At 38.2% G+C, this 115343-nt stretch carries 119 protein-coding genes and 1 pseudogene (1 of these 120 running past the window's edge); 51 read left to right on the forward strand and 69 right to left on the reverse strand.

Annotated elements, in window-relative coordinates; all coding sequences use genetic code 11:
* The 4 genes and pseudogenes from OQZ33_RS17630 to OQZ33_RS17645 all read left to right on the forward strand — a co-directional run.
* Nucleotides 1–563: pseudogene (locus OQZ33_RS17630) on the forward strand (TonB-dependent receptor); the annotation flags it as partial.
* 32 nt (nucleotides 564–595) lie between these two features.
* Complete coding sequence (locus OQZ33_RS17635; protein ID WP_265800518.1) at nucleotides 596–1186, forward strand: DUF4625 domain-containing protein; 591 nt, start codon at nucleotides 596–598, stop codon at nucleotides 1184–1186.
* A gap of 128 nt (nucleotides 1187–1314) precedes the next feature.
* Nucleotides 1315–1806, forward strand: coding sequence for a DUF4625 domain-containing protein (locus OQZ33_RS17640; protein ID WP_265800520.1), 492 nt, complete (start codon nucleotides 1315–1317; stop codon nucleotides 1804–1806).
* 19 nt (nucleotides 1807–1825) lie between these two features.
* The gene (locus tag OQZ33_RS17645) at nucleotides 1826–3061 is read left to right on the forward strand and encodes a hypothetical protein (RefSeq protein ID WP_265800522.1); all 1236 of its coding nucleotides are present in this window, start codon (nucleotides 1826–1828) and stop codon (nucleotides 3059–3061) included.
* Nucleotides 3062–3102: 41 nt separating this feature from the next.
* Here OQZ33_RS17645 and OQZ33_RS17650 read toward each other — a convergent pair whose 3' ends face one another.
* Nucleotides 3103–3786 carry a DUF4142 domain-containing protein gene (locus OQZ33_RS17650; protein ID WP_265800523.1) on the reverse strand — a complete coding sequence of 228 codons (684 nt, stop codon included), beginning with the start codon at nucleotides 3784–3786 and terminating at the stop codon, nucleotides 3103–3105.
* 174 nt (nucleotides 3787–3960) lie between these two features.
* On the opposite strand from OQZ33_RS17650, the gene OQZ33_RS17655 reads away from it, so the two are divergent.
* Nucleotides 3961–4323: a response regulator transcription factor gene (locus tag OQZ33_RS17655; RefSeq protein WP_265800524.1), complete on the forward strand. Its 363-nt coding sequence runs from the start codon at nucleotides 3961–3963 to the stop codon at nucleotides 4321–4323.
* A 1-nt stretch (nucleotide 4324) separates the two neighbouring features.
* On the opposite strand, the gene OQZ33_RS17660 is transcribed toward OQZ33_RS17655, so the two are convergent.
* On the reverse strand, nucleotides 4325–5149 hold the full coding sequence (locus OQZ33_RS17660; protein WP_265800525.1) for an ion transporter: 825 nt from the start codon (nucleotides 5147–5149) through the stop codon (nucleotides 4325–4327).
* Between the two features lie 152 nt (nucleotides 5150–5301).
* On the opposite strand from OQZ33_RS17660, the gene OQZ33_RS17665 reads away from it, so the two are divergent.
* The 5 genes from OQZ33_RS17665 (at nucleotide 5302) to OQZ33_RS17685 (ending at nucleotide 8093) form a co-directional block, all read left to right on the forward strand.
* Complete coding sequence (locus OQZ33_RS17665; protein ID WP_265800526.1) at nucleotides 5302–6021, forward strand: DUF481 domain-containing protein; 720 nt, start codon at nucleotides 5302–5304, stop codon at nucleotides 6019–6021.
* 177 nt (nucleotides 6022–6198) lie between these two features.
* Nucleotides 6199–6399, forward strand: a complete 201-nt coding sequence (locus OQZ33_RS17670) for a hypothetical protein (protein ID WP_265800528.1) — start codon at nucleotides 6199–6201, stop codon at nucleotides 6397–6399.
* 142 nt (nucleotides 6400–6541) lie between these two features.
* On the forward strand, nucleotides 6542–6736 hold the full coding sequence (locus tag OQZ33_RS17675; protein ID WP_265800530.1) for a hypothetical protein: 195 nt from the start codon (nucleotides 6542–6544) through the stop codon (nucleotides 6734–6736).
* 144 nt (nucleotides 6737–6880) lie between these two features.
* A complete protein-coding gene (locus tag OQZ33_RS17680; protein WP_265800532.1) occupies nucleotides 6881–7285 on the forward strand; it encodes a GlcG/HbpS family heme-binding protein in 405 nt (134 codons plus the stop codon).
* Between the two features lie 112 nt (nucleotides 7286–7397).
* Nucleotides 7398–8093, forward strand: a complete 696-nt coding sequence (locus tag OQZ33_RS17685; RefSeq protein WP_265800534.1) for a DUF421 domain-containing protein — start codon at nucleotides 7398–7400, stop codon at nucleotides 8091–8093.
* Nucleotides 8094–8101: 8 nt separating this feature from the next.
* Here the strand turns inward: OQZ33_RS17685 and OQZ33_RS17690 are convergent, their stop codons facing one another.
* On the reverse strand, nucleotides 8102–9106 hold the full coding sequence (locus tag OQZ33_RS17690; RefSeq protein WP_265800535.1) for an LLM class flavin-dependent oxidoreductase: 1005 nt from the start codon (nucleotides 9104–9106) through the stop codon (nucleotides 8102–8104).
* 414 nt (nucleotides 9107–9520) lie between these two features.
* Between OQZ33_RS17690 and OQZ33_RS17695 the strand changes: the two genes are divergently transcribed.
* Nucleotides 9521–10045 (forward strand): RNA polymerase sigma factor, encoded by a 525-nt coding sequence (locus OQZ33_RS17695; RefSeq protein WP_056850159.1) that lies wholly within the window; start codon nucleotides 9521–9523, stop codon nucleotides 10043–10045.
* A gap of 34 nt (nucleotides 10046–10079) precedes the next feature.
* Here OQZ33_RS17695 and OQZ33_RS17700 read toward each other — a convergent pair whose 3' ends face one another.
* Entirely contained in the window at nucleotides 10080–10274 is a 195-nt protein-coding gene (locus OQZ33_RS17700; protein ID WP_265800536.1) for a hypothetical protein, read from the reverse strand.
* Nucleotides 10275–10585: 311 nt separating this feature from the next.
* On the opposite strand from OQZ33_RS17700, the gene OQZ33_RS17705 reads away from it, so the two are divergent.
* Together OQZ33_RS17705 and OQZ33_RS17710 are read left to right on the forward strand one after the other, a co-directional pair.
* On the forward strand, nucleotides 10586–11206 hold the full coding sequence (locus tag OQZ33_RS17705; RefSeq protein WP_265800538.1) for a DUF4142 domain-containing protein: 621 nt from the start codon (nucleotides 10586–10588) through the stop codon (nucleotides 11204–11206).
* Between the two features lie 274 nt (nucleotides 11207–11480).
* A complete protein-coding gene (locus OQZ33_RS17710) occupies nucleotides 11481–11840 on the forward strand; it encodes a hypothetical protein (protein WP_265800539.1) in 360 nt (119 codons plus the stop codon).
* Between the two features lie 174 nt (nucleotides 11841–12014).
* Here OQZ33_RS17710 and OQZ33_RS17715 read toward each other — a convergent pair whose 3' ends face one another.
* Nucleotides 12015–12296, reverse strand: a complete 282-nt coding sequence (locus tag OQZ33_RS17715) for a hypothetical protein (protein WP_265800540.1) — start codon at nucleotides 12294–12296, stop codon at nucleotides 12015–12017.
* Between the two features lie 198 nt (nucleotides 12297–12494).
* Here OQZ33_RS17715 and OQZ33_RS17720 point away from each other — a divergent pair, with 198 nt between their 5' ends.
* Nucleotides 12495–12860, forward strand: coding sequence for a response regulator transcription factor (locus OQZ33_RS17720; RefSeq protein WP_265800541.1), 366 nt, complete (start codon nucleotides 12495–12497; stop codon nucleotides 12858–12860).
* Between the two features lie 110 nt (nucleotides 12861–12970).
* Here OQZ33_RS17720 and OQZ33_RS17725 read toward each other — a convergent pair whose 3' ends face one another.
* Together OQZ33_RS17725 and OQZ33_RS17730 are read right to left on the reverse strand one after the other, a co-directional pair.
* Nucleotides 12971–13621, reverse strand: coding sequence for a response regulator (locus OQZ33_RS17725; protein WP_056850165.1), 651 nt, complete (start codon nucleotides 13619–13621; stop codon nucleotides 12971–12973).
* A gap of 89 nt (nucleotides 13622–13710) precedes the next feature.
* The gene (locus OQZ33_RS17730; protein WP_265800543.1) at nucleotides 13711–14787 is read right to left on the reverse strand and encodes a sensor histidine kinase; all 1077 of its coding nucleotides are present in this window, start codon (nucleotides 14785–14787) and stop codon (nucleotides 13711–13713) included.
* A 214-nt stretch (nucleotides 14788–15001) separates the two neighbouring features.
* Here OQZ33_RS17730 and OQZ33_RS24545 point away from each other — a divergent pair, with 214 nt between their 5' ends.
* Nucleotides 15002–15214: a DUF6965 family protein gene (locus OQZ33_RS24545; protein ID WP_231426863.1), complete on the forward strand. Its 213-nt coding sequence runs from the start codon at nucleotides 15002–15004 to the stop codon at nucleotides 15212–15214.
* 3 nt (nucleotides 15215–15217) lie between these two features.
* Here the strand turns inward: OQZ33_RS24545 and OQZ33_RS17735 are convergent, their stop codons facing one another.
* Nucleotides 15218–15496, reverse strand: a complete 279-nt coding sequence (locus OQZ33_RS17735) for a SelT/SelW/SelH family protein (protein WP_265800544.1) — start codon at nucleotides 15494–15496, stop codon at nucleotides 15218–15220.
* 149 nt (nucleotides 15497–15645) lie between these two features.
* Between OQZ33_RS17735 and pta the strand changes: the two genes are divergently transcribed.
* Complete coding sequence (pta, locus tag OQZ33_RS17740; protein ID WP_265800546.1) at nucleotides 15646–17733, forward strand: phosphate acetyltransferase; 2088 nt, start codon at nucleotides 15646–15648, stop codon at nucleotides 17731–17733.
* Between the two features lie 9 nt (nucleotides 17734–17742).
* Nucleotides 17743–18939, forward strand: a complete 1197-nt coding sequence (locus OQZ33_RS17745) for an acetate/propionate family kinase (protein ID WP_265800548.1) — start codon at nucleotides 17743–17745, stop codon at nucleotides 18937–18939.
* Between the two features lie 48 nt (nucleotides 18940–18987).
* On the opposite strand, the gene OQZ33_RS17750 is transcribed toward OQZ33_RS17745, so the two are convergent.
* Nucleotides 18988–19368, reverse strand: coding sequence for a VOC family protein (locus OQZ33_RS17750; RefSeq protein WP_265800549.1), 381 nt, complete (start codon nucleotides 19366–19368; stop codon nucleotides 18988–18990).
* A gap of 43 nt (nucleotides 19369–19411) precedes the next feature.
* Nucleotides 19412–19888, reverse strand: coding sequence for a DinB family protein (locus OQZ33_RS17755; protein WP_265800551.1), 477 nt, complete (start codon nucleotides 19886–19888; stop codon nucleotides 19412–19414).
* Between the two features lie 74 nt (nucleotides 19889–19962).
* Here OQZ33_RS17755 and OQZ33_RS17760 point away from each other — a divergent pair, with 74 nt between their 5' ends.
* Complete coding sequence (locus OQZ33_RS17760; protein ID WP_265800552.1) at nucleotides 19963–21039, forward strand: aminotransferase class V-fold PLP-dependent enzyme; 1077 nt, start codon at nucleotides 19963–19965, stop codon at nucleotides 21037–21039.
* Here the strand turns inward: OQZ33_RS17760 and egtD are convergent.
* Genes egtD through OQZ33_RS17795 form a run of 7 tightly spaced genes read right to left on the reverse strand, consistent with a single transcriptional unit; the run spans nucleotide 21036 to nucleotide 27989 of the window.
* The gene (gene egtD, locus OQZ33_RS17765; RefSeq protein WP_265800554.1) at nucleotides 21036–22010 is read right to left on the reverse strand and encodes an L-histidine N(alpha)-methyltransferase; all 975 of its coding nucleotides are present in this window, start codon (nucleotides 22008–22010) and stop codon (nucleotides 21036–21038) included. The two genes, OQZ33_RS17760 and egtD, sit on opposite strands and share 4 nt — an antisense overlap.
* Before the next feature lie 3 nt (nucleotides 22011–22013).
* Nucleotides 22014–23162 carry an ergothioneine biosynthesis protein EgtB gene (gene egtB, locus OQZ33_RS17770; RefSeq protein WP_265800555.1) on the reverse strand — a complete coding sequence of 383 codons (1149 nt, stop codon included), beginning with the start codon at nucleotides 23160–23162 and terminating at the stop codon, nucleotides 22014–22016.
* On the reverse strand, nucleotides 23159–24733 hold the full coding sequence (locus tag OQZ33_RS17775; RefSeq protein ID WP_265800556.1) for an ABC transporter permease/substrate-binding protein: 1575 nt from the start codon (nucleotides 24731–24733) through the stop codon (nucleotides 23159–23161). The genes egtB and OQZ33_RS17775 overlap by 4 nt, the downstream gene beginning before the upstream one ends.
* Nucleotides 24726–25679, reverse strand: a complete 954-nt coding sequence (locus OQZ33_RS17780; RefSeq protein ID WP_265800558.1) for an ABC transporter ATP-binding protein — start codon at nucleotides 25677–25679, stop codon at nucleotides 24726–24728. The genes OQZ33_RS17775 and OQZ33_RS17780 overlap by 8 nt, the downstream gene beginning before the upstream one ends.
* Nucleotides 25672–27054: a mercuric reductase gene (locus OQZ33_RS17785; protein ID WP_265800560.1), complete on the reverse strand. Its 1383-nt coding sequence runs from the start codon at nucleotides 27052–27054 to the stop codon at nucleotides 25672–25674. Before OQZ33_RS17785 ends, OQZ33_RS17780 begins: the two co-directional genes overlap by 8 nt.
* A gap of 59 nt (nucleotides 27055–27113) precedes the next feature.
* Nucleotides 27114–27530: a DUF805 domain-containing protein gene (locus tag OQZ33_RS17790; protein WP_265800561.1), complete on the reverse strand. Its 417-nt coding sequence runs from the start codon at nucleotides 27528–27530 to the stop codon at nucleotides 27114–27116.
* Nucleotides 27531–27584: 54 nt separating this feature from the next.
* The gene (locus tag OQZ33_RS17795; protein ID WP_265800563.1) at nucleotides 27585–27989 is read right to left on the reverse strand and encodes a hypothetical protein; all 405 of its coding nucleotides are present in this window, start codon (nucleotides 27987–27989) and stop codon (nucleotides 27585–27587) included.
* 156 nt (nucleotides 27990–28145) lie between these two features.
* Between OQZ33_RS17795 and OQZ33_RS17800 the strand changes: the two genes are divergently transcribed.
* Nucleotides 28146–28346, forward strand: coding sequence for a hypothetical protein (locus OQZ33_RS17800; protein WP_265800564.1), 201 nt, complete (start codon nucleotides 28146–28148; stop codon nucleotides 28344–28346).
* 243 nt (nucleotides 28347–28589) lie between these two features.
* Nucleotides 28590–29108 carry an RNA polymerase sigma factor gene (locus tag OQZ33_RS17805; RefSeq protein ID WP_056850180.1) on the forward strand — a complete coding sequence of 173 codons (519 nt, stop codon included), beginning with the start codon at nucleotides 28590–28592 and terminating at the stop codon, nucleotides 29106–29108.
* A 34-nt stretch (nucleotides 29109–29142) separates the two neighbouring features.
* Here the strand turns inward: OQZ33_RS17805 and OQZ33_RS17810 are convergent, their stop codons facing one another.
* Nucleotides 29143–29511, reverse strand: a complete 369-nt coding sequence (locus OQZ33_RS17810; RefSeq protein ID WP_265800566.1) for a response regulator — start codon at nucleotides 29509–29511, stop codon at nucleotides 29143–29145.
* Nucleotides 29512–29703: 192 nt separating this feature from the next.
* The gene (locus tag OQZ33_RS17815) at nucleotides 29704–30426 is read right to left on the reverse strand and encodes a LytR/AlgR family response regulator transcription factor (RefSeq protein WP_265800567.1); all 723 of its coding nucleotides are present in this window, start codon (nucleotides 30424–30426) and stop codon (nucleotides 29704–29706) included.
* A 628-nt stretch (nucleotides 30427–31054) separates the two neighbouring features.
* On the opposite strand from OQZ33_RS17815, the gene OQZ33_RS17820 reads away from it, so the two are divergent.
* The 3 genes from OQZ33_RS17820 (at nucleotide 31055) to OQZ33_RS17830 (ending at nucleotide 34923) form a co-directional block, all read left to right on the forward strand.
* The gene (locus OQZ33_RS17820; protein WP_265800570.1) at nucleotides 31055–31351 is read left to right on the forward strand and encodes a hypothetical protein; all 297 of its coding nucleotides are present in this window, start codon (nucleotides 31055–31057) and stop codon (nucleotides 31349–31351) included.
* 6 nt (nucleotides 31352–31357) lie between these two features.
* The gene (locus OQZ33_RS17825; protein WP_265800572.1) at nucleotides 31358–33187 is read left to right on the forward strand and encodes a histidine kinase; all 1830 of its coding nucleotides are present in this window, start codon (nucleotides 31358–31360) and stop codon (nucleotides 33185–33187) included.
* Nucleotides 33188–33264: 77 nt separating this feature from the next.
* A complete protein-coding gene (locus tag OQZ33_RS17830) occupies nucleotides 33265–34923 on the forward strand; it encodes a carboxylesterase/lipase family protein (RefSeq protein WP_265800573.1) in 1659 nt (552 codons plus the stop codon).
* Between the two features lie 77 nt (nucleotides 34924–35000).
* Here OQZ33_RS17830 and OQZ33_RS17835 read toward each other — a convergent pair whose 3' ends face one another.
* Nucleotides 35001–35462, reverse strand: a complete 462-nt coding sequence (locus tag OQZ33_RS17835; RefSeq protein ID WP_265800575.1) for a PA2169 family four-helix-bundle protein — start codon at nucleotides 35460–35462, stop codon at nucleotides 35001–35003.
* A 212-nt stretch (nucleotides 35463–35674) separates the two neighbouring features.
* On the opposite strand from OQZ33_RS17835, the gene OQZ33_RS17840 reads away from it, so the two are divergent.
* The 3 genes from OQZ33_RS17840 (at nucleotide 35675) to OQZ33_RS17850 (ending at nucleotide 38234) form a co-directional block, all read left to right on the forward strand.
* Nucleotides 35675–36427, forward strand: coding sequence for an SDR family NAD(P)-dependent oxidoreductase (locus OQZ33_RS17840; RefSeq protein WP_265800578.1), 753 nt, complete (start codon nucleotides 35675–35677; stop codon nucleotides 36425–36427).
* Between the two features lie 159 nt (nucleotides 36428–36586).
* Nucleotides 36587–37819 carry a PQQ-dependent sugar dehydrogenase gene (locus OQZ33_RS17845; protein WP_265800579.1) on the forward strand — a complete coding sequence of 411 codons (1233 nt, stop codon included), beginning with the start codon at nucleotides 36587–36589 and terminating at the stop codon, nucleotides 37817–37819.
* Nucleotides 37820–38060: 241 nt separating this feature from the next.
* Nucleotides 38061–38234, forward strand: coding sequence for a hypothetical protein (locus OQZ33_RS17850; RefSeq protein ID WP_265800581.1), 174 nt, complete (start codon nucleotides 38061–38063; stop codon nucleotides 38232–38234).
* Between the two features lie 45 nt (nucleotides 38235–38279).
* Here the strand turns inward: OQZ33_RS17850 and OQZ33_RS17855 are convergent, their stop codons facing one another.
* Complete coding sequence (locus OQZ33_RS17855; RefSeq protein WP_265800583.1) at nucleotides 38280–38465, reverse strand: hypothetical protein; 186 nt, start codon at nucleotides 38463–38465, stop codon at nucleotides 38280–38282.
* Between the two features lie 199 nt (nucleotides 38466–38664).
* Here OQZ33_RS17855 and OQZ33_RS17860 point away from each other — a divergent pair, with 199 nt between their 5' ends.
* A complete protein-coding gene (locus OQZ33_RS17860) occupies nucleotides 38665–38895 on the forward strand; it encodes a hypothetical protein (RefSeq protein WP_265800584.1) in 231 nt (76 codons plus the stop codon).
* A 102-nt stretch (nucleotides 38896–38997) separates the two neighbouring features.
* On the opposite strand, the gene OQZ33_RS17865 is transcribed toward OQZ33_RS17860, so the two are convergent.
* From OQZ33_RS17865 to OQZ33_RS18015, 31 genes are all read right to left on the reverse strand, one after another.
* Nucleotides 38998–39708 (reverse strand): hypothetical protein, encoded by a 711-nt coding sequence (locus OQZ33_RS17865; protein ID WP_265800585.1) that lies wholly within the window; start codon nucleotides 39706–39708, stop codon nucleotides 38998–39000.
* Between the two features lie 41 nt (nucleotides 39709–39749).
* On the reverse strand, nucleotides 39750–40871 hold the full coding sequence (locus tag OQZ33_RS17870; RefSeq protein ID WP_265800586.1) for a PQQ-binding-like beta-propeller repeat protein: 1122 nt from the start codon (nucleotides 40869–40871) through the stop codon (nucleotides 39750–39752).
* The gene (locus OQZ33_RS17875; RefSeq protein ID WP_265800588.1) at nucleotides 40865–41578 is read right to left on the reverse strand and encodes a hypothetical protein; all 714 of its coding nucleotides are present in this window, start codon (nucleotides 41576–41578) and stop codon (nucleotides 40865–40867) included. Before OQZ33_RS17875 ends, OQZ33_RS17870 begins: the two co-directional genes overlap by 7 nt.
* Before the next feature lie 160 nt (nucleotides 41579–41738).
* On the reverse strand, nucleotides 41739–42491 hold the full coding sequence (locus OQZ33_RS17880; RefSeq protein WP_265800590.1) for a hypothetical protein: 753 nt from the start codon (nucleotides 42489–42491) through the stop codon (nucleotides 41739–41741).
* Nucleotides 42492–42501: 10 nt separating this feature from the next.
* The gene (locus tag OQZ33_RS17885) at nucleotides 42502–42789 is read right to left on the reverse strand and encodes a hypothetical protein (protein WP_265800591.1); all 288 of its coding nucleotides are present in this window, start codon (nucleotides 42787–42789) and stop codon (nucleotides 42502–42504) included.
* A gap of 32 nt (nucleotides 42790–42821) precedes the next feature.
* The gene (locus OQZ33_RS17890) at nucleotides 42822–43124 is read right to left on the reverse strand and encodes a hypothetical protein (protein ID WP_265800592.1); all 303 of its coding nucleotides are present in this window, start codon (nucleotides 43122–43124) and stop codon (nucleotides 42822–42824) included.
* 78 nt (nucleotides 43125–43202) lie between these two features.
* The gene (locus OQZ33_RS17895; RefSeq protein ID WP_265800593.1) at nucleotides 43203–43355 is read right to left on the reverse strand and encodes a hypothetical protein; all 153 of its coding nucleotides are present in this window, start codon (nucleotides 43353–43355) and stop codon (nucleotides 43203–43205) included.
* Nucleotides 43352–43675 (reverse strand): hypothetical protein, encoded by a 324-nt coding sequence (locus OQZ33_RS17900; protein WP_265800594.1) that lies wholly within the window; start codon nucleotides 43673–43675, stop codon nucleotides 43352–43354. Before OQZ33_RS17900 ends, OQZ33_RS17895 begins: the two co-directional genes overlap by 4 nt.
* A 471-nt stretch (nucleotides 43676–44146) precedes the next feature.
* Entirely contained in the window at nucleotides 44147–45802 is a 1656-nt protein-coding gene (locus OQZ33_RS17905) for a hypothetical protein (RefSeq protein ID WP_265800595.1), read from the reverse strand.
* 10 nt (nucleotides 45803–45812) lie between these two features.
* Nucleotides 45813–46142 carry a hypothetical protein gene (locus OQZ33_RS17910; protein ID WP_265800596.1) on the reverse strand — a complete coding sequence of 110 codons (330 nt, stop codon included), beginning with the start codon at nucleotides 46140–46142 and terminating at the stop codon, nucleotides 45813–45815.
* Nucleotides 46143–46255: 113 nt separating this feature from the next.
* Nucleotides 46256–46513, reverse strand: a complete 258-nt coding sequence (locus OQZ33_RS17915) for a hypothetical protein (protein ID WP_265800597.1) — start codon at nucleotides 46511–46513, stop codon at nucleotides 46256–46258.
* Nucleotides 46514–47011: 498 nt separating this feature from the next.
* A complete protein-coding gene (locus tag OQZ33_RS17920) occupies nucleotides 47012–47797 on the reverse strand; it encodes a hypothetical protein (protein ID WP_265800598.1) in 786 nt (261 codons plus the stop codon).
* 126 nt (nucleotides 47798–47923) lie between these two features.
* On the reverse strand, nucleotides 47924–49066 hold the full coding sequence (locus tag OQZ33_RS17925; protein WP_265800600.1) for a VanW family protein: 1143 nt from the start codon (nucleotides 49064–49066) through the stop codon (nucleotides 47924–47926).
* A gap of 8 nt (nucleotides 49067–49074) precedes the next feature.
* Nucleotides 49075–49539: a hypothetical protein gene (locus OQZ33_RS17930; RefSeq protein ID WP_265800601.1), complete on the reverse strand. Its 465-nt coding sequence runs from the start codon at nucleotides 49537–49539 to the stop codon at nucleotides 49075–49077.
* 21 nt (nucleotides 49540–49560) lie between these two features.
* On the reverse strand, nucleotides 49561–51345 hold the full coding sequence (locus OQZ33_RS17935) for a hypothetical protein (RefSeq protein ID WP_265800602.1): 1785 nt from the start codon (nucleotides 51343–51345) through the stop codon (nucleotides 49561–49563).
* A gap of 108 nt (nucleotides 51346–51453) precedes the next feature.
* Complete coding sequence (locus OQZ33_RS17940; protein WP_265800603.1) at nucleotides 51454–51684, reverse strand: hypothetical protein; 231 nt, start codon at nucleotides 51682–51684, stop codon at nucleotides 51454–51456.
* A 39-nt stretch (nucleotides 51685–51723) separates the two neighbouring features.
* Nucleotides 51724–52332: a hypothetical protein gene (locus OQZ33_RS17945; protein WP_265800604.1), complete on the reverse strand. Its 609-nt coding sequence runs from the start codon at nucleotides 52330–52332 to the stop codon at nucleotides 51724–51726.
* A 5-nt stretch (nucleotides 52333–52337) separates the two neighbouring features.
* A complete protein-coding gene (locus OQZ33_RS17950) occupies nucleotides 52338–52928 on the reverse strand; it encodes a hypothetical protein (RefSeq protein ID WP_265800605.1) in 591 nt (196 codons plus the stop codon).
* 69 nt (nucleotides 52929–52997) lie between these two features.
* Nucleotides 52998–53330, reverse strand: a complete 333-nt coding sequence (locus OQZ33_RS17955; RefSeq protein WP_265800606.1) for a hypothetical protein — start codon at nucleotides 53328–53330, stop codon at nucleotides 52998–53000.
* Nucleotides 53331–53442: 112 nt separating this feature from the next.
* Nucleotides 53443–54318, reverse strand: coding sequence for a hypothetical protein (locus OQZ33_RS17960; protein ID WP_265800607.1), 876 nt, complete (start codon nucleotides 54316–54318; stop codon nucleotides 53443–53445).
* Nucleotides 54319–54696: 378 nt separating this feature from the next.
* On the reverse strand, nucleotides 54697–55719 hold the full coding sequence (locus tag OQZ33_RS17965) for a hypothetical protein (protein ID WP_265800608.1): 1023 nt from the start codon (nucleotides 55717–55719) through the stop codon (nucleotides 54697–54699).
* Nucleotides 55720–55772: 53 nt separating this feature from the next.
* On the reverse strand, nucleotides 55773–56291 hold the full coding sequence (locus OQZ33_RS17970) for a hypothetical protein (protein WP_265800609.1): 519 nt from the start codon (nucleotides 56289–56291) through the stop codon (nucleotides 55773–55775).
* Nucleotides 56292–56494: 203 nt separating this feature from the next.
* Nucleotides 56495–57631 (reverse strand): hypothetical protein, encoded by a 1137-nt coding sequence (locus tag OQZ33_RS17975; protein ID WP_265800611.1) that lies wholly within the window; start codon nucleotides 57629–57631, stop codon nucleotides 56495–56497.
* Between the two features lie 165 nt (nucleotides 57632–57796).
* Entirely contained in the window at nucleotides 57797–58429 is a 633-nt protein-coding gene (locus OQZ33_RS17980; protein ID WP_265800613.1) for a hypothetical protein, read from the reverse strand.
* 98 nt (nucleotides 58430–58527) lie between these two features.
* Nucleotides 58528–59286: a hypothetical protein gene (locus OQZ33_RS17985; RefSeq protein WP_265800614.1), complete on the reverse strand. Its 759-nt coding sequence runs from the start codon at nucleotides 59284–59286 to the stop codon at nucleotides 58528–58530.
* The gene (locus OQZ33_RS17990; RefSeq protein ID WP_265800615.1) at nucleotides 59283–59612 is read right to left on the reverse strand and encodes a hypothetical protein; all 330 of its coding nucleotides are present in this window, start codon (nucleotides 59610–59612) and stop codon (nucleotides 59283–59285) included. The genes OQZ33_RS17985 and OQZ33_RS17990 overlap by 4 nt, the downstream gene beginning before the upstream one ends.
* A gap of 27 nt (nucleotides 59613–59639) precedes the next feature.
* Entirely contained in the window at nucleotides 59640–60188 is a 549-nt protein-coding gene (locus OQZ33_RS17995; RefSeq protein WP_265800617.1) for a hypothetical protein, read from the reverse strand.
* A 16-nt stretch (nucleotides 60189–60204) separates the two neighbouring features.
* Nucleotides 60205–60969, reverse strand: a complete 765-nt coding sequence (locus OQZ33_RS18000) for an energy transducer TonB (protein WP_265800619.1) — start codon at nucleotides 60967–60969, stop codon at nucleotides 60205–60207.
* A 156-nt stretch (nucleotides 60970–61125) separates the two neighbouring features.
* Nucleotides 61126–61764, reverse strand: a complete 639-nt coding sequence (locus OQZ33_RS18005; RefSeq protein WP_265800620.1) for a hypothetical protein — start codon at nucleotides 61762–61764, stop codon at nucleotides 61126–61128.
* A gap of 15 nt (nucleotides 61765–61779) precedes the next feature.
* A complete protein-coding gene (locus tag OQZ33_RS18010) occupies nucleotides 61780–62301 on the reverse strand; it encodes a hypothetical protein (protein ID WP_265800621.1) in 522 nt (173 codons plus the stop codon).
* 36 nt (nucleotides 62302–62337) lie between these two features.
* On the reverse strand, nucleotides 62338–62949 hold the full coding sequence (locus OQZ33_RS18015) for a zinc-ribbon domain-containing protein (RefSeq protein ID WP_265800622.1): 612 nt from the start codon (nucleotides 62947–62949) through the stop codon (nucleotides 62338–62340).
* Nucleotides 62950–63195: 246 nt separating this feature from the next.
* On the opposite strand from OQZ33_RS18015, the gene OQZ33_RS18020 reads away from it, so the two are divergent.
* On the forward strand, nucleotides 63196–63972 hold the full coding sequence (locus tag OQZ33_RS18020) for a hypothetical protein (RefSeq protein WP_265800624.1): 777 nt from the start codon (nucleotides 63196–63198) through the stop codon (nucleotides 63970–63972).
* A gap of 96 nt (nucleotides 63973–64068) precedes the next feature.
* On the opposite strand, the gene OQZ33_RS18025 is transcribed toward OQZ33_RS18020, so the two are convergent.
* The 5 genes from OQZ33_RS18025 to OQZ33_RS18040 all read right to left on the reverse strand — a co-directional run bounded on the left by OQZ33_RS18025 (nucleotide 64069) and on the right by OQZ33_RS18040 (nucleotide 67839).
* Nucleotides 64069–65703 (reverse strand): ABC-F family ATP-binding cassette domain-containing protein, encoded by a 1635-nt coding sequence (locus OQZ33_RS18025; protein ID WP_265800625.1) that lies wholly within the window; start codon nucleotides 65701–65703, stop codon nucleotides 64069–64071.
* Nucleotides 65704–65860: 157 nt separating this feature from the next.
* Complete coding sequence (locus tag OQZ33_RS18030) at nucleotides 65861–66859, reverse strand: alpha-amylase family glycosyl hydrolase (protein WP_265800626.1); 999 nt, start codon at nucleotides 66857–66859, stop codon at nucleotides 65861–65863.
* The gene (locus OQZ33_RS24550) at nucleotides 66831–66995 is read right to left on the reverse strand and encodes an alpha-amylase family glycosyl hydrolase (protein WP_416338761.1); all 165 of its coding nucleotides are present in this window, start codon (nucleotides 66993–66995) and stop codon (nucleotides 66831–66833) included. The genes OQZ33_RS18030 and OQZ33_RS24550 overlap by 29 nt, the downstream gene beginning before the upstream one ends.
* On the reverse strand, nucleotides 66944–67573 hold the full coding sequence (locus tag OQZ33_RS18035) for an alpha-amylase family glycosyl hydrolase (protein WP_265800627.1): 630 nt from the start codon (nucleotides 67571–67573) through the stop codon (nucleotides 66944–66946). The genes OQZ33_RS24550 and OQZ33_RS18035 overlap by 52 nt, the downstream gene beginning before the upstream one ends.
* 5 nt (nucleotides 67574–67578) lie before the next feature.
* Entirely contained in the window at nucleotides 67579–67839 is a 261-nt protein-coding gene (locus OQZ33_RS18040) for a hypothetical protein (protein ID WP_265800628.1), read from the reverse strand.
* A gap of 218 nt (nucleotides 67840–68057) precedes the next feature.
* Here OQZ33_RS18040 and OQZ33_RS18045 point away from each other — a divergent pair, with 218 nt between their 5' ends.
* Both OQZ33_RS18045 and OQZ33_RS18050 read left to right on the forward strand, forming a co-directional pair.
* A complete protein-coding gene (locus OQZ33_RS18045; RefSeq protein WP_265800629.1) occupies nucleotides 68058–68240 on the forward strand; it encodes a hypothetical protein in 183 nt (60 codons plus the stop codon).
* Between the two features lie 27 nt (nucleotides 68241–68267).
* Nucleotides 68268–68762: a CinA family protein gene (locus tag OQZ33_RS18050; RefSeq protein WP_265800630.1), complete on the forward strand. Its 495-nt coding sequence runs from the start codon at nucleotides 68268–68270 to the stop codon at nucleotides 68760–68762.
* On the opposite strand, the gene OQZ33_RS18055 is transcribed toward OQZ33_RS18050, so the two are convergent.
* Together OQZ33_RS18055 and OQZ33_RS18060 are read right to left on the reverse strand one after the other, a co-directional pair.
* Entirely contained in the window at nucleotides 68752–70464 is a 1713-nt protein-coding gene (locus OQZ33_RS18055) for an ArnT family glycosyltransferase (RefSeq protein WP_265800631.1), read from the reverse strand. The genes OQZ33_RS18050 and OQZ33_RS18055 overlap by 11 nt on opposite strands.
* A gap of 9 nt (nucleotides 70465–70473) precedes the next feature.
* On the reverse strand, nucleotides 70474–70809 hold the full coding sequence (locus tag OQZ33_RS18060; protein WP_265800632.1) for a hypothetical protein: 336 nt from the start codon (nucleotides 70807–70809) through the stop codon (nucleotides 70474–70476).
* Between the two features lie 182 nt (nucleotides 70810–70991).
* On the opposite strand from OQZ33_RS18060, the gene OQZ33_RS18065 reads away from it, so the two are divergent.
* From OQZ33_RS18065 to OQZ33_RS18080, 4 genes are read left to right on the forward strand one after another with little or no spacing between them, the layout of a single operon-like run.
* A complete protein-coding gene (locus tag OQZ33_RS18065) occupies nucleotides 70992–72083 on the forward strand; it encodes a glycosyltransferase family 4 protein (protein ID WP_265800634.1) in 1092 nt (363 codons plus the stop codon).
* Nucleotides 72080–73225: an acyl-CoA dehydrogenase family protein gene (locus tag OQZ33_RS18070; RefSeq protein WP_265800635.1), complete on the forward strand. Its 1146-nt coding sequence runs from the start codon at nucleotides 72080–72082 to the stop codon at nucleotides 73223–73225. Before OQZ33_RS18065 ends, OQZ33_RS18070 begins: the two co-directional genes overlap by 4 nt.
* Nucleotides 73218–74549, forward strand: coding sequence for a bifunctional PIG-L family deacetylase/class I SAM-dependent methyltransferase (locus OQZ33_RS18075; protein ID WP_265800636.1), 1332 nt, complete (start codon nucleotides 73218–73220; stop codon nucleotides 74547–74549). The genes OQZ33_RS18070 and OQZ33_RS18075 overlap by 8 nt, the downstream gene beginning before the upstream one ends.
* A complete protein-coding gene (locus OQZ33_RS18080) occupies nucleotides 74549–75598 on the forward strand; it encodes a glycosyltransferase (RefSeq protein ID WP_265800637.1) in 1050 nt (349 codons plus the stop codon). Before OQZ33_RS18075 ends, OQZ33_RS18080 begins: the two co-directional genes overlap by 1 nt.
* Here OQZ33_RS18080 and OQZ33_RS18085 read toward each other — a convergent pair.
* From OQZ33_RS18085 to OQZ33_RS18095, 3 genes are all read right to left on the reverse strand, one after another.
* Entirely contained in the window at nucleotides 75595–76410 is an 816-nt protein-coding gene (locus tag OQZ33_RS18085) for a glycosyltransferase family 2 protein (protein ID WP_265800638.1), read from the reverse strand. The genes OQZ33_RS18080 and OQZ33_RS18085 overlap by 4 nt on opposite strands.
* A gap of 1 nt (nucleotide 76411) precedes the next feature.
* Entirely contained in the window at nucleotides 76412–77602 is a 1191-nt protein-coding gene (locus tag OQZ33_RS18090; protein WP_265800640.1) for a glycosyltransferase, read from the reverse strand.
* A 123-nt stretch (nucleotides 77603–77725) separates the two neighbouring features.
* Nucleotides 77726–78802 carry a calcium:proton antiporter gene (locus tag OQZ33_RS18095; protein ID WP_265800642.1) on the reverse strand — a complete coding sequence of 359 codons (1077 nt, stop codon included), beginning with the start codon at nucleotides 78800–78802 and terminating at the stop codon, nucleotides 77726–77728.
* A 284-nt stretch (nucleotides 78803–79086) separates the two neighbouring features.
* Between OQZ33_RS18095 and OQZ33_RS18100 the strand changes: the two genes are divergently transcribed.
* From OQZ33_RS18100 to OQZ33_RS18130, 7 genes are all read left to right on the forward strand, one after another.
* Nucleotides 79087–80088, forward strand: coding sequence for an SDR family oxidoreductase (locus OQZ33_RS18100; protein ID WP_265800643.1), 1002 nt, complete (start codon nucleotides 79087–79089; stop codon nucleotides 80086–80088).
* A 340-nt stretch (nucleotides 80089–80428) separates the two neighbouring features.
* Nucleotides 80429–81211, forward strand: a complete 783-nt coding sequence (locus tag OQZ33_RS18105; protein WP_265800645.1) for a (2Fe-2S)-binding protein — start codon at nucleotides 80429–80431, stop codon at nucleotides 81209–81211.
* Nucleotides 81212–81223: 12 nt separating this feature from the next.
* A complete protein-coding gene (locus tag OQZ33_RS18110; RefSeq protein ID WP_265800647.1) occupies nucleotides 81224–82210 on the forward strand; it encodes an FAD binding domain-containing protein in 987 nt (328 codons plus the stop codon).
* A gap of 9 nt (nucleotides 82211–82219) precedes the next feature.
* Nucleotides 82220–84346 carry a xanthine dehydrogenase family protein molybdopterin-binding subunit gene (locus OQZ33_RS18115; RefSeq protein WP_265800648.1) on the forward strand — a complete coding sequence of 709 codons (2127 nt, stop codon included), beginning with the start codon at nucleotides 82220–82222 and terminating at the stop codon, nucleotides 84344–84346.
* Nucleotides 84347–84498: 152 nt separating this feature from the next.
* Nucleotides 84499–85014, forward strand: a complete 516-nt coding sequence (locus OQZ33_RS18120) for a (2Fe-2S)-binding protein (RefSeq protein ID WP_265800649.1) — start codon at nucleotides 84499–84501, stop codon at nucleotides 85012–85014.
* Nucleotides 85007–86026, forward strand: a complete 1020-nt coding sequence (locus OQZ33_RS18125; protein ID WP_265800650.1) for an FAD binding domain-containing protein — start codon at nucleotides 85007–85009, stop codon at nucleotides 86024–86026. The genes OQZ33_RS18120 and OQZ33_RS18125 overlap by 8 nt, the downstream gene beginning before the upstream one ends.
* A 17-nt stretch (nucleotides 86027–86043) precedes the next feature.
* On the forward strand, nucleotides 86044–88284 hold the full coding sequence (locus OQZ33_RS18130; RefSeq protein WP_265800651.1) for a xanthine dehydrogenase family protein molybdopterin-binding subunit: 2241 nt from the start codon (nucleotides 86044–86046) through the stop codon (nucleotides 88282–88284).
* Between the two features lie 98 nt (nucleotides 88285–88382).
* Here OQZ33_RS18130 and OQZ33_RS18135 read toward each other — a convergent pair whose 3' ends face one another.
* Nucleotides 88383–88643: a DUF3253 domain-containing protein gene (locus tag OQZ33_RS18135; RefSeq protein WP_265800652.1), complete on the reverse strand. Its 261-nt coding sequence runs from the start codon at nucleotides 88641–88643 to the stop codon at nucleotides 88383–88385.
* Between the two features lie 186 nt (nucleotides 88644–88829).
* On the opposite strand from OQZ33_RS18135, the gene OQZ33_RS18140 reads away from it, so the two are divergent.
* From OQZ33_RS18140 to OQZ33_RS18180, 9 genes are all read left to right on the forward strand, one after another.
* A complete protein-coding gene (locus OQZ33_RS18140; RefSeq protein WP_265800654.1) occupies nucleotides 88830–89798 on the forward strand; it encodes an SDR family oxidoreductase in 969 nt (322 codons plus the stop codon).
* 3 nt (nucleotides 89799–89801) lie between these two features.
* Entirely contained in the window at nucleotides 89802–90383 is a 582-nt protein-coding gene (locus tag OQZ33_RS18145; protein WP_265800655.1) for an arylesterase, read from the forward strand.
* 161 nt (nucleotides 90384–90544) lie between these two features.
* Entirely contained in the window at nucleotides 90545–91345 is an 801-nt protein-coding gene (locus OQZ33_RS18150; RefSeq protein ID WP_265800657.1) for an SDR family NAD(P)-dependent oxidoreductase, read from the forward strand.
* Nucleotides 91346–91838: 493 nt separating this feature from the next.
* Nucleotides 91839–94241 (forward strand): glycoside hydrolase family 127 protein, encoded by a 2403-nt coding sequence (locus OQZ33_RS18155; protein ID WP_265800658.1) that lies wholly within the window; start codon nucleotides 91839–91841, stop codon nucleotides 94239–94241.
* A gap of 294 nt (nucleotides 94242–94535) precedes the next feature.
* Nucleotides 94536–97673 (forward strand): SusC/RagA family TonB-linked outer membrane protein, encoded by a 3138-nt coding sequence (locus OQZ33_RS18160; RefSeq protein ID WP_265800659.1) that lies wholly within the window; start codon nucleotides 94536–94538, stop codon nucleotides 97671–97673.
* Nucleotides 97674–97683: 10 nt separating this feature from the next.
* Nucleotides 97684–99153, forward strand: coding sequence for a RagB/SusD family nutrient uptake outer membrane protein (locus OQZ33_RS18165; RefSeq protein WP_265800660.1), 1470 nt, complete (start codon nucleotides 97684–97686; stop codon nucleotides 99151–99153).
* Nucleotides 99154–99158: 5 nt separating this feature from the next.
* A complete protein-coding gene (locus OQZ33_RS18170) occupies nucleotides 99159–99827 on the forward strand; it encodes a hypothetical protein (RefSeq protein ID WP_265800661.1) in 669 nt (222 codons plus the stop codon).
* A gap of 24 nt (nucleotides 99828–99851) precedes the next feature.
* On the forward strand, nucleotides 99852–100805 hold the full coding sequence (locus OQZ33_RS18175) for a hypothetical protein (RefSeq protein WP_265800663.1): 954 nt from the start codon (nucleotides 99852–99854) through the stop codon (nucleotides 100803–100805).
* A gap of 98 nt (nucleotides 100806–100903) precedes the next feature.
* Nucleotides 100904–102325, forward strand: a complete 1422-nt coding sequence (locus OQZ33_RS18180; protein WP_265800664.1) for a DUF6055 domain-containing protein — start codon at nucleotides 100904–100906, stop codon at nucleotides 102323–102325.
* Between the two features lie 56 nt (nucleotides 102326–102381).
* Here OQZ33_RS18180 and OQZ33_RS18185 read toward each other — a convergent pair whose 3' ends face one another.
* Both OQZ33_RS18185 and OQZ33_RS18190 read right to left on the reverse strand, forming a co-directional pair.
* Nucleotides 102382–104154: an aminopeptidase P family protein gene (locus tag OQZ33_RS18185; RefSeq protein ID WP_265800665.1), complete on the reverse strand. Its 1773-nt coding sequence runs from the start codon at nucleotides 104152–104154 to the stop codon at nucleotides 102382–102384.
* Nucleotides 104155–104157: 3 nt separating this feature from the next.
* On the reverse strand, nucleotides 104158–105555 hold the full coding sequence (locus tag OQZ33_RS18190; protein ID WP_265800666.1) for an aminopeptidase P family protein: 1398 nt from the start codon (nucleotides 105553–105555) through the stop codon (nucleotides 104158–104160).
* 152 nt (nucleotides 105556–105707) lie between these two features.
* Here OQZ33_RS18190 and OQZ33_RS18195 point away from each other — a divergent pair, with 152 nt between their 5' ends.
* Complete coding sequence (locus tag OQZ33_RS18195; RefSeq protein ID WP_265800667.1) at nucleotides 105708–107123, forward strand: MFS transporter; 1416 nt, start codon at nucleotides 105708–105710, stop codon at nucleotides 107121–107123.
* 78 nt (nucleotides 107124–107201) lie between these two features.
* Here OQZ33_RS18195 and OQZ33_RS18200 read toward each other — a convergent pair whose 3' ends face one another.
* The 4 genes from OQZ33_RS18200 to OQZ33_RS18215 form a co-directional block, all read right to left on the reverse strand.
* Nucleotides 107202–110735: a family 43 glycosylhydrolase gene (locus tag OQZ33_RS18200; RefSeq protein ID WP_265800668.1), complete on the reverse strand. Its 3534-nt coding sequence runs from the start codon at nucleotides 110733–110735 to the stop codon at nucleotides 107202–107204.
* A gap of 149 nt (nucleotides 110736–110884) precedes the next feature.
* Nucleotides 110885–113176 (reverse strand): S9 family peptidase, encoded by a 2292-nt coding sequence (locus OQZ33_RS18205; RefSeq protein ID WP_265800670.1) that lies wholly within the window; start codon nucleotides 113174–113176, stop codon nucleotides 110885–110887.
* 114 nt (nucleotides 113177–113290) lie between these two features.
* On the reverse strand, nucleotides 113291–114700 hold the full coding sequence (locus OQZ33_RS18210; protein ID WP_265800671.1) for an APC family permease: 1410 nt from the start codon (nucleotides 114698–114700) through the stop codon (nucleotides 113291–113293).
* 45 nt (nucleotides 114701–114745) lie between these two features.
* Nucleotides 114746–115343, reverse strand: partial view of a DUF885 family protein gene (locus OQZ33_RS18215; protein WP_265800673.1) — the final stretch only. The gene runs 1073 nt beyond the window's last position; 598 of the gene's 1671 nt are visible here — the last part of the coding sequence; its start codon lies off the right edge, out of view — the gene reads right to left on this strand; it ends in the stop codon at nucleotides 114746–114748.

Here is a 115343-nt window from a genome sequence, read left to right on the forward strand (position 1 = left end):
CCTTTTACAATTATTTTCCAAATTATATTTACCTGAATCCGACTTCTGGTCATGATTATTCTTATGGTGCGGGCAATCAGATATTCGAGTATGAAGAGAGTCGCGTACAGCGCTTTGGTGGAGAGATTCAACTGAAATATGAGATTTTTCAAAATCTAAGCACCCAATTTTTAGGAGAAATATTGCAGGCGAAGCAATTATCTGGAGATAAAAAGGGATTTACGCTGCCATTTTCTCCACCAGCTTCTGCCTTGTTTAACCTCACCTATTCTCCTAAACTTAATACCAAGTTGAGCAATACCTATTTCTCGGTGGACTACCGCATTACCAGTAAACAGGAAAATATTGTTCCTCCAGAGAAAAAAACGCCTGGCTACCAACTGATGAATATCCAGATTGGAACTAAAATATCACTTTTCGAAAATCCAATTCAAGTCAGTATTCAGGCACAGAATTTATTCGACACAAAATATCTCAACCATACCAGTTTTTATCGCCTTATCGAGCTTCCTGAAGCAGGACGAAACCTCATTCTCTCGGTAAAAATCCCCTTTTCAAAATAAATAATCAGTTATAACCCTTAAAAACACCCATTATGAACAAATTTACAAAGCCCTTTTTAGGACTGTTGATGATTGCAGCAACTTTTACAGCCTGTAAAAAAGAAGAAGTAATTCCAGATGCGCCTTCTATCACAAACTTAGAAATTGGCACCAATAACAACAAAACCGCTTACCCAGGAACGGACATTCACCTGGAGGCCGATCTTTTTTCGGCTAGCAATTTAGCCGGCGTTCAGTTAACCATCAAGCCCAAATCTGGCTCGGGCTGGAACTTTAGCCAAAACTATACAGACGGTTTTGTCAATATCAAAAATGCAATTTTTCATAAACACATTGATGTACCAACCACGGCTGCTTTGGGTAGCTACCTAGTAACGATTACCGTCACCGACGTATTAGGTAAATCGACAGTAATTGTGAATGATTTAGAAATCAAATACGACCCAACACTACCCAATGCCACAGGTTTTGAAGTGGTTTTAAATACTGCTGGCAATGATTTGCATGTAGAAGCATCAGTTTCTGCCATTAATAAAATCGCCAAAATTGAAGTTGAAGTGGATGGATCGGCTTGGCTTGGGAGAAGGACTTTTCGTTCACCTATATTTCGATGGTTGGTTTAACCAACTACAATTTCCATAAACACCTCGATGTTACCGCAGCACCAAAAGGCCATTACCATGTACACCTTAAAATAGTCGATCAGCTGGGGAAAGAAAATGAATTTGAAGAACATTTTGATAAATAAAACATGATGAAAAATAAATTTAATCCGAAAAGAACGGGCTATCTGATTTTAGGCCTCGCAATGGTGTTCCTCCTCAGCAATTGCAAAAAAGAAACTGAAGAAATTGATACCAGCTATCCCGAAATTGTTGCGAGTGCAAGCGCTTTTCCACAACAGTGTAGCATTGTTAAACGTGGCGAATCTTTCACCTTTAAAGCTCAGGTAAGTGATAACGTAGAACTTGGTTCCATGAGCATTGATATCCACCACAACTTCGACCATCATTCGCACAGTACTGAGGTAAACAGCTGCAATATGGAAGCAATTAAAACTCCCGTAAAACCCTATCTACTCATCCGAGAAATCAATATTCCGGCAGGGCAAAAAAATTATGAAGCCACAGCAACCATCAATGTCCCGGCAGATATAGATCCAGGTGATTACCATTTTTTGATCAGAATCACCGATAAAGCCGGATGGCAAACAATTAAAGGAATCAGCATAAAAATTAATTAATCAATTAAAATCAAACCCAATGTTATCCAAAAACAATTTTAAGAAAGCTGCCCTGCTTATTGCCGTTGCTGCAGCATTTACCGCTTGTAAAAAAGACAATCAACAACCTGAAGAGGAACCTACAAATGTTGTAAAGGAGTTTAAATATGTACGTTTACTTACATCAGATGAAACTTCAAATAAGCTAACTTTAGTTGACCCATTTTCGTCAGCTATTTCATCTTTCGATGCGAAATATCCAGTGGCAAATCTTTATGCTACTTCTTCCGGCAGGTATGCTGCAGTGCTTTATGGTACTCAAAATCTAGCGGAGGTTTTTGATAGCGGTTTGTCATCACATGTAGATCATATCGATGTATTGCACAATCCAAAATGGGCCAGTATTACTGCAAATGGCATAAAGCCAACCCACTTCAAATCAAAAGCTAATGAAAGTTTAATTTTTAATGATGGCGACGGAACTTTGAGCAGGGCTATGGAAAGTGATTTTAATACTGAAGGAGCAAGATTTTCCATTGTGAACGCCGGTTTATTGCCTCATCATGGTGCAATGGCACAATTTACAAACGGAACCTATGCGGTAACTTCTACAACAGCAGCTGGAGCATCGCCCAACAGGGTTTTAATCATTGGTAAAGGCGGCAAAACCGTATTTGCTTCAACCTTAGCCCTTGGGGCGATCCATGGTAACGCAACTGATGGTACACACGCTGTTTTCGGTGGTTTTACCAATGCCGCTGCAACTGCAGGTGGCGTTTTGGTGGTGAAATCTAACGGTGAGCAACGGTTGATTCCAAATCCCGATGGATTTGGCGCATTTAGGTTGGGCAGCATTTACTATGCAGAATCGGCAAAGAAATTTATTGGTTATGTGGCTACCAAAGGGGCTTATTTAATTGATCTGGCTGGGGATAAGATCACCCCTATTTACAGCGGTGCTGATGCATTTCAATGCAAAGTTGATTATGCCGGAAAAAATTTGTTAGTGTTAACTTTGGATGGAAAACTTCGTGTTTATGATTTAGCGACTGGAGCTTTGAAAAAAGAAGGTGCTGTAATTTCAGCAACCTTAAGCACTGACACCTATAAGCCTGTTTTAGAAGCGACGGCAAAATTCGCTTACATCGCTTTACCAGGATCTGGTGAAGTACATCAGATTGACCTCGACACTTTCAGCGTTTCCGCAAAGTACAAAGTATCTTCAAAACCAGTTCGATTAACGATTTTCGGTTTTGAGAGTAACGCTTCGCATTAATTTTACAGGAGGTAGCTATTTTCATCGCTACCTCTTTATTTTTATTTCATCATCGCACTTAACTGAGCTAAATGTGCTTTAAGTTTCGATAAATATTTAAGGGCATATTTTTTCACATCTTTATCCGATGATTTAGACCCTGCCTCGAAAAGTGCAACAACATTTTGATGATCCTTTAAGCTAGCTGCAAGATAAGCGTTGTCAAAATTTTCGCCTTTCAATTGGTTAAGTTTCGTGATTGATTGTTGCATATCAGCATCACTAAGCATCGCAAAGCCTTCAACCATAACACCTTTTGGCTGACCTGTATTTCCTGCTTCACCTTGATTTTGATTTCGCGAGGTATCCAACAAATTTGTAGGAGCCGAATCCACTCTGCCATCGGGCCTTTGTCCTTCCGGCAATTTACTCGTTGGTAAACTTATGTTTTTTGTTTTTGCCAGGCTTAAAAGCTCCTGGTTTGCTTTTGTATGCAAGTCGAGAACGCTTGTTGAAAAACTCCTAATTTTTTGATCTTTAGAAATTTCAGCGGCTAATCCGCTCATCTGTAAACTCTTTATTCCATACCGCATGGCTTGGGCCATGAAAACTTCAGGCGGAAGAACATTTTGTTTTCGTTCGTGGCTGATCACATTTACTGAATGCGTAATACGTTCTGATGCGGTAGCGCTTGCGGCAATTGATAAGCCGATAACGAATGCAAAGCTTGATTTAAGATTTCTCATAATTTTACTAGCTGATGTAGTTAATCAACTTAAAAAAGCATAAAAAAGTTTGCGAAAAATTTGATTTGAAATAGACGGTGAATAAAAGAAGTTAATAACTCAGGCAATGTGAACAAATAACTTAAACATCTGAAAATGAAAGACGTTAAGCACATATTACTCAACATAAAGCTTATGAAAAAGTGCATATTTGTAGTAGAAGATAATCCCAACATCAGAGAGATTATCGAGTTCTTGCTCACGGAGGAATTGTATGAAGTTAAAGCTTGTCGCAATACTAGCGATTTTTGGAAACAAATGCGGCTAAACATTCCAGACATGGTGATTTTGGATATCGTGTTGCCTGATGGAAATGGCATTGAAATTTGTACACAATTGAAAGCCAATGTTAAAACCCATCACATTCCGGTGATGATGATGTCGGCAAATAATCACTTAAACGCGGTAAAAGCGAAATGTACGGCAGAAGATTTTATTAACAAACCATTCGACTTGAATGATTTTGCAGGTCGTGTAGAACGTTATTTACCGAATTAGTTTATCGAAAAAGCGATGAGCCACAATGCTTACAAAAAAGCGCATCAGAATCGTGCCCTTCAAGGCTGCAACTTGGGCAAGATTCGGGCATTTCCTTTTTAGATTTTGCAGCAACAGCAATATCGTGAGTAATAATTCCTGTCGGTACAGCGATAATGGCGTAACCAATAAGCATAACCACTGAGGCAACAAATTTTCCCATTGGGGTAATTGGAGAAATATCGCCGTAGCCAACCGTGGTAATGGTTACTATTGCCCAATAAATACTTTCCGGAATATTCGAAAAACCATTTTCCCGCTGCTCTACCAGATACATGATCGAACCTAAAATTACGGTGATCGTTAATACGGTAAGCAGGAAGATGCTAATTTTTCTAAAACTGTTTTTCAGCGCCTGCGTAAGGAAATTAATTTCGCTTAGAAATTCTCCGAGTTTAAAAATCCTAAAAACCCTTAATAATCTTAATGCTCTGAAAGCCAAAAGCGATTGTGCACCAATAAAAAATATACTTAAATAAGAGGGCAATAATGAGATAAGATCTATAATCCCCAGCAAACTAAATACATACCTCACTGGCTTTTTAATGCTGATCAACCTTAAGATGTATTCTATGGTAAACAGGCCGGTAAACACCCACTCCACATGATAAAATAAGTTACCGTATTTATTGTGGATGCTAACAACACTATCAAGCATTACTACTATGATACTGGTAAATATAGCAATGAGTAAACCCACATCAAAAGCTTTGCCTGCAGGGGTATTCGACTCGTAGATCACCTCGTGCAAACGGAAACGCCAATGCTTAGATGTTGTTGGTTTCATGCAGTAAAAATAATCATTTGGTCTAATAATAGAGACATTTTCCGAGATAGCAATTGAGCGAAGCAAGTTATCGGATCAGGATCTGGAGCGGAAAAAAACTGTTTGTAAATTGCTTACTAAACATTAATCATTGTAAATCTGTTAACCTGAGTATGGAGAAACTTTTACTTATTTTCAATTTCATCTTCGTATTTCTTAATGCATCGGCACAATATAGCGACAGTACGAATTACCATCTTTTGCTTTCCTCTACAGGTTCAATTAACAGAACAGATGATCAGCGTGCCTATTTATTAAACAATGGTTTAAATTTTGGAATGAAGAAGGAAACCTTCGTTTTAAACTCTAACACCAGTTGGCTTTATGGAAAACAAAACAACAACTTAAGCAATAATGATTTCTCGAGTACGCTTAACTTCAACCTGTTTAAAGGACCAGAACATTTTTATTATTGGGGTTTAATCAATTACAACACCAGCTATTCGTTAAAGCTAAAAAATCAATTACTTGCCGGCGGTGGTATTGCCTACAGTTTTCTTGATGAACCGAATTCCTACATCAATTTGAGTAACGGCATTCTTTTCGATCAAAGTAGTTTAGTGGTTGGCGAGCGTTATAATACCTTACGTAATTCGCTCCGGTTACAATTCCATTTCGCAATTAAAGAAATTATAACCCTAGATGGAAGCCATTTTTTACAAAATTCTTTTTCAAGAGGTGGCGACTATATTATCAGATCATCTACAACAATAGGCTTAAAGCTAAGAAAGTGGATTAGCCTAACTACTACGCTGAACTATAATAGATTGAATATCACAGAAAGAGAGAATTTAAATTTCACCTACGGTTTAAGTTTAGACAAATATTTTTGACCTCAAATCAACTGACCCATCTCATTTATAAGGAAAAGCAAAATTTAATTGAATGATAGAAGATGTTGAAAATTTTTACCCGATTTAAATAATTGATAAACAGATGAAAAGCTCGTGATTTTATCTTTATCGAAATTTGGATACTTCAATTTCACATTCAAATTATAATTTTGCGTTATGGCAAACACGAACGTTAGAAAATCTATACAAAGTAAAATAGAATCTTTAGGCAAAGAAATCGAAAGCCTTCAACAAGAGTTAGCGAAATGGGAAAAAATCGCTGCTGATTACGAAACGAATTCGGAAAGTATTGATCTCATCCTTTCTATACAAATACCAGAAAAAAACGAGACAAAAGCAAAAAAGATTAGACTTTAGATAGGCGTTTCATTATTCCAATTCGATACTCTTAAAACTTAATCTGGAGGCTATACATTCTTAACTGTTTTTTTTTAAAAAGAGACAAAACCTTTGGAATAACGGCGCTGTTTTACAAGTAGTTAAAACAAAAATTATTCCTATGAAAAAGTTAATGATTGTAATGCTACTTGCTAGTTTTAGCTTGGGCACTATTGCGCAAACCCGGCCAGATACCGTTAAAAAGAAAACTGAATGGCCTAAAAAGAAACCCGATAGAAAAGATCCCTCAAAGAGAGATACCATGAAAAGGGATACAATGAAAAGAGATACGACAAGGAAATTACCACCGAGGTAAATAAACTGAAAGCCCAGATGATTTGTCTGGGCTTTTTTTTTAATATCGTTGCTGAAATCAATAAATTTCTGAAACATATTTTCCAATCAGAACAATAACAAGTTCTGAATGTTAACTTTATCATAAAAACCAATTTGAAAAATTATGAGTTTAACATTAGAAGTAGTAGAAAAAATATCAGCCGCCGCTAAAGCAAAGGCAACTGAAATTGGTGTTCCCATGAACATTGCTGTTGTAGATGAAGGTGCAAACTTAAAAGCATTTCATAGAATGGATAATGCTTGGCTTGGATCTATTGATATTTCCATAAAAAAAGCAAAAACGTCAAGATTTTTTGACATGGATTCTGGCGAAATCGGCAAGTTATCACAGCCTGGTCAACCACTTTACAATATAGAACACTCAAACGGAGGATTAATTAGCTTTCCAGGTGGGGTAGTTTTGAAAGATGAATCAGGTAAGGTAATTGGCGCCATCGGCGTTTCTGGAGGAAGCGTTGAGCAAGACCATGAAGTAGCAAGTGCAGGAGCTGCAGCGCTTAAAAGTTAAAAATCCATAAATGTTAGATGCACTTATGCATCTAACATTTTTTCAAATACATCTTTAAAAATCCCAAAATCATTTCTTCTCTAACTGCCCTAATCTATTGCCGCATATTACTATGATCTTAAACATCGACTGGAAAAATTTCTTCATTGGAGAGGAGAACTGGGAGTTTATGTTAGAAATAGCACTCCGAACTTTTATTATGTATTTTATAATTTTAGTTGGGTTAAGGCTTTTAGGAAAACGTGGCGTAAGGCAGCTTTCCGTTTTTGAACTGGTAGTGATTATCAGTTTAGGTTCTGCTGCCGGAGATCCGATGTTTTATAAAGAGGTTGGGCTATTGATCCCTGTAATCATATTTTTTATTATTGTTGGCGCTTATCGGCTCACCACATTTTTAACTGCAAAAAGCGAAAAACTAGATGATCTGATAGAAGGCAAACCTGTTTATCTAATCAAAAACGGGCAGTTCAATATTGAAGAGTTTAAGAAAGAAACACTTGCACAAGATGAGTTTTTCTCAGAACTGAGGCAGCAGAGCATTTCCCATTTAGGGCAAATAGATACTGCTATCCTTGAAACATCTGGTACACTGAGCGTATTCTTTTACACAGATGATCAAGTAAAACCTGGCTTGCCCATCTTGCCAGAGTTATTTGCTAAAAAAACCAAAATACTTCAACCAAATACCAACTATGCCTGTACATTTTGTGGACATGTAGCAACAGTGAATGAAGAGTCAACCTTTCTTTGCCCAAATTGTAACCATGAGGAATGGGCAGTTGCGCTGCATAATTGCAGGATTAAATAACATCAAGTTTATTCAAAAATACTGGCGAACAATTTGTTTGAATAAAGCTTCGCCTGATGATCGTAAATATGAGAAGTACTCATAATTTCATTCACTCCGAATTTGGAAACAAATGCGGCTAAGTTTAATTTAATGGTCTCTTTACTGCCAATAAAAGAATAATATAACATTTGCTCAACAGCTTCTTTTTCCAGCTGATCCCAAATGGCATTGATATTTTCTACAGGTGGCTTAAGTCTCTCTCTCCTACCTGTGATCACACCTAAAAACATTTTTTTAACCGAACTTGATAAGAATTCAGCCTGCTCATCTGTATCGGCCGCAACCACATTAACGCAGGCGATAACATAAGGTTCGGCAAGAACAGCAGAAGGTTTAAAATTATTTTTATAAATAGCTACTGCCTGTTCAAATAATGCTGGTGCAAAATGACTGGCAAAAGCGTACGGTAATCCTTTCTCGGCTGCTAATCTTGCACTATCGGTACTAGAGCCTAATACCCAAATTGGAATATCTAGTCCTTCGCCTGGAATGGCACGAACTTTTGAATGAAGATTATCGGCAGAGAACAGTTGCTGTAACCGCTCAATATCTTTTGGAAAGTTATGTGCAGCATGCATATTTTCTCCTCTAATCGCCATTGCAGTAATTTGATCTGTTCCTGGCGCTCTGCCCAATCCTAAATCTATTCGATTTGGATAAAGTGAAGCCAGCGTTCCAAATTGCTCTGCTACAATTAACGGAGAATGATTTGGCAACATAATCCCGCCCGACCCAACACGAATAGTTTTGGTACCTCCTGCAATAAAACCTATCAATACCGCTGTTGCCGAACTTGCTACGCCTGCCATATTGTGGTGTTCGGCAAACCAATAACGAGTATAGCCAAGAGCTTCTGATTGTTGGGCAATTTCTAAACTTGTTTTAAACGTATCGGCTGCAGTATAGCCATCTAATACGGTTGCTAAATCGAGAACGGAATAAGGAATATGTTTTAATGAAGTGATATTCATGTGCGCTTTTTGTAATTAAAGCACAAAAATATCTTTAAAAAACATGGCTTGCATCTTCTCAATTGTTATATGACCTTCAAGATACAAATGCGTCATTTAGCCGAAAATTCAGCAAAAATTATACATTGACGGCAACAACTTGTGTATTTTTTCATCAGTTTATGTAGTGTGCTACAGTCACCATGAAAGTTATCATCTTGTATATCAAATCCTTTACAATCACTGATTTTCCAGTATTTATCCAATTAAAAGTACTTTTAATGGAACTAGTGGTAGTGTAATGCAAATAAGCTATTATTAATAAAAATGCATTTAGCGAAATCATCATGAGTAGTTATACGCGAATAAATAACAGGTAATGTTAGCGGTATGAAGTTTGTCATTTGATAGACAATCACCTTAAAACATTATCCCATGAATAAAACAGAATTTAGCAGCATTGTTAATAGCAATGCAAGCTCGCTCCGCTCTCATGCGTTACAATTTACCAAAGACCTGGACGACGCCAATGATCTTGTTCAAGATACATTGATGAAAGCTATCCGGTTTTTTCACAAATTTGAGGAAGGATCGAATTTAAAAGGCTGGCTCTTCGTAATCATGCGTAATACTTTTATCAATGATTATCGTAAAACAGCTAAGAAAAATGCACTGATTACCACAGAGGAAGAAATCACGTATGCAAATTTAAGTCATAGCGCAACCAGAAATGTGGCTGAGAACAAGTTTATGATGAACGACATTCAAGGTGCATTGGATAGATTGCCAAAAGCTTACCGCGATCCATTTGTGCGCTACTTCGAAGGTTACAAATACCATGAAATAGCAGAAGAATTGGGTTTACCCATTGGTACTGTTAAAACACATATCCATCAGGCCAGAATTGAATTAAAGAAAAACCTCAAAAATTATAAAACAGATGCCTACTATAGGCCATAATAAAAAGCCCCGACTCAAAATCGGGGTTTTTTATTTAGGTTGATTTTTCGTCGGCATCAGCATCAGAACCACTTTGATCCGTGCTAACATCTCCTAACTGGTTAAAATCACCATTCTCATCATAAGCTTTATCAGCATCACTGCCATCTAACTCCTCATTAGGTATCACTCCTAATTTATCTTTTTTGTCTTCATCCTTTTCTTGATGATTCTTTTTTTGATTGTCCATGTTCATAAGCTTGATATTTCTTATTAAACAATCAATCTAATAGCTAAAAGTTTGAAGTTTTTGATTTTTATTAGCTGTAATCTTATCTTCCTGCTCGTTTTAAAACATTATCGCAGAGCAACAAGCAGCTTAATCAGTGTTAATTGTTTTTGTCTAACGGCAGTTCCTTTGCTTTCAATAAGAACTAGCATCAATGCATCAGCTTTAGTCAACACAGCCGATACCAATCAATTTCTACTTTCGGAAGCCCACCATTTTCAAATTCTCAAAACATTAAAATATTAACGGTGTTGATTTTTTAAAGGATTAACATGAGAGATACCCATTATATACTAGCGGCATTGTGTTTTACGGTTGTAGCAAGCTGTACAAGTTCAGAAAATAAATCCGAGAGCGGTCAAAAACTAGCTTCTGATACTATAGTTGCCGATACCGGAATTAGCCAGATTAGCAAATCAATCACGTTAGACAGTACCGATACAAAGTTTTTAAAGAATGTTGCACTAAGTAATTTAACAACAATCGAATTCGCAAATAAGATTATTCAACTGGGAGCGAAAAGTGATCTAATTTCATTGGCAAAAAAACTAGTTTCCGATCATAAAGCCTATCAGGTTTCATTGGAAAATTTAGCGAAGAAGAAAGGCTATCAATTGCCACAAACGCTGCCTCAAACCCCAATTCAAAATGTAAAAAAACTAGAGACTTATGAAAAGGAAGATAGAAATGAATATTTTCTTCAGTCGGTTATTGAAGAATATCAAAAGACAATAGATCGTTTTGGACAGGCAACAACTGCCAAAGATGCAGATATCGCGGCCTTCGCTACACTTACTAAACCTAAGTGGGAAGTTACATATGGACAAAGTAAGAAACTTGAGAAAGAGCTAAGAGCGCAGAAAATTGGTCAAGGAAATGACCCAAGGCAATAAAATACTCCTTAACGATTTTTAAAAATCATGCTCATTTCTGGAAAGCCTTTTTTCAAAGCAGGCTGAATAACGGAGAAAATTATTGCCAATACAAATGCTGCTAAAATACAATAGAAACTAGCTTTGGAGCTAAATTCCATTTGATCAGGTCTTCTGCTTGTTCCATGTTAAATCAAGAATAAATTATAGGGATAGTAGATCAAAGACAATTAAAACCAGAGAATGTTTTACAAACAGAAAAATATTCTAATATTATTTTAATACTAAGTTAATAATGATGACAAAACGCAATACACACAAACCCTACAATCTCCTTATTGATGGTCTTAGTGCAATAGGCATGGGTTTAGGAATTTATTTGCCGCGACCAACAATAGAAAAAAGAATAGCGAAAAGTGTAAATTTAGCTGACTCAAGCATTAATAAAACGCTATCACATTCGCCTGAAAAGGCATTTTCCAGTCCGCTAACTTTCGAGCTGGCTGGTTTAGGTGGAATAGCGGTTTATCGCTTCTACCAAGGCTTGAAAAAAAGCAAAAAAGCAAATATTGTGGAAGGATTTTTTCTAACCTCTATATTGACGGCAGCCATAATTTACCAGGCTAGCTTGCCGAAAAATCGATCAGTAAAATAGACTAGATACTGAAGAAATATCATCAATTCGATTTCTCTATGATAGAAGAAATAGTTACTAAGTGATGCCCAGCTTAACTGGGCATTGAGGTAATGCCAAGGAAATTTCGGGAGCATTTTAACTCCAGTTTCATTTTTATTGAATATAAATTTAACTGAAGGAGCTGTCTATTCGCTATGCCTTTTCGATAGTGGAATACCAATTAATAGGATGAGATCGAAGACTCATTCCGTCGCGTTCTACGTGGTATAAAATGATTGGAATAGAAAAATCGATCATTCTTTCTACCTTCTTTGATAGTCGCCCCAAAAAGTCTATACTTGAGATGCCTTCTTTCAAGTGAACGTAAATCACTGTTGGTGTTTTAAACTCGAAACGATCAATCATTCCTGGCCATTCGTTCCTAATACGATCGAGGAAATTAGGAATTTTAATGTACTCTAAATTTCTTTCCATAATTAAGAATTTGATTGTCTTAAAATAGCAAATCTATCCCGCTTTACCTAGAAAACACTACATCTCCACAACTTTTTTACAAAGGCTTTTGCTCATTAGAACGCCATTAAAGACCTATTAAACGTAATTTTTAACGTATTTATTCGGGTTCGTTTGAACTGTGAATGGTTAACTTTATCGTTTTAACCAGTTAAGTTTATGCACAATCGAATTTTAGTATTGGATGATGACCCCTCTAATGGAGATGTGCTCTGCATGATTTTAGAACAAGAAGGTTACCAAACTAAATGCATTTATTCAGCATTGAACATTTTCGAAATCATAAATACCTTCAATCCTCATATTCTCTTTTTAGATATTCATTTAGGTGATGATGACGGGAGATTATTATGCAATAAAATTAAAGATCGGTTAGGCGCTAAAAAGTTACCCATCATATTAATTTCTGCGATGTCGCCCAATCAAATCGATACGATCCAATCTAAAGCAGATGGTATAATTTATAAGCCATTTGAAATTGATGAAGTAATTGCTACAGCTAAAAAATTCACTCAAAACCAATAAACGTTTGATTTGATAAAGGGCTAACAGACTAACCCCTAAAAGTATTAGTACGCGATAATATACTCATTTTAAAAAAGGCCAAATTTTCGCTCCAAAATTTGGCCTTTTGATTAGATAGCGTAGCCATTCAGAATAGAAAAACGTACTAAAGCTGCCGTATTTTTGCAACCTGTTCTATCAATTAACGCTTGCCTTAAACCTTCAACTGTTCTTCTACTTAGAAAGAGTTTATCAGCCATTTCCTGATTGGTCATTCCCTCTCCTATCAACTTTAAAACACTTAATTCCCTTTCTGAAAACTGAAGACGATGGTTTTGTTCAGGAGATAACATAACTAGCTGACTATTATATCTTTCCAATATAGAAATACATAAACTAGACGAGATATATTTATGCCCTTTCATTACATGTTGAAGGCAAAACATCAATTCATCGGCGCCTACACTTTTTAATAAATAGCCGTTCGCTCCAGCTAAAAAAGCGTTAGAAGGATATTTTTCATCCTCCAGAACACTAAGCAATACAATTTTTAGGTTTTTAGATTTCTTTTTTACCAGCGGAATCATTTCGATACCGTCCATTTCGGGCATCATTACGTCCGATAAAATGATATCAGCCTGAATGCCAGTATCAATTAAATTAAGTAGTTCTCTTCCATTGGCAACATCGGCTACAACTTCAACCGATTCGTATTTATCCATAAGTGCGGTAAGCGACTCACGCATCAAGTGATGGTCATCTACCAGGATTATTTTGATCATAAATCAAATATAAATGAAGGAAATTGATTCAGAAAATGGGGCATTTCGCTTAGTAGCGAATATGGCTCGAAAAGCAGCGATTCAAGTATTTATTTAGGTAATTCTACAAAAAAAGTGGTCCCTTTTCCCGTTTCAGTCTCGAACCAAATTCGTCCGTTGTGCAACTTTACAATATTGTAAATAATGCCCATTCCTAAGCCACCAGAATCCCGGCCAACTAAGCCAGCTCGAAATCCTTGCTCTGCCCTTTCAAACAAATCTGCCCTCATGTCTTCAGGTATTCCCCTGCCATTATCATAAACAGAAATCACTACTGCATTCCCTACATCATTTACGGTTACGCCAATGGTGCCATTTTCATCAGTAAACTTTATCGAATTTGAAATTAAATTATTGATCACTTGCAGAAATTTCATTCCATCAATCGATAGGTAAATTTTATCCTGATTGCTGCTGAACTTAAAATTGCGAACATTGCTCAACCTTGATCGTCTATAGTAACGTAGGGCATCTTTTAGCTCCCACACCAATTCCAACCTGTCTTTATTAATTTCTATGATGTTGCTCTTTATAAATTCGTGATTGATAACGCTCCGCACTAATCGCGTATTCCGATCACACATATCTACGATAAAGCTTAATGACTTTTGAAGATTTTTATCACCAATTTTGGCTACATCTTTCTCCATTGATGATGCGGTTAACTTCATCATGCCAAGAGGTTCCTTTAAATCATGTGATAAAACTTCTAGTGTAATATTTTTCCTATAATTGATTTGATCGACAAGCAACTTGTTATGACGTTCTACAGTGATATCTTCGGCTATTCCACAAATGATTATTTCCTCATTTTTAATTGGATATAAACTCACTTTTACATATTTCTCTCTGGAATTTTCAAAACCTAGTCGAAATTCATATTTCTTAGGTTCCATGTCTTCCAAACATTCTTCGTAACAGGAAATAACATGTTCTACATCATCACTGTAAACTTTGCCTAGAAATAATTTTGGTTTCTGCAGCAGAAATTCTTTATCGACTTCCCAAATATGGGCCAATGCAGTATTAATGTAAATAAAATCTTCAGTTTGCAAATTGTAGATGAAGTATCCATCATTAGCACTTTCCCCAATTTTATAAAATAATTCAGTACTTATCTCCTTCATTTGGTGGTGTATTAATTAGGCATCAAAAGCAATTCATGAACACAAAATAATGCGATATGGTTTTGTTTATTTTATTAACGGCGTTTTGAGGCCATATGATAGCTTTTGAAAACATGGCCGTAAAATAAAAGGTATTGAGTGATAGCTAAATAATAAAATGAACCAGTGATATTGAAATCTATTAAATTTTCATTTGTAACTTAGTGGCATGACAATGCAGGAGCTTCAGGAGCTAGAAGATTTTTTTACAAAAGCAGGAAAACAACCTGTGCCTATTTTTTTGAACCAAGCAACAGAGATTACAGATTACGATCATTTTTTGCAAAGTCATTTCCAGCCGTTAAAGGCCAACCTCACATCCAAAGTAAATCAGCCGCTTATTTATAGGCTTAAGACCCTTAAATTGATTATCGAATCGAATGCTTAGCAATTATTTACGATCGGTATGTCCTAAATCCTTATGCGGACTTACATGATCTCGAACTAATTTTTTAAGCTCCTTGATTTCAGGGAAACGTTCCATTACGCTTCGATCAAAAATGACTTGGCTATCAATAGTGATGGTAAATTTACCACCGGTTTCGCTTGGAATTAGCATTACGCCCCTAATTTCATCTGTAAAAGTGTTCAAAATTTCTTGCGCCATATAGGCCGATCGCAACATCCATCCGCATTTCGGGCAATATTCAATGGTGATTGTAGGTTTCATTTTACCAATATATCAATATCTTTTTGTTAGCCTTTTTAATTTCAAATTTTCAGCTGCAATTAGGTCGGCTACTTTTTTAATATAGATTTAAAAAATTTCCAACTATATTGGCAAAAGTTAGTTATTCTAATCAGCCTTATCCTTTTTTTATGACGAAGAACATCTTTATAGCATCTGCAGAGCCTTATACCGGAAAATCAGTGATTGCATTTGGCATGATAAACATGCTGCTGGCTAAAACCCAAAAAGTAGGTTATTTTAAGCCAATCATTGCTCAAGAAGATCCAAATCAAAAAGACGAACACGTAGAAGCAATGCTTGATTACTTCGCATTACCGATTCGTTACGAAGATGCTTTTGCCTTTACCCGACAAGATATGCTTCACCAGGCTGAAGATAGCGGCACAATTATCAATACGATCATCAGTAAATATAAAAAATTAGAAGATAATTATGATTTCACTGTAATTGAAGGAAGCGATTTTTTAGGCGAAGGCAGCGCCTTTGAATTTGAATCGAATGCTTTAATGGCCAAAAACCTGGGCGCTCCGGTTTTGATCGTGGTATCAGGAAAGGGAAAAACGGCAAGTCAGTTATTTAAAAGTGCCATCAATATTTACCGCAACTTTTTGTTAAGAGATGTGCAGGTTTTGGGTGTGGTGGCCAATATGGTCAACCCTGAAGAAGCAGAACGTATTAAACAGGCCTTAACCAATCAATTACCGCCAGAATTATTAATAGCCGTAATTCCCATCGAAAGTGGTTTGCAAAGCCCAACTATGAAAGAAATTGCGGCTGCGCTTGATGCTGATATTTTATTCGGTGCCGATTTGCTAGATAATCAGGTTGATAATTTTGTAACCGGTGCGATGATGCTGCCAAACTTTTTGAGGCACATTAAAGATAATCTGCTCATTGTAACCCCTGGTGACCGGGGCGATATTATCATCGGATCGTTGCAAGCCAACTTATCCGCCAACTACCCTAAAATTGCCGGAATTGTACTTACTGCCGGAAGTTTGCCCGATGAACCAATGATTAAGCTGATTGAAGGTTTGCAAACCATTATCCCCATTATTGCAGTTCAAAAGGGGACATTTGAAACCACTACAACTATTGGTTCAATTCATTCTAAAATCACGATAGATAACAAGAAAAAAATTGAGTTAGCCATAGATATTTTTGAAAAACATGTCGATTTAAAAGCGCTTGATGATAAAATTATCACATTCAGTTATCAGGGCATCACCCCGCACATGTTTCAATATCAACTGGTAAAATGGGCCAAAAGAGAAAAGAAACACATTGTTCTTCCCGAAGGAAATGATGAGCGAATTTTGAAAGCAGTTGAGAAATTGATTGCCCAGGATATTGTTGACATTACGTTGTTGGGCGATCCATTGGAGATTAGTAATTCTATCAAACGACTTGGCTTAAACCTAGACCTGAATACCATTCATATCCATAATCCTGCGCTTTCCGAGCACTATGATTCTTATGTAGAAACTTTGCACGAGTTAAGAAAGGCCAAAAATGTAAATCTGGAAATGGCTCGGGATATGATGACAGATGTTTCTTATTTTGGCACGATGATGGTTTACAAGGGCGATGCCGATGGAATGGTTTCTGGCGCAGTGCACACCACTCAACATACCATCCGCCCGGCATTACAGTTTGTAAAAACCAGACCAGGCGTTTCCGTTGTGTCATCGATATTTTTTATGTGTTTACCCGAACGGGTAGCCATCTTTGGGGATTGCGCTGTAAACCCCAATCCAACCGCACAACAACTTGCAGAAATCGCTATTTCATCAGCAGAAAGTAGTGCCAAATTTGGCATTGAACCAAGAATTGCTATGTTATCTTATTCATCCGGTACCTCAGGAGAAGGTGAAGATGTAGAACGCGTGAGGGAAGCTACCGCAATTGTTAGGGAAAGATATCCTGAGCTTAAAATCGAAGGACCGATCCAATATGATGCTGCTGTAGATCCTATAGTTGGTAAGCAAAAAATGCCGAATTCGGAAGTTGCGGGCCGGGCAAGTGTTTTGATTTTCCCAGATTTAAATACAGGGAACAACACATACAAAGCTGTACAACGCGAAACTGGCGCATTAGCCATTGGCCCAATGTTGCAGGGATTAAATAAACCTATTAACGACCTTAGTCGGGGTTGTACTGTTGATGATATTTTTAATACGGTAGTGATTACCGCGATACAATGTCAAGACCTATAAAAAAATAACATGAATATTTTAGTCATAAATTCTGGGAGCAGTTCCCTAAAGTATCAACTTTTTAAAATGCCTGAACAAGCGCCAATTTGTAGCGGATTGGTTGAACGCATTGGCATTGAAGGCTCTTACATTAAACATACGGTTTACGCAGGCGGAGAGAAATTTGTAACCGAAAAAAATGGTTTCATAATCGATCACGGCGAAGGTTTGAATCAAGTTTTAACTTTGCTAAGCGAGGGCGAACGAGCGGTTATTGCTAGTCCGGATGATATTGCTGCCGTTGGCCACCGTGTGGTGCATGGAGGTGAACACTTTTCGGGACCTACTTTGATAACGGAAGAAGTGAAGGCGCAGATTAGAAAGCTTTTTTCTCTGGCCCCACTCCATAATCCTGTTAATTTGAAATGCATAGAAGTTGCCGAACAAACATTTAAAAAGGCTAAACAAATTGCGGTTTTTGATACCGCTTTTCACCAAACCATTCCACAGGAAGCATTTAGGTACGCTATTCCAAATCGGTACTACAAGGAACATGGAATTCGTGTATATGGATTCCATGGAACCAGCCACAAGTATGTGAGTGAGCAAGCGATTAAATGGCTGGATAAAAAAGATTCAAAAATCATCACTATCCATCTGGGAAATGGCTGCAGCATGACTGCCGTTGAAAATGGAAAATCGATAGATACCAGTATGGGTTTTGGCCCTTTAAGTGGATTAATGATGGGTACGCGTTCCGGCGATATCGACCCTTCGGTGATCTTTCATTTAATAGAGCATGCGGGTTATAGCCTCGATCAGTTGAGTACATTGTTTAATAAACAGTCGGGATTGTTAGGCGTAGGCGGTTCGAGCGATATGCGTGACATTGGAAAGCTGGCTGCTGAAGGTAGTGATGGTGCAATTTTAGCACTCCAGCTTTATGCTTACAGAATTAAAAAATTTATTGGTGCTTATGCAGCAATTTTGAATGGCCTTGATGCTATAGTATTTACAGCCGGTGTTGGAGAAAACGACAAATTAATGCGTGCTTCGGTTTGCGATGAGCTAAATTATCTCGGTATCGAAATGGATGCCGAAAGTAACTTAAACTATTCGGGCGGAATTGCAGATGTAAGTACAGATGAATCCAGAGTAAAAATTCTGGTGATTCCAACCAATGAAGAATACGAAATTGCCTACCAATGTTTTGGACTATTGGCTTAATTAAAAATTCATCAATCAGCTGAAAGGAGCTGATTGATGAATTCAATTTTACCCTTCAAAAACCGATAGAATATTTCCGGATGGATCTTTAAACCAGGCAATCTTCGGCCCTTGCTCGCCTCTCGAGATACCTTTCTCATCAGTTTTAAGATATTCTGAATCGTATTGTTCGAATTTTATTCCTTTGGAAATCAGCTCATCCACAGCTTCCTCAATATTGTTTACAGGAAAGTTTAATACCGTAAAAGTTGCCGGTTCATGATTATCTTTCGGGTAGAGCATGATGTTTTCACTCCCTTCCAGTGCCAACTCCAAAATGCCCATCTCTCCCACTTTGGTTTTCAAACCAATTGATTCATAAAATGCTTTTGCCTCTTCAATGTCCTTTACAGAGAATGAACTAAATGCTTTGCTTGTTTGTAACATCATGATATAAAAATTAGTGAAACAATATTTGGGGCGCTTGTATCAGTTAACTCTTCCAGGCACCGATTAATCTTCTTATTAATACTATTTCCGCAGTGTGATAAGCATTGTGATCGGCAATTTGCAGCGCTTCGCGAAGCAGTGTTTGTCCCTGCCCATGCGGAATTTGGAGATAAAGATCTTTCGATTTCATCAATGAGATAAACTCTTTTAGGTCAGTTTCTATACTGGCGATGGTTTTATTCCAGGCTTCTTCGCTTTCTGGAGCAACCTCTTTCGGCCAATACTGCTCCGGCCATTTCGGAGACTGATGATTGCCATCTTTACTAAATTCAAGCATATCCCATTGGGCTATACGAATATGTTCTGCCAATTGCCAGATGCTGTAAGGTAGGAAATCAGGCTTTTTTGAAACCTGCTCAATCGTTAAATCTGCAAGTGCTTCTTTCAAACCTACATGCGCTCCTCCGCCACCCAATAATTTTTTAAGTTCGTTAAGTAAAATTGAAGTATTATTTTCCATTTGGTTAAGGGTATAGTAAAGAATTAACAAAATAGAAAGCTTATGGTTTGGGTAGTTATTTTCTATTACTTTTGATGATGAACTTTCAAGATCTATTTCCGGTTTTAAATCACAGCACCTACCTAAATACTGCGTACTCTGGCATTTTAAGTAAACCGCTATTAGAATGGCGCAACAAACACGATGTTGAGTACCTTAATGAAGGAAGCAATTTTAGGGTAAACCAGGCTACGATAATCGAAGATTTAAGAAAGAAAGTCGCGGAAATTTACCAGGCAGAAAATATCTTTTTAACCCCAAACTTTTCTTTTGGATTTAATACCTTGCTGAATGGACTCGATGAAAACCATCGATTTTTGCTTTTAAAAGAAGATTATCCTTCCCTTGCCTATCCGGTAAAAACTCTAGGCTTTGAATTTACAGAAGTTGATATTGATGTAAACCTGGAGGAGAATATTATTAAAGCAATTGAAGATTTTAAACCGACAGCTTTTGCATTCAGTATGGTGCAATATATTAGCGGTTATAAATTATCAGAAGATTTCATCAAGAAAATCAAGCAAACCTATCCGCAGATTTTGTTGATGGCCGATGGAACCCAGTTTTGTGGCACAACGCCATTTAACTTTAAACAATCAGGCTTAGATGCACTCATTTCGAGTGGCTATAAATGGTTACTTTCTGGATTTGGAAATGGATTCATTTTGTTATCAGAACAATTAATTGGCGAACTCTATCAAGATCGAGTGCATAAAAAACTTCCAACAGCGCCATTTTTAATTGGAAAAAGTCATTTGGATATGTGTTTTGAACCTGGCCATTTAGATACCTTAAATTTCGGCTCGCTTTATCATAGCCTTAATTTCTTACAATCTACCGGGTTTGAGCACATCGAAAAAAGCAACCAATTCCTTTGCCAAAAGGCGAGATTAGAATTTCACAATAAAGGTTTACTCCCAGTTTGGATCACAGAGAGAGAAAGCCAATCAACCATTATCAGCCTACCTTTGGAAGAAAAATTGGTGCAAAAACTGGCTGAAGCTAACATTATATGTTCAGCAAGGGGCGCTGGAACGAGATTTTCGTTCCATTTTTATAATACTGAGGATGATTTACAGAAACTGCTTGATGTGCTTGATGGCAAAAGTTAATCGACTTTCCAAACGGCATCTGTAAAATATTTCTGATGATCGAAAAATCGATGTATCGGATTGAAGCCAGATTTTTTAGCCAACGCATCTACATCTTCAAGAGAATATTTTTGTGAGATCTCCATGTAGATAAATTCATTTGCTTCGAAGTGAATAATTTCATCGCCTACATTTACCCACTGCTCTTGCAAACTGATTAAATAACTTTTGCAAGCTCCGGTTTCAGGATCGTATGATGCGTAATGATCGAACTTTGAAACATCGAAATCACCATCTAATTCATTGTTTATCCGATCCAGAAGATTCAAATTGAATGAGCGGGTAATCCCCGCAGGATCATTATAGGCTGCCAAAATCTGTTTCGGATTTTTCTTTAAATCAAATCCGATAATCAGTAAATCATTTGGGGAAAGCTCACTCCGTAAATCACAGCAAAACTGTTCGGCATCCTTCAAGTTCATATTACCGATATTGGCTCCCATAAATAAAACCACTTTCCGGCGACTAGAAATCTCCTTTGCTTTTTTAAGCATTTTGAAGTAATCGCCATTAAGTCCCTCCATTTTCAACTGAGGAAGTTTTTTAGGTAGATTTTCTTCCAGATCGTTGATTACATGCGTTGAAATATCAATAGGAAAATAGGTAAAGTTAAGCTGTTGTTTTAACAAGGCATTTAAGAGATGAATAGATTTTGTCGCATCGCCGGCGCCAAGCTCAATCAAATCAAAAGGTTGATCATCAACAGCAATAAATCTTGCTAATTCTGAAGATTGTTGCTCCATAATCTCCATCTCTGCATCAGTAAGGTAGTATTCATCCATATCCATGATTTGTTGAAATATGCGATCGCCTTTTTCATCATAGAAATATTTTGAGCTTAAAAACTTAGGTTTACTTTGCAATCCTTGTAAAACATCAGTTAAAAATGATGTACCAACTGACGCAATCTGATTGGTAATAATAGAATCCATAGGTTACTTTGCTAATCTTATGCCTGTAAATTGCCACCTTAAATGTGGATGAAAAAAATTGCGGTAAGTGCTGCGTTCATGTCCTAGAGGTGTGGCAACCGATGCACCACGAAGCACTTTTTGGTTTACCATAAATTTGCCATTATATTCTCCGAGCGCACCTGGCGCTTTACTAAAACCTGGATACGGCAAATAAGCACTTTCAGTCCACTCCCATCTTGAACCCCAATTCAATTGCTGTGCTGCTATTTCCCACTCAAATTCAGTAGGCAAACGCAAACCCTTCCAACTGGCAAAGGCATAAGCCTCATAATAACTTACATGCGTTGCGGGCGCTTTAAGGTCGATCGATTGCAAACCATTAAGCGTGTAGTTAAACCAGGCATCATCCATCTTGCTCCAGTACATGGGTGCTACAATTTGATTGTTGTTTACCCAATCCCAACCTTCTGAATGCCACAGGCTAAAATTTTTATAACCACCGGCTTCAATAAAATCCAAATATTCTCCGTTCGTTACCAAAGCGGTACTTATGGCGAAATTCTGAAGATATACTTTGTGTCTCGATAGTTCATTATCAAAGCAAAAGCCATTACCGCTGTATCCAACTTCATAAACGCCTTCCGCAATAGCTATCATTTGTGTTTCAGATGCCGGTAAGCTTTTATCTTTCCAATTTATATCGTACACTGGAAACAACGGATTATTACCTAAAATATATTTGATATCGGTTAGCAGGAGTTCCTGATGTTGTTGCTCATGATTGAAACCCAAATGCAGCAATTCTGTTAACTTCTCATCTACAGGGCAAGAAAGTAATTTAGCCATGGCTTCATCTACATAAGCACGATATTGATAAACTTCATTCACACTTGGCCGGCTTAAATTACCACGATCGGTACGGATTACCCTTGCACCAACGGTTTCATAATAGCTGTTAAAAACGTAGTTATAGTCTGGATTAAACTCTTGGTATTCTGGCGAAAAGGGTTTCAAAATAAAGGTTTCGAAAAACCAGGTGGTATGGCCCAAATGCCATTTTGGAGGGCTAACGTCAACTATCGGTTGAACTACATAATCCTCCGTTTGCAGAGGCTCACATATTTCTTCAGAATGCTTTCTAATTAGCAAGTATTCTTCGCTTAAATTCATTTGTTGTTGTCTAGATATTGCTTCAGATCTGTGATAGAATAAACACCAAGTTCTTTTGATTGTTTTCGGCGCATCATTAAAGCATAAGAATTATTAAAACCAATTGGAGTTAACCATTTAATTCCGAATTTCTTGATGAATTCATCTTTAACGTAGTTGTAGGTTTCATCTTTATCATGAGCAATTTTCCTTGCAAAATCTGCATCTGGTTGTAGCAAAACCAACAATCCGGTTCCTGTATATTCAGGATAAAAATCTATCTGATCGTTAACCAATGCATCGAAGCAAATTTTTGTGCCGCCCAAACCCGTTTTAGTAGCCACCTGATAATTGGTATTTCCCTGAATAAGCATTTTATACATTTCTGCTAAAATGTACTGTTCGCCGAAAATTTTAGAACCAATGCGTACCGTTTCTCCCTTACCATTTAGCGCCGACTTATACAACTTCTGACTTTCCAGAAACTCCTTTGCAACCCGCTCAGGACTTTGGTGTAGCTGATCCGTTTTGTAATTAAGATCAGTCATTATAGAATCGTTAATTTTGCCTTCAAGAAGATTTAGTGTTTTTTCTAATTCAGGAAACTTTTTTAGGGAAGATGTTCTAACAATTGGTGCTGCATAATAAGGTGGAAAAATACCTTTGTCATCCTTTAAGATGATTAGGTCGAATGCCTTCAATCTTCCATCGGTAGAATATCCGCTAATTACATCCAATTCCTTCTCAAAAGCAGCTTTGTACATTACCGCATCACTAATTACAATCGTATGGATTTTTAAACCGTAAACGGATTTCAACCCTAAATCGCCATCTTGCCTACCCATAAACTCTGGCGTAAAACCAGCAGTCAGCGAACTTCCGTAAGCTTTCGGCAGCAAATAAAAGCCACCCAAAATTAAAATCACAATAGGAAGAATGATCAATACCCGCTTTAGTTTCTTGATATTGAGGTTTTGAAGGAGCGCCAGTAAAGCATCTAATAAAATGGCCAACACTGCTGCCGGGATTGCACCAGCGAGAATCATGTTGGTATTGTTCAATGATATTCCCCCGAAAATAAATTCACCCAAACCACCCGCAGCGATGTAGGATGCCAGCGTTGCGACCCCCACATTGATGACGGTAGCGGTTCGTATTCCAGCTAAAATTACAGGCATGGCTAGCGGAAGCTCTACTTTGAAAAGAATTTGCTTTGCACTCATTCCCATCGCCTTCGCCGCCTCGCGTACATTAGCATCTATGCCAACAATGCCCGTATAAGTGTTTCGGATAATGGGCAAAAGCGCATAAATGAGCAACGCCACAATCGCGGGTTTCGCACCAATTCCTAATAATGGAATCATAAATCCCAATAGTGCAATGCTCGGAATAGTTTGCAAAACACCTGCAAAAGCCAAAACCGATCCTGATAACTTGCGCTTTCTGGCTATTAAAATGCCCAAAGGCAAACCAACCAAAACCGCAAAAAATAGTGAAATAAATGTTAAACCTAAATGTTGGAGGGTTTGATTGAACAGCTTATCTGACTGTTCTGCCATGAATTGCCACAGGCTTTGCTGGTTCTCATTCATGACGATTCCTTTTTTGGTATAAACTAAATGCCGCGGTTAATTTATCGAATTCAATATTTTTATAACTACCAGATTGATTTTTAACCTCAATACTATTTTGCATTTGCAGCTTTTCCATTGTATCCCATACGCTTTCGGTAGATGGCATAGCGTTGGGTGTTCGTGTCTCAGATGATGGTAAAAAATCCCATAAATCATCTAATGAAACAACTTTAAAAGCTAATGATAACTTTTCGCCTGCCAAAAAATCCTTTGCAAACTTATTTACGGGCTTAAAAAGCAATTCTTTTGGTGTTCCAATCTGGATAATTTTTCCTTTATCCATCAAACAAATGCGGTCTGCAAGTTCAAAAGCTTCGTGAATATCATGCGTCACCATCACCATTGTTTTCCGTTTAAGTTCTTCTAAAGCCTTAAATTCTTTTCTGATGCTGGTTCGGGTTACATTATCCAGAGCGCCAAAGGGTTCATCCATCAATAAAATAGATGGATCGGTTACTAATGCCCTGGCTAAGCCAACGCGTTGTTGTTGTCCACCACTTAATGCATTTGGAAACATAGATAAATACTGTTCTGATAGATGGAGCTTTTCTAAAATTTCCTGAGTTCTTAATATCGTTTTTTTATTATCCCAGCCCAGAAGCTTGGGTACAATGGCAATGTTTTCTGCCACCGTGTAATGTGGAAATAAGCCATTATTCTGCAACACATAACCAATGCTTCGACGCAAAATCTCTGGCTTTTCTCCCGCAATATTTTTGCCGTTAATGTTTATCTGTCCCGAATCTGGTGCAATCAGTCGGTTAATCATTTTAAGGGTAGTTGTTTTACCACAGCCACTTGTGCCCAGAAGAATCAAGCTTTCTCCTGGCAATACGTCAAAAGAAATCTTTTTAACGGCTTCATTGCCGCCAAAACTTTTACTTATTCCATTAACGCTAATCATCCAATTTCATGAAAAGATTGTTCAATGATTCTGTATAAGTTGGGTGAGCAAAAATGCCATATCGAATTTTATCATAGGTAATACCACCTTGCATAGCCATTTGCAAAACCGACATAATTTCGCCCCCATCCGCAGCAATTACTGTAGCTCCTAAAATTTTCTTGGTTTTAGCGTCAACTACGGCTTTCATCAAACCAAATGTTTCTCCGGTTTCAATACCTCGGGCAACATTAGCCATTGGCAACACGGCAACTTTGTAATTTAAACCTCGCTCCTTTGCTTCGTTTTCCGAAATTCCTATCCTTGCGAGTTGCGGATCAGTAAACATGCAGTATGGAACCGGACGCCCCTTTGTAGAAAGGTTTTCATTTTTTACCAGATTTTGGTAAATAATTACATGGTCGTTATAAGCAATATGTGTAAATGCCGGACCGCCGTTAACATCGCCCAAAGCATAAATACCTTTAACATTAGTCTCTAACTTCGTATTCACGATCACGTGACCTTTCTCATTGGTTTTTACCCCACAATAGTTTAGCCCCAGATTCTCGGTTTGCGGTTTTCTACCAGCCGCAACCAGTAAATGAGTACAATTGATGGTTTTATTTTCTGATTTTTGCTTCAGATCAATTGTTAACCCACTTTTCACTTTCTTAATTTCAGACACTTCTACTGAGGTCAAGAACTTAATATCTTCGTTCCCTAAAACTTTGCAAAGTTCATCAGAAACATCATGATCTTCTCTTGCTAAAACATGGGATGATTTTTCGAGAATAGTTACTTTGCTGCCAAAGCGGCTAAACATTTGGCCAAACTCCAAACCAATATAATTGCCACCAATGATAACAAGATGCTCTGGAATTTCAGTTAAATCTAGTATAGAAGTTGAAGTGAGATATTCCACTTCATTCAAACCTTTAATATCTGGAATTACCGTACTCGCACCGGTATTGATGAAAATTAAATCTGCTGATAAGTTTTCGCTTCCTCCATCATTCATTTCCACTTTGAGTTCCTTTTTCCCTGTGAAAGTAGCGGCTCCCATATATAGCTTCAAGCCCTTAGTTGATTCAATTCCTTTTTGAGCCGACTCTTGAAATAATTTTACAATTCCATCTTTCCGCTTTTTGATTTCTTTAAGATCAACTTTAATGTCTCCAATTACAACACCAAGTTTTCCGGCATTTTTGGCTTGGAATGCTGCCCGGGCTGAGGCAATCATTGTTTTGGTTGGTGTACAACCGTCGTTAATACAGGTACCACCCACAATTCTTTTCTCAACAAGCGCTGTTTTCATCCCTGCATTTGCTAATTTTTTAGCAAGCGGAATCCCCGCCTGTCCGGCTCCAATGATAATGACGTCGTAGTGTTTCATGTTAAGTTATTACAGAAGTAAAACGAGGAAAACGGTTCATTGTTTGAACGGCTTCGCCTTTAGCTGGTAAATGAATCATCACTTTTAGAAAGAAAATGATCTGGAGTGGTTTGCTGTTCGGCAAAGGTTCCTGTTTTAACATCATAACCAAAAGGATCTACATTGGGTTCATTGCCTTCACCTTTGGGGTTGTCGCCGTATTCGTTAGCGCCGTAATTACCAGCACCAAACAGCATTACGAAAATATAAAATGGGATAAGCAAATACCAACCAGAACTTCCTAAATCATGACATGTTTTCGCTCCCTGCGAGATTAAAATAAAAACCGGCAAAAGAACAAATATACCTGCCCATTCCATTCCTGGGCTTTCAGCCAGAGCACTAATGATAAAAAGACAAAGCCAATAGGCAAGAAAAGTAATGCAGTATTCGGTACGGCGAATTCGACCGTAAAAAGAGAAAATGTCTTTAAACATGGAGCGTGAGTTTTATTTTCAAAATAAGATTGAAAATAAAAATATTCATCGACATTACAAAGCCGCTAACCGCTTTTGTTTTGTACTTTTTATTGCCCAAAAAATAAGTACAGGTTGAAAAAATAATCGCATCAACCGTTTTTGATCAGTATCCAAACCAAAGCCATCACGTTTGTTTAAGTATTGAGAAACATTACCGGGGAAAACTGCAACAAATAACGAGGCAGCTAAAATGCCAACTGTACTTCTGTATTTTACTGGAGCAAAAACCAGTGCGGTTCCCATTGCAATTTCAACTAAGCCCGAATAAATAACAGTGTCATCCTTTTTCAGCGGAACCCAATCTGGTACTTGTGCCTGAAATTCTTTCCTGGCAAAAGTAAAATGACCAACGCCGGCAATTATCAGTCCGGTGCCTAACATGATCCTGGCGATATTTTTTGCAGTATTGTTTTTCATCTTTCCATAACAAACTCCTGTCGTAAAGGTTTCTGAGTTAAACCTATTGATAAAAAAAGTTCGATGCTATAAGCCTGTTGCTTATTAATATTTATCTAAAACTTTTTGTCCTGATGTCTTGTTATCATCCGGAATTAGCCACTCAATATATATCAAATGATCAAAATAAATAACGACCAAGACTACAAGAAAGTTATAGCAAGACTTAAACAACTCTCTGAAAACACCAATATCCAGTCGATATTTCTATCATCAGAGATAAATGATCTTCGAAAAACGGCTATAGCTTACGAATATAAAAGATACGATTTAACAGCCATTGAAAATAATCATCAACAGCTTTCAGCTACAGGTTAGTTCCAGGTATTTACCATTCCTTGCTTCTACTTTTACTTGCGTCAATTCAGCTTTTAAACCAATAAATAGAGAATCAGTTGTATTAACCACAAAATTTAACCGTATTTATTACGTAATTAATATCAATACGGCTGTTTCTGGTACCAAGTTGCAAACCATGTTCTAGCATTCATGTTATAATATTTGATAAAGAAAATTATCAATCATGTGATTGATAAAGATATTTAACCAAATCCCTATAATATGGATCAAATAGAATTTAGCCACAATGCCGATCGGCACGCTACATCCCTATATTCGCATGCGATACGTTTTACCAAAGATGAAGATGAAGCCAAAGATCTGGTGCAAGACACGCTGATGAAGGGCATTAGATTCTGCCATAATTTTGACGAAGGCACCAATATTAAAGGTTGGCTATACGTAATCATGCGGAATACTTTTATCAATAATTACAGAAAAGACCAGAAAAGGAACGAACTAATTACGACAGAAGAAGATATTTCGAGCGCACATTTACTAAAAAGTGCTTCTAAAAACGCATCTGAAGGGAAGTTTATCATGGGTGATATTCAAAAAGCACTCGCCAGTATTCCACAAAATTACAGCATTCCTTTCCAACGTTACTTTGAGGGATATAAATACCACGAAATCGCAGAAGAGTTAGGGATACCTATCGGAACGGTGAAGACCCACATCCATCAGGCACGTATAGAACTAAAAAAGTACTTGAAAAATTATAAAGGAAGTTATGGGATCTGATACCCTTTAACTTAGCAATTTTATTGTCGGTTGACTAATTATGTTGACCGACAAACCCTCCTACTCTTTGCAATAGATCAAATATATCGAATGGTTTTGAAATAAAATCCTCCGCCCCACATTTTTTCTTCATTTCGCTAAGCGCAGCATGTGCACTCATCATCATAATGGGAATATTCTTAGTTTCCGGATCTTTTTTAAGCATTTCGCACACATCAATTCCATTGCCATCAGGAAGTTTTACATCTAACAAATATAAATCTTGAGAACCTTTATCATCAAAGGCCATGAACTCTTTTACATTCGAAAATCCAAAAACTTCATAATTCTCTTCAGTTAAAATCAATTCAATAATCTCTTTAATACCCTGATCATCCTCGAGCAGGCATATTTTCTTACCCATATAATTCTAAGTCAAAAATTAGTTTGCAAATGCTTATTCACTGTGTGAAACCACCAATATGCAAAATTGTTTTAGTTATAGAGTAGAAAATTGACATATGTAAACAAAAATCGAAAGATACAAGTTGGTAAATCTTATTTTGCTTAGAGTTTTCTATGGCATGAAAGTGTTTAGCAGTGCTGAAGATCAATCTTAAAACAGTTTTTGCATCAACATTTCCTTTTTTTGAACCGAGACCTCTATTTCTGCACCATCTGATAATTCTAGTGTCCCTCCATCTCCTTTTCGATATTTTACCACGTAATCTAAATTAACAATCACCGAACGGTTTACCCTCATAAATTGGGCATCATCCAAAACAGGTTCATATTCTTTCAATGTTTTCGAGACCACAATTTTTTTGGCATCTGCAAGTATAAAAACACTATAATTACTCATAGCCTCAACCCGCACTATATTTACCTTATCGATTAAATAAATCCCCTCGGCAGTGGGCAAGGCTAGTTTATTCTTAGGTTTTTTTTCTGGTATAATAACTTTGCTATAAGCTTTTTCGAATACTCTTTTCTTAAGTCGGTTAATGGCCGTTTTCAACTCGTCCTCATCTACAGGTTTCATTAAATAATCAACAGCGCTTAAACGGAGTGCCTCCAAAGTGTAACTGTCATAAGCAGTGGTAAAAATTACTTCAAAGTTGAATGTGCCCAGGCGTCCCAAAACCTGGAAGCCGTTCATTCCTGGCATTTCAACATCTAAAAAGAGCACATCTAAATCTAGTTTAGCAATAGCATCAACAGCTAATGTAGCATCATTAAATACGCCAACCACCTGTAATTCATTTTCAAAAACATCAAGCTTGTGCGCAAGCAATTTGCTTCCTCTAATTTCATCGTCTAAAATTGCTGCTCTTAACATCGATTCATCATTTTTACTAAATTTCGGGTATTTATTTTTTGGAAGCAACTTGAAACAAAATTTAATAGAAAGGTAGTTAAACATATTCGGATAAATCTGACCGAGATTGATCCGCTAGATGCCTTTCCTCTGTAAATTTATAACCCATATTCTTCACATTTTCTGGTAATGATTGCAGGCGTAGTGTTTATGAGTGAATACAGGCTTACAATGAGTAAAAAAATTGAATAGAGTTACCTATGCGAGGAGGAAGCATGGAACGCAAAAAGTATGAGATTTGAGATTTATGTGAAAACCTAAGTAGAAAATCGTTTAATCCTAATTGATTCATTAATTAAGCCAGTGGCAAACTAAATTCCACTTTTTACTTGGGCTATATTTCCTCATCATAAAACATAGAAATAATATCCTACCACCGCATAATTAGCTTCTTTATCGGAACATCAATACTAACCTACTGATAGAAGGGCATTTAAAATGATTGGAATACTAGAATTAATGATTGAACATTCATTCCTTTTTACATTTATTATTCTAATTTAGGTATAAATAAATCTGCACAGTTTTATACGTATAAACTTGCAGAGATATGTAACAATAATTTACTCCAAAATTTAACCAAATTCAGATGAACGCACCTAAAAAAAACGCCAACATCGGCAAATCTTCAGTGGCTGGCAAAACTGCAAAACCAAAATTATTCGAGAAATTAAATCCGGCAAAAAAAATCCAGTTTGTAGTAGGAAAAGATGTAGATTTTAATGATTGTGAAATTAGAATCACCTTCGAGGGGAATAATATTGTCACTAAGTTTCTTTTAAAAGGTGTACCTATAAGCGAGCAGGTAATTCTAGTGAAACCAAAACCAACTCCACCTCCTATCCCTACGATTGAATTTAAACAGGCTAATCAGATAAAACTTTAGCTATCGATGCTTTCCCCGAGATATTGCTTAGTTGCCAGTTTATTATTAATTCATTTCTTGGGGTTTTCCCAAAGTAAGTACAAGCTATTGGTAGATTCTGCAAGGCTCTATACCAAAAGTGGCAAATATCAAGATGCAATTAACCTCTTATTTAAAGCCAAAGCACTTAAAGGAATAGATAAAAACTACTCGGAGAGAATTAACATGCATTTGGGAAACAATTATGAATCGCTAAGCAAAATAGATTCGAGCATATTTTATTATGGTGAAGCGATTAAATTTTGTGAAAGCAAAAAAGATTATCCTGCCCTATCGTTTTTATTCAGTCGGCTAGGCAACATCGAATTAAGCTTTACAAAGCGTTATCCTACTGCAATTAGCTACTTTAAGAAACAGCTCTATTTTGACAAAATCCTAAAAGATAGCACCTACTTATTTGATAACTTAAATAATATTGGCCTGTCATTCAAAAGCTTAAATAAACTCGATAGTGCACTTTTTTACTTTAACAAAGTAACGCAAGATCCGTCGAAATTTAACAATTCTAAAAATACGGCATTACTATTTACTGCAGATATTTATTCTTTAAAAAAGAACTATAATAGTGCTTTAGCCAATTACAAACAAGCCATTAAAGGCTTAGCATTGGCTAAAGATAGTATTGGTCTATATGCAGCCTACGCAAATATTGGCGATTGCCTTATGCAACAGAATAAATTTGATGAGAGTATTGAAAATTTAAGAAAGGCAGAGAAATATCTATCACCTTACATTACCGACGCAAACAAAGCTGTTTTATACCACAATTTTGCTTACGTCTATGGCCAACAACAACAATTCGATAAGGCATATTACTTCAAAAATTTAGAAAATATCACGAAGGATAAAATCAATACCGAAAGTATTGGTAACGCCATTGCTGAAATGGGTGCAAAATACGAGCTACGCCAGAAGCAAGACAGTTTATTTATAAATAAGCAAAAATTGGTACTTGCGAACGTAAAAACCAGCCAAAAAGAACGAAATTTTGTCATTTTATTAATTGCTTCAATAGCTATTATAATTTTTATTTTCAGCATCTACCGCATTAGGCAGTTGAGGTATAAAAACACCTTACAACAAAAACAAGCCGAACAAAATGCGCTCAATTTAATGCACCAATACCAACTTTCAGAGAGCGAACTTAAATCAATTCGTTCGCAAATGAACCCGCATTTTATTTTCAATGTATTAAATTCCATAGAGTCTTATATCATGGAAAATGATAAAAGAACAGCTTCCCGCCTAATTCAAAAATTTGCTGCATTAAGTAGATTGATATTGGAAAATTCAACCAAAAGCTTAGTCACGGCAGATAAGGAATGGAAAGCCTTGATGTTATATACCGAATTGGAAGCCATGAGGTATGCTGGTGCGTTTACTTATGCTTTTGAAGTAGATGAGAATATTCAGTTAAAAACAACTTACCTCCCACCTATGCTTATTCAGCCTTTGATAGAGAATGCTATTTTACATGGGTTAATACAAAGTGATAAAAAAGATGGCCATTTATCTGTAAACATTAAAAAGATTGAAAACGGGATTTGCATTACGGTAGCCGATAATGGAGTAGGATTGAATCACAAAGAAAAACCTTCGAGATTTGCTGATATAAAAGAACAATCATTAGGACTGGCATCTATAAAAGAAAGAATCAAAATGATTAATAAACAATATAATGACTGTGCAAGCTTTACGCTGCAATCTGGAGCAGATTCAAAAGGTGCAATTGCCGTTTTATGCCTACCGGTTTTCGAAGAGCAAGAGTTGCGAGGCAGATTAAGTTTAGATGGATAATGATTACAAATTGATAATAAGATTGTTGCGTTTCTACGCTATTGCTGATGGTGAGTTTATCTATCTTTGTGATACAAATGAATATCCCCATCAAGCCCAATTGCATACTTAAAGTAAGTATCGTCCTGCTCATTTTCTTCACTACGTTAAATAAATCTTTTGCGCAGTCTTCACCTTCATCTGTTGCATATGTAACTGTTAATGAAGGAAAATTACAAGGCAGAATTGAAAACGATGTATTTGTTTTTAAAGGTGTGCCTTATGCTGCGCCACCCCTTGGGCCATTACGTTGGAAAGCACCTCAACGGCTAGCCCACTGGTCTGGCATACGCAAAGCGACAGATTTTAGTGCCCGTCCAGTTCAAAAATCTGGTATCTTATACGAGTTTCGATCAGAAACCATGAGTGAGGATTGCCTTTATCTTAATATCTGGTCCACTGCAAGACGTGACGATAAGCCACATCCGGTTTATGTGTTTATTCATGGCGGCTCATTTATTCATGGAGATGGATCTCAACCCGCTTATGATGGCGAAAGCATGGCGAAAAAGGGTATTATTTATATTTCCATCAATTACCGATTAGGTGTTTTTGGCTTTTTAGCGCATCCTGATTTGGGTAAAGAGAATCAATTTGGTGCATCGGGTAATTATGGCTTGTTAGATCAGGTTGCTGCATTGAAGTGGATAAAGGAAAATATTAGTGCTTTTGGTGGAGATCCGAAACACATCACTATTGGTGGCGAATCTGTTGGCGCTCAATCTATAAGCGCTCATATGGCCTCGCCGTTATCTAAAGGGTTATTTTCTGCGGCCATCGCACAAAGCAGTTCTTTACTCGATTCAAGAAGACTAATCAGATCAAAACAAGCATCAGAAAAACTGGGAACTGACTTTGCCCTTTTCACCAAAAGCACTTCCATTGAAGAAATGAGATCCATTGATGAAAAAACTTTGCTGAAGCTTGCATCTAAAGGAGATCCACGGCGCTTTAAGCCAACGGTTGATGGTTACTTTTTACCAAAATTCCCAACGGAGGTTTTCGAAGCTGGTGAACAAGCTAAAGTTCCGTTACTTGTTGGCTGGAATGCTGATGAAGTACCTTCCCTGGCTTTTTACAGGTTAAAAAGGGCGACACCAGAAAACTTTTATAAGAGAGTGCGAAAAATTTATGGAGAAGATGCAGCCGAGGTACTAAAATATTATCCAGTAAAAACGAAGAAGGAGGCAAAAATAGCAGGTGCAAAAGTAGGTAGCGATTGGCTTATTAATTTTGGTACCTGGCGGTTGGCAGAACTTCATGCAAAGAGCTCAGCACCTGTTTATCGATACTTATTTGATCAACCCCACCCTGGTTTAACACCAAAAACCATTAAAGATGGCAACGTTTTTCAGGTGCTGCTTAAGAAAATGATTAATAGAGCTATTACAGGTTCTGCTTTTCACGCAGCTGAAATTGAGTATGCTTTAGGGAATTTAGAAGTACAAAAAAATTATGCATGGAAGCCGGCAGACTATCAGGTTTCGGAACAAATGCAGGCTTATTTCTCAAATTTTATTCACAATAGTAATCCAAATATAGGAAGCAACAAGGTAACGCTTGTGAATTGGCCGCAACAAACAGCAGGGGCAAAACAAGAATATCTTCGAATTGGTTTGCCGAGTAAAGTAGAAATAGAACGCGACACCACGAGAGATAGATTTTTGTTATTACAGCGAATCAAGTTCGCTGAGTAAACTTAGAAAACCTCATCCAAAAAAGATGACAAAAAAAAGCCCGCTGGAGATCTTTCGGCGGGCTTTCAGGTTAAATTTTATAATGCTTTATGTGCATCTCTTAATGCTTTAATCGCATCATGGCTAATATTAATTCCATCTTGTTGTTTTAACAAAACAGTTCTTACATTTTCGCCCAATTCGTTTTCTTGAAGTGCATCTCTGTAAGCTTTTTTGATTGCATCTTCACCTCTTTCGCATTCTGCTAAAATGCTATGGCGATCATCACCACCAAAACTTGCTTTGATATCGATCCAAGCTCTGTGCAATGTACCTAATATCGTGTTTCCAGTATCTGGATCTTCGTTATTCCTACCCACAAGACCTGCAAGTTCGGTCACGTTGTCTCTACTGTCTGAAGAAAGTTTCTCAAAAGTCGCTTTTAAATCGATGTTCTCATCGCTTAAATCTTTCGATGCTTTATCAAAACCATCTGCTCTGTCGTTGTTAATTTGAATAAGGTCATTTAATACCTCAACTGTTTTTTCTTGATTTTCCATAGTAAATTATGATTCTATAATTGGTAGATGGATTTACAACAACATCGTTCATTTAATGTTTTATTAATTGAAAAATACTTCCATACTTTTAAACCGTGAGATGTAAATCTTAAATCCTTCGATCATTTATCCATTAGGTTTTATAAAACACTTTCTGCTGACAAACATAAAGTTTAGAGAACCGTTACTTCTGTATAATAATAACAAATAATATGGCAAGTCTAAAAAACAAGGTGGCTTTGGTATCAGGCGCCGGCTCAGGAATTGGCAGAGCAATTGCCATTACCTATGCACAAGAAGGTGCGAAAGTTGTGGTGGCTGATATCAATGAAGAACATGCAGTTGAAACAGTCAAATTAATTACAGACACTGGCGGCGAAGCAATTGCAGTAAAAGCAGATTCTTCCAAAGCTGAAGAAAACAAAAGGCTGATAGATGAGGTCGTTCAAAGGTATGGTCGCCTGGATATTGCGTGTAACAATGCAGGCATGGGCGGACCAGCTAAACCAACAGCTGAATACGAGCCAGAGGAATGGGATCGGGTAATTGATCTTAATTTAAATGGTGTATTTTATGCCTGTAAATATCAACTGGCTCAAATGGAAAAGAATGGAGGTGGTTCCATTGTTAATATCGCTTCCATTCACGGACAGGTAGCTGCACCAAATAGTCCAGCTTACACGGCTTCCAAACATGCTGTAGTAGGTTTAACTAAAAATATTGCAGTAGAATATGCCCAGAAAAACATTCGATGTAACGCTGTAGGCCCTGGCTATATCGAAACCCCTTTACTTACTGCAAATTTGAATGAAGAAGGCTTAAAAGCGATAGCTGCAAAAAGTGCCATTAATAGATTGGGAACCGTTCAGGAAGTCGCTGATTTAGTTGCATTTTTAAGTTCTGATAAATCATCATTTACAACAGGTGCATACATTATTACTGATGGTGGATACACCGCAGTATAAATTGATATCAACCTACAGCAAAAGATCAGGACACCCCAAGCCTGATCTTTTTTTTGTGAAAATAGCTTACTATATATACCGGCTAGTGGAGTTTTTAAATATTTGCAAACCAATTAGTTATTGCTCTGTTAATCATAATAGGAAACTAAATACATACCTATGAGATTCACAATTAACTCCATTTTTATAGGATTTTTCCTATTGATCTTATCTAGTTGCTCGAAAAATGAAAATTTAAAAGAAGTTGACCCTGGTATTAGCGATGGGCCAGGTGTTGAAACTACTGCTCCAAATACCAGTTACTCTCCTGCTTTTGCAGGCCAAACCAGAGTAAGAGCTGTGCGGACAACAGTTGCATTTCAAGGTACGGCTATTAGTACAGGATTGAATGCACCTTGGGGAGTGGCATCACTTCCTGACGGCAGATTGTTAATAACCCAAAAGGCTGGAACAATGCGCATCGCAACTACAACTGGTACGCTTAGTGGCCCCATCACGGGTATACCAGCAGTTAATCCAGCTGGGCAAGGTGGATTGCTTGGTTTATGTATCGATCCTCAATTTGCCAGCAACAGAATGGTATACTGGGTATTTTCAGAAAATGTTACCGGTGGCACACAAACATCGGTTGCAAAAGGAAGTTTGGCACAGAATGAACTGTCAATAGAAAACGCAACAGTAATTTATCGGGCTGGGCCAGCCTATAATGGAACTCTTCATTATGGCGGCAGAATCCTTTTCGATAAAACAGGGAATTTGATTGTAAGTACGGGTGAACGGTCAGACCTGGCAACAAGACCACTTGCACAGTCTGTAACTGCAGGACTTGGTAAAATTATCCGTATTAATACTAGTGGGCAACCTGCATCTGCAAACCCGACATTTTCTAATAGTGCAGCATTGCCAGAGCTGTACAGCATTGGACATAGAAATCCTCAAGGGTTGGCCCTTCATCCGACTACCGGAGAAATTTGGCAAAGCGAACATGGCCCGCGTGGTGGTGATGAAATTAATAGGCTGCAAGCTGGACGAAATTACGGCTGGCCAACAATTACTTATGGAATAGAATACAGTGGAGCCGCTATTGGCGGTGCCATACAACAGCAAAATGGCCTGGAACAACCCACCTATTATTGGGATCCAGTTATTTCTCCAAGCGGTATGGTTTTTTATACTGGCAATAGAATTGCTGAATGGCAAAATAATTTGTTCATTGCTGCCCTAAGCGGTACGCATATCGTCCGTCTAGTCATCGAAAATAATAGGGTAATTGGCGAAGAGCGATTGCTGGCAAGCGAGAATCAAAGGTTTAGGGATATTACGCAGGGTAGCGATAATTGTTTATATGCAATAACTGACGGTGGAAGATTGTATCGCATAGATAAATCTTAATATCAAAAAATACGAAAACTTATTTATTCGGTGCAGCAGAAAATATTCAGGTGCACCTTTTTTTTTTGCGACAAAGCTTTGGATCTTAGATGAAATTCAGATACAACAGTGAAAATTCTCAAAAACAGCCTAAAATGTAGCTAAATAACTGGCTATCAATAAAATATATTATTAAATATTTGGGGAAAAAAAGTCAATTTGCTATATTCACGATAATTAACAGCAACTAAATCAGATCATTATGAAAAATTTCCTATTTTTCCTATTTTCTTCTCTGGTATCTGCTGCTGCAGTATTCGTTTCACAAAAGATTTCAGATTTTGAGTTGGGAATTAGTACAGTAATTTGTATTTGGACTCTATTTGCCTGGAGCCTGATTAATAAAGCTAGCCAGGGCACCGATAGCCATAGCTAACTTTTATTATCTTACTACTAAAGTTGTAAAAGTGGAAGATTAAATTTAGTCTTCAGGGTTTCCGGCTGCATTGCCAGCTAAATCTCCAGCTACATCTTCATCCTCATCCATCTCGCCTGTTAGCCCCTCCTGAACATCGTTGTCTTCGTTTGTCTCTTGCTTATAGCCTGTTTCTTTATGCTGATCATCCTGATCATCATTCTGAATTTTGTGTTTTGGATCCGTATTCATAACAAATTAGATTTTTAACAAAACAACAGTGTCTAGAAGAATAAGGTTTTCAAAAATTAAAATCGAAAGAATATAATTAAATAAATCACAGGTAATCAAGCACATCCTTATCAAAATGTTAAAAACCCGATGATGTTGAAAAAATCAATCAAACAAATGTTAAGGTAAGTCCTTTAACTGTTATCTAAAAACGAATAATATGCAAAAGACAACTACTCCACCAAACGATCTTCAACAGTTTATTGAAAAATTTCAGCCAAGTAAGTTTAAGTTATTGAGCAGAGGGATAGAAATAAGAGGCAATAACGATGTTTACAGAAGTATTACCGCAGCTAAAGAATTGATAGAACAAATGAAACTAAGATTAACCGTTAAACATTCTGCAGAGATGGCCATGTACGGTGGCTTCGAAGTAGTACATGCTGCATAGATTTTATATCCCCAAATGCAATTATGTTTTTGGGGATATATTATATTATAGGTAAAAAGGTAATTTTAAAATTGACTCATCCCAACCTGCCCTGATATTCTCTTAGTAATATGATATTTTTCGAATTTTAGTTTCAATAACTACATTGCTTTTATCGTAGGTGACACATTTAATCATGTCGCCATTTTTGTCATATTGATAAACTAGTCTGCCATTGGGCACTTTTTCTTCAGGATAGTAGTAAACCAAGGTTTCGACATTGTCCTTTTTCGCATCGTAATTGTATTTTTTTCTCAAGTACCACTCACCGTTCTGCTGATACTCTACTTCCTCGGCTATTTTATGGAAACTATTATACTTAAATTTCTTTTTGACATTACTGACTTTATCAAATTCTTCAACTTTATTTCCTGAGGCTTCATACTTAAAGTCGATTTCAGAAACAATCTTTCCAGAATTGTATTTAATAGTTTTTATTACGCGTTTCTTATCATCAAATCTCTCAATGAATTCCCACCCTTTGTCGTCGTTTTTTTCGCTCGCCCGCCAAGGTTCAGTGCTTTTAAATTTACCATTCTCGTACATCTTGGTTTCCTTTGGCGCTCCGTTTTTGTAAAACGTTGTAGCTGTAGTAAACTGTCTTTTACCCAGCGTTGTTAAGGCTTCTATGCTAGTACTTACTTCCTTCACATTTTCTTTTACGCCAAAAAAGTCCTGAAGTTCCTTTTTTTCGGCTGGAGTAAGTTTAGGCCCTTCCTGGGCATTGCAAGAGGTAAGTAGATGTAAGGCAATAATCAAAATATAGTTTTTCATCTGTTGTAAATGAATTCGGCTCTTATAATTTCTGCAGCATCCTATTCCGCAAACATATAGGTATTATCCACCCTGTGTTCGGGATCTATATTAATGCCTTTGTAAAAAACCGCTTCATGCTGCAAGCCTGCATCAATGCTATACATTACCCCGTTTTGGCAAGTATAGTAATAGTTGTTATTGGCAAGATAAAGGATGCCATAAGCTTCGTTAGACAGTTTTTTACGAGCTACAATTTTGCCATCGTCATCTAACTTTAATAACTCTTTTCGGGTGCTCACCATCACGCCATCATCACATTTGGCCACACTAAGCAATGCATTGTCATCTTTATACAATTCGGTTTTCCAAAGCAACTCCCCCTTTTCTTTATCTACGGCAAATAAGGTGGAGCCGCCAAAATACAGGGCTTTGTCTGTAATAAGCATGTTGTGGGTAGAACTTTGCGAAGTATTGTCTGCTTTATAATCCCAAATAGAATTATATTCAGGTGTAAAGGATGATAACAAATTGTTCTGACTAAGTGTAAAAATATTACCACCATCGATCACCATTTCATTGGTAACAGGTTCGTTTTCATCATAATTAACAGAGGAAACTTTTTTGCCAGTTTTGATATCAATCGCAATCATACTTCCGTTTAAGCTGACCATTACCAGGTTTTGTAACACTTTAGGACTCGAATAAATGATGTTGGGATTGTAATAAATCCAATTCACTTTTTTAGTCGCTATGTTTATCGATTTTATTTCACCGTGGCTGTTGGCAAAAATAAGATTGCCGTTTACCAATAATGGGTATTGGTAAAACAATCGAAATGCTACCTCATTGAAATCAAAATTATAGAGCTTTGCCTCTGGCCCATCAGTATCTTTTATTTCCCACACCTTATTGCCCGTTTTTTTATCGTGTTGTATAATTGAGCCATCGATATAAGCTTTGGTCAAATGTTTTTCGTCAACGGTAAAAAAGTTAACCTCATCATTTTCTGCCTTATTAAACGCTTCAACATGCCACAACAACTTCTTGTCTGCCAGGTTAAATGCATATACATCATTTGCGCTGGTGGTTAAATACAGGGTTTTCTTGGCTTGATCTTGCTCTTTTTTAGTGCAAGAAAGCAGTGACAAAATCAGCAAAGAAAGGATTGAAAATCTTACCATGGTTTTTTATTTAATACATAATCATATGGAATGATTTGGCTAAAATCGGCCAGGTGCCAGGTTGTAGCGTCTGATTGATACTTTACAAAATCATAAATTACATTTAAAGGCGCCTGAATATTACCCAGGTTTCCATGCTCTTTATTAAATGCCGAAACCATTGCCGTTACTCTGGCTATTTCTGTATCTCCATCCAGTTTTTGTAAAGGGGCAGCATAACAGGCTCCAATTTTTATATGGGCTTTATATTTTAAAAGCAAGCTTGTCACTTCATTCTGATAATTTCTAACAATTGCCTGTTGTGCTTCATCGTCACTTGGTTTATCCTGGTCAATTTTGAGCTTAGAGAAATCTCGCTTTTTATATCTATTGATATCCTCCAATACACTCTCAGGAATGAAATCCTTATTTTTGATGGCATTCGTCCACATCGTTGTATCTACAGGACTTTGAGGTGCCTCTATCAACACATCTACCATATTCGGCCTTGTATTTGTTTCGGCCTGCATACGCTTCATACTTTCGTAATTAGCCCAATCTTCTTTGCTATAGGTTAAATATTGCTGTACCTTATACATCGGACTTTCTAAACTATCTTTGTACATATATTCTATCCCAATAATGATAATAACTAGACCTATGATAGATAGGCCAACAATTTTCAATATTTTTTTTGATTTCGATTTTCTTCCAGGAACTGATTGCATTTTTTTAGTCGCTAAGTTCAATATAACTCTAAAAATAAAGTTTCAGCATTAAAGTATTTTAGCTGATGTGAATTCGCTGGAGTTGAATGATAATTCGCTGGCTTTTTACTGTTTTTCGGAAAGAAACTAATGCATCGATGCATGAACTGAAAAGAACTGGTTAAGGTTTGCTTTTAAATATCTCACAACCTTTGTAAACCTTTTTTGCAATCACTTTTCCATCATGATCCCAAGTACTTTCTGTGCCACAGGGAAAGGTTTCGCAATCATCGCATGCCGCATTGTACGAATACTCTTTAACCAATGCCCCTTTGTCAAATTCTAAAGCATGCATAAAATACGGCGTAAAATCGCAAGTGCTATTTGGTGATTGAAAATAACGCTTTGTCCAGCTGGAGATCTTATTACCCGTATCATCGAATGCTTGATAACTTAATGGTTTCCAGCAAGAACTGATGGATTTAAGAATGGTGATAGACTGTATTTTATCAAATGAACTATATTCCTTCACTGTTTTTATGTTATCCTGCTCTTCAGTTTTGGTGTAAGGCATTTTTATGGCACGTGGCAAAAGCCAGGGATTTGATATGGTCGGAGCGTCTTCGCCAACAAAATAGGCTTTATCTTCCTCCCACTGGATATCGGTGATCGTCCACATGATAGCTACAGATGCACTGTTAATTACCTGATGTTTTATCTCATCGTATAAGTAAACCTTGCCTGAAGCATCGCCAGAGCCGCCAGGCATCTTGAATAAAAAACGTTCGTAAAAGTATTTGGAGGCATAAACAGAATACTGCCTATCCGGACTGAAAGTTTTATAATATTTACCGCTGGTGGAAAACATCAGAACAACGGCTACAATAAAACAGAGCAAGGAAACCGCTAATGTTACAATGATCTTTTTATGCATTGGATCTCGATTAATCGTATTTATCTGCCAGCATTACAATATAACAAATAGTAAGCAGCAAAACCACAATAAAAGCCAGCGTTGCTGGCATTAACCATATTGTCGATTTCTGCTTCGACTTATTGGCATAAATCAAAGCCATAATTAATATAGGTAGATTAACCAATGCCAAAATATTGAGCTCGATAAATGCTACTGGGAATTGACTGCTGCCGTACTTATAACTATAATATAAATGTGCCAAACTCAACAGCTGTAATATTGCGATTGATACAGGCAAGACTTTAGAGCTCATCATATCATTTAAAATTTTCTCTGTGTTGGTCTTTCCTAATTATAATTATTACAATGGAAGAAGATAAATGTTTTACCCAATTTTTTCACTTTTTGCGGGCGATGTATTTGTTTTAAATCTCTAAAATCATTGTTTTCAATACCGAAATCAATTCTACCAATATAACTTTTTACTTCTGGGGCATCATCCCAATGGGGATCTAACAAAGTGTAAGCCAGGAAAATTTCGCCCTTTTTATTTGTGCGTACATTTACCATAAAAAACAGGTTAATACTGAAATCTTCTTGATACTCTTTCGCATCATCATAAAGCGTTTTGTATCGCTCAAAACTGTGCAATTCGCCATCTTTGCCAATGCCAACCAGTTGTGGCCTTGCCCTATAATTTCTATATAACCCTGTTAACGAAAACCTTAACTACATTAAATAAAATTGAGCGACTTCCTTTTGTACTTTATTTAATTTGTAATAATTAGCCACCAATTTTGTTTTTATGCTATCTGTTTTTTGAGCAAAAACCTTTGATGCACAAATAATTAAAAAGAAAGCTGTGTAAATTAGTTTTTTCATCGCCCTGCTTTGTTTTTAAAATATTCTGAAATCTCGAAAATCCAATCGCCACCTTTTGCAAATAGTACAGAAATGATAATTAGAAGAACCGAATAGGTTGAAAGTCTTTTAATAAAGCGTTTATATTTATTATCATCAGCTAAAAAATTAGCATCTGTAATTAGAAAAAGTAACCCAGCAACTACGCCTGATGGAATGCCTCCATAAATAGCAGGTACTATCCCCCAAAAATCATTGTAAAAAACTATATACCAACTAATAAAACTGATGATCACGCTCATTAGAAGGACTAATAACCCACCGAGAAATTTTTTTCCCATTAAGCCATACATGCCTAGAAGCGTTGCGATACCTAATGTTATGAATGTGTAAACCAGATCTGAAATAAACTCACTCTTTTTTTCTATTCGAAAAATAACGCAAAGGCTCACTAACAAGGTTATCCCAGAAGCAATTAAAAACTATTTTCTGTTTTCCATTCTGGTTAAAAATTAAGGAACATTAATGATGAAATTGCGAATAACACCAAGATGCAGAAATTGCAAACTGCCAATGTTTTTTTGTTTTTCACGAAAAGCAAAACCATTTCTACTGCCAAATAAAGAACATAAAAAAATGCCAATAAATTGAGTATTAGACTTGGATTGGAAGGCACAAGTTCATGTTTATGTATGGGGCTTACATCGAAAAGATTTGGATTTAAAATCAAAATAAAAACAAGCAAAATCCCGAGAATTATGATCGGAATCAGAATGCGTTTTAGCAGGTGAAATATGCTGTTTCTATTCATTTTAATGAGTATCTCTTCTTTTAAAGATATAAACTCCAATTCCTAACACTAACATCACGCAGGTAGCAATTAAATAATAGTTCAAAGGTTCGCTAACTTTTTTTTTAATCGAACCTTTCACATCCTTAATTTTATAAAGTGACTGGAGGGTTTCGTAGTCATCTATTTTTGTATTTTCTACATCGGCAGTCTGTATAATTTGCAAGTGATGTTTCTCATTGTCGAAATAATAAACATGATTGGCATCTTTAAAAAAATTATAATAGTTAACCTTAACCGATGGTGAATTGGGCATACTGTCAGCGCACTCATTTATAACTTCGACAAATGAACCTAAATAAGTTAAGGTTTCCTCATCAGCGGTAATTGGATACAATTTTTCTCCATCATATAGCGAGTAATTAAACAAATAAAACATTCCCAACTGCTTTACAATTTTACTGGTTAGCGCCTTTTTATTTTCTATGTGGATATTAAACCTGTCGCCAATAAAATAGATGTATTTATCATCAATCAAAGCTTTTGGCAAATAACTAAGGTAGCTTCCAATACTTGGAAAAAATTTTGCATCTGCTGAGATATTGGTACTGATGATTTTGAAATCATCATCCCCTTCGATATAATAAAAGTCATCCCCTCGAAATAGTTTCCCTTCAATTAGTTTTAAGCTCTTTGCATTAGTTTTCACATCATAAGGCTGACTAAAATGATCATCCCAAATAGGATAGATTTTACCACGAAAGAGCGTGTAATTACTGTTACCATAAAGTGGCTGCAAAATTTTGCCTGAAGAAAAACTGTAATCGATATCGATTTCCTCACCTGATACTGGATCTCTACCTGTGGTTGATGTACCTTCTCGTTTTTTTAGCAGTTGACCATTTAAATACCACGATGGCAAATTAGTATCGATAATTGTAAGTTTATTCATATCGGTTTTCAGTCCCAAAGCCAGCATTTGAGGCGTTAGGTTATCTGCAGATCCCTCTCTCCTGATCGAATAAAGATGGCTCGCATCAGCAAGAAAATCTTCATTATTTAATGGGTTAAAAGCATAATAAATCGTTGTTGCAGGGTTTAAATCAGGAACAATAGCCACCTTGTATTTTGGCGACGAGGCTTGATCAACACTGACTACAAAAACATTTTTATCACTTTTAACATAAAAACCATAGGCATAACTTTTAATATTAGTGATGTTTTGCGGTAATTCGTTTAGCACAACTTTAGTGATGCTATTTTCCCATGCATCCAGGTAAGTCCATTTTCCATTTAATAAAAATAGCCTGCCATTTATATGTTTCTGATTGGGGTTTGCACCAAGAATTTTAAAATAAACCGATGTGTTTTTATCGTATTGTTCTCTCTTCGGAAGAATATAGAAACCATTTTTATCGCCAAACATCAGCGTTTGTTCATCTTCGCCCGTAGCCTTGTATGTTGAAGCATCAATCCCTTTTAGCAGCACACTTTGCTGTTTTACATAGCTGAATCCATTTTGATCTTTTTGCGTAAACTGATAGTAAATACCATCACGTTTTTTCAAAATTTTAAAGGTGAGGCTGGTACCATTGTTATAACATTCGCTAGCCAAAGCCATTGTTGAAAGCGAGAGTAGCAACATTAATCCGCTGAAATATTTTAAGAGTAAGTTCATCACCAATTTGTTAGTTTTTAGAAGTTGGAACAGCATATACTGGCGTGTTATTATCCACTTCTCTAGTCAGGTTAAAGCTGCTCCCTTTCCCCCATTTAACTTCATAATCAAAGGAACTAAGCCAATATCTAAAATAATTTGTTGTATTTTTTGGAGCGCTTTCGACCATACCTACCAACTCAAACACTTTATAACAAGGTTTGGTTGGTTTTTGAAATGCAGGTGCCATTTCAAACTGAACTTTGTTTTCGTAAAGGCCATGACCAATCGAGTTTCTATAAAAATGATAAGTACCCAGGAGATACTGTTTTTTTTGAGGAGGCCCATAGGTTAGTTTCATATTAAAATCATCCAGAAAATCGAGTTTAACATCAGTAGTTTTATTTTTTGTAAGTGAGATTACGTACTTGCTTATATCTTCATTTTTATTTCTAACCTCAGTTTTTTTGGTGTCTAAATACCATAGGGTGTTCTGGAACGGATAACTCTCAACATATTCAAACCTTTTTTAGGCTCTTGATTTTTATCTAGATTTGCAGAATCTAACTCATTACGCTGTGTAAAACTGATTAAATTGTATGTTTTATTTTCGAAAGAAACTGCTCTTTTAATCTCAATTTTATAATAAATTCCTTTATAGGTTTTTTCGAATTTATCTACACCAGTTTTATCTAGGCCACTGTTTGCGGCACGTTTTATAAAGCGGTCCAAATTGTTGTTTGTGAGGTAATAATTTATCTGAACTTATAAAGATTTATCGCTGTTTTTCGATGTCACTTGTATCACTACAGACAAATCTTTTTTAGCATACGTGCTATCATTTGGCATAAAAAGCCTTTGTGGTTAATGTAGTTGTCATTGATCTTAATTACATTTTGTCATCGGTATAAATGATAGCCGTCAGATTTGTTGGATAAAAATCTTGTGCACTAAGTTTGCTGATCAAACCCGAAAATAATAAAACTGCCCACAGAAATATTTTTGTCCTCATAAAATGCTATGTTCTATATAAACATACCATTTAGCCGAGAAATAATCTTCGCCAATTATAATTCGCTGGGTTTGGGTTATAATTCGTTGAGAAATAGGTTAAATTAGCGTCGCCTGCTATTGGCAACGAAGCAATCTATGCGCAAACTTTGGTAGGTTGGAGTTAAGTTCTTGGAGCATGCCCCAATTGAGAAGAAAAAATCGGGATTGGGCAGCTGTTTACTCAAGCACCTTTGCATATTCGACTGTTTTGAACTGATCTACAGCTCTGCCCAAGCTATTTGAGTAGGCAATGTGTGATTCGTAAATCGAATTATCACAAAATTTTTGATAATCATTGGTAATGATTGGTTGCCCACATGGTAACGTAAAATCAATTTTTCCAATCTTACTGAAACGGTCAAAAAATTTTTCCAACTCGTTTCTTTCAACTTGGTTTACCCAAACGGATAGTTTGGTAGTCATTGCACCTAAATCATCCACTGTTGGTGTTCCTGATGCATAAAATGTACTCTGCAAAAAATCTTGCATGGTTGGCTTATGTACTGTTGTATCGCAGGTTCGGCAAATGGAGTAAAGACTGAAGCCAGACATTTTATAAATATCTACTATAAAAGCTGTTCCATAATTTCTGTCAGGGTACTGAAACGATAACACGTCGCCGATATTGAACAGATTGGGTTTCGGCTGCTTTTTTACTCTTTTAATTGGATTAAGATTGGGCTTACTTATTTTTTCAAGAAGCTCATCTAGTTCTTTTTGTCTTGATTCCGCAGTTTCTTTTCCAACTCCTTTTGCCCAATAATTAACCGTATTCTTTTGGTTGATGACCGTTTCCACTTCTTGCAGCATAATTTCTGTTAAAGCGCCAATTTCCCAAAAAGCTAATCCATAAACGGTAACACAAATCTCATACTCTTTTGTGTTCTCAGAAAACTGAGCTTTGCTATCCAAAAATTGATTGTTCAATTGGGTAAAATTTCTACCTTCTTGAAAACTATCCATAAAGTGAGCATATAGGTCTTCGGCCAAATCGCTATTAATAATTTTTACTCCGTCTGTTGCAATTTTTTTTTGTTTTGAGGTATCTAGATTTATTTATCACAAGTCCTTTCTTGTATTTGTGCAAATTCAATGAGAGGTTTTCTCATAATCCTCCATTTCCTCATAGCTTTCTGGTTCATAAGTAACACGGGCAAAATTTTTCATTATCAATTCTGTTTCAACAATTTTACCGCCTTCAAACTTCATCAGTTTATCTCTCCAGATTTCATTTTTCCGGTAAAATTGACCATCGATTTTCAAAAATCGATGGTCTTTTTCCACGACATGATAAGCATAGTTTAATTCGGAATTAATGCGTAACTCGCCCTCCAAACACTTATCGCTAAACCATAAGTTAATTTGAAAAATATGTTCTGTGTTGTTGATAAACTGGTAATCTATATAATTGTAAAAAACTGTGGCTCCGCTGCCAAAAGGTAAAACTCTCCCATCATCTGGAAATGGGTCGAAAGAATGGTGGCGGCGCTCTGTAACCGTAAGCGGACTATGGATAACCAGCCAGTGGATGAGGTTGGAAATCTGGCAAATTCCACCGCCAATGCCTGCTTTTGCTTCACCAAATGAAAGTTCCATTCCTGGTAAATACCCTTTACTTTTTGTAGGTAAACCCACCAGCTTGCAAAAAGAAAACGTTTCGCCAGGCTTAATAACAATTCCGTTGATTTGCGCAGCAGCAATTTTGAGGTTGGTAATTTTGTTCAATTGCAACTGCTCATTATTTTCACCTAGCTTTTTGAGCAATACCGATTGATGCTTTTTGATCCTGAATTGCAATTTATCTTCAGTTTTCGTCTTCGCATATTTTTTGCCATCGAAAGTCCATTCCAGCCGGCGTTTTAATCGCCTTGTCCAGATTGCCAAAAAGTACAAACATGGGTGCCTCTGACTTAGTAATTTTCTTTGTTTTGCAGGAGACGACTTGCTAATCAGTAGTTTCTTTTTCGCTTTTGAGTAGAAATACCAACCAATAATTAGAATTAAAAATCCCACAGTTAAAACCAGTAAAGATACCTGAAACATAGCTTCACCAACGTCTTGATTTTCACCTGAGCAGTCAACCTGATCTCCAAAAATGGTTAAACCTTGCTCACCTTCAAACATTGTTTTCTCGCATGCGAAATATTCTGGTGCAATCAGCCAACAAAACAATCCCAGCAAAAGAAACAGGAAGGTTGCATAAGATATGAGCAGAATTTTAAACGCTTTCATTACCAGTTTTATTTAATTAGTTCTGCCGCAAACTCTTTGAAAGTTTGTTGTGCACCACCAATTAGGTTATCCAAAACATTCTCATTTTCACCCTCACGGGTAATTTTTTCTATGCTATGTTCACTGTTATAGTCGAAAATGTAGGTCTCAACTAAATTTTCAGTCTGCTCCTCATCAATATAGGTATCAACTTCAAATACCACCCTAATTGATGTTGTATTAAGTTGATTGATATCTTTTACATTATAAGTCATTGCACAACCAGAGCCACAACTAATCGCAAAAGATTGTTTTTTGATGCGGCTAAAATCTTTCTTCGAATTTACAGCTCCCTTCTCCTTTACTCTCGGCCTATTTTCTATAGTATCTATAACAGGCTTTTGCTCTGATTTCTTTCTTTCATTACACGAAATAATTACGACTGCCGCAACAATCAATACATATAATTTCCAATTTAACATCCTTAATTTCATTTTATTTGCATTAAAACAATCTCAATTGACCTTTACATAATTCAAACTACTCTCCTGCCGAAACAGTAACCACCAATCATTATTTAACTTTGCTGCATACTGCAAGTGGATCATGTTGGTATATTCAGGCTCTTCTAGCGGAAGAAATTGATAAACACACTGCTTATTTGTAATTTCCAAATCACTGCTTAAGGTTAGTAATTGGATACCAGAATGTTGTTCGAGCTGAAATGGCGCAAACAATTTATAGTTCGAACCATCATAAACCACTAAGCCATCTTCATCATAATACCAATTTTCTATCAACTTGTGTTGCTCGCTTAATTGCTTTATTAAAGCTTTATCAAAGGATATCTTCGACAGATGATTGTTATCTAATTTCAATACATCAATGGTTTTATCATGAACAAACAAAGTAGAATGGCGCAAGGCTTTCATCGTTTTAATGCACTTTACATTTTCCAGTTTTTCATCGGTTTTTACCAGATAATAATCATCGCCCTGCTTAATACCGAAAACAAAGTCTTTACTACTTTTTAACCCATATTTCAGATCAACTAGCTCAAAATTTTTCCGGTAGTCAATTGCCGTACTAAATAATATATCTTTCAAAGACTTCGTTATCAAGTTTTCTCCGGTTTGTGTTTTTAAAACAAGGGCATAAAATTCCTTTGTTTTGTCATTTTTTGTGATGGTATAAGTTAACTTCTCACTAGTTTGTAGCTTTTCGACGTAACTATCGGCTCTTCTGCCAGCACTTTCTGGAATGGAGATTTCTTTTTTCGCTTTAAATTTATATTGATTTTCAGCGGTATCGAACTCAAAAAGGCTCCAATTCCCGTAATAGTCAAAAAAGTATAAGTTTTTATCTACGCTTTCAAAGGCTCTGATGTTAAAAACCTGCTTCTGTAGCCCTGTGTAATAGTCATATTTAGCATACTTTGAACTATCAATCGCCACGATTTGTCTACCTTGATATTGATCTACGTTATATGATAACATTTGTGCCCCAATAATTTTACCACTACTATAATCTGTACCAAATATCATGGTATTGCCATCATCATATTTATAAATTTGGCTGATACTATGTTGGTTCGGGTTGCAGTCTTTAAGCGCTGGTTCCTGATAGTTAATGGTTTTCTGAAACCAGACTTGCCATTGTTTTTTAGTCCATTCTCTGCTATCTCCATTAAATAAATTATTAACACGATGCAGGCGTTCTTCCGCTAATTCTTTCATCATTATTTTCGAGAATTGTACCGATGAACCGCTGCCCTTATCGGTATCGTAAAGGATATAACTTTTTAGCGTTACCTGCTTCTCATTATCTAAATTATCAATCCATTGTTTGGTATATAGCAAATCAGATCGGGTAATCTTATTCCAATCCACAGTATCTTTTAGCGAAGGATTTTCAAATATTTTAGTCCCGTAAGTTGCTTCGCTATCAGCCTTACTTTGTTTGGTATAAAAAACCGAGGGTTCATTTTCACTTAACTGCACCAAATCTAGCTTCACCAAATTTTTATCGCTTTGATAAATTTCTGATCTTAAAGGAATGACCAAAATATCATCGAAACCGACTCTAGCCGCATCTTCTTTGGTGAGATTAAGAAAATAACCGTTACCATATTCTGGAAGTTTTAAATGGCCTTTAGTTTTGATAAAGAGTAACCTATTTACTTCATTGCTAAGCCTAACTGCCCGATAATTTTCTTTAAAAACACCACTAACTGTGATGGTATTTTGAGCGAAAACCAATTTACTTAAAATCATGAATACGGTAAAAATTAGAACCTTCATCCCTAAATATGAGTAAAAAGTAACATATAAATCGTTCCGATTGATATTCGCTGGAGATAAATTATAATTCGTTTAAAAACAACTGATCAAATTAAAAAACACGCATTCTCACCAACTAAAAAAGCCCATTGTAATTACAACTAATATGATTAATAGATAGATAATGATTAGCGACGAAATCACTATTCCAATAATAGATAACCGTTTAGCCGTTTTTAGATTTTGAAAGTCTTGTGGCGTAAAACGCTCCACCGGCATTTTTAACTCTTTGGTACTTAGCACCAAAATAAGAATGGATAAGGTTAAACTGAAAGCTGAAAGCTCCGTAAAGTAAGGCATGATAAAATTACCGCGGCTATTGATAGTATGAGGTAAAGTTTAGGATTTCCCATTGTTTCTAAGCTGCTTTGTTTTTTTTCTGGCAAACTCAAATAATTCGCTACACTTATCTGCATAACTATAATATCTGGCATCACTAAAATCTTCCAGAAAAATTTTATTGTAACTCATTTTCGTTTTAATGGCTGGTAATTTAACTAACGCTCCACGTTCATTATTAGCTAAAGGGTCAAAATAATTCCACTCACCAATGTAATCTCCAGTAAGCAGGTTCACACTGCTTTCGCCGCTCCCATCATTAGCAGCATTACCCAATGCGTATCGGCTCATGCCAATCAATTGTACCCTTTTTAGGCTTTTATTGTATATAAATTGATTGGCATAACCGGCACGAATCCAATCGACCCGGTACTCAAAACCATTTTTTGTAGGTTCAATAATAGAATTTTCTGTGGATGTCTCGCTGCCTTTACTTGAAATTTTCTTGAATTTCAAAGTGGATAATCGACAAACGATTTTTGAAGTTTTCAAATCCACATAAACAGTATCCCTAATGCCATCAAAATCGATGTCTTTAACCAATTTCTGCTGTGAAAAAGCTGAATTATAAGAAATTAGAATCGCGAATATGATGAGGTATTTTTTCATAACAACTAATTTTGTTTACTGATCGCAATTTCCTTATGCTTAACAAAGAGGGCCGAAGATTTGCTCAAAAAGCTATCATAAATACGCTCGCTGAAATCGGTTAAATATATTTTCTTAAAAGGCATTTTTGTCTTAAATGTTGGAATCTCGATCAGATAGTTTTCTTTTTTTACATCATTATATGCCCAGTTACCAATGTAATTTCCAAGAAGCAAATTTACACTTGCCTCTCCGTTGGCATCGTATTCTGTTAAACCGCTTTCGCGATGCTGCATACCGATAAGTCTAATTGTATTTGTCTTCTTTTCGAATTTAAACTGACTTACACTACCGTAGCGGCTATAATTGATAAAAAACTCGAAGCCATTTCTATTGTTGCGAATGCCGTATTCTGATGAATATTCAATATTTATCGGCTTGCTTGAAATAGCTTTAAATTTCGTGGACGAAAGTTTGGCTATAATTACCTTTTTCTCCGTGTCAAAATAAACGTTATCCTGAATGCCATCAAAATCTAGATCCTTGACTAATTTTTCTTGTGCATATGAAGCTGATGATGCAAGAAATAAAAAACACATTAAAATTAGTCTGTTCATTTTTTAATTTTAATCTTTAAAACTGTATTTTTTTTGAGCCTTTTACTAAAAATCCGCTAAACTGAACATTTATCGACCTACTACACCGCCAAGAATCATGTTCAATCCAATGAGTGATATCCCGGTAAAGACTAATAAACTCATGTACAAATAGTTGAAAAAATCGGTTCGTTCTCTTTTAAAGATAATGGTAAGCAAGACTGAAAAAATCAGCTGGAAAGTTAAAATGTAAAGCCCAAAATAGTGCATCCAAATTGGATTTAAAATTTTATAAACGGCATTTAACCAGTTGGTATCTAAACCTCCCAACTGTAAACCAGTGCAAACCAAACTTAAAAATATATAAAAACTGATGGCATAGTTAATACGCCAAAACCATTTCCATTTATTTGCTTGCTTCATCGTTTATCAATAAACATCACGACATTCTATTATCAATTTCCGAACTGAGGCTATCTCATTCAATAATCAATACGTTACTTTTTTGAATTAAAAACTTGATGGGTTTTGAACTTTATCTTTGAGCTTTAGTCTTAACAGTTCCCTCATTAACAATCGCCTTGTAGCCTTCTAATTCATTTTTGTTTAAATTAAAAATCATATAGTCAGGTGCCACTTCATTCCAAGGCATTCTTTCTTCAACTTTTATTTTGTTCCCAGCTTTGTCATAATCGGTCACAATTATTTTATCTAAATCATTACTATTTGGCTTATTAATAAAATCAAAAGTTCGGCTCAATTTACCAGACCGATATTCTTCTGTTCTATTTTTAAGAAGTATTTTCTTGAAATAAACCTCGCCATTGCTTAGGTATTTTTCTTCAACATCGCCGAAATGCTTTTCTTCCAAGTTGCCATATTTATCATAAATGTTTACCGTTTCCTTTTTACGATCATTCCTTAAAATCAATGTTCCATCACTAAATTTTTCTTTAAGCAAAGGCTTTTCATTTAGGTATACCATAATGATACTATCGTTTCGTTTCTCTCGTCTAAAAGTTTGGGTTATGGTAATCAGGTAATCGTTTTTCTCCTTTTTTACATCAACCTTTTTGCTTTCTGTACAATAAGAATTAATCGCGATAGATGAAGTTAAGATGCCATTTTTATAAGTTTCTTTATAAGAGTTGCTATTTTTATAAACTCTCAACGAAGGCCCATCAACATAAAAGTTTTTATTCAGCGTAAAGCTAAAATCGCCATCGATAGTGCTCACCTTGTAGTTACCTGCTTTTTTAAGTTGTACATTGTTTTGACTATACACAATTGCGTTACCAAAAGCAGTGGTAGACATTTTATAGAAATCCTTTTCGGCAAGTTTTACGGTATCTTGTGCGCTAACTTTGCCCACCATTGCCAATAGCAGTAAAATGCTGATGTATATTTTCATTTAGTTATATTTTGATTGATAATAAGCAATCCGAAAAACCCTTGAATTTTTTCTTAGATGAAATTTTCTGTTTAATTGTTTGATCTGCAATTATATCGCTAGCGAATAACATTAAAGTGAACCAATTATAATTCGCTGGGGATGAATTATAATTCGTAGATGAAGAACCACTTTTTGCGATTTTGGAAGGAAGAATATAATTGGTTTCGGCAGCTTTTGAGAAAGGTTTTCTTGAGATGCTTGTCTAGCCGGAGCCATGTGAGGAACCCGTAATTGTAAATTTTGTCTTGATAAATTATGGAATCAACGCAGATTGAAACTAATTCTGATTAAAAATGCTAAGGCTAACTAGCAAAAAATGAAAGGCAACTAGATTGATTAATGTTTATCGAAAGCACCTTCTAACTTTCTGTAATTTAGTACCATCGTTAAGGTAGTACAGATAAAAATACTTGCCCAAACTCGAATGATGGTAGATTGGTTAGTTTCGACCATGTATAAAAGGCAAAGCAAGGGGAAGCTTAATAATGCAACAAAGAAGCAAATGCCACCAAGGCAAAAGAAAAAATCTTTGCCAAAACCTGAAAGTTTGGCGCCAATAACGCCAAACAAAACGCCTAAAATGGGTACCCCAAAAAAGCTCGAAATTGCAAATGCTGTATTTTGTTCTTCACGAGGTCTCCCGGGTGCTAAAAACAAAAAATAATTTACAGACAGGTACATCAGAACCAAATAAGGCATCAAATATTTAAAAACCCTGAAGGATTTGATGGTTTTATCTTCAAAATCGGGCGTGGCAATAACTAAGGGTTGATTGGCTTGCGCTGTAAGTTCGTAAGCATAGTTACTGTTCTTTACAGCATAACCTAAAACACTAATTAAATCGCCGTTTTTTAGGGTTCTCTCTGTATAGCGAATATCATCAACAGCATATTTGATGCTATGTTTTGTATCCGATTTAGCTTCTAAAAGCGTTAAATTTAAGTCCTTTATTATGATTTTGATTTTACCCGTCCCGTTGCTTAAATGGAAATCCTGAAATTCTTTTCTTGACGAAGTTTTGCTAACATGCTCCGAGCCACTTTCACTGTCGTAAGTTATATTTCCTTCTTCATAAGTATAGGCAATACACTCTTGTTTAAAATATGGGGTTACGAAAGTTTTGAGTGCGCTCACGTTGCCTTGTATTTTAACCCAACCTTCGGCAATCTGATAAATGGGCGTTGTTTCCGTTCGTACTAATTTGCGCTGCGTTTTGGTAACGTACCATATTAAAATACCCATCACTGGAGGTAATATACGAACAAGAATTAGACTAAAAGCCAAACCTAGAAACAACACCAAGCCAATACCCATTATTAAAAGACAGCCAATATTTAATCCTATTTCTTTAGCTTTCATGCTGTGTTAGGCTTGTTAATTTGTTTACAAGAAGGCTGATCATCAGCAAACATCTATTTGTAATTCCCATTATTCCACAATTTTTCAACAACTTCATCTGGACTGTGTTCGAAGTACTCACCTTTGCGATCTTGCTGTCTTTGAAAAAATTTGTGGGTATACGTCTTAAAATTCAACGCTAAAAAATCAGTAAAATAGTATTCGATATGATAATGAAACTGTGCTTTCAAGCTTTCATCATCTTCATCTTTAATAACAAAAATTTTCTTTCGGTTTACAATTTCTGTTAACTCTTCTTTTGTGAGTTGATCGATGATTTTTGGATCAGGAAGTGAAATTTTAAAAGCCAATACTTCGGCGCCCTCCTCGTCCCACCACTCCCAAAGGTTAAATTTGGAAATATCTTTTCCTGTTATTTCATGAAGTGTATTTTCAAGTTTTAGATATTCAGCATGGTCTTTATCTCCATGCTTCTCGCAATATTTAGTATATTCCAAAATGAGTTTTAAAACTTCGGCATAACATTTCTCTGCAGTATCAAAATCAGGTTCAATTTCTTTTCTTAACTCCATTGCTTTATCAGTTTGATGAGTGTGAAGCTGTTAAGCACCTATTCATTTATTTCCCAAATTAATTATTAACCTTTCCCTAACGAAATTGATCAGCCATAAATCACCAAGCTATTCATAACAAGTCAAAATGCCAATTCGCCATTCTATTTTATGATTTGGATGAGGTTGAAATAGTATTATTCTCAAGTTTCATGGCTTCTTGTCTATTTATTCGATGGCTTTTTCTTTTTCAACTTTGGCTTTTCAACTTTTGTAGGCGCTACTATTGTGGGTTGCTGTCCTTGAACTTCAGTAGTTTGCATCAGTTTAGGCGTCGAAAAGTTTTCATCCAATCCATTTCCATCTGTTTGTTTGTTTTGATCAGCAATTTTAAAAAGTGCTTGCGTACCTACTTTTACTTCACCAAAATCGGTCAATGTTTGTTCATCTACATCGATATTGTCATATTTCAAGATGTAACTTTCGTCATGATAATCGCTGACCAAAGCTTTGCTGTAATCCGTTCCTTTTTTATAAATATCCTTACGGATAAATTTATTCGAAGCCTCATCTAAAACATAATTATTAATATCGAAGATGGAAAATTCTTCTGAGAGGTGATTGAAACCTTTAGCTGTTTTTAGCTGATCGTTAAAGTAAAACACCTTAACATCCTTATCTTTAAGGGCTTGCTTTTTATAGTTATTTAAAAACGTTTCGAACTCTGTATCCTTACCCGATTCATATTTTCTAAATTCATCCCAATGAGATTCAAGTACAGTTTTACCCTTTTCGGTTTTAATGGTTGCCGAAAAAGGCCTTTGCTCGCTAATCGTTCGGTGGTAAAAAAGCAGAAAATCGTTGTAAGCACTATCCAGCTTGAAGCTATTGGTGTTGTATCTGTACAAGTGGTTTACCGTGTTGTGTGCTAAGCTTATCGTCTCCGGATGGTAAGGTAAGTTGCTTACATAATCTGAAGCTCCACCATCGTAATTTTCCTCAAAAGTATTCATCAAACTATCATTATCGAGTTTGAGGTAAGTTGGGCCATCATCTAGAAACGCTCGGGTAAAAGTAAACTTTACACCTCCTTTAATCTTCGGATTTTTTCTACCCAAAATGGTGAATGCTTGTTTTGGAATATCGGGGATGAAGTTGATATGGTTATCAGTTAGCGTATATTTTCCCAAAACGAGGGTGGCATAACCGAATAGCGCAAAAGTACCATCATCGTAAACGTAAATGCCGCCTTGACTCCCTTGTCCGTACATGCCAGAAGTATTTTTTTTGATACTATTTTCGATTTGTGCGAACGCTGGTGTTGCAGTTAAAAAGATTAAAATCAATAGATAATTTTTCATTGTGTATGGTTCTTTCTCTGTGATATTTGAATTTGCAACGACTGATTTTACAATATCTTTTATTGATACTGAAAGTACTTTTGTTAAATTAAACGCTATAAATGAATTTGCAAGTCGCTGGGTTTGAATGATCGTTTATTTATACCAATAAGCACGGTTACGCCGCTAAAAATTCCAACTGTTGTAGGAATTGGTGGCTATTCTTGGATTTGCCAAACAAGCCTCATCAATCAAACTTCTGGTTAACATTAAATCGCCAAACCTGTAATTGAGCGTTCCAGATACGGTTTCAATGGCAATTACATAACTAATTCCTTTATAACTTGCTCGGGTGATATTTATGTGGTTGATATCAAAAAAAGAAACTGTGTGTGCTTTAAAGAGCGTGAAAAAAGTAACTGTATTTTTTTTGAAAATACAAGAGGGATTATATTTTTCCATCATACCAACCTTAGCCGTAAGTGCTTTAAGCCTATCTACATCTTTAGCCTCAAGTGAGTTTAAAATTATATGATATCGATTAAAAAACTGATGGAGCAAAAGTGCAAATGGAAAAATCACAACCAAAAGAGCAATGAACATTACTGCAGCATATAGGTAGCTATCTTTCATGCGGTCGTTATATCTTTCAGCGCCCAATAAATCTTTTCCGAAACCATTGGTTTCGTTAACGCTATAAATAAAAAATACCAATGGAATAATTATACAAATTGCCAAGCAGCAACTTAATATGAGCTTTTTAACAAATTGGTTCTTCCTCATAAAATGCGCTAAAAAAGCAAGTTGTTCTGTATTCATTGGTTCATCTTTTTAAAACTGATCGAATCATTGATAGATCATAAATTCTAAATTTCTCAAGAATAATCTGACCAATTATTAAGCTATGCATTAAAAAACTACTTGCCATTATCCTGAAAAGCTTTTATTATAATTTCCCTTGAATCGCTGTCAGCAAACAAAACTTTACCAAGCTTATATTTTTGTGTGGTTGTTTTGCTGGGCATATCCTCTTTCATGGTATTGATATCCGTTTGTTCAAAAATACCCTTAAGCAAATCTAATTTGAGTGCTGTTTGCCCACCAGCACCCATGGCAAAACTACTAACCTCGGTTAAAACCAGCTCGTTATTGACATATTTAAACGTGCTATTTAAAGTTCCGTTAGGTCCAGTGGCTTGTTGAGAGAAAAGAAGATTTCCGTTTTTATCAATGGTTACGTCTTCAAAATCGTAATTCTGATAACCATCTTCCCGATACTTTGGCTCCATCACCGCAAAAGATTTCGCATCAACACTGTAAGCGTCACCTACTTTTAACACCACCAAAGTTGGGCGGAGAGCGGTGGTATCTCTCGTATTGATTAAGACAAGAACCTTATCTTCCAATCCATCATGATTTAAATCGCCACTTGCTTCCATATCGATATCGAAATATTGCGGAATTAACTCTTCGATTTTATTCCCGCTTGTAGGAAAATCGGGTTCCGGATATTCTAGCTTAGTATCAGGTTTAGTATTTACGCTTACCGTGTCAACCTTAGTTTTAACGACCGAAACGGTATCGATAGTTTGCTGTTTTTTTTCGTTTCGGCAAGCGCAAATTGAACACAAAGCCAAAGCCAAAACTCCGGTTATCGTTATTGCTTTATTTATCATGTCCTAAATTGTTTAATCAGTCCTGAGGTTAAAAAATATAATGAGCCTAATATTAAGATCCCACACGTACTTATCTCTAGAAATTTATTGTCGCTCCAATGTTTTTCATTTATAAATTCATCGTAGATGGCTTCTTTTACTGCTAATTCTTTAGGGTAGTTTTCAGGCATATCTTGCATACCCAAAGGCGATTCGAAATAATATTGAAAAGTTGGCCGATACTTTAAAAACAAGCTGTATTCATAAAACTCATCACCACATTTTATGCCCGTAAATAACCAGGTAGCTATTAAAAAACAAATGCCTACTTTCAATTTATTGTTCATCCACACCTTTTTCAACCTTTTCTTTAATTATTTTGTTAGAAGCGGATCATTCAGGAAACCTTGTTCCTTTGTCAGCATAGCAGAATTATCCTTTTTGCCATTGATGATTTCGAAATTCCCCATCTCACAATCGCAGCTGCCAACCGGACCAAACATTCCGTAATTGAAGGATGCATAGTGCCTAATGCCAGATAAGACAAAATATCGATCACCTACATTTACGATCACCCGATCTTTTTTGTTAAAATATTTAAAAGGAAGCAATACATCTTGTGCAGCATATTTCGGATTAAAATCTACCTTCATTATGGTATCTTTTTGTAATAACTTTCCCTGCTGCAAATAAAAATGAACCTTTTTTAATTCCTTTTCTTTAAAGCCAAATATCTTCAACTGAACCGTTTCATTTACAGTCGTAATGGTATCGCAAACCTCTTTTTGATAACGATTTTTTTCCTTTGTTTTGGTATATCTATTCCATTCCATCGAAGCCCAGATTATCCCGAACAATAACAAACAAATTGCTATCACAATCGCGACGAGAATAAGTACAACTTTAAGAATCTTCTTAACCATAGTATTCGGGTTGATGTTACTGCAAAGCAAATGTTACCGGGATACTAAAGCGGTAATTTACCGCTTTGCCATCTAACTTGGCAGGTATCCATTTTGGCATTCTCTTCAATACCCTAATCACTTCTTCATCACATCCATGACCTAATTTCCTATCGATTTGAATATTGGTAACTACGCCATCTTTAGTCACAACAAATGAGGCAAATACCTTTCCCTCAATTCCCTCTTCTCTTGCATCGTCAGGATACTGCAAATTGTTAGCAATATAAGCCCGTAAGGCGTTTATCCCCCCAGGAAATTCTGCAGGAAAATCAACATTGCCCGACTCATTAGAAGCAACACGAATACGGCCGGAATCAGATGCGGATAAGGCGGCTGGTAGGAATCGCTCTTCCCTAATGGTTTTTATAAAATTATTTTTAAAGGTTATTGACCCACTTTTTTGCTGGGTATAAATTCTATGATAAAATGCGTTTGATGCCGATTGATAAAAAACAATAGAATTTGGATTGATTTTAAAGCTTGCTGACGCGATGGTATCACCACTGTTTTTATCATATACCGATTTAATCTCTTTAACTATTGGCTTCAATTTTCCCACCCGAAGAAGTTGGTAAAATGTAGTATCTCTTTCACGCTTCGCTGCCCCTTTACTTTCAAACAACTCATAACTTACCGTACCAAGCTTAAAACACTTAACCAGCTTTTTCGTTTGGGCAAACGAAATATTAGAAACGAGAACGAAACTTAGGATGAGGGCTGTTTTTAATTTGATGTGCATATTTTATGATTTATTTAAACTAAACATTCTGTTTTTAACGATTTCTAAACTTTTCAGTGGCACTCCTTCGAAACCATTCGCTTAACTCAGTAAATCTAATTTGGGGTTCGCTGCTTTTAGGTTTTATTGATCCTTAAACAAAACCGTAAAAGTTACTCAGGGCTTCTTTAAAAATTCTTTTGCGTCGATGGTTATGAATTCCTTTTCTTCTTCATCCCATAAATACGATTTGTAATAAACAGCCTCGTCATCCATTTTCTCCTTACAAATACCAGCAATAAATAGTTGGCTGGTAGATTTGCAAACTACACGATCTTCGGCAAAAAGGCATGAGTTTTCTTCGCCCAAAGGCAAATCGTAAATTTTCCCATCCCGAACATCCATCATAAAACCCATAATACAACTGGCACCACAACCAAAAGTTGCTAAAATATAATGTCCTGCGAAATCAACTTCATCTCGCTCGTACGCTTCGGTAATTTTGGTTTTAAAATCTTTCGCTTCTGGGTTATCTGCCCAATTTAAGGGTGCTTTTGTAAAGTTTTTGTCTTCCTCTACAGCATATTTTTCAAAATTTATAGCATCCCAATAGTTTGGCTCAACTTCAACTGTTTCGTTATCCGTTACTGGCGTATCCATAGTAGTTTTATCTACCATTTTCTTGGGTTCATCAACCGGTGCCGCAATTGATGTTAGCGTATCCGCTCTTAACTGTTCGGCATCTTGTGTTTTAGGCTTATTATTGCAACCAACAGCAATAAAAATTATTACCAAAAAAGCTATCAATCGTGTCATATTGCTTGCCTACAATTAGTTGGTTTTATATTTATTTACCGTTGCCTGATTATAGAAAGTAATACCGAATTTTGTTTCTCCTTTTATGGGGTCGTCTTCTAAAACTTTTTCTTTGGTAATCACAAAATTTTGACCGTTTTTTTCCAGTTCTATCCGTTCTGGAGTATCATCAATAACTTTTGCACCATGCTTATAAAAAGAATAAACTTTACTGACATCATCAGATGTAAAAGAATAGATATCTCCTTCCAATTCATTGTTCTTATCGGTTGATACATTAATATAAGTAGCCTGGCTACCTGGATACATTTGTAATAGTTTGGCCACCGGTTCGGGATATTTATCGGCCCCCGAACCTTCGCGGTAATAATAATTCATACCACCTTTATCATTGGCTTCCCCTTTTTCTGCTTCGTTATCCTCAAATGAATTTATAGCCCAGGCTGATAAAAGTAGAATTGGCATACCAATAGCAATGCATTTAAGCAAGAATTTTAATCGCTCCTTATTGGTTAAAAAGAATGTAACGTTTGACATCGTTCTTGATTTTTATTTATAAAATGATTTCAACAATTATTTTTCAGCTTTTTCAACATCGATCAGTTTTCGATCGCTAATCATCTGCTCTAATTCACTCTTTGTAAATTTGGTTTCATTCTTTGAATAATTATCAGCTTCATTCTTCATTAATTGATCAAGCTGACTTGGCTTACGTGCAACTTCATTGTGCTTTACAACAGTAACCGTATCGCCGTTTACGGCAATTACTTTATACAAAGCATAGTTTCTATTTCCGTCTTTTACTTGATAAACATCATTAACAATGGGTGTTTTAATATCAGCTTTGCTAGCCCCACCAAAAACAACAACGCCAATAACGAATGCCATAAACAAACCAATTAAAATTAAGCCGGTGCGGTATACCCATGGTGTTTTTGCTTGGGACTTTTCTTGCTCGTAAACCGTTTTCAATCCATCAGGCATTTCGTTATTATATAAAACCTGTTTGCAATGGCTGCACTGGCTCGCCCCAACTTTGCTATATGGAAACATGGGAATCCAAAAGATGTGAAAATATTTAACCGCAAAAACTAAGCTCACAGTTTGCGTAGATCCACAATTGTGGCAATTCGCCTTGGCTCCACTACCTGTTAAAATTTTTGATCTTGTTCCGAAGATTATCATATCCTATTATGTAAAATGATTGAATAGTTTAAGGATTAAACATATCCATAATCTGCTGTTTTAACTAGCGCCAATTATAATTCGCTGGGTTTCGATTACAATTCGTAGTCATTTGATTGTTTTTTAAAATCCATTGTTGAACATTAATGCTTACAAATGACCCGTTATAATTAATCTTCATGCCTCAAATTTGATTTTCTAATTTGCTTTGCATAAATTGAGAACAGTCTTAAAGTATTATAACCCATGAAAAGATTTCTGCTAATCATTTTTTTAGCCAGCACATTATCCTTGCAGGCACAAACCATCATGAACAATTATAAATATATCATTGTGCCTGAAAGGTTTAGCTTCTTAAAAAAGGTTAATCAATACAATTTAAATACACTTACGAAAAGCTTGTTCGAAGAACGAGGTTTCACCGTTTATTACGATAATTTAGAATTACCAACTGAAATTGCCAGCGATAAATGCAAGGCTTTAACTGTTGATATTGAAGAGAATAACAGCATGTTCTCTACCAACCTCACCCTTTTACTAAAAGATTGTAAAGGCGCTTTAGTATTAAAAAGTAAGCAAGGAAAAAGCAGAGAAAAAGATTACCAGGCTTCTTACAATGAAGCGCTGAATGCAGCTTTTGCATCGCTCCCTGATTTTAGCAAAACGCCAATAACTGAGGCAAAACCCATTGCCACAGCACCTCAAACCGAACCTGTAAAAGCAGCGGTAATAACGGAACCTGTAAAGGCAGTAAAACAGGAAGCCTCGCCAGCTACAGCCAAAGAAAACAAACCGTCGGCGGCCACGCTAATTCCTCAAGCCAATGCGCTTGGCTTCGATTTATTAGATGCCACATCAAAAAAAATATTTACCCTATTAAAAACTTCTTTAACAGATGTTTTTATTGCCAATACAATTAATAAAACGGGCATTGTTTTCAAGAAAAAAGGAAATTGGTTTTACGAATATTATAAAGATGGGGCCGTAACGACAGAACAGCTTTCTATTAACCTCGACAAATAAGGCGGAAGGATCTGAGCAGCGAAAATACGATGGTGAGGTTTTAAAGAGAGGATCCAATAGGTTTGAGAAATTTGACCCATTGGATCCGACTTATGTTTAGCGTTGCTCAATTTCTTTTAAGCTACTCATCTTTTTGTTGGCTAAAAATCCTTTGATATCTTCGAAATGCTCTCTTACCCGCTTATTTCCGAATTCGAAAACTTTTGTCGCCAATCCGTCTAAGAAATCACGATCATGGGAAACTAAGATTAAAGTGCCATCAAAATCTTTCAAAGCATCTTTAATAATGTCTTTTGTTTTCATATCCAAATGATTGGTAGGCTCATCCAGAATTAATACATTTACAGGCTCGAGCAATAACTTAATCATGGCTAAACGTGTTTTCTCCCCACCACTAAGCACTTTTACTTTTTTAGTGGTATCATCTCCGCTAAACATAAATGCGCCTAATAAATCTTTAATTTTAATGGTTCCATCCGTTAGCGGAATCTGGTCAATGGTTTCAAAAACAGTTAAGCTTTCATCAAGCAAAGCGGCCTGGTTTTGAGCGAAGTAACCGATTTTGGCATTGTGCCCAACTTTTAAAGAACCTTCAAAGTCAATTTCGCCCATAATTGCTTTAATCATCGTGGATTTACCTTCGCCGTTCTTTCCTACAAAAGCTACCTTTTCACCTCTTTCAATCACCATCGATGCTTTTTCAAACACCACATGATCACCATATTTCTTAGTCAGCTCTTCTACCATTACAGGGTATTGGCCCGAACGCGGTGAAGGTGGAAACTTCAATCGCAAAGCTGATGTATCTACTTCATCAATTTCAATAACATCCAGTTTTTCGAGCATTTTAACCCTTGACTGAACTTGGAGCGTTTTCGAATAGGTGCCTCTAAACCGATCAATAAATTCCTGATTATCTGCAATAAAACGCTGCTGTTCTTCATGAGCTTTCAACTGATGAATCCTTCTATCAGCCCTTAATTGGAGATAGTGACTATATTTAGCTTTATAATCATAAATCCTGCCCATGGTTACTTCGATGGTGCGATTGGCAATGTTATCTACAAAGGCCCTATCGTGCGAAATAACCATTACCGCTTTGGCCGAATTGATTAAAAAATCTTCCAACCATTGAATACTTTCTATATCCATGTGGTTGGTAGGCTCATCAAGCAAAATCAAATCTGGCTTCTTCAAAAGTATTTTCGCCAGTTCGATCCGCATGCGCCAGCCTCCAGAAAATTCCGAAGTTTGCCGCGTAAAATCCTTACGCTCAAAGCCCAATCCTTTTAAAACTTTCTCTACTTCTGCATCATAATTAACCTCTTCAATGGAATAGAATTTTTCGCTTAATTCTGATACCCTTTCAATAAGCTTCATGTAATCATCGCTCTCATAATCGGTGCGAATAGTGAGTTGCTCGTTTAACTCGTCCAATTCTTTTTGCATCTGATTTACCTCTTGAAAGGCTTTCATTGTTTCTTCAAAAACAGTTACCTTATCTTGTGTAAGCAAATGTTGAGGTAAATAGGCGATTACCGCTTCTTTCGGACCAGTCACATTGCCAGTGGTAGGTTTAGAAACATCTGCAATGATTTTTAAAATGGTCGATTTACCTGCGCCATTTTTACCCATTAGGGCAATTTTATCGTTTTCGTTGATGGAAAAAGTAACGTCGCTAAAAAGAGTTGTTCCGCCAAAGGAAACGGAAATGTTATTTACATTAATCACAATTATAATTTTAAATGATTTTGCAAATATAAACGAAAGCAGATAAATGCAACCTTTTTATTGAAAGATCACGTTTTACACTTTCGATCTTAGGCAATCGACTAACAGCCCGAAATGAGCTTTGGCTATGAATAGAATTGACCCAGATATCAATTCCCTATCGTTCTGTCTTCAACCACAGCTGAGCATAAGGAGTGAGTTGAATTTTGTCTTTGTTGACCACCTTTAATTTACCAATCAATGCCTTTTCATTGCCTTGCAATGGAAAAGAAGCGGTTGTTGGCTTGTTACTAAAATTATGCAAAACAATGATTTCTTTTTTCGGAGTAACATATTTTATGCCGAGTACCGAATTGTTTTTTGCTTCCAACAGTTCCCAATCGGCAGTGCCAGTTTCGGGTAGCGAACGCCTTAACGTGATTAGTTTTCTAATGAAGTTTAAAAGCGAGTTTGGGTCTTTAGATTGATCTTCGACATTTACCTTTTGAAAGGCATAATCTCCATAGGAAATTACCTGTCTTATTGTTTTCGATGCGGTGCTAAATCCTGAATTTTTCGCTCTGTTCCATTGCATAGGTGTTCTAACCGAAAGGCGCTCGGCAAGGGTAAGATCATCGCCCATGCCTATCTCCTCTCCCGAGCGGATAACTGGCGCCCCCGGAAGCGAGTACAATACACTATATGCCATTTTTATTTGTTCTGGCTTGCCTAACATCGGCGCCAGTCGTCGCCTGATGCCTCTGTTATAAAGCTGCATATTGGGTTCGGGCCCGAATTTTTCATATACTTTGTTCCGTTCCGCTTTACTTAATCTGCCCAAGTCAATTTCATCATGATTACGAAGAAAATAAGCCCATTGTGAAGGCTCGGGCTTTATGCGGGTTTCATGTAAGGCATCTTTAAACGTCGAAACATTTTCATCGGCCATTGCATAAAACAAATGTTGGTTGGCATAAAAATGAAACATCATTTGTAAACGGTCGCCTTTCTCACCGAAATATTCAATGTTTTCTTTAGGCGAAACATTCGCCTCACCTAATAATACAGTTTCCTTGTCTATAGATTTTGCAGCTGTTACAATCGAATCTAATACACCAAACATTTTTGCTGGCTTTGCGGCACCAGATTCAGGTACGTCGATTAAAGGGGACGGCATCTAACCTGAAACCCTTTATGCCTTTTGCCGACCAATAACGAAGAATTTTAATTGCTTCTTGTTGAACCTGCTTATTTTGATAGTTTAAATCTGGTTGAAAATCATAAAAACGATGGAAGTAGTACTTTTTTGCAATCTCATCATAAGTCCAGGTTTGAGATTGAAACCTTCGAACACCATATCCTTGTCAAAGTCTTTGGGCTTGGTTGCAGACCATACATATCTAGATTGAAAATTACCTGTGCTATCGGTGCGGGCTTTTATATACCAGGGATGTTCAATTGAGGTATGATTCAAGACCATATCCATCACGATTTTGATATTGCGTTGCTTGGCGGCAACCATAAAAGCTTCGAAATCGGCCATGGTTCCGAGTCTCGGGTCAATTCCATAATAATCTGTAACGTCGTAGCCATCATCATGATCCGGAGTAGGCTGAAATGGCGAAAGCCAGATGACTTCTACTCCTAAAGAATCGAGATAAGGCAATTTTTGTGTGAGGCCTTTGAAATCTCCAATACCATCCCCATCACTATCTTTAAAAATATCTATATCCAGATTGTAAATGATACTGTTTCTGTACCATGCTGGTGCTACTTTAGCTGAGATTTTTTTGGGATCTTGTTTACAGGCGCCCAAGAGCAAAATAATAGCCCAGACGAACGACGTGAATTTTAGTAAGATAAGGTGCTTAAGATGTTTTCCTCCACTCATCAGCATTAATTTTTAATAGGACGTTTTTTAGTTGAATCTTTTTTGGCCACTTTACGTTTCAAAGAGTCCTGCCGTTTATCTATTGCTTTTAAGCTGTCGCGTTTTGGCCACTTCGTCGCTTTGGGATTATACTTACCTGCTTTAGGCACAGGTTTCTTTATCAAAGTATCATTCGTGCTTCGTTGCCTGGTTCCTGTAGGTACCTGCGCCAGTAAAGTGAAATGTACCGATGTGATTAATGTAAAAATGAGTATGACTTGTTTCATAAAATGATCTTCTTTAGCTGAGGTGTTTCATCAATTCTACTTAAAAACAACCCTCCTATTTTAGAGAATGTTTTAGCTAATTCATTTTTGCGATAGCAGATATGATGTCATCCCATGCAAAAAACGGCTAAAGGTTGAGTGCCAAAAAATTCAATAATTTTAAAAAAACAAAACAAAATTTTAACCAATAGGATTTTATAAAGACAACTTATACGACTATGAAAACGAAAATAAAATCGACAGTAGCTTTGTGTTTAGTAGCAATATTAACAGCCTGCACGAACTACAAGCCTGAGAAAGGAAATCACTATAAAGATACAGAGGATACGGTTAAGAAAGATTCGGTTCAAAAGCCTACCAATTTAGATAATCGTGATTCTGTAAGAAATACTAATTTTTAATTTGGAAGAATATTTTCAGACTTAAAAATGGACAATAAAAATTTATACGAGAAGATTGGCGAACTGTTAATAGCGCATGATTTTACCATTGCATTTGCTGAAAGCGCCACTGCCGGAAGATTATCAGCTGATTTTTCTCTAATTGAAGATGCTGGAAAATTTTTAAAAGGTGGTGTAGTTTGTTATGACGCCTGCATTAAAGAAGACATGCTTCACGTTGACCATGAACTTATTGAAAAGTATACACCAGAAAGTATGGAGGTTACGGAAGCGATAACCTTTGGCTTAAGTAAAATTATCAAAGCCGACATTCATATTGGGGTAACAGGACTAACTTGTCCTGGTGGTAGCGAAAGTGAAAGTAAACCGGTAGGCACGATGTTTATATATGGCAGCTTTCAGGGTGCGCCTATCTTTGCAGAGCGAATAAAATTCGACGGCAATAAATCAGAAATCGTCGCTGCAACAGTGAGCCATTGTGCCACGCTTCTCTATCGGTACTTACAATCTATTAGTCGGTAAACCAATTGTTAACCGTAAACCAAAAACCAAGGTTGGGCTTATAGAGGCTTGTACTTTTTCCAGCTGCATAAGGATAAAATTGATTTCTTTTCAGCTGGTAAACTTCATTAAAATTTTCGTTTACACGAGTTAAAACGTAAATATTAACTCCTTTCAAATGTGAATTCTCCACATCCAAAGCTTCTATGAAACTAACCCCTTGGGCCATTTTCTCCACTTTTGAAATGGGTTCTTTAGAAAGGTAAATCAACGAAGTGCCAACCAACTCGGGTGGAGATTCTAAAATGAAGCTATTGCTAGCCGAGATAATCTGCAAGTTATTGATCTTTACATATCTTTTTAGGGCGCCTGCAATAGCATAATCATCAGTCAAAATATATTTGGCAGGTTGATTTTCGATTTCATTTACGGCTAAACCAACTTTATTTGCAGCGATTTCCCAGCCAGACATATCAGCAAAAAACTGTGGTATCGAGCCCTGAGAACCATCTTCCCAAGTCATAGGCCGAGAAAAACTGGTTAATGCCACCATTTGCCTGATATATGTTCGGCAATTCCCCATCGATAATATCGGAATGACCAAAGGCAAACTTAATATTCCAAATAATGAGATCATCAACAGAAAGATGGTCTTCTTCACTCGGCTCAACCTGGTTAGCATGATTTCCCAGCAATATCCACCCGCAGCAAATAGAAAAGGAAACATGCCTAAGCCATAATACAGTTTGCCTTTCAACAAGGCCAAAACCACCACCAAAAGCAACGTTGATATAGGCCAGATTAATAAATACCGGCCACCCTTTTTGGATAGCAACAAGTATAGAAAACCCGCCATCCACACAGAAACGCCGGCACCATGAAAAAATACGAGCTGAAATAAATAATCGGGGATGTTTAAAACAAAAGCTTGTTGACCAACTAAACCTAAAAAATTAAAAACAGGAAAACCATGTTGTGCCTGCCATAAAATGTTGGGCATCATCATTACTAGGAAAAGGATCGTCGCACCACTCAGAGCAGGAAACCCCACCTTTAAACGTCCTTTAAAGACGATAAGCGAGGCCAAGCCAAGCGTCACTAAATACATGAAGATGGTGTACTTATTTAACATCCCAATGCCAAGTACCGCACCAGAGAGCAATAAGTAAGTCGGTTTTTGAGTTTGAAAAGAACGTAATAGCACAAACGCAAAAAGCGTCCACAAAAATTCATCAAAAACTACGGGTTGTAACAGATAAGAGGTTGCTAAAAAAGACGGCGACCAGATTATTGCCAAACAAGCGATAATGATCCCTAACCTTTTAGCACCTAAATAATGTGCTATTAAACCAGTGAGCACTACCGTGAAACTAGAAAACAACGTGGGAATAATGCGCAATGCCGCAACACTATCGCCAAATAATTTTGCCGATAGGCCCGCTACCCAGGTGACCAATGGCGAAATATCTGGGAATCCCCATTGAAAATCTTTCCCTAAATGGATGTAGTACAACTCATCGGCATGTAATCCGTACCGCGGAAGAAAGAATACATGAAGCGTAAATTTTAGTAAGCCAAAAAAAACCAATAATCCAACCGTGGCTTTGGTGAGTTTAAGATTATTGGTGTTTGATTTTAGAGCAGTATTGACGGATGTTTCCCAATTTGGATTCGAATCTGCTTTCTCCAACTGATAAATAGGCGAATCAATTAACATGCGCATTCTTCTCCCCTAAAAATAAGTGGTTTTGGGAAGATAAGTATCGAAATCATAAACCGAATCACCAAAATTATTAATTGAAAACTGAAAACGAAAAACCTCCGCCTGGTAAATAGCGAAAGTAAAGTTATTTGTTGCCTTCAACTGCATGTCGAAGACATTTTTTTTTATTCGCTCATCAACTCCTTGTGCTATCAGGAATCTGAAATGGAGCGAAATAAGGTTAGGCAATTGAAACCGGATGGAATTGATTTCCCCTCCATATTGATAAAAAAGCTCTTCCAGTATAGCTAAGCCTGGTTGAAATTGCAAATTGCGGTTATTTTGCGAAATCATCGGGTTCATCATAGCGTTATAACATCGTTTATGGCCAAATTGATTTGCAGTTAGCAAAATACACCATAATTATTGCAAACAAGCAATTTCAAATATTCCTTAAATGTTTGTACCGAAGATATTGTGGCAAATGGAAAACTTTCTTCTTTTATTCATGTAGTCTTTATACAAAACATTAACTGTGTCCTGTATTTATGAAAATTGGAATCATAGCGCATCTCAAGCATCCTATTGTTGCGCCCTTTGCTGGCGGCCTTGAAGTTTTCACTCATCAGGTTACTAAAAGCTTGCAAGCCCTGGGGCACGAAGTTATACTTTTTGCCAGCGATGCATCAGATCAAACCTTGCCTTTAGAACCCATCTATTCTGATGAACATTACGATAAAAAAACTAAGGTTAGAAAAAAGCAAAAGGATCTTCCATCAGAATATATAGCAGAGCACCATGCTTATTTTAACCTGATGATGCATATTGATGATTATGAACTCGACGTTATTTTTAATAATAGCCTCCACTACATTCCCATCACCATGGCTGCTACGCTGGAAACGCCGATGATAACGGTATTACACACGCCACCTTTTTACGAACTTAAAATGGCAATCGAAGCAGAGCGCCGCCAGCCAGTAATTGACTACATCACCGTATCGCAGCAAAATGCCCGAAACTGGAGTGATGTAGTATCAGACTGTGCCGTCATATTAAACGGAATTAAGTTAGCTGAGTGGCCTTTTAATCCGAGCACCACTATAGCAAAACATGCACTTTGGTTCGGAAGAATTCATCCTGATAAAGGATTGCACCTAGCTATTGCAGCGGCGAGAACTGCCGGAATACCATTACATGTTGCAGGCGGCATCGCCGATCAAAAATACTTCGACAAAGAAATTAAACCGCTTTTAGGTGATGATATCAAATTGCTTGGGCTATTGAATCATGAGCAATTAAGTAAAGAAATTTGCCAGGCCAGCGCTTGCCTGATTACGCCATGTTGGGAAGAACCCTTTGGTTTTGTAGTTGCAGAAGCGATGGCCTGTGGTACTCCTATTTCCGGTTTTAAAATGGGCGCATTGCCTGAGTTGGTTGCTCCAGAAACGGGCATCTTGGTCGATTTTGGCGATACTGAGGGATTAGGTGAAGCCCTAAAAAACGTGACGAAGCTAGATAGAAAATACATTCATGAGTATGCCAATGAAAAATTTAGTTTCGATAAAATGATAGCAAATTATGTGTGCTTTATGGAAGAAGTAGCCGAAAAAAGGAAAAACCTAAAATACGCCGGATGAAACTTGAGAATGATACCCTAGCAGAACCTACAACTTTTGATTGGTTTCGGTTTAGACAAGTTCTCATCGAAATTGAAGCCATGGCGGCTGAAACTGAAAATGACCCCAACGGCCCTGTAAAAGAATTTGAATTGTTACATAACTGCGGTGCACTGGAGCTGGTTTTACCAGATCATGCCCTGGATTTCAGCCGTCCAAATACGCCAGCCTTATTGCAACTGCTAAAGGATATTGGCAAAGCAAACCTTTCCGTAGGTCGAATTTTTGAGGGTCATATCAATACCTTGTACCTTATTCATTTATATGCAACTCCTCATCAACGCCATAAATGGTACAATGGGGTAATAGAAAACGGCGATATTTTTGGCATTTGGAATACGCAAAATCAGAATGGAATCCAGTACACAGAAACAAGTAGCCAGCTGGAAATAGCCGGGAGTAAGACATTTTGTTCCGGTGCAATGCTGGTTAATAAAGCACTTATTACCGGCAACATTAAGACTGTTGAAAGAGATGGTTGGCAGATGGCTATTATTGATATGGATCGAATTTCCAAGGATCAGATAGATAAAGAGAGTTGGAAACCCCTTGGAATGAAGGCTTCTGGGAGTTATACCGTAGATTTTAGTGGATACCAGTTAGATGATTCGGAACTATTGGGCGAACCTGGTATCTATTTAAAACAGCCTTATTTTAATGGAGGAGCTATTCGTTTTGCTGCCGTACAACTTGGTGGAGCAGAAGCCATCGCGGAACATACCGCTAATTACCTCAAAGAGTTAAATCGAACCGACGATCCTTTCCAGCAATTGCGGCTGTCGTGTATCATGTCGGCGGTAATGTCAGGTCGTTTGTGGCTGGAGCAGGCTGGTAAATATTTCGATAGTTGGGTAAACGAAGGTAATCATGATGAAGACCTGATTGCCTTTGCCAATATGACAAGGGTAAATATTGAGGAAATTTGCCTCACCGTGATGGATAACAGCAACAGATGTGTTGGGGCAAGGGGGTTGATGGAAACTGGAAATCTGGGTCGAATTTTCCGCGACCTGACCTTTTATTTAAGGCAGCCAGCACCAGATGCAACCCGACTTAATGTTGCAAAATTTTTTATCAATAATCCATCAGCTTTTCATGAATAATCCTTTCGATAAACAAAAATTTTGGAAAACTGCCATTTCCGTAGCCCCACAAGATTTAAAAAAATATAGCACTTGCCTGGTCATGGTCCCTCATCCCGATGATGAATCTTTGGCTTGTGCCGGACTTATTGCTACCTTGATTAGCCTGAATGTGGAAGTTTTTATTATTCTCACCACAGATGGAAGCAAATCTCATCCAAATTCGCGAAAATATCCAGCAGAAAAACTGGCTGAACTTAGGTTATCAGAGCTTAAAAATGCCTTAAATTTATTGGGTACAAAAGAAGAAAACTGGCGATTTTATGGTGCTGAAGATGCAGCAATGCCCGGAAAAGGAACGCCAGGATTTATAGAATTAGTTGATCGGCTATGTGCAGATTTGACACAAATTAAACCCGACCTGATCCTGGTCCCCTATGAGTTGGATCCACATTGTGATCATAGAGCAACGCATCAACTGCTTATTTCTGCGCTTGAACAATCGAAAATTGGTCGCCCCAAAATCTGGGAATATCCCATTTGGCTTTATGAAAATGCCATAGAAGAAGATATACCGAAGCTCGATGAAGAGGAATTGTTAGCGCTTGAGGTGAGCAATTATTTACCGCTTAAGGTAAAATGTATTAATGCGCACCAATCGCAGGTAAGCCACTTAATCGATGATGATACAAATGGTTTTATCTTGTTACCAGATGTAATTGACAATTTTTTAACGGAGCGAGAGTATTTCATGGAGCGAAAAAAAATCAATCCGGAGGCCACCTTATCCGAAAATTATTTTGAAGAGATGTATTCGAAAAATCGGGATCCATGGAATTTTGAAACAAGTAAATATGAAGAAGAAAAATATAATGCTACCATTGCAGCTATCCCAGCCGGCAGTTATAATAAAGCATTAGAAATTGGCTGCTCTATTGGCGTTTTAACCGAGAAGATTGCAACACTTTCCGACCATCTTGTGGCAATTGATATCAGCAATACGGCTTTAACTCAAGCAAAAGAACGCCTTAAATCTGCTTCGAATGTCGAATTTCGATTGGGCGGCATTCCTACAGCTTTTCCAGAAGGGAATTTCGATCTAATCTTAATGAGTGAGGTAGGTTATTATCTCTCTAAGGAGGATCTTCTCTTGACAAGAGCAAAAATATCAAATGCCCTAAATCAGAATGGGATCCTGGTTTTGGTCCACTGGACCCATTTTGTGGCCGACTATCCCTTAACTGGAGATGAAGTACACAATTGCTTTACAGATCAGGGGTTTTCTCGCCTACACCACAGCGCCACTACAGACTATCGATTAGACGTGTTACAAAAATTAAACTGATGCCTTTCACCATCGCATTTTATGTTCACCATCATGGCTCAGGCCATTGGATGCGCACCATACAAATAGTAAAAGCACTTCCTGATTATAAAATCATTTTGTTTGGAAGCGCTCTACAAACGGTAGATCTTGCTAGTTTACCAAATGTAACACTCATTCATTTACCGCTAGATTTCGATGATGCAAGTCTTGACGAAGGGCCAAACGATACACTTCCCGGAACCTTTCACTATGCGCCACTGAATGTACCTGGCATAAGAAATAGAATGGCAATAATGTCCAACGTTTTTAAGAAAGAATCATCGATGATTTTAGTGGTGGATGTTTCAGTAGAAATTACTTTATTCGCCCGTTTGTGCGGCATCCCTACCATCGTAATGGCGCAGCATGGAAAGCGAAATGATTTGCCACACTTAATGGCATTTCAAAGTGCAGGGTTGATCCTCGCACCATTTTCTGAATCACTTTATGTTGGCGAGCGCAATTGGGTATACGATAAAACATTTTTCACTGGCGGATTTTCCAGGTTCATTCCTGATGGAAGACATGAAGTGAAGGAAAATGAAATCGCCATTCTCATCGGTGCTGGCGGCACTTCTATAAATGCCAGTTTAATCAAACACATTGCTCAACAATCTCCGACTCTTATTTTCCATGTTATTGGGGAGGAGATAAAAGATGATGAAAACGCCAACATTTTCTGGCATGGAAGAGTTGATCATCCGCAAGCGTTATTGGAATCTGTCAGTATTATTATTGGCAATACCGGTCACAACACTGTGATGGAAGTGGCTACCTTAAATAAACGGTTTATCGGCATTCCTGAATCGAGGCCTTTTGCCGAACAAGAACAAAAAGCAGAAGCAGTAGCCGGGCGGCGAGGAATTTATATTGTTAGTATAGATGACTTGTGGCGTACCAAATGGCAAGATATTTTTGATCAAATTATTCGAGAGGAACCAGATTGGAGCGATGTAATTTTACCAAACGCCATCGATAATATGGCCAAAGCCATTGTGAACACCGGCAACAAATTCTTTAAATCTTAAACTTTTCTGGCTTTTAATATTTCTTGTTGATTAGGCTTTCTGAGGATACGAAGTTGATCGTTATCCCAGGTGATAAGACCCAAATTAACAAAGCTTTTCAACCACCCTTCCATGGGCCATTTTTTCCATTTTTTGAAAAATACTTTGGCATTACGTACGATATCATCGAAATGATTAAGCGGTGGTTTGTACTGCTCGTGATATTGGTGATAGGCTACTGCAGCTATTAATTTCATACCGACTGCCTGTTCCCTGGCGGTAAAGGCGAAGTCAGTATCTTCTGCTCCATAACCTGCAAACATTTCATCAAAACCTTCAATTTTCCTGTAATCTTCTGCAAAACATCCAAAATTAAGCGACCAAAATAGTTCGTGTGGTAGTGTTGTCATTCCAAACCTGATGGGGTCTGGTTCACTGCTTGCCTCCAGCTCCGAAAACCAATCTGCATGTCTATCAAAGCCAATTTGTAGATAACGAACTTCACCATTTACTAAAAAGCCCACTTGAAAATTATTGAGATACGTTTCTACGAGGAGCGATGAGGGAATGCAATCCACATCCAAAAAAATCAACCTATCTCCTGCTGCATTTTTAGCCGCAAAATTTCTGGCCGCGGCCAATGGCAAATCTTCACGATGTGAAAAAGAAAACTGCTTAATAATAAACGGCGTATCTGGAAGGTTACGCTCAGGCTCATTCATAAATACAACAACAAGCTCGTCAGGCAAAATAGTATTCGCAGCCAAGGCTTTAATTAAATTGTTCAAGGCACCGGCTCGACCTTTTACTATGGTTAAAACAGATATGCTCATTTTAAACTGCCATGGCTATATCATTCAATTCAGTTTCCTCGCTATCAACAGTCGTTTGTGCTGCAAAATAATTTCTGAAATCTGCTATTGCTTCTGATATCGGGATCAACACTAATAAATCGGGAAAATTTTCGGTTAAATGCTGTTCCATTAGCTCCCAGAGTGATTCGAAATATTGATGTTCATTAATCAATGCCAGTAATGCGTCGCTATCGAAATGAAGTTTAAAAGCCATTAAATTAATATCACGAATAACCTGCCTATCCGCTTTGGCACTTTCCCACAATTGCCTTAATTCCTTTTTGAAGGAGAACTTAGTCATAACCGTTTCCAACGATTCTACCATTTGTTCTTCTCTTTTCAAACTCATATTTTCCCATTGCTGAAGCTGAACGGAAAACCCAAAATCTACTCTCCCTTGCAAGCGTGAAGAAGTATAAACGCGAACCTTTGGCGAATGGCGCATAATGGCATCTACCCTTTTAAGTGCCTTTCTAAACTCTTCATCTTCCAAAAAAGGAATAGCCGGAATTCTGCCAGCCCTTTCATAAATATCGCAGGTAACGGCCAGGCTCGGACCATAACACTGGAAGTGCCTTGGCCAGGGATTTTTCACACAAGGATCAGTTTCTGACTCCATCCTCGTTTTCAAAAACCGATAGGTTACATCTCTCAAGTGATGAATTTTTGATAAGTTGGGTGTATCGCTTGGAATAATTCGTCCTCCTACAACATCTACTCCTTGCTCCATTTCGGTCAGGATATGATGTATCCAGCAGCCGTCAACTTCACTATCGGCATCAGTTGATACGATGATGCCTTTATTTCCGGCAACCTGGTTCAAACGAGAAAATGCAGCATCCATCAGGAGCCGTCTGGCCGTACCAATATGAGCTACATCCTTATTCAATTTTAAACATTGAACATATAAGTTAAACCCTGGAAATTCCTGCTGATAACTTTTGCAAATCTCGAATGTTTCGTCACTGCAATTATTAGCCAACACTAAAACTTCATAAAGCTGATGCGAAACAGGATTTCCAAAATCGTCGAATTGTTTTCGAAGCGCATGAAGCGTCGAGACAATAAACTGTGCTTCGTTTTTTGCCGGAACGATTACGGATAATCGCAAAAACGGGTTTGGAGATTCGGGAAAGCAGAGTTCGGACTTTAGATGAAGTGTGGAATCCATAAAGGGTGTAAATTCTTAGTATCAGATTTACAACATGATGGAAACAATAAAGTTCTGCGTATTTCTATCCTGATTAATACGGTTCCCTACTCTAAATGATGATGATGCATCTATCAACAATATCTAAGGAACAATGGTATAAAATAAATAGGAAGCAAAGATTACCAAAAGCACTACACCCTGCTGGGCATTGGTTTTGCCGGTAGCCAACGAAAACATAATGGTAATCATGGCCAGTAAAAGCAATACCGTCGAACTCATGTCGATACCGAGGGTAATGGGCATGCCGAATACAATAGAAACGGTAGCTACTGCAGGGATGGTCAAGCCAATACTTGCCAAAGCAGATCCCAAAGCGAGGTTTAAACTGGTTTGCAAACGATCAGATTTTACTGCCCGATAAGCAGCCATTCCTTCTGGCAAAAGCACAATTGCCGCAATAATTACGCCCACGACCGATTGAGGAGCACCTAAACTAATCACCATCACTTCTATATCTTTCGATAGATATTTAGCCAGCAACACAACGGCGACCAGACTTATCACCAGTAAAACCATACTGCTACCTGAAGTGATCCCATTGGGCGCTTCCACATGCTCGTCTTCCGAGCTGGTATCTTTGGGTAAAAAATAATCCCGATGTCTCACGGTTTGCATAAAAATAAAACCGCCGTATAAAACGAGCGAAACAATGGAAACAAACACGAGCTGACTTACCGTATATTCTCCTACTGCACCACTAATGGTATAATTTGGAAGAATTAAAGTAAGCACTAAAATAGCCGCCAGCGTAATTAAAGCAGCATTTACACCCTGTAATTTATAAAGTTGTTCTTTGAATTTGATTCCTCCCCGCAGTAAGCAGATGCCCACGATAGCGGTAAGGATAATCATTACGGCGGCAAAAACGGTATCTCTCGCTAAAGAGCGGGTTTGTTCGCCACCGGCAAGCATTAAAGAAACAATTAAGCCAACCTCAATGGTAGTAATGGCCAGGGCAAGTATGATGGTACCAAAGGGCTCGCCAACTTTATGGGCGATTACTTCTGCATGATGAACTGATGCTAAAACACTACCTATTAACAATGCGGCCAAAGCAACTTTTAGATAGACACTTGAATCGTTACCGCTAAATAAATATACGATGACACTAATTATTGGGAGCGCAATTGTCCATTTGGGTAGGTCGATTTTCTTCATAAGTAATTTTGGTAACAAACAAATAAGACCTTCTATGGTTTGCGTAAAAATTATCATTAACGTTAAATCAGGCTGCCCCAACTCTTCAATGAACAACGTTAATCTGAATCTGCAAATGGATAAAAGCTTCCTATACTCCAACCAAGAATGAATTACAGCCTCATTTATAAAACCTTTTTCAATTGGTCGGTGTCATTAATGTAAGATCCATTGCAATGAGATTTTAAAAATCAAGTGTACAGAAATCTATTTGAAAACATAAACATCTACCTAAAATATATCACATGAAAAACGAATTAATAACAAGGCGGCAGGCGGTAACAGGCCTCGGCGTTGGGTTAGCGGGACTGGCCGTTTCGCCAGTTTTCGGTGCCGATGAGGTGCCTTTAACAGGCACTGCAGCAGCTGCACTTCAAGATCCGACAACAAAGTATCCGCGTCCGCCTTTTAAACCGCAACAGCAACCTTTTCCAGGTTTAGCCAGCAAAATGGATCCAAGGCCAGATCATGGCGAGGAATCATACAAAGGTTCAGGACGTTTAGCTGGAAGAAAAGCACTCATTACCGGTGGCGATTCGGGGATGGGTAGAGCCGCAGCCATTGCTTTTGCCCGCGAGGGTGCAGATATAGTGATTAATTATTTGCCCGCAGAGGAAGAAGATGCTAAAGAGGTAATTGCGCTGATCACCAAAGCTGGCAGAAAAGGATTTGCCATTCCTGGCGATTTAAGAGAAGAATCTTTCTGTAAAAAGTTGGTGGATGACAGTGTAAAACGCTTAGGCGGATTAGACATTGTAGTAAGTAACGCCGCCCGACAGCAAACAAAACCATCAATCCTGGATATTAGCACCGAAGATTTTGATGCCACAATGAAAACAAATATTTATGGTCCTTTCTGGTTGCTTAAGGCTTCAATTCCACATCTTAAACCCGGATCGAGCATTATCGTTACTACTTCAGAACAGGCAAATGATCCGTCACCAGAATTATTTGACTATGCTCAAACCAAAGCAGCAAACACCAGTACAGTACGTTCATTAGCAAAATTTTTAACTCCAAAAGGCGTGCGGGTAAATGGTGTAGCACCCGGACCAATATGGACACCATTACAGGTTGGAGGCGGCGCCACCAACGAAAAATTAAAGGAATTTGGAAAAGCAACCCCAATGGGCAGACCTGGGCAACCGGCGGAGCTTGCTTCAATTTATGTTCAGTTGGCTGATAATAGCGCAAGTTATTCGACAGGCCAAATTTATGGCGCTATGGGCGGCGGAGGACAACCTTAAGCCCAATAAAATTTTTAAGTTTCGAACCTCTTCTTGCAACCGTTAAATTTAAGGTTGTGAGAAGAGGTTTTTTTGAGTTGTTATAAAGTAATCCGGAAAGAATAAAACCTGACTTCATTCCGTTATGGCGTTGAATCATTCTATTGTATCGCTTGCTTATTATCAGCATTTCCCACCATCGCTAATTACTTCACAGGATGAGTCATCAACATGACTTCAGCCTTAAGAGTATTGAACATTTTTTATCGGAAGTAAAACCATAATCCAACACTGCTGTTTAAACTTCATTGGTGTTGTCTAATAAACGCTATATCAACTGTTTCAACATGAAAACAGCAACATGAAAAACAACAAAACAAAGCTAACCCCCGAAGAGCACCGACTTTTTGGCGACCTCATGCCCGAAGAGTTAGAAGATGTACTTCACTCCGGATTTAACCGCCGTCACTTTGTAAAACTAATGGGCCTGGCCACTGCTGGTTTATTGGCAAGTTATGCCCTCGGAGCCGAACAACTTTTTGCCAGGGCTGTAGAAATGGAAGATATTCCTAACTTGATACCCGAAGCAATTGAAAATGGCGTTACGGTAAATTTCAAGGTAAACTCCACTCCCCGCAATGTACTTGTCGATTCGCGAATGACCTTGCTGGATACACTTCGGGAAAGAATAGGTTTAACCGGCTCAAAAAAAGGCTGCGATCATGGCCAGTGTGGTGCATGTACGGTAATTGTAGATGGCCACCGCGTTTTATCGTGCCTCACTTTAGCTGCAACCTGCCAGGGAAAATCCGTAATTACCATTGAAGGCCTTGCAAAAGATAACGAACTCAACCCCATGCAAGCGGCCTTTCTTAAACACGATGGTTTTCAATGTGGCTTTTGTACACCAGGACAAATTTGCTCTGCAGTAGCATTGATGAAAGAAGCTAAAGAAGGACAGGCAAGCTTTGCAACAAAAAAATTAAGTACTGATCCAAAATCTATTATACTCTCCGAGGAAGAAATTGCAGAGCGTATGTCGGGGAATATTTGCCGATGTGGTGCTTATCCAAACATTGTTGCCGCAATAAAGGAAGCACAAACAGGCAAGAATGTTCCGCAAAACTGGCTATTTACCGATTAACCCGACGCAGTTATGAAACCATTTAAATTTAGTGCAGTAAATAACCCAGCTGAGGCAATTACCTTAATCAACAAAAATACCGATGCTGCTTTTTTGGGTGGAGGAACCAATCTGCTCGATTTAATGAAAGAGCATGTTGCCCTTCCAAATGAAATTATTGATATTGGAAACCTCTCGCTAAAAGAGATTAAAGCAACCGCTTCAGGCATTTCTTTGGGTGCTTTAGCCAAAAATACCGAAACAGCAAACCATCCGCTTATCCGTAAAAACTTTCCCGTGCTTAGTAAGGCGATACTTGCTGGTGCTTCTGCCCAAATTAGAAATATGGCTACGAATGGTGGGAATCTATTACAAAGAACCCGCTGCAGCTATTTTTATGATATCGCTATGCCATGTAACAAGAGGAATCCAGGAAGCGGCTGTGCTGCACTTGAGGGATTTAACAGGATGCATGCCATTTTTGGCTGGACACGAGATTGTGTAGCAGTCTATCCCTCAGATATGGCCATTGCCCTTTCCGCTTTAAACGCCAGTGTTAAAGTGCTAAGCAGTGAAAGGGAACGCATTATTCCTTTCAGAGATTTCCATATCCTTCCAGGGGCCCACCCCGAAAAAGACAATAGCCTCCAACATGGTGAACTGATTACAGCTATTGAAGTGCCGAAGAATGATTTCGCAGAACACTCTGCTTACGTTAAAATACGTGATCGAAATTCATATGCTTTTGCTTTGGTTTCCGTTGCTGCAGGTTTAACGTTAAACGGAAATACCATTCAAACAGCAAGTATTGCAATGGGTGGCGTAGCACATAAACCCTGGAGAGCACTAAATGCTGAAGCCTATTTAAAAGACAAAGCTGCAACTGCCGCCAACTTTGCAAAAGCTGCCGAAGCCGAAATGGCATTGGCACAGCCTTTAGCACACAACAAGTTTAAAATAGAAATGGGTAAAAAAGCTTTGATCAATGCGCTGGAAACAGCTTTCAAAGGAAATATTTAATTGTAGAATATGGAAGACAGCAACAAATCCATTGGCAAAGGGATAAACCGCATCGACGGGATTTTGAAAATTACAGGTAAAGCCACTTATGCCACAGATTATCCCGCAAAAAATATGGCCTACGCGGTATTGTTTAAAAGCACCATTGCTGCAGGCAAAATAAAAAGTATCGAGAGTACAGAGGCGCAGAAATATCCTGGCGTGATCAAAATAATTACCCATGAGAATATTCTGCCCTTAAATACCAAAGGAGGTTTGCGGGGCGGTGCGCTGTTGCAGAGTCCAGAAGTTACTTTTCATGGCCAGCACATTGGAATAGTGGTAGCCGAAACTTTTGAACAGGCTACTGCAGCTGCTCATTTAATTACAGTAGAATACAATCAGAAAGAAGAAAAAATCGACTTTGACAACCTCGCCAAAACACCTGAAATGCCTAAGGGAAAGGAATTGGCCGATTTAGTACGGGGGGCAGGAAAATCAGCACTTGCAGATGCCGAAGTCAAAATAGAGGCAAGCTACGAAACGCCAATTGAACACCACCATCCAATGGAGCCACATGCTACAGTAGCGGTATGGGAAGGCGACCAACTAACACTATACAATGGATCACAAATTATAAATGGTGCCCAAACCGCTGCGGCAGCTACATTAAATATCAAACCAGAACAGGTCAGAATCATTTCTCCATTTATTGGTGGCGGCTTTGGATCGAAAGGCGGACAGTGGGCAAACTTAGTGCTGACAGCTGTAGCCGCTAAAATGGTTGGCCGACCAGTAAAATTGGCACTTACCAGGCAACAAATGTTCAATTCGGTAGGTTTACGCCAAAGAAACATACAACAACTAAGCATAGGCGCAACCAAAGAAGGCAAGCTGCTCACGCTCGCCCACGAAACAATTTCGCACACTGCGGTAGATAGTGAATATATCGAGCCCTGCGGAGATTGTACAAAAGTGATGTATGAAGTTCCGAACAGCTTAATCAGTTACCGCGTGGTTCCCATGAACCTCATCTTGCCTACTTATACCCGTGGCCCGGGAAAATCGACAGGAAGTTTTGCGCTCGAATCGGCAATGGACGAATTGGCGTACACGTTAAAGATGGATCCCATTGAATTGAGAATAAAAAATGAACCCGCAAAAGATACTTCCAACGGAAAACCATGGTCATCCAGAACAACCGTTAAATGTTTGCAGGAAGGTGCAAAAGCTTTTGGATGGGCGAAAAGAAAACCTGAACCAGGTACAAATAAAATTGGCGATGATTTGATCGGTTATGGCGTAGCCTGTGGCACCTACCCGGCCAGGCAAAGGGATAGCTCAGCCGTAATCAAACTCAGTTTAAAAAATAAAGTAGTGTATGCAACCATAGAAATTGCCGCCTCAGATTTAGGAACCGGAACCAATACCATATTGGCACAAACCGCCGCCGATGGATTGGGTTTGCCGGTAAAGCAGATCAATGTTAAACTTGGTGATTCTGATTTGCCACCCGCAGCAGGCTCAGTAGGTTCTGTAGGAGCATCGAGTTTTGCAAACGCTGTTAACGATGCCTGCATTAAAATTACCGATGAATTATTGGCGAAATCTGGCAAACAGTTTTTTGTAAGACCGACAGCAGCACAGCTGATGATTTCAGAATATATAGCCGATTTCCAAACCCGGTCAGACTCTAAAGCACCAGCCGAAGCAGAGAAATATTCTGCACATAGCTTTAATGCCAACTTCGCAGAGGTAAGGGTAAACAGCGTGACTGGGATGGTGAAGGTTACGCGTTTCTTAGCCGTAACGGGTGCTGGAAAAATCCTGAACCCTAAAACTGCCCGATCGCAAATTATAGGCGGTATTGTTTGGGGTATTGGTATGGCATTAACTGAAGAATCCATTATCGATCCACGATATGGGAATTTTGCAACACGTTCTTTTGCCGATTACCACGTGCCTACTAACCTCGATATTGGTGATCTCGACGCTATGTTTATCAATGAGAAGGATTTCATTCCAAATAAAATGGGCGTAAAAGGAATTGGCGAAGTAGGGATTGTGGGGGTAGCCGCCGCAGTAGCAAATGCTGTTTTTAATGCCACTGGCAAACGAGTTCGTTCACTTCCGATTACTCCAGATAAATTGCTTTAGACAATCTTTACGTCTGCAGAATTTACCTGGTACTGCTCAAATTAATCGAAAAAAGATTTGCAAGGATAAAATTGTTAAAGAAACTTAAAAAGCTCAAACTTATCCGCGTTTTTGAATGTTAGCAAATGAGTACCTACCACTAACAATTCAGCATGATGCGAAGCGAAACGCAAAACCTCAACCATTTAAAGCAGGGCGACTGTACGGTAAACCTGACCGTAAACGGTGAACAAAAAATTCTTCAGGTGCAACCTTGGGTTAGCCTTTTGGATGGTTTACGAGACCATTTAAATTTAACAGGGACTAAAAAAGGTTGCGATCACGGCCAATGCGGGGCATGTACAATTATATGCGATGATAAGCGAATCTTAAGCTGCCTCACTCTCGCTGTAATGAAAAACGGCTCCGAGATTACTACTGTGGAAGGCATCGCCCATGGCAACGAATTGCATCCGATACAACAGGCATTTATCGATCATGATGCTTTTCAATGTGGTTACTGTACTCCCGGCCAACTTTGCAGTGCTATTGGACTAATTAAAGAAGGAAAAGCGCAAACCAGAGAGGAAGTAAAAGAGCTGATGAGTGGAAATCTCTGTCGCTGTGGCGCTAACATTGGCATCATCGATGCCATTATGGAGGTAAAAGCAGGAGGCGGCCATGAATAACTTCGAATACAAGCAAGCTGAAGATATTGCTACAGCCATTAACCTCATCAGTGAACAAGATAACACAAAGTTTTTAGCTGGTGGTACCAATTTACTAGACCTTTGGAAATATAACCTCACCAACCCAAGCGGACTGGTAGACATCAACCGCATTCACGGTCTCGCAGAGATTAAAGAACTGTCGAATGGAGGAGTTAGACTTGGCGCCAATTTCAAAAATGCCGATACTGCCTATCATCCCATTATTGAGAACAAGTATCCCCTACTCTCTAAAGCCATTCTTGCCGGCGCATCTGCTCAGATCAGAAACATGGCAAGTAATGGTGGCAACTTATTGCAACGCACCCGTTGTTACTATTTTTACGATCCTGATGTGCCTTGTAACAAAAGAAATCCGGGTTCGGGCTGCCCGGCCAAAGAGGGATACAACAGAATCCATGCAATATTAGGAACGAGTGATCATTGTATTGCGGTTTTCCCATCGGATATGTGTGTGGCGCTGGCCGCCTTAAATGCGCTGGTTAATGTAGAAGGGGCCGAAGGAAAAAGAACCATTGCTTTCGCAGATTTCCATCGCCTGCCAGGTGATCGGCCGGATTTGGATAATAATCTTAAACCTGGCGAACTCATCACATCAATAGATCTCCCAGATAAAGGTTTCGCCCAAAACTATTCTTACCTCAAACTTCGCGACAGACATTCTTATGCCTTTGCACTCGTTTCAGTTGCTACTGCATTAGAATTGGATGGAGAAATGATAAAAGACGCAAGAATCGCACTTGGTGGTGTAGCACATAAACCCTGGCGTTCAACAGAAGCAGAAAATTTCCTGAGGGGTAAAAGTGCAAATGAATCCAATTTTGCCGCCGCGGCTGATATTATTTTACAAGATGCAAAAGGTTATGGCCATAACGACTTTAAAATCGCCCTCGCTAAAAAAGCGATTATTCGCAATGGCCTCATGGCGTTAAACCCTCAATCGCAGCTTCCGGGAGCGAAACCATCTGCTTAAACTACAAATGAACAAAAATGGATTTTAACAAAAATGTTGGTCAACCCGTTAGCCGCTTAGAAGGAAAGCTAAAAGTAACAGGTCAGGCAAAATATGCCGCAGAATATGAAGCAGATAACTTGCTTCATGGTTATGTAGTGAGCAGCCCGATAACCAAAGGGAAAATTATCAATATCAATATTGCTCAAGCAATGGCTATCCCTGGGGTGGTAGATGTGCTTTCACATAAAAACCGTACAAAACTGGCCTGGTTCGATTTACAATATACCGATATGGATGCGCCGCCAGGAACGGTTTTTAAGCCATTGGCCGATGAAAATATTCTTTACAACGGGCAACCCATCGCCCTGGTAGTAGCCGAGAGCTACGAAACGGCTAGATACGCCGCCACGCAAGTTATTTTTGAGTATGAGCAGGAAACTTTCCAAACCGATCTGGAAAGCAACATTCCAAATGGCCGTTCCGCAAAAAAAGGATTTGCCACAGCTTTGAAACCGCCTCCACCCCCACCAACAGGCGATTTCCTGAATTCTTTTGAACAGGCACCTGTAAAAGTTGCTGCAACCTTCCAGCATGGTACAGAGCACCACAACCCCATCGAACTGTTTGCCACAACAACGATATACGAAGGAAAAGGGAAATTAACGATCTACGATAAAACACAAGGTACCATTAATAACCAGCTCTATGTGGCCAACATTTTCGGTTTACACTATAAAGACGTAAGGGTATTGGCTCCGTTCGTTGGTGGTGGTTTTGGTTCTGGCCTCCGTCCGCAATACCAGCTCTTCCTCTGTGTGATGGCTGCTCTTCACCTTAAAAGAAATGTTCGTGTGGTATTAGAGCGTAAACAAATGTTCTTTTTTAGCCATCGCCCCCCGGTGAAACAAAACCTGCGCTTCGCCAGTGATGTAGAAGGTAACGTTACCGCCCTGGGCCATAGCGTTTTTTCTGAAACTTCCAATTTTGAAGACTATACAGAAGCGATTGCCAACTGGAGCCATAAACTTTACCCTGCTCCAAATACGCTTTTCAATCATAAAGTGGTTCCCCTTGACGTGTATACGCCGCTTGACATGCGGGCACCGGGTGGAAGCACAGGCATGCATGCCATTGAATGCACTATGGACGAACTGGCCCACAAGCTTAAAATTGATCCTTTAGAACTTCGCCTGATTAATTATTCGGAGATCGATCCATCGAGCAACAAACCATACACCAGCAAAGCCCTTCGCAATTGTTATCTTCAGGCCGCAGATAAATTTGGATGGAGCAACCGAAATCCTGAACCTCGATCTACGAAGCGTGGAAATAAATGGGTAGGTTACGGGATGGCTACAGGAATCTGGGATGCCTTTCAGTTTCCTGCACGGGTGGAAGCCATGATTACCAAAGACGGACGGATGGTATTAAACAACGCCACAACCGATATTGGTACAGGTACACTAACTGTGATGACTCAGATTGCAGCAGACGAGCTTGGTCTTTCGCTCGAAGAGGTAGATTTCAACTATGGCGACAGCAAAAAGCCGTTCTCCATGTTTCAGGGCGGTTCGTCCATTACTTCATCTACCGGAGTAGCCATCGTGGTAGCGGCAAAAGCACTGCGTAAAAAACTATTGAAAAAAGCGGCAAAAATGCCAGATTCTCCGTTTAAAAATTCGGAAGATGCGGAGGTATTTTTCAGCGCGGGAAACATGCATTTAAAAGATCAGCCCAATGTGTTCGTGTCCCTAAAAAACATTATCGCCTCTAACAATGGCAAACCCATCAAGACCACCAATATGGGCAAACCGCACATGTTAAAACTTCGAAAATACAGTTTGGCTACCCACAGTGCTTCTTTTGTCGAGGTAGAGGTAGATCAGGATCTTGGCACCGTTATGGTCACCAGAGCGGTAACCGCAGTAGCCGCTGGAAAAATAATTAACCCTAAAACTGCTGCCGGTCAAATTTCTGGATCAATGATTTGGGGCATTAGTAAAGCACTGCACGAAGAAACCTTTATGGACCATAATCTCGGCAAGTATATGAACACCAATCTCGGCGAATACCATATTCCTGTACATGCCGATATCGGCCAGTTGGAGGTTATTTTCGTAGAAGAAAAAGACGAATTAATTAACGAAATCGGTACTAAGGGTGTGGGTGAGATTGGTCTGGTGGGAATGCCCGCAGCCATTTCGAATGCAATTTTTAATGCAACTGGCAAAAGAATCTATAAGTTACCCATTCACTTTGATGAATTAATGCAATAGGTTTTGCTTAAAAGACTGATTACCAACATATTTTCAACCAGTAAAAGCTTCTCCAAAAGGACGAAGCTTTTGCTTTTTGCAGTAATTAATCTCACACATTATTCGCTTCTATTTTCGCTCTGGCTAATTTTGATGCGGACAGGGCCCTTGATATGATCCACATCAACAGGTATTCCTTTCTGTGTAATCACTACCTTACCTTCCCGATGCAAACCAATGGCCACGTCACGCACCTTTCCCATCTCCTTTCGCCACTTATCACCAAAAAGCATCCGGGCAATTTCCGAAGGACAGGTACTTTTATCTAGTCCACGTTTATCCGCCTCAGCTAAGATGGTTTTCGATATTTCTGATAGCATCACCATAAATGGATAACAAATGTATGAGGCTATTGCTTTGGAATACACACAATATTTCCTGAACTCCAAATAGACTAAGCTAATTTCCCCTCATCAGAAGCTTTCAATTGAACAAAGTAGTTTTGCTTTTTGATGCCGTAGCAGCCATTTTCTAAACAATTTATATTGGCCACTGGTTGTAATGATATGACCGATAAAAAAAGAACTGTTGTCATTACCGGCGCATCAAGTGGTGTGGGAAGAGCCATTGCACTTGCTTTCGCGGCGAATGGCGATCAACTCATCCTGGCTTCGAGAAATATGGCTGCCTTACAAGAGCTTGCCCAAGAATGTGAAACTCTTGGGGCGGAAGTTAACTGTATCCAAACTGATACCGCTCAATATCATGAAGTGATTAATCTGGCAGCGGCAGCGGCCGATTTTGGAAATACGATCGACGTATGGATCAATAATGCAGGCGTGCTTGCGGTGGGCGAATTCGACAAAACACCCATGGAAGTAACCGAGCAGGTGATAAAAACAAACTTGTTAGGCTACATGAATGGCGCACATGCCATCCTCCCTTACTTCAAAAAACAAGGCTACGGCATCTTGATCAATAATATATCCATAGGTGGGTTTTTACCCGTTCCTTTTGGGGTGGGTTACTCTGCCAGTAAATTCGGCCTGCGTGGATTTAGCGCCGCACTCAAAGCGGAACTTTCTGCTTTCAAAAACATCCACATATGTGATGCCTTCCCTGCCTTTCTTGATACTCCAGGCATCCAGCATGCCGCAAATTATACAGGCAAACAGCTTAAACCCGCACCACCAGTGTACGATCCCAACCGGATTGCTGCAGACATTTTAAAAATTTCACGCCACCCGAAACCTTCAACAATGATGGGCAGTACAGCCGTTTTTTTGCGTTATGCCTACGCACTCGCCCCAGGCTTAACAAGGGGAATAGCTGGTTATGTAATATCAGGATATTTAAAAAATGCGGCTGAGCTTCCCGCTACTAATGGAAATATTTTCAATACCGTAAAATATGGCAACGCTGTACATGGCGGCTGGGGAATACCTGGTAAACCACGAGCCCATCATAAATTTCTCTCTCTCGGTGTACTGGCCCTTGCTGCCGGAATTATGCTACTGAATAAATCTAAACGTTAAACAATGCCTATAATTTTATTTTTTGGCGATAGCTTAACTGCTGGATACGGCTTGAAAGATCCGCTGCGGGAATCTTTACCCGCACGGATCAGCGAGAAAATTGCCGCAGAGAACTGGAACTTTCAGGTCATCAATGCCGGACTGAGTGGCGATACCTCCACCACTGGTTTAAACCGGATTGATGCCGCATTGAATCAGGAAATCGACATTTTTGTATTAGAGCTTGGCGCTAACGATTTACTCAGAGGTCACCAGGCCAATATCCTGAAAACCAATATGCAGCAAATCTTAACTAAAGTAAAAACTAAATATCCCAAAGCAGATGTTTTAATTTTAGGCATGAGGCTTCCTGTATGGATTCCAGAGAACCGTGCTCCAGGTTACCGCACCATCTACCAGGAGCTTGCCCAAGAAAATAACTGCGAGCTGGTCCCATTTTTATTGGAAGGAGTAGAAGGGAAAAAGCACCTGAATATGTTTGATGGAGTTCATCCATTGGCAGCGGGTTATCAAATCATAGCAGATAACATTTGGCCAAAACTAAAATCAATGATTGTCAGACACCATGTGGTTAAAACATTATAGGTTTATTTCACATTTCTTCTGAGTTACGGGTTTAAATCACATTTCAAATTAAGTGTTACTCCAAGTTTTACCGATCGATGCTACCGACATTGATCTCCACAAAAAAACCGATAAAACTTTTTTTTATTTCACCATGTTGAAATAATACCAACAATTGAGACATGGAAAACATAAAACTTTTCACACTAATTACCGGAGCCAGTAGCGGCATCGGTTTAGAATTGGCAAAACTATTCGCTCAGGATAGCCACAACTTGATTATCGTAGCAAGAGAGGAAGAAAAATTAGCAGAAGCTGAAAGCCTGCTAAAACAAAATGGTATCGAAGTCTGGAGCATCAGTAAAGATTTTTTTCAGCCAGATGCAGCGAGTAATCTATACGAAGAAATTAAACAAAAAGGATATGAGGTGGATGTATTGGTCAATGATGCCGGCCAGGGAGTTTATGGAAAGTTCATTGAGAATGATCTGGAACGTGAATTGGACATTGTCCAGCTCAACATTTCATCGCTGGTTACCCTAACCAAATATTATGCAAAAGACATGGTTGCTCGTGGGACTGGCAAAATCCTGAATGTAGCCTCCATTGCAAGTAAAGCACCTGGACCATATCAAGCGGTTTATCATGGTACAAAAGCATTTGTCCACTCCTTTAGTGAATCTATAAGAAGAGAATTAAAAGACACTGGAGTAACAGTAACCTCGCTACTCCCTGGCCCAACCGATACAGATTTCTTTAATAAAGCCGACATGCTTGAATCAAAAATTGTGCAAGAAAGCAATCTAGATGATGCTGCAAAAGTGGCAAAAGATGGTTACGAAGCTTTACTTGCAGGTGAGGATATGGTGGTTTCAGGTTTAAAAAACAAAATGACAGTAGCCATGGGTAATATTACTCCCGACAGTATTCAAGCGGCGCAAATGGAAAAAATGCAGGAACCTGTAGAGCAGAAGAAAGATTAAATGATAATGGGCAACACAAACGCCATAAACAACGAAACAGTTTAGGTCAAAGAGTTATCAGTTGTATAGCTAATAATACCTGTAAATTATACTATTTTAGGTGTCATTAGTAAAAAGTTCATCCCGCCTCAATTAAAAGCTTTATCTAATAGGATAAGGCTTTTTTATTAACACGCTATAGACAAAGTACAACCACTTTCTGAACCGAACAGATGGAAAAGAGTATAAAAAACTGTTTATAATCTTACCTATCAGTGGTTGTAATTGAAATTAAATCGTTCCCATCAAATTGTTAAAATATAGCTATCTATTGTCAATTATCATTAACCCGTTTACTCAGAAACAAATTATTTTAGTGTAGTGAAACTACAGGCTCACTTAAGCCAATCGCATAGCATTTTAAAATGAAAATAACGTGCAGTGTCATAGGCATGTTGTCAGAAACCAGCAATATTAATAGTCTTACCGATTAGATAAAACTACCTAACTAATAATGAAAAAAAAACCGGAAAAAGCAATTATCACCCTGTTATTCATTCTTTTAATGGGATTAAATCTTTCTGCTCAGAGAAAAGATTATCCTATACAACCTGTAGCGTTTACAAAAGTTCACGTACATGATCATTTTTGGCAACCAAAAATGGAGGTAAATGCTAATGTTACCATTCCTTATGTAATTGCGCAATGCAGGGCAAATGGCCGTATGGATAATTTTTTAAGGGCAGGAAAAAAGTTAAGCGGGGATAGAATGAGTGAATTTCCGTTTGATGATACTGATGTTTACAAAGCAATTGAAGGTGCGTCATATGCGATACAGAATAAACCTAACCCTAAACTAGAAGCCTATATTGATACCCTAATTACCATTATCGGTGAAGCACAAGAACCAGATGGATATTTATTCACCTTCAGAACTGTAAATGCCAAGAAACCGCATGAATGGATCGGTGCTAAACGTTGGGAGAAGGAAGAAATTTTAAGCCACGAACTTTATAATGCCGGGCATTTATATGAAGCTGCAGTGGCCCATTATCAGGCAACCGGAAAAAAGAATTTCTTAAATATTGCCATAAAAAATGCTGATTTATTGGTTAAAACCTTTGGCAAAGGCAAAATTGCAGCTTATTCAGGTCACCAAATTGTGGAGATTGGTTTATCAAAGATGTATCGGATCACCAATAATCAAAAATATCTGGAACTGGCTAAATTCTTTCTTGATATAAGGGGGCCAAAAGGCGATCCATATAATCAGGCACATAAGAAGGTTATTGAGCAACACGAAGCTGTTGGCCATGCCGTAAGAGCTGCTTATATGTACACAGGAATGGCTGATATAGCAGCCTTGACCGGCGACACTCAATATCTTTCTGCTATTGATGACATTTGGGGAGATGTAGTTAACAAAAAACTCTACATTACAGGTGGTATTGGTGCTACTGGCGCTGGCGAAGCTTTCGGCGAAGCATACCAATTGCCAAACATGTCTGCCTATGCAGAAACATGCGCAGCCATTGGCAATGTTTATTGGAACGAACGGATGTTCCTGTTGCACGGTGATTCAAAATATATTGATGTATTAGAAAAAACGCTTTATAATGGTCTTTTATCAGGCGTTTCCTTAAGTGGCGATCGTTTCTTTTATCCCAATCCGCTGGCATCTATGTTTCAACATCAGCGTAGTGCATGGATTAGTTGTGCCTGTTGCATTAGCAACATGGCAAGATTTTTACCCTCATTACCTGGTTATGTATATGCACAAAACAAGAATGAACTTTATGTAAACCTTTACATGGGAAATACCAGTAAAATTGGACTTGAGTCAACTGATGTGGAAGTTGTTCAAGAAACAGATTATCCCTGGAAAGGCAATGTTGACTTAACGATTAACCCGGAAAAAACGGCTGATTTTACCTTAAGGTTAAGATTACCCGGATGGGCGAATCGAGAGGCCGCTCCTGGTGATCTATATTCATTTTTAGATAAAAAGGATACACCTATAACCATAGCGCTTAACGGTAAATCAATTACTTTCATCGCTGAGAAAGGTTATGCCATCATCAGCAGAAAATGGAAAAAAGGAGACCGCATTTCTTTGGTTCTTCCTATGGAGACTAATAAAGTGGTTGCCAACCGAAATGTTAAAGATGATGCCTCGCGATTTGTGTTGCAACGTGGCCCGATTGTTTACTGTCTTGAAGGGCCTGATAACAGGGATAGTGTGGTGCAAAATATTATGATCGATAAAAATGCAGTAGCTACTACAGCATACCAGGCAAACCTTTTAAACGGTGTTGATGTGATTAGTATTCCGGGGCAAAGCACTAAAAGACAGCTCAACAGTGATCGTTTGCTGATTTCAAATCAAAATGTGAATGCCATACCCTATTATGCCTGGGCAAACCGAGGCCCAAGTGAGATGACCGTTTGGATTCCTTATGAACAATCGGCCGCAAAACCAAAACCTGCACCAACTGTGGCAAGCATGAGTAAAGTGTCATCATCAGTTAAAAACAGCAGAATGTTCGCTGCAATTAAGGATCAGTATGAGCCGGCAGATTCAAAAGATACCAATTATCCTTACCTGCATTGGTGGCCTGCAAAAAATACCAAAGAGTTTATCCAATACGATTTTGCTTCAACACAAAATGTCAGCGAATCAAAAATATATTGGTATGATGATAGTCCGTGGGGCGGATGCAGAATTCCAGCATCTTATAAACTGTTTTACAAAAATGGAGATCAATGGATTCCAGTAGAAATGATTTCCCCTCTAGAAATTAGTAAAGATAAATTTAATATCGCAAAATTTAAACCTGTGAATACAACTGCTTTGAGGATGGAGATACAACTGCCGGCAGAGCATGCAGCTGGTGTCCACGAGTGGGCAGTTAAATAGTGTTGTTTAAATCTCATTTCTAACTCCCTGTTTCTTATATAAGGCAGGGAGTTTTTTGGTTCTTGTAGTATTGGTTAATACTTATCTGATAATATTAATCCTTCACCCGCTAAAGGGCTTCTAAAGATAACTACCGAAACCCCACTACTTATCTTTCCTTATAAGTAATTCATACAAAAGACATTAGAAAGGTTAAAAAACGATTTGAATCAGGTAAAATATTCGAAATTTCCACTGCTTTACAACGGTAAATTTATAAACGTTAAACTAACATTTAAACTAACCGATAAGCTAATGAAATTAAAATTTACTTTGAGCCGAAGTAGGTTATTGGGTATCATCATTTTTCTGCTGATACCTTTTCTCACCTTCGCGCAAACCAAAATTACCGGTACGGTAACTGATGGCAACAAGCAAGCCATACCAGGCGCTTCCATCAAACAAAAGGGCACAACCAACGGAACATCCTCTAATAACAAGGGCAATTTCTCCCTTACTTTGAGAGAGGGATCGCCCCTTCTGGTTATTTCCATTGTGGGTTATAAACCCAGAGAAGTTTCTACTACAGGTAAAACGAGTATTAACATTGAACTTGCGGAAGATGATAACTCCCTACAGGAGGTGGTAGCCATTGGTTACCAGAATATTCAGCGGAAAAACACAGCGGGAGCCATTTCTTCAGTAAAAGGTAAAGATTTTGAAAACACTCCTTATTCTACGTTCGATGCCATGCTTCAGGGGAGAGTAGCGGGATTAACAGTATTAAGTACCTCAGGCGAACCTGGCGGAAATAATATTGTAAATATCAGGGGGGCCAGTAATGTAAACCTGGGACAAACCAGCTCTCCGCTATATGTTATTGATGGCGTAATTTATGATGTAAACGATATTAGTTCAGCTTATGGCAGCAGTCCGCTTCAGGCCATCAACCCCAATGATATCGAATCGGTTGATGTACTTAAAGATGCTTCAGCTTCTGCTGTTTATGGCGCAAGGGCTGCAAATGGAGTTATTATCGTTAAAACCAAACGTGCTGTTGTAGGGGCACCCCCCCAAATCAGGCTTTCCAGTTATTTTGGTATTGCGAATAAGCCTGCATTAAAACCGATCCAAACGGGTGCCGCAGAAAGACAACTTAAAATGGATTTGCTATATGGCGGCAACGGCAGTTACGACAGGTTAAAAAACCTGAACATGATGCTTACCGATAGTTTAAACAGCGCATTTAACAACAACACCGATTGGCAAGGTCTGTTTCTTCAGACCGGAAACATCAGTAACATTGATGCAAGTGTGGCTGGAGCAACCGATAAATATCAATATAGATTCTCATTTAACCGCTACTATGAAGAAGGCGTAATGAAAGGTTATGATATTACCAGAATCACTCCGAGTTTATTCTTTCAGGTATCGCCTACTAAAAATTTATTGGTACAAACCAATTTGTTTGTGGGGCTTACTAAAGCTAAACACGGCCAGGGTGATGGAACGAAATATCCTTTTACTACCTGGGGATTCCCTTCTTCATTCTGGAGCATTGGAGAAGTAGAACAGGCATTATATTCAGGCCGGTACGATGAACTTCGGGATGATGATCGAACGACAAGTTTAAATGGAAATACAATGGCACAATACACCATTTTACCTGGCCTCAATTTAAAAAGTACAATTTCCTACAATGTGATTAACAATACCAGAAGCTATTTTACACCAAGTTTGTTGAGCGGAAGCGGCCAGAACGAGGCTTCTGGAGCGATAGAGCAAACCAACAGGTGGGAATTGGAAAACACGCTTAATTATTCCAAATCGTTAAAAAGCGGTCATAATTTCAACGCAATCCTGCTTCAGGGTATGGAGCGCAATGTGGCCAACAGTACATTTAGCAGAAGTATAGGAAACCCTGATGCGGTAAAAACAGTAACAGGTATTGCTGCTGGCCCTAATTTATCTGTAAGCAATGTGGTACAGCAACGCTCTCGCCTATCGTGGATGGGAAGTTTTGTTTATGACTACAAAGGTCGCTACCTGTTTCAGGCGGTTTATCGTGCCGATGCTTCCTCACGGTATAGCGAAAATAACAGATGGGGTTCTTTTCCATCGGTATCAGCCGGATGGAATGCCTCTGAAGAAAGTTTTTTCAGCCCTGCAAAAGACATTGTTTCCTACTTAAAGTTGAGGGCTAGTTACGGTATTACAGGTAACGATCCCGGTGCTTATTATGCCCAGTATCAATCGTTAATTTCAAATGCCAACTACGGCACCTCGGTGCTTGGCAATGGCGTCTTCGGCGCTCAAACTACCTATAATGGTACTCAGGTTTTATATCCCGATTATTACGGAGCAGCTTCTGCCACTTCCATTAGCTGGGAAAGAAGTCCCCAGTTTAATGCAGGTATTGATCTTGGATTTTTTAAAGATCGGATTAGTTTAACTGCTGATTACTACATCAGAGATTCTAAAAGTAAGGTTTTCGATGTTGGAGTTCCCTTAACTACTGGCTATTCTTTAATTTCCAATAACTACGTAGATCTGAGAAACACAGGGATAGAATTTACTTTAACAACCAGAAATTTAGGACCCAGATCTAAACTACAATGGACCACTAATTTTAATATTGCTTACAATGATAATTACATTATAAAGCTACCAAATGGAGGCAGAGATTTTACTTTCGGTCCGCCTTGGTTACAACAAACCTTAAGCGTAGGAGAACCACTTTTTACCTATAAAGTTTGGGATGTGAATGGTATTTATTCCCGAGATTCGGATGTTCCTGTAGATCCAAAAACCGGAAGAAGAGTTACGCAATTTGGTGGCGCACAATTTAGTGCCGGAGATCCTGCAAGAGTTGATCAGAATGGAGATTATAATATCGATTATCTGGATTATGTTTCTTACGGAAACCCAAATCCCGATATCACCGGAGGGATGAACAACTCATTCTCCTATAAGGGATTCTCTTTAGATGTGCTGGTTACCTTTATTTCAGGCAGAAGCCTGCGTAACGGTTACCTGTCGGATAAATTTCAGGATGCAGGCACTTCAGACCCCTACTTTCTTTGGGGCCCACGTTCAGGTCCAGCTTCTAACTTTAATGTAAGCGATTTCTGGAACAAACCAGGCGATGTAGCCAAATATCCAGGTTTGATTACCAACAATGTCGATAAATGGCACATTGGCCAGAGCATGTTTATTGAGGATGCTAGTTTTCTTCGCATCAAAAATATCAGGTTAGGTTACGCTTTACCTCAAAAACTGACTAAAAAGCTTGGACTGAATATGGTGAGGTTTTATGGGGTGATGGATAACGTTAAAGTTTGGTCTAAATCTACTGTCCCAGATCCGGAAGCGGTAGGTGCCGATGGATATTCCGGAGGAAATGATTATCCAATTCCTAAAAAGTACACATTTGGTATCGATTTAACTTTCTAATTCTACAACAATGAAAAAATTAACTATATATATATGCTGTGTAATCGGATTGACCACGGCAAGCTCCTGCCAAAAGTTTTTGGATGAAAAGCCCATCAGTGTATCCACCGATCTTACCTTTTGGAAAAATGAGGCAGATGCCGATAAAGGGGTGGCAGCAGGTTATGCCTTATTAAGAAAAACATTAAATAAAGCAGATGGAAATGCTTTCTATGCGTACGGCGATTTTCCAACTGATGAATTTTCGGCAATAGGCTCGTACCGATTTGATAACATAATGAGAATGGAATTGGGCATTTCCGTTCCGGCAGCCGATGTAAATGATAGAATGCAGGTAATGAGACGGTATGATACTTTCTACAGTGCAATTGACCAGGCCAACCGTTGTATCAAATTCATCCCTACTATTCCTGATAATAAATTTGCATCAACGAATATTAAAAATAACCTGCTGGGCGAAGCTTATTTTTTAAGGGCTTTCAATTATTTTTACATGACCAGAATCTGGGGTGATATCCCTGTAATAACCGAAACAGGGGCCATTGCAGATGCGGTAGATCTTCCACGAACAAAAGCAGCTGATGTACAAGCGCAATGTTTAGCTGATGTTAATCAGGCTATCTCGCTCTTAAGCTGGGATTATGCCAACTCCTCAAACCGTGCTGTCAGGGCAAATAAAGGATCAGCTTATGCGCTACTTGCCCACCTGTATGCCTGGCAGGGAGATTATCAAAATGCCAACCTTACTACAGATAAAATTATCAGTCAAAATTTTTATCAATATGTTAACAGGGATAATTATTTAAATATCTACAAAGGCAAATCAACTGAAGGCATTTTTGAAATTGCTCAAAGTGATGAAAATGAAGGCTATATAGATGGAATTACATTACTTACTTTGAAAAGCCCTTACATTACAAGTGTAACAGGCACTTCTATCGCTCAGCTTAATGCCACTACTTTGGCAAGCCTTTACAATACTCCAAATGATAAGCGTTACTCGAACGCATTTGCACTTACCAATACCACCAACCCCTTATGCATCAAGTACTCGAACATTACGTTCGTTACGGGACAAAACGTTGTCAGATCGGTAGCGCACAATAACATCATCATTTTCCGATTGGCAGACATTAAATTGCTAAAAGCAGAATCGCTCGCAGCTCTCAATCAGTTTTCGCAGGCTAGAACTGTACTTAACGAGGTTCGTAGCCAGGCCGGTATAGGCGACTGGGTAGGAACTGATGCCAACTTATTTGAAGGAATTATTGATGAACGTGGAAGAGAACTCTTTTTAGAAGGACAGCGGTTTTATGATTTGGTAAGATTGGGAAGAAAGACCGGCATCATGAAGTTTGGTGCAGAAAAAATGACCAAAAGCGATTTCGATGCCGGTAAATATTATTGGCCTCTTGATCCTGCATTGATGAATATTAACAAGAAACTCACCCAGACACCATTTTGGAGTTCAAAGATATAAGCACCATGAAAAATAAAATTTTGTGTTTTATAATATGCAGCCTGGGGCTGGCATATTTTGCAAGCTGTAAAAAGAGTGATTACCTGACTGATGGAGGTTTGAGCCAGGCTAAGTCGCCTTTAACTACTTATGAATACCTCAAACAGCATAAATATCATTTGTTTGATACCTTGATTATGGTGATTGATCATTATAACATGAAGGATGAGGTAAATGGAGCTGCAACTTTTTTCGCACCCACCAACCACTCCATTAATAACTATTTAAAAATAAAAAGAGATTCCGTAAGGCGAATCAACGAAAACAATACCTATACGCTTAGCGATATGTATCAACAGATCAATGCAGATTCGTTGCGTATTTACTTATCAAAATCGCGTATTGAGTTAACCTCAACCCCGCTTACACCTACTATTTTAGCCAATAATGCGAATACCAAAACTGCTGTTCAACGTATTTTGCAGCCAAAACCTGTCGAATCCTGGTCGTCGGCACCGATTTACTATCTGTTTTTTATTAAGGTAAGAGGTGATCTGGATCCGCCGAATTCAACTATTCAGCCTAATGATCCGAATACAGATTTAAAAGCACAGTGTCAAACTACAGGCATTGAGCCTTCATCGGGAGGAATGCTCCATGTGCTTAGTAATACCCATACGTTCATCAGATTCTAGTTTGGAATCGCAACAGCAAAAATCATGAATAAAAGATGTATAATCACGTCACTTTCTGCCCTGCTTTTGGCAGGCTGTTTATCCGGGTGCAAGAAGATAGAAAAGGGCTTCATTAGCGACTTTATGTATTACAGTCCTAATCCGCTTATTGCCACACAGGGAAACGTAACCAACTCCAAAGCCATCGAACTTGATGGAACCACTGGCCCCGTTACCGTTAAACTGCTGGCAGTAAGAAACTCTGATACGGGGCAGCCAGCACCCGATATGCTTAAAGAATTTAGCATTAAACAATTTCTAGCTCAGGTTACCAGTGCCGATTCTACAGTGGCTTTGGTAAATAAAAAAATTGTAATGAAACCCGCCTTTCCGCTCGAAGTGAGTGAAATTGGTGGCAGAATTTCACTTTCTCAGGCTACAGCCTTTGTACCTACAGGAAATTACGTAATTGATGTGCAGGTATCAAATATAAAAGGCACACGCGAAATTTTGAATGCTTGCAAAATCCAGTTGTTACCAAAAACACATTTCACACTTGATTCTGGCCCGTTTTTCACCACTTCTGATGCGACAGCAGAAACCGGTTTTAGCGGACAAGCGCCCCTACCTATTACCATCACCTACGATAACAAAGGCCCTAATAAAATCCGTTTTGTCTTCTTAGATAAAAACGGAACTGCATTCGATCCATCGGCGGGCCAGGTAACGACCAGGGGTGATAGAGGAAACTTTTCACAAATGAATCCTTACTACCCATTGGTAAGAACAAGTACTGCTTTGGAATGGGAATTTATTGATTTACCAAATGGGTTTCCAATAAAAGATGGTGCCAATGGAACAGGCAATTATTATAGAATTCCGGCAAGGTTTACCGAAGAAAATAGAAATGCAAACCCTGTTTTTTTCGGCTTTAAAGCATTGTCGCCAGGAAGTTATACAGTAACGATCCAAATCCCTGCTATAACAAAAAAACTTTAATAACTCACTCAACGGTTAAACCCAGGTCGGATAATAACGATTCTGGGTTTTATATTCACGCTAAACGCAATCTATAAGCTTCACATTAACAATCTCTTATGTACCACACCTCGTCCTTCGCGTTCCGAATAAAACCATTTTTAGCTAAACTAAAAACCAACCTTCAAGTGTTAAGCATATTCCTGACAAGCTTTACAGTTAATCAAAAAGTATTAAGCCAGCAAGTTAAACCGCAGCCATATAAAGTTGATTTTAAAAAGCAGCGATATATTCCAGCCAAAGTATGGATGGTTCCTAAAGGGAATGATTTTAATAATGAAGAAAGTGAATTTAGTTACAAAAGAATGGCTGAATCTGATGATATTGCTATTTTCTGGTCAAAGGAATTTGGATCGGATCTATCCAAAAACCCCGATTCTTCACTCCGTTTAGACATCAATCAGATTTTAAGGGAATGCGATCGATTTTATAATTTTTATGTAGATAGTTTGAGTTTTGTGAATAAGGGAAAATCGGTAACTGATAGATATAAACTGTTGATTTTTGTTTTTAAGGGAAAAGAAGGTACCGCTTTCGGTGGCGGTGAGGATAAGAAAGTGGGCATTGCCTGGACTCCCCTTTCGAGGATCAGCAAAGCGCCGTTTGGAGCACTGGCTCATGAAATTGGGCACTCTTTTCAATATCTGGTGCACGGCGATGGTGCCTGGGCATTTACTTCATCACCGAAAGGCAGCCAAGGCCAGTCCATTTTTGAAATGACATCGCAATTTATGCTTTGGCATGTTTATCCCGAATGGAGAACCTTTGAAAACTACCATTTAGAGGCTTACCTTAAAAAAACACACTATGCTTTTTTGCATGAAACCAATCAATATCATTCTCCTTATGTGTTGGAATACTGGGCAAACAAACATAGCGTTAAGTTCATTGGTAAATTGTGGCAAAATGCGCTAAAAGGTGAAGATGCTGTAATGGCTTATAAGCGACTAACAAATATCAGTCAGTCGAAATTTAATAATGAAATGCATGAAGCAGCAACAAAATTTCTTACCTGGGATTTGGATCAGGCTAAAAAATCAACTCAATCGTACACCAATCAACATAAAACGGTTTTAGATTCTCTACCGAATAAATGGCTCAGAATATCGCCTGTTAATTGTCCACAAAATTACGGCTTCAATGGTATACCGCTAAGTATTCCGGCAAAAGGCACACAAATTAAGCTTAATTTTCAAGGAATAGCCGGAGCAGATGGTTTTAGAAAGATCAATACCGAAAATGCTGGTTGGCGATATAGTTTCGTTGCTTTGAAAAAAGATGGAACCCCTGTTTATGGAAAAACCCATGAAGATACAAAAGGTTCGATAAACTTTACTATTCCAGATCAAACACAATTTTTATGGCTGGTAGTAAGCGGAGCGCCAACCAAACATTGGGAGCATATTACCGACGGTAAAGATGAAAATGATGAACAATGGCCATATCAGATTAAACTAAGGGGTACCACCCTTTTAAAATAAGTTTTAAAAAATTACGGGGATTTTTTTCTCTATCATTATACCGGATGAACGGATCATTAAATCGCTTTACACTTTCCAGCTAACCAAGTCAATTCATCAGCATTCAGGTATGATTTCAATCCATCATAAACTTTTTGATTATACCGATTAAGCCATTCAATTTGCTGAGGAAGAAGCAAATGAGATAATACAATTGAAGTATCTATATAACAGAGTGTAGCGGTATCAAATTGTAAAAAATCACCGAAATCGGTGCTTTCAGCAGGAACAGTAATCACTAAATTTTCTATTCTAACACCGTGCTTTCCTGGCCGGTAAATACCGGGTTCTATTGAAGTGAGCATCCCTAAATCAACCGAAAATGCGGCATTTGATGGACCAATGTTTTGAGGACCTTCATGAACATTCAGGTAATAACCAACGCCATGACCAGTGCCATGACCATAATTAATGCCCTGCTGCCACATCTGCTGCCGAACAATGCCATCAAGTTGGTATCCTCTGGTTCCCTGCGGAAATTTAGCCGCTGAACCAAATATCATTGCCGAGAGCACAAGCGTATAATCCCGCTGTTCTTCTGCTGTTGTTTTGCCCAGTGGCACCGTTCTGGTTACATCAGTTGTGCCATAAAAATAATGCCCGCCAGAATCCAGCAGAAAAAGACCCTCAGGCTTGAGTTCAATATCGCTATCTTCATTGGGGCAATAATGTGGCAAAGCAGCATGCAAACCATAACCCGCAATGGAGGCAAAACTTAAACCTGCAAAACCTTCTCCACTTTCCCTAAAAGCCTTTATCTTTTCTGAAGCAGATATTTCTGTGATCTTAATTTTTCCGATATTTTCTTCCAGCCACTTAAAAAAACGCGTTAAGGCTACGCCATCCTGAATCATGGCAAGTTTGATGTTTTCAATTTCTACACTATTTTTCACTGATTTCAAATACACCGTTGGATTGATGCTTTTAATCACATTAACTGAAGACGAAAAAATTGATAAAAACTGGTAACAAGTCCTTTTTTCATCAATGAGTACTGAGCAATTGCTCAGTGTGGATAAATCGGTTTTGATCTCGTGATAGCTTTTGATTTCCACACCTCTGTTTTGTAATATCTTTAAATCGGTTAATGATAATTTATTTTCGTCAATATAGAGGGTTATCTCATTAGGTGTGATTAAGGCATAACACAGCACCACTGGATTGTAATTTACATCATTTCCGCGAAGATTGAAAAGCCAGGCGAGGTCATCCAGACTGGAAATGATATGAACATCTGAACGTTGTTTGACCAATACTGTTCTTATATCCGAAAGTTTGCTTTCGAAGCTTTGTCCGCAATCCTTTTCAGGCAATAAAAATGCCTTTTTCTGCGGTAATGCGGGTCTGTCAGTCCAAATCTCATCAATAATATCCAAATCTCTAACAGCAATCCGGCTGATGGCCAAGGCGTTTTCAATCTCCTCTCCTAATGCTGCAGACATCAACTGATAATCGAAACCTACCTGAGCGCCGGCTGGCAACACGTCTATTAACCAATCAATATATTCTGGCGTGTGCTGAACTTTTAACTTAACTAAATCGTACCCGCTGCCATTAAGCTGCGCTTCGGCCTGTTCGAAATAGCGAAAATCAGCCCACAGGCCTGCAAAATCCGCAGTAATTACCAAGGTACCTGCAGAGCCGGTAAAGCCCGATGCGAAATGGATACATTTGTACCGGTCTGGCACGTATTCGCTCATGTGTGGGTCGGAAGATGGGATGATGTAGGCATCGACATTCGCTTCTAGCATTTTTGCCCTTATGGCATTCAATTGATCTTGATAAGTCATAAATTAATAGGCATTGTTTCTAATTTCTTCTACATCTTTTTGATCAATAGCCAGCGGCTTACCTAAAAGCTGATAACCATCGTTCGTCATTGTATAATTATTTTCCAATCTGATCCCGGTAAAGTCTTTGAATTTTTCGACCGCTGAATAATTGATAAAATCCCCAAATCGATTTTCAGATTTCCATAAATCAATTAACTCAGGAATCAAATAAATACCTGGTTCAATTGTAAATACATACCCTGGCTGAAGTGATTTACCCAGGCGAAGTGATTTTAAACCAAAAAGAGCAGTTTCTTTTTTCAAGTCATCATCATAACCAACATATTGTTCGCCTAAATCCTCCATATCGTGCACGTCAAGCCCCATCATGTGTCCGGTACCACATTGAAAAAAAAGTGCATGTGCACCTGCAGCTACTGCCTCATCGATATCACCTTTCATCAATCCCAATGCTTTCATTCCTTCGGCAAGGGTTTTGCAAGCTTCAAAATGTACATCAATAAAACGCCTGCCAGGGCTAAGTATCCCTTCTGCACGATTTAAGGCATTTTGTACAACATTGTAAATTTCACTTTGCCTGGTATCAAATTTTTTTCCAACAGGAAATGTGCGTGTTAAATCGCCGCAATAACCCATCTCCGTTTCCATACCCGAATCGTTCAATACCATCTGCCCATCGTTCATGGTATTGCCGTGAAAATGATTGTGTAAAATTTCTCCCTGAACCGTGAGTATGATAGGATAAGCAATATTGCCTCCGGTTTTTAAAGCTGCACCATGTATTACGGCTGCAATTTCTGCTTCCTTCATTCCCGGCCTTGTACTATGCATGGCCAGCAAATGCATATCTACACTTCGGTTAACAGCTTTCTCAATTTCACTAATCTCCAAATTAGATTTTACAGCACGCTGTGCAACAACGGCTTTAATCAAATTAACCGATGCCCTGTCTTGTAGTTCATTTACGCTTAAATTTAGCAGTTCGGCCAATAATAGTTTATTTTCGCTGCGATAGGGAGGCAGGAAATGAATCATTCGTTTCAGATTGTTAGCAACCTTACAATAGTTTTCCGAAGCATTAAAAGGTTGAAGATTTTCCACACCAATTTCTAAAGCCTTATCACGAAGAGTTTGTTGCCTACCCATCCAAACGATATCATCTATACTCATCTCATTACCAAAGATGGTCTCTGTACCCTGATCAACATCTATAATGGCAGCCAGGCCAGGTGCAGCTATGCCAAAGTAATACAAAAAAGTACTATCCTGCCTAAAGCTGTAGGTATTATCAGCATAATTCATCGGACTTTCTGCATTGCCTAAAAAAAGCAGCACACCAGATTTCAACTGTTTAGCTAACGCTGCTCTTCTTGCTACATAAACATGGGTAGGAAACATTTTTAAGTATTTTATATTGATGATAATTATAATTATCCAAAAGTAGTAAAAGCGATAAAAAACGAGGTGATAATATCAAATTGGATAAAATACTGCATTAGAGGGGGAATATTCGTAAAGATTGATCGCACCATTTAAGGCAACTTTATAAAATGCAAAGAACAGATACAAAATCAAGTAGCTATCCGAAAAGCATTGGATATATCATTGCAAACGAAGGCGCAGAACGATTTAGTTTCTACGGAATGCGTTCAATACTAGCCACATTTTTAGTGGTGCATTTTTTTAATCCCACCTTAAACCCGGCTTTACAAATTACCGCTGAAGCTAAAGCGAACGAAACCACACATTTTTTTGTATCACTGGCTTATGCTATGCCCTTTGTGGGCGGCCTGCTAGCCGATTGGTTTTTCGGGAAATTCAGGGTGATTTTATATGTATCGCTGGTGTATTGCATTGGCCATCTGTGCCTGGCAATTTTTGATGATGATCTGGAGAAATTCACCTATGGATTAATCCTGATTGCTGTGGGTGCAGGATGCATTAAATCCTGCGTTTCGGCCAACCTTGGTGATCAGTTTACAGAAAAAAATAGTCATTTAATGTCGAAAGTATATGGCTGGTTTTATTTTAGCATTAACGCCGGTTCTGTACTGGCAACCATTCTAATTCCGCTGATTTATGATCGTTATGGCGCAAAATGGGCATTTGGTATTCCGGGAATATTGATGGCACTTGCAACCTTTATATTTGTTGCTGGCAGAAAAACATATGTTAATGTTCCTCCTTCTGGTGTAAATAAGAATAATTTTGTCTTTATTTCTGTGTATGCCCTGATTAATTGGCGAAAGAAACAAAAAAACGAATCGCTATTGGATGTAGCCAAGGCGAAATTCGATCATCAAAAGGTTGATGATGTAAAATCGGTTTATAATGTTTTGGCTGTATTTGCTTTTATCCCTATTTTCTGGGCACTCTGGGATCAAAGCCTTTCTGAATGGATATTACAGGCCACAAAAATGGATCGGCATATTCTTGGCATTAATCTCTTACCCGAGCAAATCCAGACTGTTAACCCGTTCTTTTTGCTTGTTTGCATCCCGATTTTCAACTATTGGCTATATCCTTTTCTGGATAAAAAAGGACTGAAAACCACGCCTTTAAGAAGAATTGGTGCAGGACTCATTCTGCTGGCCGTATCCTTCGTCATCATTGCGTTCATTCAAACCCGTATTGATGCTGGAGCACAGCCAACAATATGGTGGCAAATTCTGGCTTACGCCATTCTTGCTGCAGCTGAGGTGCTGGTTTCTATCACGGGGCTGGAATATGCTTACAGGCAGGCTAGCAAATCGATGAAAAGTACCATGATTGCCATTTGGCTACTCACTACGGCTATTGGTAATTTATTCACTGCACTGGTAAACAGAAGCATATCTAATGGTGGTTTTTTTGCACAATTCAAAGGAGCAGATTATTATTGGTTCTTTATTGGCTTGCTCTCGCTATTTATTTTGGTTTACCTATTTGTATCACCTAAAATAAAACAGCGACAGGTTTTGATTTAACACGACTAAACATTGTTATCGATATAACTTATCGATAATTCTGGTCAAAGAGAGCATTTCAATGGCCTAAAACTTCTGCTACTTCCTTTGGATAATTTTAAAATCGCTAAACGCTGCATAACCTGAAATGTCTCCGTAAGTGGCATGATAAACGCCAACTTGTACTGCATCTTGAAAATCGGCCCGTTGAACAGGACTACCTGGCAGATTCTTCCAATCTTTTCCTTCTGCGCTTCCCCTTAAAAAAAAAGTATTTCCAATTCGTTGCAATTGAAGGTATTGATAAAAACCCCATCCCGAAAGATTATTGGTCTGTTTACGACCTCTGGAATTAAGGTCGGTAACGATATTACCTATTCCCCAGCCCGGCATAATGCCATTCTGAATAATTCTTTTGCCATTTTGCATGTCCTTGATCATTATACCTGCTTCGTTGGCTCCATAAGCTTTCTTTTGGTTCAGTCCCAGCATATCCGAAAGTTTTACTTCTGCGGTAAAATCGCCCTTAACTTTAAAATAAGCAAAAGGCCCCGTAGAATCAGATCCATCCCAAAAAGTATTATGTGAAATCATTTTCAATACTCCCGATTGCTGTACCAAGGTATCTACAGTACCCAAGAAACCATCCCAGGATGTTCCAGACAAGTTATGCGTTGGGTTTGAGATCGAGTAAGAGGATCCCGATTGTTTCCTGATGAGAAAAAGTGAGGTATCAGTTTTAGCTAAAACGGGTACACATGCTAACGTTACATTTCCGAAATTATCTTTAACCTTTACCTGATAACTGTATTCGCTTTCTTGTTTGGCAAAAAAATCAATGTAAGCTGCAGATTTTGACCATTTGGCTTTCAATTGCTGATCAACCCTGGAGAAAAGATATTCCAGATTGGTTCCAGGTAACTCAGGTTTATCAGCTACCATATAAATCATTTCTGGAGTTAATGCCAATGGTTTTGTAGTAAAAAATGCTTTTAATTGACTAGTAATTGTGTTTCTTTTCCAGAAATCAAATTCATCTAAACATGCTTTTTCGCTTAGGCCGTAATTATAAATTGAAATGTTTGATATGGCTGTATATTTTATCGTTGTTTCGCCAGCATTCTGCATTAAAAGATTTGGTTCTGCCTGTTGATGGGGAACCAATACATGATTCATCTGTTTCCCATTGATGTAAATATTCAGTTTTCCCTGGCGATAAGCGCAAATTACCTGTTGCCATTTGCCGTTACCATCAATTTTAACTGTTTGAAGATTTTTACCAAAAAATAACCTGGTTTGTGCACCCAATGTTGGTTGAATGGAAAAAATAGCTGTAAATGGTTTCGAAAAATTTAAGTTTTTTTGCAATCTTTCATCTAATAAAACTTCACCGTCGTTGGCGAGGATTACAGCAATTTTACCGTTCACATCTTCCACTTTCCCATTGATTTTAAATTCACCCAAGGCGGCGCCATTATTCGCCCAGCTCTTGAGCTTGCCATATTCAAGGTTTTTTGCATCGGCGTAAGCCAAAGTGTTATTTTTAATTCCTTCTGCAAAAGCCGATTTTATGGTTTCCTCATCTAAAGGAATATCATAAATCTTCAGCGATGCCAAAGCCCCCGTAAATCCTGCACTGCCATCTGAATTTCCCCCGATAACGAAACGGCTGAGGTTTTTGATAAAAAGCATTCTTCGTTCTGCCCGATCCAATTTTCCATCAACATAAATCCGCTCCATTGTACCATCAAAAACCATCACAATGTGATGCCATTGGTTTGCTTTTGGCAACTGTTTATAGCCTAAATCTGCCCAACCTAAATGGCTGGCAGCACCAGCGTTTTTATGGTTACCATAACCCACAGCAACATGAGTTAGATTGTCTCCACTTTTAGCTGTCCACGAAACGATGGTTTCTTCTTTCTCAATATCAGGATTTAAAACCCACATACTTACACTATAACTGCTGTTCCCAAGCAAGGATGAAGGTGCCACATGAGTTGATAACAGCCGTTCATCACCAGAAAAAACCAGTACTTTTTTGCCATCAATGATCGATGTAACGGGTTTATTTGCATCAATAGGGCTAAATACACCACCTAACTTTCCTTTATTCGGAACCTGATTAACTATTGCACCAATGCGGAGGCTATCCAGATCCAAATTGACAACCAGACCTTTTGATTCAAACCGTTGCAATGATTCCCAAGGCTTTATTTTTGTATTCATCACAGGCTTATAGGCATCATTGCTATAAACTTTGATATTCCAAATTGCTTTGTTTAAACCGGGATATTCAGTGCGTAAAATTGTAGTACGGAGGTATTTTGCCTTTACATTCCCAAAATCAACCATCGGGCTACCATGCTGGGTGTTCTTACTGCGGTCGGCGTATAATTTCCACAATTTACCGTCGGTAGAATATTCGATTTTATATTGATAGTACCAGGTGGCATATTCAAATTGCGTATGCACACTTTTTATAGCTTGAATCTGGCCTAAATCCACCTGTAACCATGCCGAACCAATATTGTTCTTAGCTTTCCAAAGCGTTCCGTTATTGTCATCAACGGCATAATCTGCTTTAAAATCATCATCATAGAACGACGAAGCTGTTGTGGCTTTTGCTAAAGCTAAATTTGGATAAGGATTGACATTTTTTGCCAGATAACCAACGCCCGTATGTGTGGGCACAAGCTTGAGGATGTTTCCCTGCTCATCAAAAACAATCTTATCGGCAGCAACCTGTCTGTGGTAACCGCCATCGTTATGCGGATTGTTGTGTCGGTGATAAATCAAATAAAAATCATCGCCCTGCTGTAAAACCGATTGATGGCCGGGGCCATGTACGGTGCCATCTTCATTTGTAGCCAGAATTGGATTTTGGCTAGCATATTTAAATGGTCCCATGGGATGGTTTGATGTGGCATATTGCACCCTGTAGGTTCCATCCTCACAATATCCGGATGAATAAGTTAGGTGATAGATACCTTTTCTTTTAAACACAAAAGGTGCTTCAAAAAAATCTTTCGCATCAGTATTAGGAATTTGTGCAAGCTTAGAAAACGATTTCATATCATCGTTTAATAAACCTACGCCGCAACCATGATTGGGATAAATACCCCAGGTTCCCCAGTACATGTAATTTTTGTCATCGTCATCTTTGAAAGTTTGTCCATCGAGGGTAATCACATTAGGCACCAAAAAGTTAGGAACAATGGGCTTTCCGGGTGGCAACAGTGGCATCCACGGGCCTACTGGTGAGTTTGAAGATGCACCAAATATTTCGACCGGCTGGCAGTAATATAAATAATATTTGCCATCGGCACCCTGCATGGCATCTGGCGCCCAGTAATGATGAGTGGTTGGCCAATTCATATCTTGCATGGTCCAATTCACAAAATCTTTTGAGCTCCATACTTGCGAAGGACCAAAACCACCTCCATTTCCATCGGTGGTGGCGTAAATGTAATACGTATCACCAAATTTTTTCACTGTCGGATCTGCGAAATAACCAGGAATAATCGGGTTGCCCTGCGATTTACTTAAATGTGCTTTTTGCGCATGAAGCATTTCACAAAGACAGCAAAACATCAACAATAGTGAAAGCTTTAAATGGAGGTTATTTATCATAAATTTTGCTATTTCTAATTTTGATCCTGTAATGCTCAGGATTTCCTGTTGCGAGATGCCGCTTACTTATCAATTGAAGCAAACTGATTCAAAAAAAACAATGCCTCTGTGCGGAAATTCCGTTTCAATAACGAATACGTTAGAGTAATTTACTTTACCTGAGTAACCGAGTTGACGTTTGGAGGCTCGGCATTTAAGAGATGTTTAACAAAAAAATCTCTTTTTCGGCGGCGGCCATAAATGCCTCCATCGCTATGTCCCATCCCTGGAATACTCAGAATATCAAAATCTTTATTGGCTTTAATCAGTGCATCGGCCAGGCGATAGGTAGATTCTGGTGGAACGTTTTCATCGGCCTCACCAACAATTAAAAATAAATTCCCCTGCAGTTTGGCTGCGTTGGTAATGTTGGATTGTTCTCCATAGTGTGGTCCAACGGGATATCCCATCCATTGCTCATTCCACCATTGTTTATCAATTCGATTATCATGGCATCCACATGCAGAAACTGCAGCTTTATAAAATTCGGGGTGAAAGAGCAACGCTCCTGTAGAATTTTGCCCACCAGCTGAAGTTCCATAGATCCCAACCTTATCAAGGTCGGCATTCTGATATTTTGCGGCCATTGCTTTCATCCACAAAATACGATCAGCAAAACCAGCGTCGGCCAGATTTTGCCAGCAAACATCATGAAAGGCTTTTGATCGGTTGGCTGTGCCCATGCCATCCATTTGTACTACAATAAAACCCAATTCTGCCATACTTTGCATTTCGCTAAATGGCAGGAAGTTTTTCGGCACAAAACTATCCTGCGGACCGGCATAAATATATTCGATAACCGGGTAGGATTTACTGGAATCGATCTTGGATGGCAGACATACCAGCCCCCATATGTCCGTTTTTCCATCTCTGCCCTTCGCCACAAAAACCTCCGGCAATTTCACACCAGTGTTTAAGAAAACCTGAACATCTCCGTGTTCAATTTCCTGCAACGCCTTGGTACTAGCCGTTAATTTCAATTTTGTTATCGGCGCAACATTAACCTGCGAATAAGTATCAAGATAATACTTCCTGTCGGGTGAGAAAGTTAACGCATGATTTCCAATTTCCGGGGTTAAATTGATTAGTCCTTTCCCATCAAAACCAATCCGGTAGTAGTGGATAAAGTATGGATCTTCACCAGGATTCATTCCGCTCGCTTTGAACCATACCTGTCGTTTCACCACATCAACGCTATCAATATCACGTACAACATAGTTTCCCCTGGTAATTAATTGTTGTTTTTTGGTGATTTCATTTACCAAATACAGGTGTTGCCAACCATCCTGCTCACTGCTCCAAAGTATTTCATTTGTTTTTGGCAGATAACGGGTGTAAATCCTGCTTTCATAAATAAATGTTTTTGTTTTTTCATCAATAACATTTCTGATTTTACCTGTTTGCACATCAACCTCAATCACCCGAAACCGCTGATGGCCACGATCTGCTTTTTCGTAAGTATAATATCGGCTACTGTTATTTCGCCAGTGCAAAGGCTGCGGACCAAAAAAATCAGTGGGTTCCACATCAACTTTTATAACTGTTTTAGTGGCTACATTAAAAATATAAGGCTGATAAGTGGTAAAATCATCGCCTGGCTGTGCATATTCACGAGATTTTAATTCTCCTCTTGTTGTTCCTGGCACCGAACTCAACACGTAGTAAACTTTTTTGGTTTCCTTTGGATCAATTTTATAAGCGATAATATTTTTCCCGTCAGGCGACCACTCAAAGTTACCGTAAGGCTTTTCAACCGAGCCATCGGTACTTAATGTGGTTTCCACCTTCGAATCCAGGTTTTTAACCACGATGTTTCCACCAACAATCTGAATTTCATTCTTACCATCAGGAGATTTACTGATAGACCGGTTCCACTCCCAGCGTGAGCGTTTTTGCTGCAATGGCCGCTTAGCATTATATTTAAAAGTAGCGGTATCAGTAGCATTGATGAGGCCATAATCATTTAAATTCACCCCATACCATTTGTTCGAAACTTTAACTTTAATATTGTTTTGGTCTATAAAATATAAATCACTAAGCTGCAAACGGGCAGAACTTTGCTTTTTACCCGTGGTTTTCTCAATGCTTTCAGCAAGCTTTACAGCATCAAAAGCAGGCTTTCTCTGACCGGAAAGAAGGTCTACGTAAATATATTCCCAGTTTTTGTTTGGAAGATTTTTCTTATACCAGAAAGCTGACCCATCTTTTTTCCAGAAAGGGATAATTTCATTATTAGTGGGAATGTTGCGTAAAGTGCTATCTAAGTCACTGGCTTTTTTATAGGCATTTACAACCTGCAACTGATTAGGTGCATAAGGCACTTTTTGTGCATTTACTACAGAAAAGGATACAGATAAAAAGGTAAGGGCAATTGCCTTTTGAAACAGGGAATTAGTTTTCATTACAGCTATATTAAGTTGTAAATATAACAGATACGCTAAAGCGATTACCTTTAGATATTGATATATAACATGAATATTTTAACCAACCTGTTCTAATCATTACCATCAAAAAATTTATCGCTGCACGTTGATGCGTTTGATTAAATAATATACCGGAATTCCAACCAGTGTAATAATCAATCCTGGCCAGGTGAATTTTGGCTTGAAAATAATCAGCAGAATGCAAAAAGCAAGTCCCATTAAAATATAAATAACTGGCAATACCGGATAGCCAAAAGCCTTGTATGGGCGGGCAGCATTGGGGCGTTTTCTGCGCAGTATAAAAATTCCAAAGATGGTTAACATATAAAAGCCAACCACAACAAAAGATATCATATCGAGCAGATCGCCATATTTGCCGCTAAGACACCATAAACAGGCAAAAACACATTGAATCCAAAGTCCAAAACCTGGCACTGCATTTTTATTTAACTCCGCAACTTTTTTAAAAAACAAACCGTCTTTCCCCATTGAGTAATAAACCCGGGCTCCGGCCATAATCAAGCCATTGTTGCAACCGAACGTTGAAACCATAATCATTACAGCGATAGTAATGGTACCGGCGGTGCCGAAAATATGGTTTGCGGCAGATACTGCTACCCGATCTTTGTCGGCGTAGGCAATATCATGCAAAGTTAAAACTCCGGTATACATCATATTAGTCAATACATAAAGTTCTGTAACAATGATGGTTCCAAGGACTAAGCTCAATCCGATGTTACGGGCAGGGTTTTTAATTTCTCCTGCAATAAAAGTTACATTGTGCCATGAATCGCTACTAAATATAGAGCCCACCATCGCAGCTGCAATTGCACCAAAAGCTGCAAGTGTGGTGTATGAGCTAATGTTTCCATCGGCAAATAATGCACCTAAAGTCCACAAATTATCCCAGTTTTGTTTCCAAATTGTTTTATCAAGGAAAAATAACCCAAAAACGATCAAACCAAATAAACTGAGCAGTTTGGCCACTGTAAAAGTAGTTTGAATGGCTTTACCTGCACTAACCCCCCTGCTGTTGATGTAGGTGAGCAACACGATAATTCCAATGGCAAGTAGCTGAGCCGGGGAAATAGTAATGAATCCTAAATCTAACGCAACTAAATCTTCGCTCAGTGCGGGAATTAAATAAGCAGTAAATTTGGCAAAGGCAACCCCCACTGCGGCAATTGTTGCCGTTTGGATGACAGTAAAAAAACTCCATCCATACAAAAAGCTAACCAAAGGATTATATGCCTCTTTTAGATAGATATACTGACCGCCGGCTTTTGGAAACATAGAACTAAGCTCGCCATAACTTAAAGCAGCAGTTAAAGTCATAAAACCCGTAATCAGCCAAACCACTAACAACCAACCAGAACTGCCTACATTTCGGGTAATATCTGCACTTACAATAAAAATCCCCGATCCAATCATGCTCCCTGCAACAAGCATTGTCGCATCCATTAATGTTAACGTGGGCTTAAATTCCGTGGCTTCTTCTTTCATCAGTTGTTGGTTTAGGTTACAGTTTAGCAATTAAGGTATGTTCATTTAACGCAGCGTTTCATAAAATTTCCAGCTGGTGGTGAAATCCCTGGTAATGGTCTGGTTAGTTAAAGTGGCCCGGATTAATTCAACAGGAATCAGGTTTTGTTTAATAATTTGATCATGAAAATCTTTAAAAGTCATCTTACCACTATCAACCAGTTGTGCTTTTAAAGCATAAAGCTGTAGTCCTCCGGTTAAATAGGCTACCTGGTATAGCGGACTATAATCTCCTTTGAAAGATCGCCTTACTTCGCCTTCAGCATTTGCCCGTTCATGCCCAACCCGATCAACTAAAAAGTCAACACATTTTTGTGGGTTCCATTTCCCAAGGTGAAAATTGAGCGAGAAGAGAATCCTGGCGCATCGGTGCATTCTCCAAAACAACATGCCCATCTTCTCTTCAGGTGTTTTGGCAAAACCTTTTTCATAAAGCAGAAGTTCCCAATATAATGGCCAACCTTCTACACTAAATGGCGTTTTAAAAATGTTACGGTAACTTTTGTACCGGCTATTAATGTAATATTGATAGTGGTGGCCAGGCAGTAACTCATGCTGTACCGTTCCCCGGGAAAAGTAAGGATTATTACCCCGCATGCTCATA

The organism is Pedobacter sp. MC2016-05 (genome assembly GCF_026239735.1).
GTDB lineage: Bacteria > Bacteroidota > Bacteroidia > Sphingobacteriales > Sphingobacteriaceae > Pedobacter.

Bases quoted from the DNA above. Each gene is read 5' to 3' on its own strand.
- OQZ33_RS17965 (WP_265800608.1), bottom strand. From the start codon at position 55,719: ATGAAAGCTAAAGAAATAGGATTAAATATTGGCTGTCTTTTAATAATG.
- egtB (WP_265800555.1), bottom strand. From the start codon at position 23,162: ATGAATTTAAGCGAAGAATACTTGCTAATTAGAAAGCATTCTGAAGAA.
- OQZ33_RS17795 (WP_265800563.1), bottom strand. From the start codon at position 27,989: ATGAAAAACAATACTGCAAAAAATATCGCCAGGATCATGTTAGGCACC.
- OQZ33_RS18175 (WP_265800663.1), top strand. From the start codon at position 99,852: ATGAATAAAAGATGTATAATCACGTCACTTTCTGCCCTGCTTTTGGCA.
- OQZ33_RS18075 (WP_265800636.1), top strand. From the start codon at position 73,218: ATGAATAATCCTTTCGATAAACAAAAATTTTGGAAAACTGCCATTTCC.
- OQZ33_RS18095 (WP_265800642.1), bottom strand. From the start codon at position 78,802: ATGAAGAAAATCGACCTACCCAAATGGACAATTGCGCTCCCAATAATT.
- OQZ33_RS18110 (WP_265800647.1), top strand. From the start codon at position 81,224: ATGAAACCATTTAAATTTAGTGCAGTAAATAACCCAGCTGAGGCAATT.
- OQZ33_RS17730 (WP_265800543.1), bottom strand. From the start codon at position 14,787: ATGAAGGAGATAAGTACTGAATTATTTTATAAAATTGGGGAAAGTGCT.
- OQZ33_RS17815 (WP_265800567.1), bottom strand. From the start codon at position 30,426: ATGTTAAGAGCAGCAATTTTAGACGATGAAATTAGAGGAAGCAAATTG.
- OQZ33_RS17750 (WP_265800549.1), bottom strand. From the start codon at position 19,368: ATGATGTTACAAACAAGCAAAGCATTTAGTTCATTCTCTGTAAAGGAC.
- OQZ33_RS18185 (WP_265800665.1), bottom strand. From the start codon at position 104,154: ATGACTTATCAAGATCAATTGAATGCCATAAGGGCAAAAATGCTAGAA.
- OQZ33_RS17785 (WP_265800560.1), bottom strand. From the start codon at position 27,054: ATGAAACACTACGACGTCATTATCATTGGAGCCGGACAGGCGGGGATT.
- OQZ33_RS17840 (WP_265800578.1), top strand. From the start codon at position 35,675: ATGGCAAGTCTAAAAAACAAGGTGGCTTTGGTATCAGGCGCCGGCTCA.
- OQZ33_RS17790 (WP_265800561.1), bottom strand. From the start codon at position 27,530: ATGTTTAAAGACATTTTCTCTTTTTACGGTCGAATTCGCCGTACCGAA.
- OQZ33_RS17845 (WP_265800579.1), top strand. From the start codon at position 36,587: ATGAGATTCACAATTAACTCCATTTTTATAGGATTTTTCCTATTGATC.
- OQZ33_RS18155 (WP_265800658.1), top strand. From the start codon at position 91,839: ATGAAAAAAAAACCGGAAAAAGCAATTATCACCCTGTTATTCATTCTT.
- OQZ33_RS17830 (WP_265800573.1), top strand. From the start codon at position 33,265: ATGAATATCCCCATCAAGCCCAATTGCATACTTAAAGTAAGTATCGTC.
- OQZ33_RS17775 (WP_265800556.1), bottom strand. From the start codon at position 24,733: ATGAATGAGAACCAGCAAAGCCTGTGGCAATTCATGGCAGAACAGTCA.
- OQZ33_RS17780 (WP_265800558.1), bottom strand. From the start codon at position 25,679: ATGATTAGCGTTAATGGAATAAGTAAAAGTTTTGGCGGCAATGAAGCC.
- pta (WP_265800546.1), top strand. From the start codon at position 15,646: ATGACGAAGAACATCTTTATAGCATCTGCAGAGCCTTATACCGGAAAA.
- OQZ33_RS17875 (WP_265800588.1), bottom strand. From the start codon at position 41,578: ATGCAATCAGTTCCTGGAAGAAAATCGAAATCAAAAAAAATATTGAAA.
- OQZ33_RS18190 (WP_265800666.1), bottom strand. From the start codon at position 105,555: ATGTTTCCTACCCATGTTTATGTAGCAAGAAGAGCAGCGTTAGCTAAA.
- OQZ33_RS17990 (WP_265800615.1), bottom strand. From the start codon at position 59,612: ATGAACAATAAATTGAAAGTAGGCATTTGTTTTTTAATAGCTACCTGG.
- OQZ33_RS18080 (WP_265800637.1), top strand. From the start codon at position 74,549: ATGCCTTTCACCATCGCATTTTATGTTCACCATCATGGCTCAGGCCAT.
- OQZ33_RS18180 (WP_265800664.1), top strand. From the start codon at position 100,904: ATGTACCACACCTCGTCCTTCGCGTTCCGAATAAAACCATTTTTAGCT.
- OQZ33_RS18105 (WP_265800645.1), top strand. From the start codon at position 80,429: ATGAAAAACAACAAAACAAAGCTAACCCCCGAAGAGCACCGACTTTTT.
- OQZ33_RS17960 (WP_265800607.1), bottom strand. From the start codon at position 54,318: ATGAAAATATACATCAGCATTTTACTGCTATTGGCAATGGTGGGCAAA.
- OQZ33_RS17925 (WP_265800600.1), bottom strand. From the start codon at position 49,066: ATGAAAGCGTTTAAAATTCTGCTCATATCTTATGCAACCTTCCTGTTT.
- OQZ33_RS17720 (WP_265800541.1), top strand. From the start codon at position 12,495: ATGCACAATCGAATTTTAGTATTGGATGATGACCCCTCTAATGGAGAT.
- OQZ33_RS17760 (WP_265800552.1), top strand. From the start codon at position 19,963: ATGATGAACTTTCAAGATCTATTTCCGGTTTTAAATCACAGCACCTAC.
- OQZ33_RS17985 (WP_265800614.1), bottom strand. From the start codon at position 59,286: ATGATAAATAAAGCAATAACGATAACCGGAGTTTTGGCTTTGGCTTTG.
- OQZ33_RS18050 (WP_265800630.1), top strand. From the start codon at position 68,268: ATGGACAATAAAAATTTATACGAGAAGATTGGCGAACTGTTAATAGCG.
- OQZ33_RS18100 (WP_265800643.1), top strand. From the start codon at position 79,087: ATGAAAAACGAATTAATAACAAGGCGGCAGGCGGTAACAGGCCTCGGC.
- OQZ33_RS17850 (WP_265800581.1), top strand. From the start codon at position 38,061: ATGAAAAATTTCCTATTTTTCCTATTTTCTTCTCTGGTATCTGCTGCT.
- OQZ33_RS18195 (WP_265800667.1), top strand. From the start codon at position 105,708: ATGCAAAGAACAGATACAAAATCAAGTAGCTATCCGAAAAGCATTGGA.
- OQZ33_RS17955 (WP_265800606.1), bottom strand. From the start codon at position 53,330: ATGAAGCAAGCAAATAAATGGAAATGGTTTTGGCGTATTAACTATGCC.
- OQZ33_RS18135 (WP_265800652.1), bottom strand. From the start codon at position 88,643: ATGCTATCAGAAATATCGAAAACCATCTTAGCTGAGGCGGATAAACGT.
- OQZ33_RS17685 (WP_265800534.1), top strand. From the start codon at position 7,398: ATGATCTTAAACATCGACTGGAAAAATTTCTTCATTGGAGAGGAGAAC.
- OQZ33_RS17645 (WP_265800522.1), top strand. From the start codon at position 1,826: ATGTTATCCAAAAACAATTTTAAGAAAGCTGCCCTGCTTATTGCCGTT.
- OQZ33_RS17900 (WP_265800594.1), bottom strand. From the start codon at position 43,675: ATGGGAAAAAAATTTCTCGGTGGGTTATTAGTCCTTCTAATGAGCGTG.
- OQZ33_RS17885 (WP_265800591.1), bottom strand. From the start codon at position 42,789: ATGATGAGCTCTAAAGTCTTGCCTGTATCAATCGCAATATTACAGCTG.
- OQZ33_RS17690 (WP_265800535.1), bottom strand. From the start codon at position 9,106: ATGAATATCACTTCATTAAAACATATTCCTTATTCCGTTCTCGATTTA.
- OQZ33_RS17670 (WP_265800528.1), top strand. From the start codon at position 6,199: ATGGCAAACACGAACGTTAGAAAATCTATACAAAGTAAAATAGAATCT.
- OQZ33_RS18060 (WP_265800632.1), bottom strand. From the start codon at position 70,809: ATGATGAACCCGATGATTTCGCAAAATAACCGCAATTTGCAATTTCAA.
- OQZ33_RS17930 (WP_265800601.1), bottom strand. From the start codon at position 49,539: ATGAAATTAAGGATGTTAAATTGGAAATTATATGTATTGATTGTTGCG.
- OQZ33_RS18115 (WP_265800648.1), top strand. From the start codon at position 82,220: ATGGAAGACAGCAACAAATCCATTGGCAAAGGGATAAACCGCATCGAC.
- OQZ33_RS18015 (WP_265800622.1), bottom strand. From the start codon at position 62,949: ATGATAATCTTCGGAACAAGATCAAAAATTTTAACAGGTAGTGGAGCC.
- OQZ33_RS17865 (WP_265800585.1), bottom strand. From the start codon at position 39,708: ATGAAAAACTATATTTTGATTATTGCCTTACATCTACTTACCTCTTGC.
- OQZ33_RS18210 (WP_265800671.1), bottom strand. From the start codon at position 114,700: ATGAAAGAAGAAGCCACGGAATTTAAGCCCACGTTAACATTAATGGAT.
- OQZ33_RS18145 (WP_265800655.1), top strand. From the start codon at position 89,802: ATGCCTATAATTTTATTTTTTGGCGATAGCTTAACTGCTGGATACGGC.
- OQZ33_RS18020 (WP_265800624.1), top strand. From the start codon at position 63,196: ATGAAAAGATTTCTGCTAATCATTTTTTTAGCCAGCACATTATCCTTG.
- OQZ33_RS17725 (WP_056850165.1), bottom strand. From the start codon at position 13,621: ATGATCAAAATAATCCTGGTAGATGACCATCACTTGATGCGTGAGTCG.
- OQZ33_RS18140 (WP_265800654.1), top strand. From the start codon at position 88,830: ATGACCGATAAAAAAAGAACTGTTGTCATTACCGGCGCATCAAGTGGT.
- OQZ33_RS18130 (WP_265800651.1), top strand. From the start codon at position 86,044: ATGGATTTTAACAAAAATGTTGGTCAACCCGTTAGCCGCTTAGAAGGA.
- OQZ33_RS17975 (WP_265800611.1), bottom strand. From the start codon at position 57,631: ATGAAAAATTATCTATTGATTTTAATCTTTTTAACTGCAACACCAGCG.
- OQZ33_RS17855 (WP_265800583.1), bottom strand. From the start codon at position 38,465: ATGAATACGGATCCAAAACACAAAATTCAGAATGATGATCAGGATGAT.
- OQZ33_RS17635 (WP_265800518.1), top strand. From the start codon at position 596: ATGAACAAATTTACAAAGCCCTTTTTAGGACTGTTGATGATTGCAGCA.
- OQZ33_RS17950 (WP_265800605.1), bottom strand. From the start codon at position 52,928: ATGAACAGACTAATTTTAATGTGTTTTTTATTTCTTGCATCATCAGCT.
- OQZ33_RS17715 (WP_265800540.1), bottom strand. From the start codon at position 12,296: ATGGAAAGAAATTTAGAGTACATTAAAATTCCTAATTTCCTCGATCGT.
- OQZ33_RS18040 (WP_265800628.1), bottom strand. From the start codon at position 67,839: ATGAAACAAGTCATACTCATTTTTACATTAATCACATCGGTACATTTC.
- OQZ33_RS17835 (WP_265800575.1), bottom strand. From the start codon at position 35,462: ATGGAAAATCAAGAAAAAACAGTTGAGGTATTAAATGACCTTATTCAA.
- OQZ33_RS17935 (WP_265800602.1), bottom strand. From the start codon at position 51,345: ATGAAGGTTCTAATTTTTACCGTATTCATGATTTTAAGTAAATTGGTT.
- OQZ33_RS17640 (WP_265800520.1), top strand. From the start codon at position 1,315: ATGATGAAAAATAAATTTAATCCGAAAAGAACGGGCTATCTGATTTTA.
- egtD (WP_265800554.1), bottom strand. From the start codon at position 22,010: ATGGATTCTATTATTACCAATCAGATTGCGTCAGTTGGTACATCATTT.
- OQZ33_RS18165 (WP_265800660.1), top strand. From the start codon at position 97,684: ATGAAAAAATTAACTATATATATATGCTGTGTAATCGGATTGACCACG.
- OQZ33_RS18055 (WP_265800631.1), bottom strand. From the start codon at position 70,464: ATGCGCATGTTAATTGATTCGCCTATTTATCAGTTGGAGAAAGCAGAT.
- OQZ33_RS17675 (WP_265800530.1), top strand. From the start codon at position 6,542: ATGAAAAAGTTAATGATTGTAATGCTACTTGCTAGTTTTAGCTTGGGC.
- OQZ33_RS18030 (WP_265800626.1), bottom strand. From the start codon at position 66,859: ATGCCGTCCCCTTTAATCGACGTACCTGAATCTGGTGCCGCAAAGCCA.
- OQZ33_RS18005 (WP_265800620.1), bottom strand. From the start codon at position 61,764: ATGACACGATTGATAGCTTTTTTGGTAATAATTTTTATTGCTGTTGGT.
- OQZ33_RS17705 (WP_265800538.1), top strand. From the start codon at position 10,586: ATGAGAGATACCCATTATATACTAGCGGCATTGTGTTTTACGGTTGTA.
- OQZ33_RS17895 (WP_265800593.1), bottom strand. From the start codon at position 43,355: ATGAAAAAACTAATTTACACAGCTTTCTTTTTAATTATTTGTGCATCA.
- OQZ33_RS17755 (WP_265800551.1), bottom strand. From the start codon at position 19,888: ATGGAAAATAATACTTCAATTTTACTTAACGAACTTAAAAAATTATTG.
- OQZ33_RS17880 (WP_265800590.1), bottom strand. From the start codon at position 42,491: ATGCATAAAAAGATCATTGTAACATTAGCGGTTTCCTTGCTCTGTTTT.
- OQZ33_RS18150 (WP_265800657.1), top strand. From the start codon at position 90,545: ATGGAAAACATAAAACTTTTCACACTAATTACCGGAGCCAGTAGCGGC.
- OQZ33_RS17650 (WP_265800523.1), bottom strand. From the start codon at position 3,786: ATGAGAAATCTTAAATCAAGCTTTGCATTCGTTATCGGCTTATCAATT.
- OQZ33_RS17905 (WP_265800595.1), bottom strand. From the start codon at position 45,802: ATGAACTTACTCTTAAAATATTTCAGCGGATTAATGTTGCTACTCTCG.
- OQZ33_RS17710 (WP_265800539.1), top strand. From the start codon at position 11,481: ATGATGACAAAACGCAATACACACAAACCCTACAATCTCCTTATTGAT.
- OQZ33_RS17745 (WP_265800548.1), top strand. From the start codon at position 17,743: ATGAATATTTTAGTCATAAATTCTGGGAGCAGTTCCCTAAAGTATCAA.
- OQZ33_RS18010 (WP_265800621.1), bottom strand. From the start codon at position 62,301: ATGTCAAACGTTACATTCTTTTTAACCAATAAGGAGCGATTAAAATTC.
- OQZ33_RS18065 (WP_265800634.1), top strand. From the start codon at position 70,992: ATGAAAATTGGAATCATAGCGCATCTCAAGCATCCTATTGTTGCGCCC.
- OQZ33_RS18125 (WP_265800650.1), top strand. From the start codon at position 85,007: ATGAATAACTTCGAATACAAGCAAGCTGAAGATATTGCTACAGCCATT.
- OQZ33_RS17870 (WP_265800586.1), bottom strand. From the start codon at position 40,871: ATGGTAAGATTTTCAATCCTTTCTTTGCTGATTTTGTCACTGCTTTCT.
- OQZ33_RS17910 (WP_265800596.1), bottom strand. From the start codon at position 46,142: ATGAAACTAACCTATGGGCCTCCTCAAAAAAAACAGTATCTCCTGGGT.
- OQZ33_RS18090 (WP_265800640.1), bottom strand. From the start codon at position 77,602: ATGGATTCCACACTTCATCTAAAGTCCGAACTCTGCTTTCCCGAATCT.
- OQZ33_RS18045 (WP_265800629.1), top strand. From the start codon at position 68,058: ATGAAAACGAAAATAAAATCGACAGTAGCTTTGTGTTTAGTAGCAATA.
- OQZ33_RS18160 (WP_265800659.1), top strand. From the start codon at position 94,536: ATGAAATTAAAATTTACTTTGAGCCGAAGTAGGTTATTGGGTATCATC.
- OQZ33_RS18085 (WP_265800638.1), bottom strand. From the start codon at position 76,410: ATGAGCATATCTGTTTTAACCATAGTAAAAGGTCGAGCCGGTGCCTTG.
- OQZ33_RS17805 (WP_056850180.1), top strand. From the start codon at position 28,590: ATGGATCAAATAGAATTTAGCCACAATGCCGATCGGCACGCTACATCC.
- OQZ33_RS18035 (WP_265800627.1), bottom strand. From the start codon at position 67,573: ATGAGTGGAGGAAAACATCTTAAGCACCTTATCTTACTAAAATTCACG.
- OQZ33_RS17860 (WP_265800584.1), top strand. From the start codon at position 38,665: ATGCAAAAGACAACTACTCCACCAAACGATCTTCAACAGTTTATTGAA.
- OQZ33_RS18170 (WP_265800661.1), top strand. From the start codon at position 99,159: ATGAAAAATAAAATTTTGTGTTTTATAATATGCAGCCTGGGGCTGGCA.
- OQZ33_RS17970 (WP_265800609.1), bottom strand. From the start codon at position 56,291: ATGGAGTTAAGAAAAGAAATTGAACCTGATTTTGATACTGCAGAGAAA.
- OQZ33_RS18070 (WP_265800635.1), top strand. From the start codon at position 72,080: ATGAAACTTGAGAATGATACCCTAGCAGAACCTACAACTTTTGATTGG.
- OQZ33_RS17940 (WP_265800603.1), bottom strand. From the start codon at position 51,684: ATGCCTTACTTTACGGAGCTTTCAGCTTTCAGTTTAACCTTATCCATT.
- OQZ33_RS24545 (WP_231426863.1), top strand. From the start codon at position 15,002: ATGCAGGAGCTTCAGGAGCTAGAAGATTTTTTTACAAAAGCAGGAAAA.
- OQZ33_RS17655 (WP_265800524.1), top strand. From the start codon at position 3,961: ATGAAAAAGTGCATATTTGTAGTAGAAGATAATCCCAACATCAGAGAG.
- OQZ33_RS18120 (WP_265800649.1), top strand. From the start codon at position 84,499: ATGATGCGAAGCGAAACGCAAAACCTCAACCATTTAAAGCAGGGCGAC.
- OQZ33_RS17660 (WP_265800525.1), bottom strand. From the start codon at position 5,149: ATGAAACCAACAACATCTAAGCATTGGCGTTTCCGTTTGCACGAGGTG.
- OQZ33_RS18200 (WP_265800668.1), bottom strand. From the start codon at position 110,735: ATGATAAATAACCTCCATTTAAAGCTTTCACTATTGTTGATGTTTTGC.
- OQZ33_RS17700 (WP_265800536.1), bottom strand. From the start codon at position 10,274: ATGGACAATCAAAAAAAGAATCATCAAGAAAAGGATGAAGACAAAAAA.
- OQZ33_RS17680 (WP_265800532.1), top strand. From the start codon at position 6,881: ATGAGTTTAACATTAGAAGTAGTAGAAAAAATATCAGCCGCCGCTAAA.
- OQZ33_RS17980 (WP_265800613.1), bottom strand. From the start codon at position 58,429: ATGAATACAGAACAACTTGCTTTTTTAGCGCATTTTATGAGGAAGAAC.
- OQZ33_RS17695 (WP_056850159.1), top strand. From the start codon at position 9,521: ATGAATAAAACAGAATTTAGCAGCATTGTTAATAGCAATGCAAGCTCG.
- OQZ33_RS17800 (WP_265800564.1), top strand. From the start codon at position 28,146: ATGATCAAAATAAATAACGACCAAGACTACAAGAAAGTTATAGCAAGA.
- OQZ33_RS17995 (WP_265800617.1), bottom strand. From the start codon at position 60,188: ATGGTTAAGAAGATTCTTAAAGTTGTACTTATTCTCGTCGCGATTGTG.
- OQZ33_RS17820 (WP_265800570.1), top strand. From the start codon at position 31,055: ATGAACGCACCTAAAAAAAACGCCAACATCGGCAAATCTTCAGTGGCT.
- OQZ33_RS17825 (WP_265800572.1), top strand. From the start codon at position 31,358: ATGCTTTCCCCGAGATATTGCTTAGTTGCCAGTTTATTATTAATTCAT.
- OQZ33_RS17920 (WP_265800598.1), bottom strand. From the start codon at position 47,797: ATGGATAGTTTTCAAGAAGGTAGAAATTTTACCCAATTGAACAATCAA.
- OQZ33_RS17735 (WP_265800544.1), bottom strand. From the start codon at position 15,496: ATGAAACCTACAATCACCATTGAATATTGCCCGAAATGCGGATGGATG.
- OQZ33_RS18000 (WP_265800619.1), bottom strand. From the start codon at position 60,969: ATGCACATCAAATTAAAAACAGCCCTCATCCTAAGTTTCGTTCTCGTT.
- OQZ33_RS17945 (WP_265800604.1), bottom strand. From the start codon at position 52,332: ATGAAAAAATACCTCATCATATTCGCGATTCTAATTTCTTATAATTCA.
- OQZ33_RS17810 (WP_265800566.1), bottom strand. From the start codon at position 29,511: ATGGGTAAGAAAATATGCCTGCTCGAGGATGATCAGGGTATTAAAGAG.
- OQZ33_RS18205 (WP_265800670.1), bottom strand. From the start codon at position 113,176: ATGAAAACTAATTCCCTGTTTCAAAAGGCAATTGCCCTTACCTTTTTA.
- OQZ33_RS17665 (WP_265800526.1), top strand. From the start codon at position 5,302: ATGGAGAAACTTTTACTTATTTTCAATTTCATCTTCGTATTTCTTAAT.